At 70.0% G+C, this 115,343-nt stretch carries 89 protein-coding genes (1 of these 89 running past the window's edge); 55 read left to right on the top strand and 34 right to left on the bottom strand.

Going from position 1 to position 115,343, the window contains the following annotated elements; genetic code table 11:
- The 8 genes from ACTOQ2_RS32095 to ACTOQ2_RS32060 form a co-directional block, all read right to left on the bottom strand.
- A protein-coding gene (locus ACTOQ2_RS32095) for a helix-turn-helix domain-containing protein (protein WP_440104571.1) crosses the window boundary here: on the bottom strand, positions 1-332 show its beginning. The gene continues 901 nt to the left of window position 1, outside the view; the window shows 332 of its 1,233 coding nt (coding positions 1-332); it begins with the start codon at positions 330-332; its stop codon lies beyond the left edge, outside the window.
- 68 nt (positions 333-400) lie between these two features.
- Entirely contained in the window at positions 401-1,816 is a 1,416-nt protein-coding gene (locus tag ACTOQ2_RS32090; RefSeq protein WP_440104570.1) for a replication initiator, read from the bottom strand.
- A gap of 698 nt (positions 1,817-2,514) precedes the next feature.
- Positions 2,515-4,044 carry a recombinase family protein gene (locus ACTOQ2_RS32085; RefSeq protein ID WP_440104569.1) on the bottom strand — a complete coding sequence of 510 codons (1,530 nt, stop codon included), beginning with the start codon at positions 4,042-4,044 and terminating at the stop codon, positions 2,515-2,517.
- A 107-nt stretch (positions 4,045-4,151) separates the two neighbouring features.
- Positions 4,152-4,976, bottom strand: coding sequence for an alpha/beta fold hydrolase (locus ACTOQ2_RS32080; protein ID WP_440104568.1), 825 nt, complete (start codon positions 4,974-4,976; stop codon positions 4,152-4,154).
- Between the two features lie 12 nt (positions 4,977-4,988).
- On the bottom strand, positions 4,989-5,810 hold the full coding sequence (locus ACTOQ2_RS32075; protein ID WP_440104567.1) for an alpha/beta fold hydrolase: 822 nt from the start codon (positions 5,808-5,810) through the stop codon (positions 4,989-4,991).
- Between the two features lie 67 nt (positions 5,811-5,877).
- Entirely contained in the window at positions 5,878-7,176 is a 1,299-nt protein-coding gene (locus ACTOQ2_RS32070; protein ID WP_440104566.1) for an MFS transporter, read from the bottom strand.
- A 370-nt stretch (positions 7,177-7,546) separates the two neighbouring features.
- Positions 7,547-8,272 (bottom strand): alpha/beta fold hydrolase, encoded by a 726-nt coding sequence (locus ACTOQ2_RS32065; protein WP_440104565.1) that lies wholly within the window; start codon positions 8,270-8,272, stop codon positions 7,547-7,549.
- A gap of 114 nt (positions 8,273-8,386) precedes the next feature.
- Positions 8,387-10,618: an ATP-binding protein gene (locus ACTOQ2_RS32060; protein ID WP_440104564.1), complete on the bottom strand. Its 2,232-nt coding sequence runs from the start codon at positions 10,616-10,618 to the stop codon at positions 8,387-8,389.
- Positions 10,619-10,930: 312 nt separating this feature from the next.
- On the opposite strand from ACTOQ2_RS32060, the gene ACTOQ2_RS32055 reads away from it, so the two are divergent.
- Complete coding sequence (locus tag ACTOQ2_RS32055) at positions 10,931-13,651, top strand: ATP-binding protein (RefSeq protein WP_440104579.1); 2,721 nt, start codon at positions 10,931-10,933, stop codon at positions 13,649-13,651.
- 220 nt (positions 13,652-13,871) lie between these two features.
- Here ACTOQ2_RS32055 and ACTOQ2_RS32050 read toward each other — a convergent pair whose 3' ends face one another.
- Positions 13,872-14,876, bottom strand: a complete 1,005-nt coding sequence (locus ACTOQ2_RS32050) for an SIS domain-containing protein (protein WP_440104563.1) — start codon at positions 14,874-14,876, stop codon at positions 13,872-13,874.
- A 37-nt stretch (positions 14,877-14,913) separates the two neighbouring features.
- Positions 14,914-15,897, bottom strand: coding sequence for a hypothetical protein (locus tag ACTOQ2_RS32045; RefSeq protein WP_440104562.1), 984 nt, complete (start codon positions 15,895-15,897; stop codon positions 14,914-14,916).
- 313 nt (positions 15,898-16,210) lie between these two features.
- On the opposite strand from ACTOQ2_RS32045, the gene ACTOQ2_RS32040 reads away from it, so the two are divergent.
- The 4 genes from ACTOQ2_RS32040 to ACTOQ2_RS32025 are packed head-to-tail and all read left to right on the top strand — an operon-like array spanning position 16,211 to position 20,010.
- The gene (locus ACTOQ2_RS32040; RefSeq protein WP_440071220.1) at positions 16,211-17,338 is read left to right on the top strand and encodes a polyamine ABC transporter substrate-binding protein; all 1,128 of its coding nucleotides are present in this window, start codon (positions 16,211-16,213) and stop codon (positions 17,336-17,338) included.
- Positions 17,335-18,219 (top strand): ABC transporter permease, encoded by an 885-nt coding sequence (locus ACTOQ2_RS32035; RefSeq protein WP_440104561.1) that lies wholly within the window; start codon positions 17,335-17,337, stop codon positions 18,217-18,219. The genes ACTOQ2_RS32040 and ACTOQ2_RS32035 overlap by 4 nt, the downstream gene beginning before the upstream one ends.
- Positions 18,212-18,985: an ABC transporter permease gene (locus ACTOQ2_RS32030; protein ID WP_440104560.1), complete on the top strand. Its 774-nt coding sequence runs from the start codon at positions 18,212-18,214 to the stop codon at positions 18,983-18,985. Before ACTOQ2_RS32035 ends, ACTOQ2_RS32030 begins: the two co-directional genes overlap by 8 nt.
- Complete coding sequence (locus ACTOQ2_RS32025; RefSeq protein WP_440104559.1) at positions 18,985-20,010, top strand: ABC transporter ATP-binding protein; 1,026 nt, start codon at positions 18,985-18,987, stop codon at positions 20,008-20,010. The genes ACTOQ2_RS32030 and ACTOQ2_RS32025 overlap by 1 nt, the downstream gene beginning before the upstream one ends.
- A 2-nt stretch (positions 20,011-20,012) precedes the next feature.
- Here ACTOQ2_RS32025 and ACTOQ2_RS32020 read toward each other — a convergent pair whose 3' ends face one another.
- Positions 20,013-20,621 carry a TetR/AcrR family transcriptional regulator gene (locus tag ACTOQ2_RS32020; protein ID WP_440104558.1) on the bottom strand — a complete coding sequence of 203 codons (609 nt, stop codon included), beginning with the start codon at positions 20,619-20,621 and terminating at the stop codon, positions 20,013-20,015.
- Between the two features lie 126 nt (positions 20,622-20,747).
- On the opposite strand from ACTOQ2_RS32020, the gene ACTOQ2_RS32015 reads away from it, so the two are divergent.
- The 10 genes from ACTOQ2_RS32015 to ACTOQ2_RS31970 all read left to right on the top strand — a co-directional run bounded on the left by ACTOQ2_RS32015 (position 20,748) and on the right by ACTOQ2_RS31970 (position 32,775).
- The gene (locus ACTOQ2_RS32015; RefSeq protein WP_440104557.1) at positions 20,748-22,019 is read left to right on the top strand and encodes a glycosyltransferase; all 1,272 of its coding nucleotides are present in this window, start codon (positions 20,748-20,750) and stop codon (positions 22,017-22,019) included.
- Between the two features lie 34 nt (positions 22,020-22,053).
- Positions 22,054-23,460: an aminobutyraldehyde dehydrogenase gene (locus ACTOQ2_RS32010; protein WP_440071214.1), complete on the top strand. Its 1,407-nt coding sequence runs from the start codon at positions 22,054-22,056 to the stop codon at positions 23,458-23,460.
- A 197-nt stretch (positions 23,461-23,657) separates the two neighbouring features.
- The gene (locus tag ACTOQ2_RS32005) at positions 23,658-26,630 is read left to right on the top strand and encodes a sensor histidine kinase (RefSeq protein ID WP_440104556.1); all 2,973 of its coding nucleotides are present in this window, start codon (positions 23,658-23,660) and stop codon (positions 26,628-26,630) included.
- Entirely contained in the window at positions 26,627-27,049 is a 423-nt protein-coding gene (locus ACTOQ2_RS32000; RefSeq protein WP_030906232.1) for a roadblock/LC7 domain-containing protein, read from the top strand. The genes ACTOQ2_RS32005 and ACTOQ2_RS32000 overlap by 4 nt, the downstream gene beginning before the upstream one ends.
- Positions 27,050-27,058: 9 nt before the next feature.
- Complete coding sequence (locus ACTOQ2_RS31995) at positions 27,059-27,457, top strand: DUF742 domain-containing protein (RefSeq protein WP_362680287.1); 399 nt, start codon at positions 27,059-27,061, stop codon at positions 27,455-27,457.
- 7 nt (positions 27,458-27,464) lie between these two features.
- Positions 27,465-28,004, top strand: a complete 540-nt coding sequence (locus ACTOQ2_RS31990; protein ID WP_362840741.1) for a GTP-binding protein — start codon at positions 27,465-27,467, stop codon at positions 28,002-28,004.
- 869 nt (positions 28,005-28,873) lie between these two features.
- Positions 28,874-29,848 carry an ABC transporter substrate-binding protein gene (locus ACTOQ2_RS31985; RefSeq protein ID WP_440104555.1) on the top strand — a complete coding sequence of 325 codons (975 nt, stop codon included), beginning with the start codon at positions 28,874-28,876 and terminating at the stop codon, positions 29,846-29,848.
- Positions 29,845-30,624 (top strand): ABC transporter permease, encoded by a 780-nt coding sequence (locus tag ACTOQ2_RS31980; RefSeq protein WP_440104554.1) that lies wholly within the window; start codon positions 29,845-29,847, stop codon positions 30,622-30,624. Before ACTOQ2_RS31985 ends, ACTOQ2_RS31980 begins: the two co-directional genes overlap by 4 nt.
- The gene (locus ACTOQ2_RS31975; RefSeq protein ID WP_440104553.1) at positions 30,621-31,436 is read left to right on the top strand and encodes an ABC transporter permease; all 816 of its coding nucleotides are present in this window, start codon (positions 30,621-30,623) and stop codon (positions 31,434-31,436) included. Before ACTOQ2_RS31980 ends, ACTOQ2_RS31975 begins: the two co-directional genes overlap by 4 nt.
- A 25-nt stretch (positions 31,437-31,461) precedes the next feature.
- On the top strand, positions 31,462-32,775 hold the full coding sequence (locus tag ACTOQ2_RS31970; RefSeq protein WP_440104552.1) for a flavin-dependent oxidoreductase: 1,314 nt from the start codon (positions 31,462-31,464) through the stop codon (positions 32,773-32,775).
- 218 nt (positions 32,776-32,993) lie between these two features.
- Here ACTOQ2_RS31970 and ACTOQ2_RS31965 read toward each other — a convergent pair whose 3' ends face one another.
- The 5 genes from ACTOQ2_RS31965 to ACTOQ2_RS31945 form a co-directional block, all read right to left on the bottom strand.
- Positions 32,994-33,998, bottom strand: a complete 1,005-nt coding sequence (locus ACTOQ2_RS31965; protein ID WP_440104551.1) for a methyltransferase — start codon at positions 33,996-33,998, stop codon at positions 32,994-32,996.
- A gap of 229 nt (positions 33,999-34,227) precedes the next feature.
- On the bottom strand, positions 34,228-35,010 hold the full coding sequence (locus ACTOQ2_RS31960; protein ID WP_440104550.1) for an ABC transporter ATP-binding protein: 783 nt from the start codon (positions 35,008-35,010) through the stop codon (positions 34,228-34,230).
- A 9-nt stretch (positions 35,011-35,019) separates the two neighbouring features.
- Positions 35,020-35,811: an ABC transporter permease gene (locus tag ACTOQ2_RS31955; protein WP_440104549.1), complete on the bottom strand. Its 792-nt coding sequence runs from the start codon at positions 35,809-35,811 to the stop codon at positions 35,020-35,022.
- Positions 35,811-36,599: an ABC transporter permease gene (locus ACTOQ2_RS31950; RefSeq protein WP_440104548.1), complete on the bottom strand. Its 789-nt coding sequence runs from the start codon at positions 36,597-36,599 to the stop codon at positions 35,811-35,813. The genes ACTOQ2_RS31955 and ACTOQ2_RS31950 overlap by 1 nt, the downstream gene beginning before the upstream one ends.
- Positions 36,596-37,582 (bottom strand): ABC transporter substrate-binding protein, encoded by a 987-nt coding sequence (locus tag ACTOQ2_RS31945; protein ID WP_440104547.1) that lies wholly within the window; start codon positions 37,580-37,582, stop codon positions 36,596-36,598. Before ACTOQ2_RS31945 ends, ACTOQ2_RS31950 begins: the two co-directional genes overlap by 4 nt.
- A gap of 488 nt (positions 37,583-38,070) precedes the next feature.
- Here ACTOQ2_RS31945 and ACTOQ2_RS31940 point away from each other — a divergent pair, with 488 nt between their 5' ends.
- The 5 genes from ACTOQ2_RS31940 to ffh all read left to right on the top strand — a co-directional run bounded on the left by ACTOQ2_RS31940 (position 38,071) and on the right by ffh (position 44,400).
- Complete coding sequence (locus ACTOQ2_RS31940) at positions 38,071-41,241, top strand: nitrate- and nitrite sensing domain-containing protein (protein WP_440104546.1); 3,171 nt, start codon at positions 38,071-38,073, stop codon at positions 41,239-41,241.
- Positions 41,242-41,284: 43 nt separating this feature from the next.
- Positions 41,285-41,698: a roadblock/LC7 domain-containing protein gene (locus tag ACTOQ2_RS31935; RefSeq protein WP_326646986.1), complete on the top strand. Its 414-nt coding sequence runs from the start codon at positions 41,285-41,287 to the stop codon at positions 41,696-41,698.
- Positions 41,699-41,722: 24 nt separating this feature from the next.
- Positions 41,723-42,181, top strand: a complete 459-nt coding sequence (locus ACTOQ2_RS31930) for a DUF742 domain-containing protein (protein WP_440104545.1) — start codon at positions 41,723-41,725, stop codon at positions 42,179-42,181.
- A gap of 13 nt (positions 42,182-42,194) precedes the next feature.
- Entirely contained in the window at positions 42,195-42,755 is a 561-nt protein-coding gene (locus tag ACTOQ2_RS31925) for a GTP-binding protein (RefSeq protein ID WP_031158879.1), read from the top strand.
- A gap of 85 nt (positions 42,756-42,840) precedes the next feature.
- Positions 42,841-44,400 carry a signal recognition particle protein gene (gene ffh, locus ACTOQ2_RS31920; protein WP_440104544.1) on the top strand — a complete coding sequence of 520 codons (1,560 nt, stop codon included), beginning with the start codon at positions 42,841-42,843 and terminating at the stop codon, positions 44,398-44,400.
- Between the two features lie 237 nt (positions 44,401-44,637).
- On the opposite strand, the gene ACTOQ2_RS31915 is transcribed toward ffh, so the two are convergent.
- Positions 44,638-45,231, bottom strand: coding sequence for a hypothetical protein (locus tag ACTOQ2_RS31915; protein ID WP_440104543.1), 594 nt, complete (start codon positions 45,229-45,231; stop codon positions 44,638-44,640).
- A 267-nt stretch (positions 45,232-45,498) separates the two neighbouring features.
- Here ACTOQ2_RS31915 and rpsP point away from each other — a divergent pair, with 267 nt between their 5' ends.
- The 12 genes from rpsP (at position 45,499) to dprA (ending at position 54,896) form a co-directional block, all read left to right on the top strand.
- Positions 45,499-45,999, top strand: a complete 501-nt coding sequence (gene rpsP, locus ACTOQ2_RS31910; RefSeq protein WP_440071200.1) for a 30S ribosomal protein S16 — start codon at positions 45,499-45,501, stop codon at positions 45,997-45,999.
- Between the two features lies 1 nt (position 46,000).
- Entirely contained in the window at positions 46,001-46,243 is a 243-nt protein-coding gene (locus ACTOQ2_RS31905) for an RNA-binding protein (protein WP_362680331.1), read from the top strand.
- A gap of 93 nt (positions 46,244-46,336) precedes the next feature.
- Complete coding sequence (rimM, locus tag ACTOQ2_RS31900) at positions 46,337-46,870, top strand: ribosome maturation factor RimM (protein ID WP_440104542.1); 534 nt, start codon at positions 46,337-46,339, stop codon at positions 46,868-46,870.
- Between the two features lies 1 nt (position 46,871).
- Complete coding sequence (gene trmD / locus ACTOQ2_RS31895) at positions 46,872-47,681, top strand: tRNA (guanosine(37)-N1)-methyltransferase TrmD (protein ID WP_440104541.1); 810 nt, start codon at positions 46,872-46,874, stop codon at positions 47,679-47,681.
- A 191-nt stretch (positions 47,682-47,872) separates the two neighbouring features.
- On the top strand, positions 47,873-48,226 hold the full coding sequence (gene rplS, locus ACTOQ2_RS31890) for a 50S ribosomal protein L19 (RefSeq protein ID WP_362680339.1): 354 nt from the start codon (positions 47,873-47,875) through the stop codon (positions 48,224-48,226).
- A gap of 156 nt (positions 48,227-48,382) precedes the next feature.
- Positions 48,383-49,249: a signal peptidase I gene (gene lepB / locus ACTOQ2_RS31885; protein WP_440104540.1), complete on the top strand. Its 867-nt coding sequence runs from the start codon at positions 48,383-48,385 to the stop codon at positions 49,247-49,249.
- Between the two features lie 9 nt (positions 49,250-49,258).
- On the top strand, positions 49,259-49,855 hold the full coding sequence (gene lepB, locus ACTOQ2_RS31880; RefSeq protein WP_440104539.1) for a signal peptidase I: 597 nt from the start codon (positions 49,259-49,261) through the stop codon (positions 49,853-49,855).
- A 64-nt stretch (positions 49,856-49,919) separates the two neighbouring features.
- On the top strand, positions 49,920-50,606 hold the full coding sequence (locus tag ACTOQ2_RS31875) for a ribonuclease HII (RefSeq protein WP_440071195.1): 687 nt from the start codon (positions 49,920-49,922) through the stop codon (positions 50,604-50,606).
- A 39-nt stretch (positions 50,607-50,645) separates the two neighbouring features.
- Positions 50,646-50,969, top strand: a complete 324-nt coding sequence (locus tag ACTOQ2_RS31870; RefSeq protein ID WP_030511723.1) for a DUF2469 domain-containing protein — start codon at positions 50,646-50,648, stop codon at positions 50,967-50,969.
- Positions 50,970-51,214: 245 nt separating this feature from the next.
- Positions 51,215-51,568 carry a YraN family protein gene (locus tag ACTOQ2_RS31865; RefSeq protein WP_440104538.1) on the top strand — a complete coding sequence of 118 codons (354 nt, stop codon included), beginning with the start codon at positions 51,215-51,217 and terminating at the stop codon, positions 51,566-51,568.
- 122 nt (positions 51,569-51,690) lie between these two features.
- The gene (locus ACTOQ2_RS31860) at positions 51,691-53,352 is read left to right on the top strand and encodes a YifB family Mg chelatase-like AAA ATPase (protein WP_440104537.1); all 1,662 of its coding nucleotides are present in this window, start codon (positions 51,691-51,693) and stop codon (positions 53,350-53,352) included.
- Positions 53,353-53,807: 455 nt separating this feature from the next.
- On the top strand, positions 53,808-54,896 hold the full coding sequence (dprA, locus tag ACTOQ2_RS31855; RefSeq protein WP_440104536.1) for a DNA-processing protein DprA: 1,089 nt from the start codon (positions 53,808-53,810) through the stop codon (positions 54,894-54,896).
- Between the two features lie 212 nt (positions 54,897-55,108).
- Here the strand turns inward: dprA and ACTOQ2_RS31850 are convergent, their stop codons facing one another.
- Positions 55,109-55,828 carry a murein hydrolase activator EnvC family protein gene (locus ACTOQ2_RS31850; protein ID WP_440104535.1) on the bottom strand — a complete coding sequence of 240 codons (720 nt, stop codon included), beginning with the start codon at positions 55,826-55,828 and terminating at the stop codon, positions 55,109-55,111.
- A gap of 323 nt (positions 55,829-56,151) precedes the next feature.
- Here ACTOQ2_RS31850 and ACTOQ2_RS31845 point away from each other — a divergent pair, with 323 nt between their 5' ends.
- Positions 56,152-57,504, top strand: coding sequence for a CoA transferase (locus tag ACTOQ2_RS31845; protein ID WP_440104534.1), 1,353 nt, complete (start codon positions 56,152-56,154; stop codon positions 57,502-57,504).
- A gap of 250 nt (positions 57,505-57,754) precedes the next feature.
- Here the strand turns inward: ACTOQ2_RS31845 and ACTOQ2_RS31840 are convergent, their stop codons facing one another.
- A complete protein-coding gene (locus tag ACTOQ2_RS31840) occupies positions 57,755-59,062 on the bottom strand; it encodes an MFS transporter (protein WP_440104533.1) in 1,308 nt (435 codons plus the stop codon).
- A gap of 118 nt (positions 59,063-59,180) precedes the next feature.
- Here ACTOQ2_RS31840 and ACTOQ2_RS31835 point away from each other — a divergent pair, with 118 nt between their 5' ends.
- The 6 genes from ACTOQ2_RS31835 (at position 59,181) to ACTOQ2_RS31810 (ending at position 64,544) form a co-directional block, all read left to right on the top strand.
- Positions 59,181-59,789: an ArsR/SmtB family transcription factor gene (locus ACTOQ2_RS31835; protein WP_440104532.1), complete on the top strand. Its 609-nt coding sequence runs from the start codon at positions 59,181-59,183 to the stop codon at positions 59,787-59,789.
- A gap of 227 nt (positions 59,790-60,016) precedes the next feature.
- Positions 60,017-60,943, top strand: a complete 927-nt coding sequence (gene rpsB / locus ACTOQ2_RS31830; RefSeq protein ID WP_440104531.1) for a 30S ribosomal protein S2 — start codon at positions 60,017-60,019, stop codon at positions 60,941-60,943.
- A gap of 109 nt (positions 60,944-61,052) precedes the next feature.
- On the top strand, positions 61,053-61,886 hold the full coding sequence (tsf, locus tag ACTOQ2_RS31825; protein WP_440071186.1) for a translation elongation factor Ts: 834 nt from the start codon (positions 61,053-61,055) through the stop codon (positions 61,884-61,886).
- Positions 61,887-62,008: 122 nt separating this feature from the next.
- A complete protein-coding gene (gene pyrH / locus ACTOQ2_RS31820) occupies positions 62,009-62,704 on the top strand; it encodes a UMP kinase (RefSeq protein ID WP_329091288.1) in 696 nt (231 codons plus the stop codon).
- A 353-nt stretch (positions 62,705-63,057) separates the two neighbouring features.
- Positions 63,058-63,615, top strand: a complete 558-nt coding sequence (frr, locus tag ACTOQ2_RS31815) for a ribosome recycling factor (RefSeq protein WP_362680448.1) — start codon at positions 63,058-63,060, stop codon at positions 63,613-63,615.
- Positions 63,616-63,692: 77 nt separating this feature from the next.
- Positions 63,693-64,544, top strand: coding sequence for a phosphatidate cytidylyltransferase (locus ACTOQ2_RS31810; protein WP_440071184.1), 852 nt, complete (start codon positions 63,693-63,695; stop codon positions 64,542-64,544).
- A 130-nt stretch (positions 64,545-64,674) separates the two neighbouring features.
- Here the strand turns inward: ACTOQ2_RS31810 and ACTOQ2_RS31805 are convergent, their stop codons facing one another.
- On the bottom strand, positions 64,675-65,766 hold the full coding sequence (locus tag ACTOQ2_RS31805; RefSeq protein WP_440071183.1) for a suppressor of fused domain protein: 1,092 nt from the start codon (positions 65,764-65,766) through the stop codon (positions 64,675-64,677).
- A gap of 72 nt (positions 65,767-65,838) precedes the next feature.
- On the opposite strand from ACTOQ2_RS31805, the gene rlmN reads away from it, so the two are divergent.
- Positions 65,839-66,963: a 23S rRNA (adenine(2503)-C(2))-methyltransferase RlmN gene (gene rlmN / locus ACTOQ2_RS31800; protein WP_440104530.1), complete on the top strand. Its 1,125-nt coding sequence runs from the start codon at positions 65,839-65,841 to the stop codon at positions 66,961-66,963.
- A 52-nt stretch (positions 66,964-67,015) separates the two neighbouring features.
- On the opposite strand, the gene ACTOQ2_RS31795 is transcribed toward rlmN, so the two are convergent.
- The gene (locus ACTOQ2_RS31795; RefSeq protein WP_440104529.1) at positions 67,016-67,270 is read right to left on the bottom strand and encodes a hypothetical protein; all 255 of its coding nucleotides are present in this window, start codon (positions 67,268-67,270) and stop codon (positions 67,016-67,018) included.
- Positions 67,271-68,064: 794 nt separating this feature from the next.
- Between ACTOQ2_RS31795 and ACTOQ2_RS31790 the strand changes: the two genes are divergently transcribed.
- Entirely contained in the window at positions 68,065-69,453 is a 1,389-nt protein-coding gene (locus ACTOQ2_RS31790; RefSeq protein WP_440104578.1) for an alpha/beta fold hydrolase, read from the top strand.
- A gap of 111 nt (positions 69,454-69,564) precedes the next feature.
- On the opposite strand, the gene ACTOQ2_RS31785 is transcribed toward ACTOQ2_RS31790, so the two are convergent.
- The 4 genes from ACTOQ2_RS31785 to ACTOQ2_RS31770 all read right to left on the bottom strand — a co-directional run bounded on the left by ACTOQ2_RS31785 (position 69,565) and on the right by ACTOQ2_RS31770 (position 76,765).
- Positions 69,565-70,236, bottom strand: coding sequence for a hypothetical protein (locus tag ACTOQ2_RS31785; RefSeq protein WP_440104528.1), 672 nt, complete (start codon positions 70,234-70,236; stop codon positions 69,565-69,567).
- Positions 70,233-70,991, bottom strand: coding sequence for an ATP-binding cassette domain-containing protein (locus tag ACTOQ2_RS31780; RefSeq protein WP_440104527.1), 759 nt, complete (start codon positions 70,989-70,991; stop codon positions 70,233-70,235). The genes ACTOQ2_RS31785 and ACTOQ2_RS31780 overlap by 4 nt, the downstream gene beginning before the upstream one ends.
- 266 nt (positions 70,992-71,257) lie before the next feature.
- On the bottom strand, positions 71,258-74,596 hold the full coding sequence (locus ACTOQ2_RS31775; RefSeq protein WP_440104526.1) for a galactose-binding domain-containing protein: 3,339 nt from the start codon (positions 74,594-74,596) through the stop codon (positions 71,258-71,260).
- A 45-nt stretch (positions 74,597-74,641) separates the two neighbouring features.
- Complete coding sequence (locus ACTOQ2_RS31770) at positions 74,642-76,765, bottom strand: ThuA domain-containing protein (protein WP_440104525.1); 2,124 nt, start codon at positions 76,763-76,765, stop codon at positions 74,642-74,644.
- Positions 76,766-77,384: 619 nt separating this feature from the next.
- On the opposite strand from ACTOQ2_RS31770, the gene ACTOQ2_RS31765 reads away from it, so the two are divergent.
- Together ACTOQ2_RS31765 and ACTOQ2_RS31760 are read left to right on the top strand one after the other, a co-directional pair.
- Positions 77,385-80,141: a glycosyl hydrolase family 95 catalytic domain-containing protein gene (locus tag ACTOQ2_RS31765; protein WP_440104524.1), complete on the top strand. Its 2,757-nt coding sequence runs from the start codon at positions 77,385-77,387 to the stop codon at positions 80,139-80,141.
- 366 nt (positions 80,142-80,507) lie between these two features.
- A complete protein-coding gene (locus ACTOQ2_RS31760) occupies positions 80,508-81,089 on the top strand; it encodes a DivIVA domain-containing protein (protein WP_440104523.1) in 582 nt (193 codons plus the stop codon).
- Positions 81,090-81,244: 155 nt separating this feature from the next.
- Here ACTOQ2_RS31760 and ACTOQ2_RS31755 read toward each other — a convergent pair whose 3' ends face one another.
- On the bottom strand, positions 81,245-81,739 hold the full coding sequence (locus ACTOQ2_RS31755; RefSeq protein ID WP_329091340.1) for an Lrp/AsnC family transcriptional regulator: 495 nt from the start codon (positions 81,737-81,739) through the stop codon (positions 81,245-81,247).
- A gap of 193 nt (positions 81,740-81,932) precedes the next feature.
- Here ACTOQ2_RS31755 and ACTOQ2_RS31750 point away from each other — a divergent pair, with 193 nt between their 5' ends.
- The 9 genes from ACTOQ2_RS31750 (at position 81,933) to ACTOQ2_RS31710 (ending at position 92,557) form a co-directional block, all read left to right on the top strand.
- Positions 81,933-83,390 (top strand): gamma-aminobutyraldehyde dehydrogenase, encoded by a 1,458-nt coding sequence (locus ACTOQ2_RS31750; RefSeq protein WP_440104522.1) that lies wholly within the window; start codon positions 81,933-81,935, stop codon positions 83,388-83,390.
- A gap of 25 nt (positions 83,391-83,415) precedes the next feature.
- Positions 83,416-84,561 carry an ABC transporter ATP-binding protein gene (locus ACTOQ2_RS31745; protein ID WP_440086855.1) on the top strand — a complete coding sequence of 382 codons (1,146 nt, stop codon included), beginning with the start codon at positions 83,416-83,418 and terminating at the stop codon, positions 84,559-84,561.
- A 7-nt stretch (positions 84,562-84,568) separates the two neighbouring features.
- Complete coding sequence (locus ACTOQ2_RS31740; protein ID WP_440104521.1) at positions 84,569-85,813, top strand: polyamine ABC transporter substrate-binding protein; 1,245 nt, start codon at positions 84,569-84,571, stop codon at positions 85,811-85,813.
- Between the two features lie 42 nt (positions 85,814-85,855).
- A complete protein-coding gene (locus tag ACTOQ2_RS31735; RefSeq protein WP_440104520.1) occupies positions 85,856-86,707 on the top strand; it encodes an ABC transporter permease in 852 nt (283 codons plus the stop codon).
- Positions 86,704-87,555, top strand: coding sequence for an ABC transporter permease (locus tag ACTOQ2_RS31730; RefSeq protein WP_440104518.1), 852 nt, complete (start codon positions 86,704-86,706; stop codon positions 87,553-87,555). The genes ACTOQ2_RS31735 and ACTOQ2_RS31730 overlap by 4 nt, the downstream gene beginning before the upstream one ends.
- 243 nt (positions 87,556-87,798) lie before the next feature.
- A complete protein-coding gene (locus ACTOQ2_RS31725) occupies positions 87,799-89,193 on the top strand; it encodes an NAD(P)/FAD-dependent oxidoreductase (protein ID WP_440104577.1) in 1,395 nt (464 codons plus the stop codon).
- Between the two features lie 193 nt (positions 89,194-89,386).
- Positions 89,387-90,274, top strand: a complete 888-nt coding sequence (locus ACTOQ2_RS31720) for an alpha/beta hydrolase (protein ID WP_440104517.1) — start codon at positions 89,387-89,389, stop codon at positions 90,272-90,274.
- Between the two features lie 5 nt (positions 90,275-90,279).
- On the top strand, positions 90,280-91,275 hold the full coding sequence (locus tag ACTOQ2_RS31715; protein WP_440104515.1) for an N-acetylglucosamine kinase: 996 nt from the start codon (positions 90,280-90,282) through the stop codon (positions 91,273-91,275).
- Positions 91,276-91,396: 121 nt separating this feature from the next.
- Positions 91,397-92,557, top strand: a complete 1,161-nt coding sequence (locus tag ACTOQ2_RS31710) for a DUF418 domain-containing protein (RefSeq protein ID WP_440104514.1) — start codon at positions 91,397-91,399, stop codon at positions 92,555-92,557.
- Between the two features lie 60 nt (positions 92,558-92,617).
- Here ACTOQ2_RS31710 and ACTOQ2_RS31705 read toward each other — a convergent pair whose 3' ends face one another.
- Positions 92,618-94,669 carry a WD40 repeat domain-containing serine/threonine protein kinase gene (locus tag ACTOQ2_RS31705; RefSeq protein ID WP_440104512.1) on the bottom strand — a complete coding sequence of 684 codons (2,052 nt, stop codon included), beginning with the start codon at positions 94,667-94,669 and terminating at the stop codon, positions 92,618-92,620.
- A gap of 149 nt (positions 94,670-94,818) precedes the next feature.
- A complete protein-coding gene (locus tag ACTOQ2_RS31700) occupies positions 94,819-96,711 on the bottom strand; it encodes a propionyl-CoA synthetase (RefSeq protein WP_440104510.1) in 1,893 nt (630 codons plus the stop codon).
- A 422-nt stretch (positions 96,712-97,133) separates the two neighbouring features.
- Between ACTOQ2_RS31700 and ACTOQ2_RS31695 the strand changes: the two genes are divergently transcribed.
- From ACTOQ2_RS31695 to ACTOQ2_RS31685, 3 genes are all read left to right on the top strand, one after another.
- A complete protein-coding gene (locus ACTOQ2_RS31695; RefSeq protein ID WP_440104509.1) occupies positions 97,134-97,748 on the top strand; it encodes a DUF6461 domain-containing protein in 615 nt (204 codons plus the stop codon).
- Between the two features lie 236 nt (positions 97,749-97,984).
- Positions 97,985-98,188, top strand: a complete 204-nt coding sequence (locus tag ACTOQ2_RS31690) for a hypothetical protein (RefSeq protein ID WP_440104508.1) — start codon at positions 97,985-97,987, stop codon at positions 98,186-98,188.
- Positions 98,185-101,403: a hypothetical protein gene (locus ACTOQ2_RS31685; RefSeq protein ID WP_440104506.1), complete on the top strand. Its 3,219-nt coding sequence runs from the start codon at positions 98,185-98,187 to the stop codon at positions 101,401-101,403. The genes ACTOQ2_RS31690 and ACTOQ2_RS31685 overlap by 4 nt, the downstream gene beginning before the upstream one ends.
- Positions 101,404-101,532: 129 nt before the next feature.
- Here ACTOQ2_RS31685 and ACTOQ2_RS31680 read toward each other — a convergent pair whose 3' ends face one another.
- From ACTOQ2_RS31680 to ACTOQ2_RS31655, 6 genes are all read right to left on the bottom strand, one after another.
- Positions 101,533-103,251 carry an HAD-IIB family hydrolase gene (locus ACTOQ2_RS31680; RefSeq protein WP_440104505.1) on the bottom strand — a complete coding sequence of 573 codons (1,719 nt, stop codon included), beginning with the start codon at positions 103,249-103,251 and terminating at the stop codon, positions 101,533-101,535.
- 223 nt (positions 103,252-103,474) lie between these two features.
- Positions 103,475-104,020: a hypothetical protein gene (locus ACTOQ2_RS31675; RefSeq protein WP_440104504.1), complete on the bottom strand. Its 546-nt coding sequence runs from the start codon at positions 104,018-104,020 to the stop codon at positions 103,475-103,477.
- A 170-nt stretch (positions 104,021-104,190) separates the two neighbouring features.
- Positions 104,191-109,911, bottom strand: a complete 5,721-nt coding sequence (locus ACTOQ2_RS31670; protein ID WP_440104502.1) for a ThuA domain-containing protein — start codon at positions 109,909-109,911, stop codon at positions 104,191-104,193.
- A gap of 214 nt (positions 109,912-110,125) precedes the next feature.
- Positions 110,126-111,406 (bottom strand): ROK family protein, encoded by a 1,281-nt coding sequence (locus ACTOQ2_RS31665; RefSeq protein WP_440104501.1) that lies wholly within the window; start codon positions 111,404-111,406, stop codon positions 110,126-110,128.
- Between the two features lie 295 nt (positions 111,407-111,701).
- On the bottom strand, positions 111,702-114,521 hold the full coding sequence (locus tag ACTOQ2_RS31660) for a PEP/pyruvate-binding domain-containing protein (protein WP_440104500.1): 2,820 nt from the start codon (positions 114,519-114,521) through the stop codon (positions 111,702-111,704).
- Positions 114,490-114,978, bottom strand: coding sequence for a MarR family winged helix-turn-helix transcriptional regulator (locus ACTOQ2_RS31655; RefSeq protein WP_440104498.1), 489 nt, complete (start codon positions 114,976-114,978; stop codon positions 114,490-114,492). Before ACTOQ2_RS31655 ends, ACTOQ2_RS31660 begins: the two co-directional genes overlap by 32 nt.
- Positions 114,979-115,343: the final 365 nt, after the last annotated feature.

The following is a 115,343-nucleotide window of genomic DNA, read 5'->3' as shown; positions in this document are numbered from 1 at the left end:
AGTTCCTCGTCGGTTTCGGAGGTCCACAGTCGCCCACGAACAGCGTCGCGAACCTCGGTAACGAAGGGGACCGTCATCCGGCCGACGTTGTTGATTGGCACGGGCGAACCACCACCGGTCAGCAAGGAAAGATCATTGATGCCGAGCGCAGTTGCCACGCGGGAGAGCAGTTCGTAGCTTCTCAGCTCTCGCTCGCCACGTTCGATCTTCTTCAACCAGGACGGCCCTCGTCCCACGAGCCCGGCGAGAACCGGCCGGGACATACCTCGTCGTTCGCGAAGAAGCTGGATGCGCTCGCCAGCGGTCAGGTCAGAGGGGATGTTCTCGGACACAGCCACCACCAGACGTAGAAGGCCAGCTCTCCTCTCAGGGTACGCCTCTCGTCTGAAGCGACGACAGGTCAAGCGGATTGCCTGTCTTTTCGTTCACGCGCGACTCTGCGAGCAGTGGCGATGCGTTCCCGAGCCACCTCCGCCCAGAAGGGTTCGCCGTGTCGGTGGCCGCTTCCGGCGTAGCGCCACTCAGACAGGGTCATCGTGGTCCCTTCGGCAGGATCGGGCAGCCCGAGGAGCGTTCGAACTTGCGCGGCGCGGTAGTCGGCACGGGTCCGGCGTAGCTCGCCGAGGGTCGTGGAGTAGTAACGGCTCTTGGTGGAGAAGTGGCCCCTGTACCCAAGCATGTGCGACCAATGCCGTAGCGGGAGCAGCCGGTATTGAGGCAGGCGGTTCAGGGCGAAGCAGGTGTAGATCATGCGCCGGGCATGTTCGGTCACGTCCAGTCCGGCGATGTCGGCGGCGTCTCGGATGCGTCGGTCCACCGTGCCCGCCGACTCGGCGCCCTTGGTCGCGTACTTGGCCACGTACGACGCCACCCGTTGATCACTCACGCCGTCAAGGTCGGTGGAGAGGTAGACCGGTCGCACGTCGAGCTGATCACCCCAGCGCAGCAGGACCGCAGGAGGAGCATCCGGCGATTGCTTGGAGGCAGGCACGATGACCTGTGCGGCGGCTTGCCGGATCGCGACATCCAGCAGCGGGGCAGTGGCCCAGTCCGGCGGAGGCGAGACGGGACCGTCCGGACCGTCGAGGCGGATCACCGCGTGGAAGTGGACCAGGCCGCGCGCTTGGTACTCGGCGACCTTGGCATACGACAGCCGCAACGTCTCACGCAGGTGAGCACGACGCACGCCGAGCAGCCGAGCCAGGACAGCGGGAAGTGCTTGGGTGAAACGGCGCCACAGCTCCCCCGCGTGAGCGTTCCACAAGACCGCGCCCTGGTAGTCATAACAGTCCACACAGAGCGGTTGTCCCACTTGCGGGTCCTCTCGGTCGTGGCGCTTGCCGCAGCCCTCGTATCGGCCATGGGGGCAGGTGGGGGAGTCGCGGCGGGGACGGCAGGGCAGGGTCTTGCCGTCCTTGCCCGTGCGGTGAGCGTGAACCGCGCCGAAGGAGGGAGCGGTGAAGGTGGCGAACACGCGAGGATGGCCGCCCACGTCCTCAGGGACGCCCTTGCCGCCACGTAGGCCGGAGATGATGAGGTGGTAGGTGTCGTCCTTGTACGTTGCCGAGCAGGCCGCACAGCGCGATGCACGCCGATTGCCGCAGGCCGTCAGCAGGAAGCCGGTAGGTTCGTCGGCCGTCCGGTAGACGTCGAGGATTTCACCGGTTGTGCCGTCGAAGGTCAGGCGTTCACCGTGCAGGCGGACCGGTTGGGCACAGCCACCGGTGGCGTAGACCATGCGTTGCCACCGGGCGAAGTCTGGCATGGCCGCCCGTTCGAGCACGGCTCTGGTCTCGGGTGACAGGTGGGGGATCACGCGACAGGCCCCCCGCTCTCGGCGGGAAGATCGGGCGCGTTGTCCGCGTATTCAAGACTGTGGATAGCGGCGATGCGCTGCCATTTTTCGACAGACCACCGGGGCGATTCAGCGATTTTGCGCTTGCACCACTCCTGAGCAAGCGTGGCGTACGGTCCCATTTCCTCGGGTACCAGCAGGGGCCTCCTTTCCTCGATGGAAGCCACCCACCACATCCGGAGACAGCAAAAGCACCAGCGCAGGGCAGGCCGAGGGCAGGTCACGGCTTGTGGGGCGATGGTGCTTTCAGCGAGAGAGGATCTTGGAGTGTTTGTATGCGACGTCTAACAACCGGTGAGCGCTGCCAGGTCTTGCGGCCTACCGTTGGGCCGGGGCCCTCCAACGGAACGGCTTGTCATTGCTTTTGCCCGGTGGCTTTATTGCGCTCGAATGGGTCGCGGCCGGTTCTCGCTTGTTTCGGAGTGGTCGGGGGCTGTTGGGTCTGTTCTAGGTCTATCAGATGTACAACGAATACGGGCAGCTCAGCGTTCCTTTCCGCGACCTTCTAAGCACGTCCCTGAACGTCCGTCGGCGTCCATAGAAGTCCGTAGACGTCCGTCGGCGTTTGCTGTTCTGGCGCAATAAGTAAGGGACCTGTATCCCTCAGGTAAGGGGTACGGGTCCCTTGGCGATCCGAAGACGTCTAGGACGTCTTGCGATCACTCGCGCCAGATGGGCACGAGGAGATCGGGGTTGAACGGTGTTCTGCCCCGTCCCCCGCTGGGGAGGATGATCACTGCGTGCAGTGCTTCGCGGATGTGCGCGCGCTTCAACGAGAGCGCGAGCCCGCCGTCGCTTTCCGGCAGATACCAGCGCCGCCGCATATCGGCAACGTCGATGGCGGCCTTGTTCTGTCGTCGCTCTTTTCCTGCCGTGAACTTTTCTTTCTCAAGCCTCAGGCGCTTAACTTCTTTTTCCAGCTTCGCGAGGATCCGGAAGTAGCGATCGTTTGATACGCCCTTCTCCATCCACCTGTCGGTCAGGGTGTCTATCTGCTCAAGTGTTTCTTTGAGCTCCGATTCACCCGACCATTCTTTCTCTTCCGGCAGAACGAACTGTGCCTCTTCCAGCTTGCCGAGAACGAGTTCCGAGATGAAGTAATCGACCAGGTCTCCCCGCCGTGCCACGCCAGCGCACCCGCCCTGCGCTGGAGGCTTGCAGGCGTATCGGAAAGTCTTCCCGCCGGGCTCGGACTTCACCCGCAAAGGCTTGTTGCAGGCTTTCCCGTTCTCTTTGAGCTTCCCGCACCGCACAATCCCGGTAAGCAAGTGTGTGGGGTCGCGGAAGTCGTGGGGCAAGTTTCCGACTATGTTGCCCTTCTGGTCAACGAGCTTGCCCCGACGTGCGTCGTCGATCGCGCGTACGGCCAGCCACTTCTCCGGGGAGACAATCCTTTCCCACTTGCCGACCACGGGATCACCGTTCTCATCACGCACCAACTCCCCGTCCAGTTCGCGCCAGCCGCAAATGCGGGCATTAGAAAGAACGTAGCCCACACTATTTGTTTTCCACGGATTACCTTTAGGTGTGAATATCCCTGCGCGGTTCCATGCGGCTGCGATCGATGCCCGGGACTGGCCCGCGATCCGCTTATCCATACCATCCGCAATTAGAGCGGCCTCGATGGGGTTGAGAGTCCGTTTGTCATCTTTCCATCCGAACGCCCTGTCAGCTCCGACAGGGATTCCCTCTTCGGCGCGACGCCGATGGGACTGCCGGACGCGGCGCTGGATCTTCCGAACTTCCTTCTTCGCCTGTACTGCGGCAGCGAGCCCAGCCGCTTCAACATCCTCGTTGTATAGATCGAGGATCCTGTCTACATCCGCGTAAACGAATCCCTCGTTATATGTGATCGAATCAACGAAGCGTTCGTAATCCCCAGGCCGCCGGACGAGTCGGTCCTCTAGCCAGACGACAACGCCCCGGACCGGCGTTCCGTCGATCAGTTCGCCCACCCAGAGCGCCTTTAACATTGCTTCGAAATCGTCACGAAAGACGTCGGCCCTGGCTGCTGACTTATCGTTGTCGGTGAACTCGTGGACTACCGTCCACCCATGCTTGGCTGCCGTCCGGCGATTGATCTTGTGTTGGTCCTTGACCCCGTGCTTGTCCCCAGCCTTGTCGGAGGAGATGCGCGCGTACGAGACGACAGGCACGTAGCCGGGTTCCAGGGCGGCGAGCTTTGGCATGGGCACTCCTTTATTGGGTCATGAGGTTACCTTCTTCCAGCTACGCGGAGTGACCCAGAAGCCGTGGATCAAGACGATCGTGTCGGGTTTCATGTCGGTTCCCCCTGCTATCGGGTGGCGGCGTAGGCGGACAGGACCACCGCGGTGGCGGCGGCGGGGTGGGACGTCATCACGACGTGCGAGGAGTCGATCTCGCGGACCTTGCTGCCGGCGCGTCCGGCCATGAAGCGCTGTGCGGCGGGCGGGATGACGTTGTCCCGGGTGGGGATCAGATACCAGGACGGGATGGTTTTCCAGGCCGGCGCGCCGCTGCCGTCGGACAGGCCGGTGACGCTGCCGGGCCGCTGGGTGGCCGCCATCTGCCGGGTCTTGGCGGCGGGCAGGTCGGCGGCGAAGACCTCGCGGAACTTGTCGGCGGTGATGTAGCCGTCGACGCCGTCCATGGTGCCGTCGGGCAGCGGGTAGTGCCTGGGCAGTAGCGCCTCGCCCAGTTTGCTGCCGGGGAACCGGCCGGCGAGCTGCAGGGCGCTCTCTCCCTGGTCGGGCGCGAACGCACCGAGGTAGACCAGGGCCTTGACGTTGTCGTGGCCGCGGGCGGCGTTGGTGATGACGATGCCGCCGTAGGAGTGGCCGGCGAGGATGATCGGGCCGGGGATGGTGTCCAGGACGCTGGAGATGTAGGCGGCGTCACCGGCGACGTCGCGCAGCGGGTTGGCCGGTGCGATCACCGGGAATCCGGCCCGCTGCAGCAGGGTGATCATGTCGTTGAAGCCGGAGGCGTCGGCGAACGCGCCGTGAACGAGTACCACGGTCGGCTTCGCGGTCGCGGTGCCGGTCGCGGTGCCGGTCGCGGTGGCGGGTGCGGTGGGCAGGCCGAGGGCCAGGAGGCAACCGGCGACGAGGATGCCCAGCAGGCGGCGCGGAGAAGTCATGGGGGTGCTCCTTCAGGCGTTCAGAAAGGCGAGCAGGTCGGCGTTGAGTTCGCGCTCGAAGGCACCGGCCAGGCCGTGCGGGGCGCCCTCGTAGATCTTGAGTGTGGAGCCCTTGACCAGCCTGGAGCTCTCCAGCGCCGAGGCGACGACGGGCACGATCTGGTCGTCGTCGCCGTGCGCGATCAGGGTAGGGACGTCGAAGCGCTTGAGGTCCTCGGCGAAGTCGGTCTCGGAGAAGGCTCTGATGCAGTCGAGCGCGCCCTTGAGGCCGACCTGCATGCTCCACAGCCAGAACGCGTCGATGACGCCCTGCGACACCTGGGCGCCGGGCCGGTTGTAGCCGTAGAAGGGCACGGCCAGTTCCTTGTAGAACTGCGAGCGGTCGGCCTCGACGCCACCCCGGATGGTGTCGAACACCTCGATCGGCAACCCGGCGGGGTTGGCCTCGGTCTTGAGCATCAGCGGCGGCACCGCGCCCAGCAACACGGCCTTGCTCACCCGGGAGGTGCCGTGGCGGCCGATGTAGCGGGTCACCTCGCCGCCCCCGGTGGAGTGCCCGACCAGGATCGCGTCGCGCAGGTCTAGCGTGTCCAGGAGGGTGGACAGGTCGTCGGCGTAGGTGTCCATGTCGTTGCCGTTCCAGGGCTGGCCGGAGCGGCCGTGGCCGCGGCGGTCGTGCGCCACGGCGCGGAAGCCGTGGGAGGCGGCCAGGTGGAGCTGGTTGTCCCAGGCGTCGGCGTTCAGCGGCCAGCCGTGGCTGAAGACGACGGGCTGACCGCTGCCCCAGTCCTTGTAGAAGATCTGCGTACCGTCGGCGGTGCTCACGTAGGGCATCTCGCGGCCTTTCTGATCGGTGTTCGGTGGGCTCGACGCTAGATCCGCGGCCCTCGGCGGCCATCCGTCAGATGACTGCACCTGTACGGATCGCCGGTTCGCTCACGGCTTCGGTCAGGCTCCGGTGGCGGGTTTCCGGGGCGAACAGGACCGCGGTGAAGGCGAGCACCGAGCAGGCCACCACCAGCAGGGCGATGGGCCAGGACACGCCACCGGCGCCCGCGACCAGGCCTGCCGCCACGAGCGGGGCGGGGCCGCTGGTCAGCGCGGCCGTCCACTCGCGGGCGATCGTGACGCCGCTGTAGCGATGGCGGGTGTCGAACAGCTCGGTCAGCAGCGAGGCCAGCACGGCGAACATCCCGGCGACGCAGACGCCGTACCCCAGCACGACCGCGAGGATCACCAGCTCGGGGCGGCCGGTGTCGATCAACCAGAACATCGGGAAGGCGAACACGGCGAGCAGAAGCGCCGTACCGAGGAAGACGGGACGGCGGCCGACGCGGTCGGCCAGCAGCCCGAACAGCGGCGTGACCGCGATCGCCACCGCGGCGGAGAGCAGTTTGGCGACCAGGCCCACCGTGGCCGGCAGACCGAGCGTCCTGGTCACGTACGACAACACGAAAACACTGAAGATGTAGGCGATCGCACCGAAGGGGGCGTTGGCCGCGAAGGCGATCAGCAGGATCCGCGGCTGCCTTCTGACGACCTCCAGCGCCGGGAAACGGCTCAGGCCTCGCGCCCGCTCGCGCTCGAAGAGCTCCGACTCCGGCACCCGGAACCTGAGGGACAGCCCCACGCCCACGCCCACGAGGCTGAGCAGGAACGGTAACCGCCACCCCCAGGTCTCGAACGACGGCAGCGCCGTGACCGCGGTGAAGACCAGCGTGGCGGTCAGGATTCCGATCTGGACGCCCGCCCCGGGGAGCGAGGCCCACAGGCCCCGCCGGCGGGGGGCACTGGTCTCGGCCACCAGGACCAGGGCGCCCGCGTACTCGGCTCCCGCGCCGAAACCCTGCGCCAGCCGGAGCAGCACGAGCAGGACGGGCGCCGCCAGGCCCACCTGCTCGTAGGTGGGCAGCAGTCCGATGCCGACCGTGGACAGTCCCATGAGCAGCAGCGTCACGACCAGCATGGGCTTACGCCCGACGCGATCGCCGAAGTGGGCGAACACGACACCGCCGATCGGGCGGGCCAGGAATCCGACCGCGAACGCGGCGAAGGAGCCGAGGGTGCCCGCGAGGGGCATGTCGGCCGGGAAGAACTGTTCGTCGAAGACGATCGCCGCTCCGAGGCCGAAGAGGGCGTGGTCGTAGAATTCGAGCGCGGTGCCGACGACAGCGGCTTTGGTCACCGGTCTACCTGTCATGTCTGCCTCCTTTTGTCAGGGCCGAGCACCCGCGCCGGAAAGCGCCGGGCCCGATCGATCGCCGCCTGGGCGGCATGGGTGCCGCGCGGGGCGTTGAGCGTGAGAGATCCGCGGATGACGTCCTGGTGGCGCACCGCGGTCACGGGCACGCCAGTCGCGGGTTCTGGCGGCGCGGGCCTCGCCCTCGTCCCGCGGCGCATCGGCCTCGACGGCGATGACCAGGTCCGGCGAAAGACCGGCCGGTTCCCCCGTCGAGGCGAGGGAGGGTTTCTTGTTTCCTGTTCGAACGCCCTGTGAGCAGCGCCTTACCGCTTCATGGAACTGTCCGGCCGGATGTGACCGGTGTCCGGCCCCGCGAGGGCGGACGTCGTCAGGCGGCGGCCTCGCGGATGAGGTCGGCGACCGCGGCGGGCTGGGATATGTGGACGGCGTGGCTGCCGACGACCTCGACGACCTTCGCTCCGGCGCGCTCGGCCATCATGCGCTGGGCCGGCGGCGGGATCATCCGGTCCTCGATCGCGACGAGGTACCAGCTGGGCTTGTGCCGCCAGGCCGGCTCGGTGACCGCCCCGCCGAAGGCGTCCACGCCCCACGGGACCTGGGAGTCCGCCATGAACGCGGCCACCTGGTCGGGCAGGTCGGCGGCGAACGAGGCGGCGAACCTGTCGCGCTCGAGAAAGAGGAAGCCCTCCACGGGAGGGAGGACGGGCGGCACCGGCGCGCCGGGCGGCGGGGCGGCGATGAGGGTGTCGACCGATTCGCCCGTGTTGGGGGCGAACGCGGCGATGAGGGTGTCGACCGATTCGCCGGTGTCGGGGGCGAACGCGGCGATGTACGCCAGTGACGCGACGTTGGGGTGGGTACCGGCCTCGCTGATGACGACCCCGCCGTAGGAGTGGCCGACCAGGACGGCCGGGCCGTCGAGACCGTCCAGGATCCGACGGATCATCGCGGCGTCGCCCTCCAGCGACAGCGTCGGGTTCTGCGCGACGCGGACGCGGAGCCCGTCCCCGGCCAGCTCGTCGTAGACGCCCTGCCAGCCGGATCCGTCCACGAAGCCACCGTGCACGAGCACGATGTTCCCGATGGTGGTCATGGTCGCTCCTGAGCTGGATTGACAGGCCCGGTGTCTGTCCCGGTGCACTCCATCCAAGTCGTGCGTACGCGGCCCGGCCACGCAGAACAGGACGCAGAAGTAGGGCGGAAACCGTCAGGGCGCGGCGTCCGCCAGGCCGCGGCAGCGGCTGCTCGCCTCGGCGTCGCCGACGGCCTCGTACACCTCTGCCGCCCGCGCATAGGCATGGCGGCTCTCGCCGGTGCGTTCCTCGTCGGCCAGCAAGGCCGCCAGCGTCTCCAGGGAGCGGGCCTGCGGGACGGGCAACCGAGCCTGCTCCATGAGGCTGATCGCCTCGGTGAGCTTGGTGATCGCTTCGGCCCGTTGACCGAGCAGTCCCAGGCATTCGCCGACGCGGGCGAGCGCGATCGGCCGGGTGAACGCCGCGACGCCCGGCGTCATCCCCGACCGGTCGTCGTTCAGCAGGGCCCACAGGTCGAGGTACTGCTCCAGTGCCTCGGTGTGGCGTCCGGCGTCGCGAAGACAGGTGCCGAGGGCGCCGAGACAGTGGCAGTACCGATCGATGTCGCCGTTGGCCTTGAAGATCTTCGCCGCCTGGGTTTCCGACACGATGGCCTCATCGAGCCGCCCGAGCCGTCGAAGCGCGCCCCCCGCATGGTGGTGGGCCAAGGCGATCTGCGTGGTGGCACCACTGCGCGTGGCCAGGTCCATCGCCTGGGCCGTGTAGCGCAGTGTGGTCTCCGGGTCATCTCGCGGCACCAGGTGGACCCAGGCCAGCAGGTTCAGCTGCTCGGCCTGCCGGCCCGTATCGCCCAGGGAGGCGGCTGCCTCGGCACCGAGGGTGAAGACCTCGTACCAGTGCGGCGCGTGCATCCACCGGTCGGAGAACCAGTGCATCGACTCGGCGCAGTCGAGGACGGCGGCGAACCGGTCGGTGCTCGCCATGTGGCGTAACGCGCCCAGCCAGTTGTCCGCGTTCGCGCGCAGCCAGTGGTCGGCTTCCTCCGGGGAGGACAGGGCGGCGAGGCCGGGGGCGGACCGGTCGGGAGGGCCGTACCCGGGCTCGAACCACCGCCCGGCGGTGGTGGCCGTCCGCACCAGCCACGACGTCATCGTCACGGTGAGCGTGTCGCGCTCGTCGGCGGGTTCCTCCTCCCGAAGCCGGTCGCGGGCGAACAGCCGGACCAGGTCGTGGAAGCGGTAGCGTCCCGACGTGCTGTCCTGCAGCAGGCCGAGGTCCACGAGTTCGTCGAGGGCGTCCCACGCCCCCTCGATCGACGTGCCGCCCACCACGGCGGCGAGAGCGGCGTCGAAGCTGCGACCCGGCACCAGGGCGAGCCGGCGGAAGAGCCGTCGCGTCGCGTGGGCCAGCTGCTCGTAGGACAACCCGAACGCGCCGGCGATCTTGAGGTCGCCGGCGCTGAGCTGGTCCAGGCGGCGCTCCTCGTTCGTCAGCCGGGCGGCGAGGTCGGTGGCGTTCCAGCCGGGCCGGCTGACCAGCCGATTTCCGGCGATCCGGAGCGCGAGGGGCAGACCGCCGCACAGGCGCGCGAGCCGCCGGACGGCTGGTCCATCGTCCGAGGCGCCGCGGTCTTTCAGGATTCCGTTCAGCAGCTCGGTGGCCTCCGGCAGGGGCAAGGGCCCGAGGCCGAGTCTGCGCACTCCTTCCAGACCGGCCAGCAGGCGGCGACTGGTCACCAGGGCCTTGCCCGCGCCCCCGCCGGGCAGCAGCGGCCGGACCTGCTCCTCGGAGGCGGCGTTGTCGAGCACGATCAGCGCGCGCCGCTCACGCAGCAGGGACCGGTACAAGGACGCACGCCCGGCGACGTCGCCCGGCATCCGCTGATCCGCGATGCCGAGTGCGCGAAGCAGCGTGCCCAGGGCCTCGTCGACGGGCAGCGGCTGCGGAGACATACCGAACAGGTCGAGGAAGAACACCCCGCTGGGGAAGTCCGGCCGCAGGGCATGGGCGGCGCGGACGGTCAACGTGGTCTTGCCCAGCCCGGCGGAGCCGGTGACGAGCCGCACGCCCGCGGCGCCCGGCGCGTCCCCGGCGTGCGCCAGCTCGCCGGTCCAGGCCAGCTCCGCGGCCCGGCCGGTGAAGTCGTCGACGGAGCGCGGCAGCTCGCACAGCCCGGTCGGGCGGGCCCAGCGGTCGCGCAGGCGGCCCTCGCGCGCCAGCTCGACGAGTTGTTCGCGGTCGGCGCCGGCCAGGCGAAGGGCGTCGGCCAGCGCGGTGACGGTCCGGTGCTGGGGGCCCTTGCTGCGTCCGCGTTCCATGTCCGACAGCGTCCGGTCACTCACCCCCGACGCCTCGGCGAGTTGCTCCAGCGTCAGGCGGGCCGCGTGCCGATGGCGACGCAGCACCTCCGCGAAGCTGGCCGGGGTGGTGATCGAGTGCTCCTTCTCCGCGCTCTGGTGGAGATCACATAAAGCTTACGTGGAAAACCGGCGCTCCCAAGATCCACGAGGTTACGGAAACCGGCGTTCGTGACGGACGGCGCTGGGACGGCACGAGCCGGCACGAGCCGGCGGGGAGGCCCTCCGCACCCGCCGCGGCGCCCCCAAATCCCCTCCGCACCCCCGCGGCGCCCCCAAGTCAAGGCAGCAGTCATTCGTCACGTGACGTACTTATGCGACAATTTGATCATCGGGTTCCGGGGAAGGTATCGCGTGATCATGCTCTTCGGGCGCGACCGCGAGATGGCCCAGATCGAGGGCCTCGTAGATCTCGTTCACGAGGGCGGTGGCGCCCTGGTCATATCCGGCGTGCCGGGTATCGGCAAGTCCGCCTTGCTGGCGGTCGCCATCGCACGTGCCGAGGCACGCGATGTGATGGTGTCCGGTGTCTCCGGGGTGCAGAGCGAGACGCACCTGCCGTTCGCCGGGCTCCACCAGTTGCTGCGGCCGATGCTCGGCACCGCCGATCGGCTGTCCGCCCGCCAGCGGGAGGCCCTGCTCGGCGCCTTCGGGATGGCCGAGGTCAGTGACCCCGAGCCTTTCATGGTGGCGCTGGCCGTGCTCAACCTGCTGGGGGAGGTGGCGGCCGCCCGGCCGCTGCTGATCGTGGTGGACGACCTTCAGTGGCTGGACCGGCCCACCATCGAGGTGCTGGGGTTCGTGGCCAGGCGCGTGCGCTCGGATCCGATCGTGCTGCTGATGGCCCTTCGCGACGGCTACCCGACCAGCCTGGACGACAGCGACGTGCCCGAGCTGAGGCTGGCCGGCCTGGATGCGGCCGCGGCGGAGGCACTCCTGAACGCCCAGGCCGCCGATCTCAGCGTCGGCATGCGCCGGCGCGTGCTGAGCGAGGCGGACGGCAACCCGCTCGCCCTGGTCGAGCTGCCACTCGCGCTGGACACCGGGACGGTCACGGCCGAGGCGGGGTTGCTGCCGCTCACGGCGCGCCTAGAGCGGGCCTTCGCCGTGCGGCTGGCCGAACTCCCGCCCCACACCAGAGGGCTGCTGCTCGTGGCCGCCGCCAACGACGGCCACGATCTGGCCGACGTCCTCGCGGGTGGCGGAATGATGACGGGCACCGAGATGACCGCCGAGGCGCTTGCCCCGGCCATGGACGCGGGGCTGGTGGAGCTCCACGGGCAGGCCCTGCGCTTCCGGCACCCCCTGGTGCGCTCGACCATCTACCAGAAGGCCGGCCGCGTCGATCGCCTGGCCGCCCATGCCGCGCTGGCCAGGGTGCACGGCCGCGACCCGGACCGCAGGACCTGGCACCGCGCCGCGGCGATCGCCCATCGGGACGAGTCCGTCGCCGCCGAGCTGGCGGAGGTGGCCGCGCGGGCCCGGCAGCGCGGCGCGATCCCGGTGGCGGTGACCGCCCTGCGCCGTGCGGCGGAGGTCAGCGAGGAGCCCACGGCCGGTGCCCGTCGCCTGCTGGCCGCGGCCGAGCTGGCCTTCGAACTCGGCCGCGGCGACCAGGTCGCCGAACTGCTCGCGCTGGCCGAGCCGTCGGTCCTGGGCGAGCTGCCGCGCGCCAGGGTCGTCTGGCTGACCGAGATGCTGGGAGAAGGGCGCGACGAGGGCCCCGCGCGGATCCGGCGGCTTGTCACGACCGCCGAGGAGGTGGAGGCGGCGGGTGACCGCGAGCTCGCACTCGGCTTCGTCCGGGCGGCGGCCATCCGCTGCTGGTGGAGCGACCCCGGCTGGGAGCAGCGCCGGCGCGTCATCGCCCTGGCCGAGCGGCTGGCGGCCGGCGACGAGGATCCGGAACTGCTGGTGACCCTGGCCACGGCGGGGGCGGTGGAACGCGGGGCGGACGTCATCGAGCGCCTGACCAAGATGCGCGACATCCGGCTGGACGGGGCCGCGACCCGGCTCCTGGGCATCGCGGCGAGCACGGTCGGCGCCTTCGACCTGGTCGGCGACTTCATGGACGCCTCGATCGCCGATCTGCGGGCCCAGGGCAGGCTGGGCCTGCTCACGCGGGCGCTCAGCACGCAGGTGTGGCGCCACGTCTTCTGCGGCGACTGGGCCGGGGCGCTTCTGGTCGCGGAAGAGGCCCACCGACTGGCCCGCGAGACCGCGCAGGTGCGACGGCAGGCCTCGTCCCTGGGGATGCTGGGGCTGCTGGCCGGGCTCCGCGGTGAGGAGGAACGTGGCCTGGCGCTGGTCGCCGAGGGCGAGCGTGTGCTCGGCACCGTCGCGATCAGCTCGGCCGTTGCGGTGCTCCAGCACGCCAGGGGCATGATCGCGTTGTGCGCCGGGCGGTACGACGACGCGTTCGGACACCTGTGGCGGCTGTTCGAGCCGGGCGACGCCGCCCATCACCAGATCTGGCGGCAGTGGGTGATCAGCGAGCTGGCCGAGGCCGCGGTGGCGACCGGCCGGCGGGAGACGGCCAGAGGGGCGGTGGCGGAGCTGGAGCAGGTGGCCGCCCGGACCCCGTCTCCGCTCCTGCACCTGGGGCTCCGGCACGCGCGTGCGGTGCTGGCCGACGACGCCGACGCCGAGGCGCTCTATCTTGACGCGCTGAGCGCCGATCTGTCGCGCTGGCCCACCGCGCGGGCGCGCCTGCTGCTCGCCCACGGCATGTGGCTGCGCCGCCGGCGGCGGATCCAGGAAGCGCGCGCGCCGCTGCGGGCCGCCCGCGACGCCTTCGACGTGCTCGGGTTGCTCGCCTGGGGGGAGAGGGCCCGCCAGGAGCTGCGGGCCGCGGGAGAGGCCAGTGACCTGCGCGTCCCGCCGACCGCCGAGTTCCTCACCTCGCAGGAGTTGCACATCGCCCGGCTGGCCGCCGACGGCCTGTCCAACCGGGAGATCGCCCAGCAGCTCTACCTGTCGCACCGCACCGTCAGCACCCACCTGTACCGAGCCTTCCCCAAGCTCGGCATCACCTCACGCGCGCAACTGCGCGACGCCCTGGTAAATACGTCACGCGACTGATGACCCGGGTCCGTCACGCGGAACGTACCGTCGCCACGTGCCGCCATCTCGCCGGAAACTCCGGCATGGGCTCGTTCCGCTGCTCGAAGTGGGCGAGCGGAGCACCGTGCGGTGCGCCGGGAATCGTCGGAACGTCCGAAGCGGAGGGCGATGCGGTCAACTGACCGCTTCGTGGCGGCACCCACGCGCCGGTTTCGCGCGAGAGGGCGGGGAGCCCGCGTCAGTTCCCGGCGAGCCACCAGCGGGCGGCGACGAGCTCGGCCACCAGGGTCTCGGTCAGCAGCGCCACGTCGGGGTCGTCGTCGTGGCGGTAGCGGACGGAGGCCTTGGCGCCGGGAAGCTCGCCGCCGACGGCCAGGACGGTGGAGCCGCGCTGCCCGATCCAGTCCATGGCCTGCTCGTCGTAGCGGGAGCCGGGGAAGAGGATGGCGCGGTAGTCGAGGGTCTTGGTGAGGTAGACGTCCACGTGGGCCCAGTCGCCGGTCTCGCACGCGTCGGCCGCCCTGCGGGGGCCCTCCCTGAACATCAGCGCCGACTGCTCGGCCGAGGACAGGTGCTCCGCGGGAGCGATCGTGTAGACGCCGTGCGGGCCGTCGAGCAGCGCCGCCGCCTCCTCCAGCCACTCGTCGCGGCGGTCGAGCAGGTCGGCGGTGGCCTCGGCCGTGCGGCGGAGCAGCTCGGGCACGTCCCGGCCGAAACCGCCGGGTTCGTCCCCGGCCGGGACGCGCCCGCCCCAGGCGGGGACGGTCAGATGGCCGCCGAGTGCCAGGAGCAGGGCGAGGGTGTGCTGGAAGGTCCGGCAGGAGACGCCGCCGCGCTCCTCGCCCGCCGCCATCGGGACCACCAGGTCGGCGCCCTCGGTGACGGCCGAGTCCGGGTTGTTGGTCAGTGCGAGCACGAAGGACCGGCCCCGGTGGCGGGCCACCGCGTCCAGGGTCTCCCGGCTGCCGCCGGTGGCGGAGATGGCGACCACCAGGGTGTCCGGGGCCGGCGGGTAGGACAGGGCCGCGGAGGCGTACTCGGCCACCGCGTCCACCCCCGCGGCCCGCAGGCGCAGCGCGGCCACCCGGGCGGCGTAGCGGGAGCTGCCCATGCCGAGGAGGAGCACCCGCCGGATCCCCGAGGGGATCCCCGCGAAGGGGTCGCCCGCCTCCAAGGCGTCGGCCAGGGCGGCCAGCGCGGCGGGCTTGGCCTCCAGATCGGCGAGGTACAGCTCGGGGTTCACGGTCTCTCCTCCATCGAGGTCGTCGGGTTCTTCGGGTTCATCGGTATCGGGACCGCAGCACGCCCATCGGGGCGTAGCGCCAGCGGGGCAGGTGCCTGGCCGCGTAGACGAGCTCGCGGCATTCCTGCTCGATCTCGAACGGGCGCAGCAGGGAACGGTCCAGGAGCGCGGCGTGGCCCCGTTCGGCCAGCCGCCCGAGGTAGGCCGACTCCAGGGTGGCGCGAGCCGTGGCGGACCAGCCGGCGATCACCTCGGGGTCGGCGTCGCGGCGCCTGATCGCGACCTGGCCGACGTGTTCGAGGCTCGTGGTGAGCTGGGCGAGGTCGCGGGCCGCGGGCTGGAAGGGGTCGGCGTCCGCGACGGTCGGGTTGCCGTCGAAGTCGATCACCGCGTAGCCGTCCCGCCAGCGGAGGATCTGGCCGACGTGCAGGTCCCCGTGGATGCGGATCAGCGGGGTGGCCCCCGTGGAGACGAGGGGCGCCAGCTCGGCGCGGAGCGCGCCGGCGCGCTCCGCGAGCCAGTCGCCGTCCTCGCCGCCGGTCAGCGCCAGTGCCTCCTGCAGCGCCTCGCCCGCCCGGAGCGACCACGGGCTCTCTCCCGCCCGTACGGCGTCCGCGTGTCCCACGGGGTCGGGGAAGGTCGCGGACGGGGTCGCCATCGCCGCGTGCAGGTCGGCGGCGAGGACGCCCAGGTCGGCGGCGAAGGAGGTGCCGCCGGAGACGGCCTCGTCCACGCACCACTCCCAGCCGTCCGCGGCGCCGGGCAGGTACGCGGTGACGAGGGCGAGCAGCAGCTCGGAGCCGTCGTCGGCGCGCCGGGAGACGGACGCGTACGGCGTGGCGGTCGCGGTGAAGCCGACCGACGTCAGGTGCGCGAACATGTCGGGCGCGGGCTGGGGGAACGGCGCGGGCGGGGTGAGCCATTTCACGACGACCCGCTCGCCGACGACCACCGAGTGGTTGGTCTGGTCGACCTCGAACCCTCGTTCGGCGCCTCGGACGCCCTCGTCACTCGATGACAATTGAGTGTCGATTGAGAAAAGAGTGGTGATCGGTACGGGAAGCGGGTGGAATCGACGCACGGCGAATGGAGCCGGTGCATCGCAGGTCAGAGCCGTGAGGAGCTCACTGGTCCGCCCGTCGCCGGCCTGGGGAACCGTGTCGAGCCGGTCCCAGATTGAAGCAGGATTTAACAAACGGACCAAACTTTCCAGGGGTGATGTCGGGGGAAGTCTTGCTCAAGTTAATGTTGACTGCAACACTCCTGCTTTGGTCTGCCGTGTCCCCAACGGCCGGTCTACCCCAATTACACTGAATTCTGAAGGAGTAGCGGCCGTGTCCCGCACTCGGTACACCCGTCGTCTTCCGGTCGCCGCCCTGGTCACCGGTCTTGCGCTCGCAGTCTCGGCCTGCGGCGGTGAGGCCGCGGAGACCGCCGCCGCGCCCGCCGCCAGCGCCTCGTCGGCGCAGCTCAATCCCAACGCCGACCTTTCCAAGCAGAGCGTCACGATCTCCGTCTGGGCCGGTTACACGCCCGAGGACCTGCCCCAGCGGATCAAGGACAACCTCAAGACCACCCTCAAGGTGACGGAGCACGCCACCAACGAGGACATCATGGCGAAGCTCACCGCCGGCACCGACACCGGTCTCGACGTGGCCTTCGTCTCCGGCCAGTACGCCCAGGCCCTCAACGAGGCCGGGCTGCTGGAGCCGATCCACCCCGAGCTGATCCCCAACCTCGCGAACCTCTACCCCGAGGCCAAGGAGCTGTCCTACGACAAGGGCAACGTCTTCTCGGTCCCCTACACCTGGGGCACCACGGGCATCTGCTACCGGACCGACCTGGTGAAGACCGCGCCGACGAGTTGGAACGATATTCTCGACCCGCCGGCCGAGGCGCTCAAGAAGGTCACCATGATGACCACCGAGCGCTGGCTGGCCCTTCCCGCCATCAAGGCCCTCGGCTACTCGGTCAACACCAAGAGCGACGAGGAGATCGCCAAGGTCAAGGAGAAGCTTCTCGAGGCCAAGCCGAAGCTGCTCGGCTACGACGACACCACCTTCGGCGAGAAGCTGAAGACCGGCGAGGCCGTGATGGTCGAGGCGTGGGACGGCTGGTGCCCGACCACCGAGAAGAACATCAAGTTCGTGATCCCGAAGGAGGGCAGCGACCTGTGGGTGGACACCATGGTCGTGCTGAAGTCCTCCAAGAACAAGGAGGCGGGGCACGCCTTCATCAACTACATCCTGGACCCGAAGGTCCACGGCTGGGCCGCGGAGAACATCCTCTACAAGGTCCCGAACAAGGCCGCGATGGACGCGATGGACGCCAAGCTCAAGGCCGACAACGCCCCGCTGCAGATGACGCCGTCCGACCTGCTCAAGGGTGAGTCGATCATCGACCTGGGCGAGGACTCGGTCAAGTTCACCCAGCTCGCGACCGAGGTCTCGGCGAAGCAGTGACACGTTCCACCACCGTTTCCGGCGCGTCCGCGAGATCGCGGGCGCGCCGGTCGCGTGCCCTGGGAAGACTCGTCTTCCTGGGGCCCGGTCTGACCTACCTGCTCGTCCTCCTGCTGGTACCGCTCGCCCTGCTCCTCAGCTTCACGGTGTTCCGCAGGGGCCGGTTCGGCGGGGTGGTCTACGAGGTCACGGGCAAGAACTTCGCCCGGTTGCTCGACCCGCTCTATCTGGACGTCGTGCTCGGCTCGCTGAAGCTGGCCACGATCGCCACGCTGATCGCCCTGCTCGTCGGCTATCCGACGGCCTACCTGATCGCCCAGCTCCCGCGGAAGTGGAAGACGATCGCCCTGGTGGCGATCGTGCTGCCGTTCTGGACCAACTTCCTGGTCCGCATCTACGCCTGGATCATCCTGCTGAGCGGTCCCGGCCTGGTCAACAGCACCCTGCTGGACCTCGGGCTGATCGACAAGCCGCTCGAGCTGCTCTACAACCAGGGCACCATCGTCACCGGCCTGGTCTACTCCTACCTGCCGCTGATGGTCCTGCCGCTGTACGCGGCGATCGAGAAACTCGACCCGCAGCTGCGCGAGGCCTCGGCCAACCTCGGCGCCTCGCCGGTCCGCACGTTCGCGTCGGTGACGCTGCCGCTCACCATGCCGGGCGTGCTCACCGGCTGCCTGTTCGTCTTCGTGCCGAGCTTCGGCAACTTCATCATCCCCGAACTGCTCGGCGGCGGCCGTTCCATCATGGTCGGCAACCTGATCAGGGACCAGTTCCTCAAGGCGCGCGACTGGCCGTTCGGATCCACCCTCGCGCTGGCGCTGGTCGCCGTGCTGATCGTCCTGCTGCTCCTGCAGGCCTGGAGTGCCCGACGTGCGTAGATCACGCCTGCTGTACGTCCCCTTCGGGGTGGCCTACGTCTTCCTCTACACGCCCATCGCCGTGCTCGTCGTGATGTCGTTCAACGCCGGCGAGTCCCCCTACGTCTACGAGGGCTTCAGCCTGGACTGGTACGGCGTCCTCGCCCAGAACGCCAAGATCCGCGAGGGACTGGTCAACACCCTCGTCGTGGCCGCGGGCTCCACCGTGCTGGCCACGGTGCTCGGCACCCTGCTGGCGGTGGGCCTGGCCCGGCACACCAGGTCGCGGACGCTGGACGCGCTGGGCGTGCTGCCCGCGGTCCTGCCCGACCTGGTGCTGGCCATCGGGCTGCTGGTGTTCTACGCCACGATCAGGTCGACCCTCGGGCTGCACTCGGTGCTGCTGGCCCACACGGTGTTCGGTATGGCGTTCGTGACCGCGGTGGTGCGCACCCGGCTCGCGGGAGCCGACACCTCGCTGGAGGAGGCGTCCAGGGACCTGGGGGCGACGCCGTTCACCACGTTCCTGCGGATCACGCTGCCGCAGCTGGCGCCGGGCATCACTGCGGGCGCGCTGCTGGCGTTCACCCTCTCGATCGACGAGTTCGTCATCGCGTACTTCACGGCCGCGCCCACCACGCCGACCCTGCCCATCGTCATCTACTCAATGGTCCGCTTCGGGGTCACCCCCGAGATCAACGCGCTGGCCACGCTGCTGCTGCTGGTGAGCTTCACCGCGGTGATCGTGACCCAGCGGATGACCCGACTGACGGAGTCGCTGTCCTAATGCTGAAGATCACAGGTGTCAGCCGCCGGTTCGGCGACGTCACGGCGCTGTCGGACGTCTCCCTGGAGATCCGGCAGGGCGAGTTCTTCGCGCTGCTCGGCCCCAGCGGCTGCGGCAAGACGACGCTCCTGCGGATCCTGGCGGGCTTCGAGTCACCCGACGAGGGCTCCGTCACGCTCGACGGCGACGACTTGCTCGGCCGGGCGGCCCACCGCCGCCCGGTCAACCTGATGTTCCAGTCGTACGCCCTGTTCCCGCACATGACCGTGGCGAAGAACGTCGCGTACGGCCTGGAGCGGGAGAGGCTGGGCCGGGCGGAGGTCCGCCGCCGGGTCGGCGAGGTGCTGGAGAAGGTCGGGCTGGACGCCATGGCCGGGCGCAGGCCGCAGCAGCTCTCCGGCGGCCAGCGGCAGCGGGTCGCGCTGGCCCGCGCGATCGTGAAGCGGCCGCGCCTGCTGCTGCTCGACGAGCCGCTGTCGGCGCTGGACAAGAAGGTGCGCGCGGAGATGCAGCTGGAGCTCAAGCGGCTGCAGAACGAGGTCGGCATCACCTTCGTCGTGGTCACCCACGACCAGGAGGAGGCCATGTCGCTCGCCGACAGGATCGCGGTCTTCAACGCGGGCTCGGTCGAGCAGGTCGACGCCCCGGTGGAGCTGTACGAGCGCCCGCGCACCCCGTTCGTCGCCGGCTTCGTGGGGGCCAACAACATCTTCCCCGGCAGGGCCTGCTCGGTCGGCCTGGCCGGCGACGGGCTCGGCGTGCTGCCCGGCGTCTCGAACCTGCCCGACGGCACGCCCGCGCTGCTCGCCGTACGGCCGGAGCGGCTCAGGATCGGGACCGAGGGGGTGCTGCGCGGCGAGGTCGTCGACGTGAGCTTCTTCGGCGGCGTCTCGCACGTGTCGGTCCAGGTGAGCGGGCGCCCCACGCCCGTCCTGGTGGCCACCCCCGGGGCCACGCAGGTGCGTGCCGGTTCCCCCGTCGCGCTCGGCTGGGCGGACGGGGACGGAGTGCTGATCCCTCAATGACCTCAATAAGAAGACTTGAGCGGGTTGTTCGTCGCGGTCCTGGCGTAGTCGAGGATGAGCTCCGCTGCCTCCTGCGTGCCGATCACCGGGTGACGGGCCGTGATGCGGTAGCCGTACGCGTCCTCGAGCGCGACGAGGTTGCGGGCGATGGGCAGCGAGTCGCCGGACAGCCTGAAGGTCTCCAGGGCGGCCCCGGTGTCGAGGATGCTCTGGTAGAGCGAGACCTGGCGGTCGTAGAGCGTGGTCAGCAGGAGCGCGTACATCCTGTTGCGGGCCGCGGCGCCGCCGAGCTCGTTGAGCAGCCGGACGTCCGGGTCGTCCGGGCCGTGCGGCAGCCCCGAGCGGATGGTCACGACGAGCTTCTCCGCGGGGTCGCGCATGCCGCTGATCCGCTTGAGCCGCTGCTCGTAGAAGCGCTCCATCCCGGCGTGGTGGGCGTCGACCAGCAACTCGCTGAGGCGCGGGTAGTGGTAGAGGACCGCTCCGGAGGTCAGACCGGCCTCCTCGGCGACGTGGTTGAGGTGCACCCCCTCGGTGCCGTGCCGGACGATCGCCCGGTGTGCGGCCGCGATGAGATCCAGGCGCCGGTCCGCCCGTCCCTTGCGCGTCATATTCCCCCGCTCGTAGAAAACCACGCTCTGTGCCGGGGTCCATAGTGGCCCTTTCCCAGCGTTTTTACCAGCCAAGAATTGAACCATTCTTCAAAAGCCGCAACCCCCTAGACGCAAGGAGGCGTGATGTCTCTCACGATCCTGTTCATGCCGGAGAGTGCCTACGGGCCGACGAACAACTGCATCGGCATCGGTGACATTCTTCGTAAGCGCGGACATCGAGTCGTTTTCGCAGCTGAGGCCTCTTGGAAGGGGAAATTGGCGGCTCTCGGATTCGAGGAGGACCTGGTCGATCTCGCGCCGCCGTCCGAGGAGGAGCAGGACGCCGGGCAGTTCTGGAAGGACTTCATCAGGGACACCGCGCCCGAATACCGGAAGTCGACCCTGGAGCAGCTGGAGACGGTCACCAAGCCGATCTGGGACGCGCTTATCGACGGCGCCAAGTACTGCGAGCCTCAGCTGAAGGCGATTATCGAGCGCGTCCAGCCGGACGTCATCGTCGAGGACAACGTCATCGCCTTCCCGGCGCTGCTGACGGCGGGCAAGCCGTTCGTGCGGATCGTGTCCTGCAACCCGCTGGAGGTGCGCGGCGAGGGCGTCGCGCCGGTCTTCTCCGGGCTGCCCGCCGACGACCGCTCCGAGTGGGACGCCTTCAACGCCGAGTACGACCGCACCCACCGCGAGATCTGGACCGCCTTCAACGAGTGGGTCGTCGAGCAGGGCGCCCGCCCGCTGCCGGACCTGGACTTCATCCACGAGGGCGACCTCAACCTGTACGTCTTCCCGGAGATCGCCGACTACACCGACGCCCGGCCGCTGGGCGACTCCTGGCACCGCCTGGACTCCTCGGTGCGCGAGACGGAGGGCGGCTTCGAGCTCCCCGCGTCGCTGGCCGGGCAGGAGGGGCCGCTGGTCTACTTCTCGCTGGGCTCGCTCGGCTCGGCGGACGTCGCCCTCATGCAGCGGGTCATCGACGTGCTGGCCACGACCCCGTACCGCTTCATCGTCTCCATGGGGCCGCTGCACGAGGAGATCAAGCTGGCCGGCAACATGTGGGGCGCCGAGTTCGTGCCGCAGACCAAGATCATTCCGTTGGTCGACCTGGTCATCACGCACGGCGGCAACAACACCACCACCGAGGCGCTGCACTTCGGCAAGCCGATGATCCTGCTGCCCCTGTTCTGGGACCAGTACGACAACGCGCAGCGCGTGCACGAGCTCGGCTACGGCGTGCGCCTGGCCACCTACACCTTCTCCGACGAGGAGCTGACCGGCGCGCTGGAGCGGCTCCTGGGCGACACCGCGCTCCGCGAGCGCCTGGCCGCCGCGGGCGAGGAGATCCGCGGCCGGGACGGCCTGCGCAGGGCGGCCGACCTGATCGAGCGGGCCGGCGCCTGACGGCTCCCCGCATCACCACGACGAGGGAAGTTCCATGGGCAAGTTGATCAATCCGGCGACCGGCGACCTGCTGCGGGAGGTGGCCGACACCCCGATCGAGGAGGTGGCCGCCGCCGTGCGGCGGGCCCGCGCGGCGTTCGAGGAGTGGAGCACGGCGACCCCGGCCGAACGGTCCAGGGTGCTGCTGCGATTCGCCGACCTCGTCGAGGGCGACGCCGAGGAGCTCACCCGGCTGGAGGTCATCGAGACCGGCAAGCCCGCCGCGGTCTTCCGCGACGGCGAGCTGCCGTTCGCGGCCGACAACCTCCGCTTCTTCGCCGGTGCGGCCCGCTCGCTGGACGGCACCGGCGCGGGGGTGCTCAGCTCCGGCTACACCTCGGTGCTGGTACGCCGCCCGGTCGGGGTCGTGGGATCGATCGCCCCCTGGAACTTCCCCCTGGTCATGGCGGTGTGGAAGATCGGCCCCGCGCTGGCGGCCGGGAACGCGGTGGTCATCAAGCCCGCCCCGCAGACGCCGGGCACCACGCTCAGGATGGCGGAGCTGTTCGCCCGCGCCGGCGCGCCCGACGGCCTGCTCCAGGTCGTCCTGGGCGACGCCGAGGTGGGGGAGGCCCTCGTCGCCGACCCGGGCGTCGACATGGTGAGCGTCACGGGCTCCACCGCGACCGGCCGCGCCGTCATGCGCGGTGCCACCGGCTCGCTGAAGCGGGTCCACCTGGAGCTCGGCGGCAAGGCCCCGGCGCTGGTCTTCGGCGACGCGGACCTGTCGGAGATGGCGAGGGGCGTCGCGATGGGCGCCACCTACAACACCGGTCAGGACTGCACGGCCGCGACCCGCGTCTACATCTCCCGCGACGTGTACGACGAGGCCGTCGAGGCGCTCCACGCGACGCTGGCCCAGATCACGGTGGGCGACCCCTGGGACCCGGCCACCGACATCGGCCCGCTGATCTCCGCCGGGCACCGCGACCGCGTGCACGGCTTCGTCGAGCGTGCCGTCGCCGCGGGCGCCTCCGTGCTGCACGGCGGTGTCCCGCTCGAGGGGCCCGGGTTCCACTATCCGCCCACCCTGGTTTCCGGCGCCGCGCAGAACAGTGAGATCGTTCAGGGTGAGCTTTTCGGTCCGGTCCTTGTGGCGCTGCCCTTCGACGGTGAGGACGAGGCGGTACGGCTGGCCAACGACACCCCCTACGGGCTGGCCTCCTCGGTCTGGTCCAGGGACGTGGCGAGGGCACTGCGCGTCTCGCACCGGCTCGACGTGGGCGTGACCTGGGTGAACGACCATCTGCCCATCGCGTCCGAGGCGCCGCACGGCGGGGTCAAGGGAAGTGGCTTCGGCAAGGACATGAGTCAGGAGGCGGTTCAGGAATACTCTGTGACCCGCCATCTGATGATCAAGCACCAGGCTCCGGAGGTGAGGGATTCCTTCCGGCCCGCCTGAAAACTTTGATGCCGTATGTCCCTTTTAAGGGGATATGTCGGTACTTACTCCATTCGAAGTGACATAAAGGATGTGCTCAAATTGCTTCCGCCGCTTCCAAATCCGGCGAGGGGTTACGTAGGCCAGTGATGACACAAGACCGCCGGAGCCACCGCGCGTCAGGGGTGGGCAGTCGACTCCTGCCGGCGAACTGGCGCGTGCGTCCCCGTCTGGTCGCGCTGATCCTGCTCCCGACCGCCGCGGCCGTGCTCCTCACCGGCCTCCAGCTCACCACGGCCCTGTCCACGGCCGGCGAGTACCGCCGGATGAGCGAGGTCGCCGCGCTGGTCGATTCGCTCGGCACCCTCTCCCACGAGATGGCCGAGGAGCGCGACCTCACCGCCTGGTCCATCGCCGCCAAGACCCGCACCAACCTGGGCAGGGTCAGGGAACAGCGCGCGGTGGTCGACCGGAGCAGGGACCAGGCGCTGGCCGCCATGGACGCCCTCGACGCGTCGCAGGCCGCCCGCGTCCGCACCGAGGTCGCCCAGATCCGCCGCTGGCTCAACGGACTCCCCGGCCTGCGCAGGCTGATGACCGAGGGAAGCGTGCTCCCCCGAGCGGCCCTCGGCATGTACACGCGGATGATCACCGACTTCATCACCCTCCACGACGACCTGGGCCGCAGCGGCGGCGACGAGCGCCTCATCGGAGACGCGCTCGCGCTGGGCGCGCTGACCCGGGCCAAGGAGCAGGTCGCCAGGCAGCGCGGCACCCTCCTGGTCAGCTTCCTGGACCGCAAGTTCGACTTCGACGACCCCGCCGACCTCCTCGGCGCGTACCGGAGCCAGCAGAGCGAGGAGAACGCCTTCCGGGCCACCGCCTCCGCCTCCGACATCAAGGGTTTCCGTGACGCGGTCACCGGCCCCAAGGTCGACCAGGCCGACTCCGTGCGTGCCCTCGTCATGTCCCTCATGCGCGAGAACAAGCCGCTGGAGCGGATGGCCGGCCGCACCTGGCCCGCGAGCGCCAACACCTGGTACGGCGCCTCCACCTCGATCGTGGAGGGCATGCGGACCCTCGAGCGCCGCCTGGCGTCCGCGGTCGTCGCCCGCAGCCAGGAGATGGAGAGCGCCGAGCAGCGCAGCGCCGTGATCTCCGGCGCCTCGATCCTGGTCCTGCTGGTACTGATCCTGCTCATCACCGCCTGGGTGGCCGGCACGCTCGTCCGGCCGCTGCGCAGGCTGCGCAGCGAGGCGCTCGAGGTGGCCGACACCCGGCTGCCCGAGACCGTCCGGGTGCTGCGGGAGTCCGGCGACCACGCCCCGAACGTCGAGGTGCCCTCCATCGGAGTGGCCTCCCGCGACGAGATCGGGGAAGTGGCCCGGGCCTTCGACGAGGTCCACCGCGAGGCCATCCGGCTCGCCGGTGACGAGGCCCGCCTGCGCAGCAACATCAACGCGATGTTCGTCAACCTCTCCCGCCGCACCCAGTCGCTGGTGGAACGGCAGATCGACCTCATCGACGACCTGGAGCAGGGCGAGCAGGACGAGGGCCGGCTGGGCAGCCTCTTCAAGCTGGACCACCTGGCCACCCGCATGCGCCGCAACTCCGAGAACCTCCTGGTCCTCGCCGGCCAGGAGCAGAGCCGCCGGTGGAGCGAGCCGGTCCCGCTCAGCGACGTCGTCCGCGCCTCGCTGTCGGAGGTCGAGAACTACGAGCGGGTCAACCTCCGGGTCGAGTCGGGTATCTCGATCATCGGCCAGGCGGTCAACGACATCGTCCACCTGGTCGCGGAGCTCGTCGAGAACGCGATCTTCTTCTCGCCGCAGGACACCAAGATCACGGTGACCAGCAACGGCAACGAGATGGGCGCCGTCATTCTGGCGGTCACCGACTCCGGCATCGGGATGAGCGACGAGGAACTGGCCGAGGCCAACCGACGCCTGGCCGAGCCCCCCGCGGTGGACCTGTCGGTCTCCCGCCGGATGGGCCTGTTCGTGGTCGGCCGCCTGGCCATGCGCCACGGCATCAGGGTCCAGCTCAGGCGCCCGGACACCGGCGGCCTCAGCGCCGTCGTGCTCCTGCCGGTGCAGGTGGTGGCCCAGTCCACGATGATGCCCGAGATGGCGATGTCGGCACAGGGCATGCCGTCCGGCTCCTTCGGGGGCCCGGCGAACTCGTTCGGCTCCATGTCCAGCATGTCCAATATGTCGAACATGTCCAACCAGGACTCGTTCGGCGCGGTGAACCCCGACCCGTTCGGCTCCGTCCCGAACCCGGACCCGTTCGGGACCGGGGCCGGGCGCGGTACCCGTCCGCAGGCCGGTCTCGGGACGCCGCCCGCCCAGGCGCCTCCCCAGGTGCCGGCGCCGACGTCCGCGGACCTGTGGTCCGGGCCGGTGGTGCCCGCCTCCGCGGTGGAGGACCTGTGGTCGTCCCCCATGGCGTCGACCGCGCCGCCGTCGCTCCCCTCGGCCTGGCCCGACCCGCCCGCGATCGACCCCTGGACGCCGCAGCGGCTGGAACCGATGGAGAACACCCAGGCCCTTCCCGTGGTCGAGGTGCCGCCGACGGAACCGGAGCCCGAGGAGTTCCTGCCGATCTTCGCGGCGGTGGGCTCCGACTGGTTCCGCAGCAGCGCGTCCGTCGCCCCCGAGCCGGAGCCGGAGGCCGCTCCCGAGCCCGTGGCCGAGGTCAGGCCACGGCCGCTGGAGCAGCGGGTCAGGCGGGGCCCGCAGGGGCTGGAGACCCAGAACATCCCGCAGATCACGCATTCCTCGCCGCCGCCGCAGCAGTCCCAGCCGCTGCCGCAGCGGACGCCGCCGCAGCAGGCGCAGCCGTTGCCGCAGCGGACGCCCCAGCTGGCGCAGCAGCCCAGGCCGGCCGAGCCGGCGGCCGAGAGGCAGCCGTGGAGCACTCCCTCCGACCAGGGCTGGGCGGCCGCCGAGGTCGCCAAGAAGCCCGTGGAGGGCGGCGTGACCGGAGCGGGCCTGCCCAAGCGGGTGCCCAAGGCGAACCTCGTTCCCGGGGCCGCCTCCGCGGCTCCGGCGGCTCCGGCCCCCCCGATGCCGCCGATATCGGCGGAACGGGTGCGCAGCCGTCTATCCAGTTTCCAGCAAGGCGTACGGCAGGGACGTGCTGAGATGAGCGAGCGCGCCAACGCCGTCGAGGGAGAGAACCAGCAGTGAACAACCAACTCAGCCAGGCCGCTCGCGGCTTCAACTGGCTGATCACCGAGTTCGTCAAGGAGATGCCCGGAGTGGCGCACGCGGTGATCGTCTCCGCGGACGGGCTCCCGCTGGCCTACTCCCAGGGTTTCCCCAAGGACAGGGCGGACCAGCTCGCCGCGATCACGGCCGGTCTGATCAGTCTCACCCAGGGGGCCTCGCGGGTCTTCGAGGGCGGTCCCGTGGCACAGACGGTGATCGAGATGCAGCGGGGTCTCCTGCTGACCATGTCGATCAGCGATGGCTCCGCGCTGGCCGTGCTGGCCTCGCCGGACTGCGACATGGGCCTCGTGGCCTACCAGATGACACTGCTCGCAGAGCGTGCCGGCCAGGCGCTTACGCCTGCGCTCCGGGCCGAGCTGCAGTCGGTTCAGCGATAGGGGGGTGATATGGACGCACCAGGTTGGCGTGGCCCGGAGGAATCTCTGGGCACGTCCCAGGCCAAGAGCGGGCGAGATCGTTTGATCCGTCCGTATGCTGTGACCGGGGGCAGGACCGCTCCTCGGATGCAGCTCGCTCTCGAGGCGCTGGTCTCCTCGGCGACGTTCGCGGGCGTGGATCCCACCACGCTCTCCACGGAATATCAGGCGATCATCTCGCTGTCCCGGCAGGTGCGCTCGGTTGCCGAGCTCTCCGCCCTGTTGCGCATGCCTCTCGGCGTGACCCGGGTGTTGATCGCGGACATGGCGGCCGAGGGCTTGGTGCAGATCCACCAGCCGTCGCTGGATGCGGGTAAGCCGGATCTCAATTTGCTTGAAAGGGTGCTCAGTGGGCTTCGCAGGCTCTGACGCCGGAATGACGTCGACGAAGATCGTCGTTGCCGGCGGGTTCGGTGTCGGCAAGACGACCTTCGTCGGTGCGGTCTCCGAGATCATGCCGCTGACCACGGAAGCGGTGATGACGGAGGCGAGTGCGGACGTCGACGACCTCTCGCACATTCCGACAAAGCGGACCACCACGGTCGCCATGGACTTCGGCCGGGTCTCGCTGGACCGTGATCTGATCCTGTACCTGTTCGGTACGCCGGGTCAGCACCGGTTCTGGTTCATGTGGGACGACCTCGTGAAGGGCGCGATCGGCGCGATCGTGCTCGTCGACACCCGGCGGCTGGCCGACAGCTTCCCGGCGATCGACTACTTCGAAGAGGCCGGCCTGCCGTTCGTCGTGGCCCTCAACGGGTTCGGCGGATCGCACGTCCACGGTGAGGAGGAGGTGCGGGAGGCTCTGACGATCGCCCCGCACATCCCCATCGTCCGGACCGACGCCCGGTCCCGCGACGCCGTGAAGTCGACCTTGATCACCTTGGTCGAGCACGTTCTCACCCTCCGGGTCTGACGTCCCGGCGCGGGCCTCGTCCTCATCGGGACGGGGCCCGCGCCTTCGGGGAGACCCGCTTTCGCGAAGACCCTCGCTCTCGCGGAAGGTGGAGGCCGTCCGCTCCGGCCTTCCCGTGCCGGTACCGAAATCGCCGCACGAGGCGGGCGCCGGAGCGGCGACAAGGCCGATGAGGGAATTACGGGCAGAAAATCCGCTCCTTATAGGACTTCCTTAATTGGGATCCTCTCCTGCCCGCCGGCAGGACCTCAAACGTGAGGACGGCGCGGTATGGCGGCGCGTCGGCCTGGCGGGCGGATGACCGCGAACATGTACACGTCACTTATATCGAAATATAGGGCGTGAATATATTATTTGTGCCCGCATCTGCTTCGTGGCCGGTGGTCGGAAAGACCACCGTCAGGTTGCCGGGCGTCTGCCGGACCGGAACTCCGCCCACTTCGACGATTCCGCCGGTCGGCCTGACGAGGCCGCTGACGAGGCCGGTGACGGGGCGCGGCGGGGTGGGCTTCACGCGGTCCGAAGGGCCGGCGCCGCAGAGGCTCCGACGCTCGGTCCGGGTCCGTCGACGGCCCGGTGCGCTTTCCCACCGCCGCCGTGGGCGTGGGTGAGGCCGACGATTTCGAGCAAGGCGATTCCCGGGGCGCGATTCGCCGGAACGGGTGCGGGGGACTCCGGCGGAGCTCATGGCATCCAGTGGTGTTATGTCTGATTCGTGCCATCCTGCCGTTCGTTGTGAAATATGTTCTAAGTCGACAATTTGATGAGGGAATAGCGGAATTCGTATTGTAGATATGGATGGACGCTAGAATCCTGCCGTTCTTCGTTCGGAAGATCGTTTCTTCATGCCGCGCGGCCTTGGGGGATCCATGAGATTACGCTCGTCCGTTGTCGGAATCCTGACGCTGGCACTCGTCGCGGTCACCGGATGCGGCGGCGCCGAGGGGCCCGCCAGGGACGCCGGCGGCTCCGGCCCGGAGAAGGTCCAGATCAACATCGGCACGATCCCGGTCCTCGACACGGCCCCGCTGCAGATCGCGCTGGAGAAGGGGCTGTTCAGGAAGCAGGGTCTCGAGGTCAAGCTGAGCATGCTCGCGGGTGGCGCGGAGGCCGTTCCCAAGCTCAAGGGCGGCAGCCTGGACGTCAGCTTCGGCAACTACGTCTCCTTCTTCAGCGCCCACGCCAAGGGTGTCATCGACCTCAAGATCGTTTCCGATGGCTTCCAGAGCGCTCCCGGGACGCATACGATCATGGTCGCCAAGGACAGCCCGATCCGGACCGTAGCCGATCTCAAGGGCAGGACCATCGCGGTCAACACCAAGCGCAACATCGCGACGATGCTGACCCGGGTGGCCGCCAAGGCGCACAACATCGAGCTCGACGAGGACAAGAGCTTCGTAGAGTTCCCCTTCCCGGAGATGGAGAGCGTGCTGAAGGCCGGCACGGCCGACGCCGTCGTGGTCGTGGAGCCGTTCGGCACCCTGATCGGCCGGTCCATCGGCGCCCGGGTCCTCTGGGACCTCTCCCAGGGCCCGACCGCGGACTTCCCGATCGCCGGCTACGCGGTGACCTCGGAGTTCGCCAAGGCGAACCCCAGCACCGTGGCGGCGTTCCAGCGGGCGATGGCGGAGGCCAAGGCGCTCGCGGCCGACCGGGCGAACGTGATCGCGGCCATCCCGAAATACACCAAGATCACCGAGGACACAGCGGCCGACCTCGCCTTCGGAATCTTCCCCACCACGCTGAACGCAACGAGTCTCCAGCGGGTCACCGACACCATGCGCGAGTCCGGCCTCCTCGACGAGACGCTCAACGTGCAGGACCTCATCGTCGCCGGCACGTGAACAGAAACCGTGTCATCCGGGGGGCGATCGGGGCCTGCGCGGCGATGGTCATCGCCGAGACGGTCATCCGGCTGGGGATCGCCGGCTCGGAGGTCGTCCCACCGGTCTCGGTCGTGCTGCTCCGGTCCGTCACGCTGGCGGGGGACCCCCTCTTCCTCGCCGGTGTGGCGGACACGGTCCTGGCCTGGCTGGTCGGCCTGGCCCTGGCCATCGTCGTGGCGGTCACCGCCGGTGTGGTGCTCGGATCGGTTCCGTGGCTCAGTACGCCGAGCCGGGTCGTGGTGGAGTTTCTCCGCCCGATCCCCTCGGTGGCGTTGATCCCGCTGGCGATCCTGCTGTTCGGGGCGGAGACCGAGATGAAGGTGTCCCTGATCCTCTACGCGGCCTCCTGGCCCATCCTGCTCAACACGCTCTACGCGCTTCGGGACGTGGATCCCGTGGCGAAGGACGCGCTGCGTAGTTTCGGCTTCGGTCCCCTGGCCGTGCTCTGGCGGGTCTCGCTCCCCAGCGCGGCGCCGTTCGTGGCGACCGGGGTGCGTGTCTCCGCGGGCATCGCGCTGGTCGTGGTCGTGAGCGCCGAACTGCTGAGCGGCGGCACGCGCGGCCTCGGTGTCTTCCTCATCACCGCGGGCAGCTCCGGAGGCAACACCGACGTGATACTGGCCGGTGCGGTCTGGGCGGGAGCGCTCGGCCTCGTTGTCAACGCGCTGCTGCTCCGGGCGGAGCGCGGCCTCTTCGGCTGGCACTTCGCGCGTGCCGAGGAGACGACACGATGAGCCGGGCCGGTACGGCGGCGCGCGGTGTCATCACCGGGGCGGTGTCCCGGTTCTGGCTCGCGGCCGCGTTGGTCGCGGTCTGGGAGGTCGCCACCCGGATCATCCAGGAGAGCTACTTCCCGCCGCCGTCGCAGATCGTCGCGACGATGTACGAGCTGTGGTTCTCCGGTCCGGCGAGCCGGCTGTTCCTCACCCAGGACGCGCTGGACGACTTCGGGCACAGCCTGTACAACCTCTTCGGAGGGTGGGCGCTCGCCTGTCTCGCGGGGGTCGCCGTCGGCATCACGCTGGGCCTGTCCCGCACGCTGGCCGACTACGTGGAGCCCATGGTCCACTTCGGACGGGCGGTTCCGCCGCCCACCCTGATCTCCTTCTACATCGTGGCGTTCCAGCTCGGGACGCCCATGCAGGTGGCGACCATCGTCTCCGGAGTCATCTGGCCGGTGTTGCTCAACACCACCGACGGCGTCCGTACGGTGGAGCAGCTCCATCTGGACAGCGCCGAGGTCTTCGGGGTGCGGGGGATCCGGAGGCTGCTGTGGATCATCATCCCCGGCGCGGCTCCCAAGATCGTGGCCGGGCTCCGGATCAGTCTGGGCCTCGCCCTGATCCTGATGGTCCTGTCCGAGCTCATCGGGAGCACCGTGGGCATCGGCTCGCTTCTCATAGGCGCACAGCGCAGCTTCGAACTGCCCCAGATGTGGGCGGGAATCGTGATCCTGGGCGTGCTGGGATACCTGCTCAACGCCGTCTTCGTGGCGGTGGAGAAGCGGGTGCTCAGGTGGCATCTGAACGCGCGGAGTGCGACATGAACCCCGGACGGACATCGAGGACGCCATGCGAGTACTGATCATCGGAGGTGGCATCGGAGGGCTCACCACCGCGCTGAGCCTTCACGCCGCGGGTATCGACTGCGTGATCGCCGAGTCGGCCGTGGAGTTGCGCCCGCTGGGGGTGGGCATCAACCTGCAACCCCACGCCGTCCGGGAGCTGACCGAGCTCGGCGTGGGGGACGAGCTCGCGGAGATCGGCGTCCCGACGGGTTCCATGAACTTCACGGACAGGTTCGGCGGAACGATCCTGTCGCTGCCGCGCGGAAGGTTCGCGGGATACAACTGGCCCCAGTACTCCGTTCACCGCGGTGAGCTGCAGATGCTGCTTCTGTCCGCGGTGCGTGAACGGCTCGGCGCCGGTGCCGTCAGGACCGGGCTGCGGCTGGAGGACTTCGAGCAGTACGAGACCGGGCCCGCCGGACCCGCCGGTGTCACCGGCGTCACCGGCGTCACGGTGTCGCTGCGCGACGTGCGGACCGGTGAGCACCTGAAGGAGACGGCGGACGTCCTCGTGGGCGCGGACGGTATCCACTCGGCCGTGCGTGCCAGGCTGCATCCCGGCGACGGGCCGCTGATGTGGAACGGGATCCGGATGTGGCGGGGAACGGCCGAGGGAGATCCCTTTCTCGACGGCACCACGATGATCGTCGCGGGTTCCAACCTGTCGGCCAAGTTCGTGGTCTACCCCATCTCGCGGGCTCGGGCCCGGGGACGAGTGCTGATCAACTGGGTGGCCGAGGTGATGACCGCCGAACCCGGCCCCGTCCCGGCCGCCGACTGGTCCAGACCCGGCCGTCTGGAGGACGTGCTCCCGCATTTCGACGGCTGGAGACTGCCCTACCTGGACGTGCCCGTGCTCATCTCCGGTTCGGAACGGATCCTGGAGTACCCCATGGTGGACAAGGATCCGCTCCCCCGGTGGGGGGCGGGCCGGGTCACCCTGCTGGGAGACGCCGCGCACCCGATGTACCCGGTGGGCGCCAACGGCGGCTCGCAGGCCGTGCTGGACGCCCGGGTCCTGGCCAGGGAGCTGGCCGGCGCGACCGATCCGGCCGCGGGACTGGCCGCGTACGAGAAGGAGCGCAGGACCGCCACCACGGGGCTCGTGCTCGCCCATCGTGAGCTGCCCATGGAGAAAACCATCGCACTGGTCACCGAGCGGGCGCCCGGCGGGTTCGACGACATCGCGGACGTGCTTACGCCGAAGGAACTGGCGGAGATGGCCGCCGCCCAGCAGAGGATCACCGACGTGGACGTGAGCGCCCTCAACGCCCGTTCCTCATGGAATGTTCGTCCGACGGGTGGCCCGGGCCGGTGACCGCCGAGCCGGCCGGGAGCGAGACCGTTCCCGGGGGACGGGCCGCGCTCCCGGCCCGGAAGCGCGGGCGGGGTTTGCGAGGCGGGCGAAACGGCGACGGCCGGTGACGCGAGGTTCACGTCACCGGCCGCCGGCCGTCACTCCACAGCCCCGTCACCACACAGCCCCGTCACCACACAGCCCCGTCACGCAGGCCCGTTAGTTACTCCACAGCCCCGTCACACAGGCAGGGCCTCCACGATGGAGGCTCCCTGGGGCAGCTCCACCTGCCGGCTGAGCCGGAAGTCGGAGGCCTCCAGCAGTGCGGCGTACTCGGAGGTGCTGCGCTCCATGCCGTCCCCGAACAGGGCGAGCATGCGCATGTCGATGTCCTTGCTGATGTGCGGCCGGTCGTCGTCGGGCACCACGGCCTCCACCAGCAGCACCCGGCCGTCGTCGGAAATGGCCTTACGGACATTGCGCAGAATCTGCACAGAGTCCTCGTCGGACCAGTTGTGGATGACGCTGCTCAACAGATAGGTGTCGCCGCCCTCGGGTACCGAGGCGAAGAAATCGCCGGAGACAAATTTGCACCGGTCTTCAAGAGCGGCCTCGGTGAAGAATCGCCTGGCGTCTTCGACCACCTGTTCCTGGTCGAAAAGAATGCCCGCGACATTTGAATACCTGTTCAAAACGGAGGCCAGGATGTGGCCCTTGCCGCCGGCCACGTCCACCAGCGTGCGCACGCCGGAGAAGTCGTAGCGCTCGGCCACCGCATCCGCGAAGGGCTTGGCCCGGACCACCATGTAGTCGTTGAACAGGGCCCCGGCCCGGGGGTTGGCCTTGAGGTAGCCGTACAGCGGGCCGTGCCGCTCGGCGAACCCCGACCTGCCGGTGAGGGCGGTCTGCGGGACCTTGCCCATGCCGTACCAGAAGCCCTCCTCGGCGATCATCCGTACCGCCGGGCGCAGCGAGCCCGGCACGTCGTCGCGGAGGGTGGCTCCGGCCTCGGTCAGCTCGTACACGCCGGGCCGTACCGTCGCGACGATGCCCATGGAGGCGAGTTCGCGCAGCACCCTGCCGAGCGCGGGCGCGTCGGCGCCGCAGCGCCGCGCGAGCTCGTCGACGTCCAGGGGCCCGTCGCGCAGGTGGTCGGCGCAGCCGAGCTCGGCCATCGTCGCGAGGGCGGCGAAGCGGGAGACGCCGCCGATCGCGTCCCAGACCGGTGCCTGTGGGTTGCTCATGGAGATCCTCTCTGTGCGGCGTGCGGATCCGTGAGGGGACCGGCACGCCCGGGTCGGGCGTCCACGCCGGAGCGCCGGCGCGCCCGGGCGGGGGCGCGCCGGCTCCGGCGGGTGTTCTTCACGGCACCGGGAGCCGGGCTCGCCGGGGGTCCGCCGGCGTTCCCTTCGCGGTCCGGGACCGTGAGCCCGGGGCGGGTGCCCGCGCCGGGGGGAGGGGGGAGGGCCGGGCTCAGTGAGCCGGGGTGGACGGGCTGGGAATGCCGCGCACCAGGCGGCCGACCTCGGCGCGCAGGTGCACGAAGTCGGGGTGCTCGCGGGTGGTGATCTGGTCGCGCGGCCCCGGCAGGTCCACGTGCAGGTCGCCCACGATCCCGGCGGGGGCCTTGGACAGGACCACGACACGGTCACCGACGTAGACGCTTTCGTCGATGTCGTGGGTGATCAGCACGATGGTCATGTTGTGCAGGCCGCGGACCCGCAGGGTCAGGTCCTCCAGGTCCTCGCGGGTCTGGGCGTCGACGGAGCCGAACGGCTCGTCCATCAGCAGCAGCGCCGGACGGTAGGCCAGCGCGCGGGCGATGGACACCCGCTGCTGCATGCCGCCGGACAGCTGCCACGGGTATTTGGACTCGGCGCCCCGTAGCCCGACCTCCTCCAGCGCCTCCAGCGCCGACTCCTTGCGCCGCTGCTTGTCCAGACCCCTACGGCGCAGCGGGAGCGAGACGTTGTCGGCCACCGACATCCAGGGGAACAGGGAGCGGCTGTAGTCCTGGAACACCACGGCCAGGTTGTCGGGTGTCTGCTCGACGCGGGTGCCGTTGAGCGTGACCTGGCCGCCGCTGGGCCGGATCAGCCCCGCGATGGAGCGCAGCAGGGTGGACTTGCCGCACCCGGAGGGGCCGACGACGCACACCAGCTCGCCCTGGGCGACCTTCAGGTTGATGCCGCCCAGCGCGTTGTGCGCGGTCGGCCCGCTGCCGTAGGTATGGGACAGGTTCGTGATTTCGAGCACAGCAGGTCCTCAGGTCGTCTGCTTGGCGGATCGGTGCCAGGACAGGACACGTCGCTCGGCCGCCAGGAACGCCGAGTTGAGCGCGTATCCCAGGACGCCGAGCACCACGATGGTCGCCCACACGCCGGGGAAGTCGTACGACCTCTGGGCGTCCAGGAGCTGGAAGCCGATCCCGTCGACGCTGCCGATCAGCTCGGAGAGCACCATGAGGATCAGGGCCAGCGACAGGCTGACCCGGAGCCCGGCGAAGATCTTCGGCATGGCCGAGGGCAGGATGATCCGGAACAGTCGCTCGCGGCCCGTCAGCCCGAAGACGCTCGCGGTGTCCAGGTGCTGGCGGTCGACGTGCCTGGCCCCCTCGCAGGCGTTGATCAGGACCGGCCAGACGATGCCGAACGCGATGAAGTTGATCTGCATCCGGGGACCGATGGCGAACAGTGCCAGGAACAACGCCAGCAGCATGGGCGGGGGAATGGCGCGGGCGAACTGCACCAGCGGGTCGACGAGGCGGAAGAGCAGCGGGGAGCGGCCCAGGGCGACCCCGAGGGCGATCCCGATGATCCCGGCCAGTACCCACGCGGCCAGCAGGCGGCCGACACTCGCGGGAATGTTCTCCAGCGCCGCGTCGGTGAGCCAGAGCCGCTCCGCGGGGCCGGTCAGCCACAACGTGTGCGCGCTGGCCGCGATCTGCGACGGAGGCGGGAAGCTCAGCATCTCCAGGTAGCGGGTGAGCAGCTCCCACAGTGCCACGACGACCACGACCGGCCACAGCCGGCCGATGACACGCATCGGGCCGCTCATCACACCACCTCCGTGCGGGCGGTGTGCCAGCGGAAGAGCCGCCGTTCCGCGAGCACGAACAGGCCGTTGGTGACCACGCCGATGACGCCGGCCCAGATGGCGGCGGCGATGACGTACTCCGTCGCGTCCACGCCGCCCGCGCTCTCCAGGACGTAGCTGCCGATGCCGTCGGCGCCGCCGCCGATCAGCTCCGTGCTGATCGCCACGATGAGCGCGATCGCCGACGCCAGCCGGACGCCGGTGGCGATGAAGGGCGCGGTGCTCGGCAGGGAGACCCGCCACAGCACGGCCGGTTTCCCGAACCCGAAGCTGCGGAGCGTCTCCTTGGCGAGCGGGTCGACGTCCTTGAGGCCGTACATCGTATTGATCAGGACGGGCCAGGTCGCCGCGTAGACGACCAGGGTGACCTTCATGTCGAACCTGTCGGAGAACACGGCGAGGGCCAGCGGGATCAGCGCGATCGACGGGATCGGGCGCAGGAACTCCACGATCGGCCGCAGCGCGCTCTCCACGCGGGGCAGGGTGCCGAGCAGAAACCCCAGGGGCACCGCGATCGCGACCGTGAGCAGCAGCCCGGTCGCCCACGCGCCGAGGGTCGAGGCGACGTCGGAGAGGAACTCCCCGTCCGTCACGAGAGCGACCGCCCGGCCGAGCACCGTGGAGGCCAGCGGGAACGCGATCGGGTCGATCAGTCCGGTCCGGCCGGCGACCTCCATGACGCAGAACAGCCCCGCGACGCCGAGGGCGCCGCAGAGCAGTCTGCTGTCGAGCGGGTTGCGCCGTGTCACCCGAGGTTTCCGGGGAGGATGGTCTTGGCCTGGATGGGGCTCGTGAGGTAACCCTGCTCGAGCATGAGGTCGGCGACCCGCTGCAGGCGGGTCTCGTCGAGGCTGGTGGGGAAGGACCCGAGCGTGATGACGGCCGCGGTCGCCGCGTCGATCTTGGTGTAGGTCGGCAGGATCTCCTCGACGGCCTTGCGGTCGGTGGCGGCGATCTGCTGGGCCTTGGCGACCGCGCGCTGGAAGGCGGCGACCGTCTTGGGGTTCTCGTTGGCGAACTTCTCGGTGACGACGACTCCCGCGATGGGGAAGTCGGCGGTGGAGTCGACCATCGTGTCGGCGAGCTTCTGGGCGCCGAGGAGCTTCTGCGCCGCGGTCAGGGCCGGTTCCGTCATCCAGGCGGCGTCGACGACCTTGTTCTTCAGCTGGGCCCCCATCTCGGGGAAGGGGAACTCCACGAACTCCACGTCCTTCTCGGTGAGGCCGTGGGTCTTGAGCACCGTGGTCACCGCCAGGGTGCCGATGTTCTGCTTGCTGTTGACCGCGATCTTCTTGCCCTTGAGGTCCGCGGGCGTCTTGATCCCGGAGTCCTTCGGCACCATGAGGTTGAACGAGTTCGGGGCCGCCTGGTAGAGGTCAGAGATGATCTTCATCTTGTTGCCCTTGGAGACCGCGAGGAAGGTCGAGACGTAGTTCGTCTGCGTGGCGTCCAGGGTGCCGCCGAGGAGACCCTGCTGGGCCTGGGCGCCTCCGGGCACCACCTCGATCGTGACGGTGAGCCCTTCCTCCTTGAAGAAGCCCCTCTTGTTGGCGATGTAGAGCGCGGCCGAGTCGGGGATCGGCAGGGCCCCCATCTTGATGCTGGTCTTCTCCAGGCCTCCCGCGTTCGCGGCGGCGGTGTCAGTGGGGGTGTCAGAGCTTCCGCAGGCGCTCAGCGCGAGGGTGGCGGCCACTCCTGCGATGACGGCCCGGCTCGCAAGTTTGAACCTCATGGGTCTCCTTAGCTGCGTTTGACCGCCCCTGCCGGAACTCGCGTAACTCATCGGGCGACATGGAGGGGGTCCCGGGAGGCATGTTGGTCAAGGGGGGTATGCCGACCGCCGATCAGAGTAGCGGAGTAGATCAGTCAAATTACAAATATTGCCCCTTTCGCCCCTAAGCCACAAAACGGTCACAGGACTCCCGGCTGCCCCACGCGTATCAATCGCCGGCGGATGGAGCTAGCGGGCGTCGTGAAAGAAGTCAATAAATCTGTTTCGCAACTTTGTGGAAGTTTGCGGTTACAGGACGGAGAGTCATCGCCCGGTTGCGGATGCTGTGTGCCTGTTAAGTGAAGAATGCGAGTTATGTGCTGTTGGCCGAACTCATCCGGCTGTGCTCCAATAACCCCTACCCCATGGATGCGTCGGCGTCACTCGCACATCATTGCGTGACGCGATCCCCTCCAAGCAGACGATCCGAGGAGAGGCAGCGGAGGCCAGTGAGGACAGCGTCAATCCCCAGCGAACGCGAATCCGGGCTGGCACCTGCCCTGGGATTCGACAACCAGGGGGGGCAGCCGCGGAGCGGCCCGGGTCAGGACCTCGACGGTCGCGACTCCGAGAAGGCCGACAGGAACGGCAGCAGGCTCGCGCTCAAGAACTGGCGAGTGAGATCGCGGCTGATCGCGCTCATCGTCATTCCCACCGTCGCCGCGATCGTGCTGGGCGGCCTGAGGGTCACCACCTCGATCAGCAGCGCCGCCGAGTACGAACGCGTGCGCGCCACCGCGGAACTCACCGCCGGCCTCAGCGACCTGGTCGACGAGCTGCAGCTCGAGCGGGACCTGTCGGCCCGGCACGTGGCGGGAGGCCGACAGGCCAGCAGCAAGGCGAGCCTGCGCAAGCAGTACGAGTCCGTCGACCAGGTCGTCGGGCAGGTGAGCCCCGTCGTCAACAGGGCCATGGACGACAGCGGTCTCCTGGAGGCCCTCGGCGCCCGGGGCGAGACCGAGCTCACCCAGATCCGCCGCCGCATCGACGAGCTCAAGAGCGTGCGCGAACTGGCCGCGGGCGCGGCCACCCAGGTGCCGGCCCAGCCCACGATCGCCATGTACTCCCGTACCATCGCGGACCTGCTGGCCCTGCACGACGAGATCATCCAGGGCGTCTCCGACCAGGACCTCACCAGCGGCGCGGCCGCGTTCGCCGCGCTGGCCAGGGCCAAGGAGCAGGCGTCCAGGGAGCGGGCGAACCTCGCCGCCGCCCTCGTCGTCAGGGGGTTCAGCGCCGAGGGCCTCGACGCCATGCTGGCTGCCCGGGCGCAGTTCGACAGCGAGCTCGCGACCTTCCGCTCCGAGGCGTCGATCCAGCAGCGCCAGCTCTACGACGACACGGTCAGCAGCCAGAAGAAGGACCGCGCGGCGGCGACGCGCGCCCGCGCCATCTTCCTGGCCCTCAACGGCCGGCCGCTGGTGAACGTCGACGTCTCCAAGAGCGAGCTCAACGACCTGCCCTCCTGGTTCGACTCCTCCACCGACGTCATCGAGCGCATGCGCGTGGTGGAGGAACAGGTCGCCAAGACCCTCATCATGCAGAGCGCGGACCTGCAGGCGTCCGAGCAGCGCGGCGCGCTGATCGCCGCCGGGCTGAGCGGACTGCTGCTGCTCCTCGTCCTGATCGTCACCGCCGTCATGGCGAGGTCGCTGGTCAGGCCGCTGCGCAGGCTCCGTACCGAGGCGCTTTCCATCGCCGGCCAGCGTCTCCCCGAGACCGTCCAGACGATGCGCGAGAGCGGCGAGGTCTCGGCCGCCGACATCACCCCGATCGGTGTCGCCTCCGACGACGAGATCGGTGAGGTGGCCCGGGCCTTCGACGAGGTCCACCGTGAGGCCGTGCGGCTTGCGGGCCAGGAGGCCACGCTGCGGAGCAACGTCAACTCGATGTTCGTCAACCTCTCCCGGCGCAGCCAGACCCTGGTCGAACGCCAGCTCTCCCTCATCGAGAGCCTGGAGCAGGGCGAGCAGGACGAGGGCCGGCTCGGCAGCCTTTTCCGGCTCGACCACCTCGCCACCCGCATGCGCCGCAACTCCGAGAACCTCCTGGTCCTCGCGGGCCAGGAGCCCGCCCGCCGGTGGAGCCAGCCGGTCCCGCTCATCGACGTGGTCCGCGCCTCGCTGTCGGAGGTCGAGAACTACGAACGGGTCGACCTGCAGCTGTCCGCAGGCGTGTCCGTGGTCGGCACCTCCGTCAACGACGTCGTCCACCTGGTCGCGGAGCTCGTGGAGAACGCGATCTCCTTCTCCCCCCGCGAGACCAAGGTCATCGTCTCCAGCAACCGCATCGACGGCGGCGGGGTGATGGTCTCGGTGACCGACATCGGCATCGGCATGACCGCCGAGGAGCTCTCCCAGGCCAACTGGCGGCTGGCCAACCCGCCGGTGGTGGACGTCTCCGTCTCCCGCCGGATGGGCCTGTTCGTGGTCGGCCGCCTCGCCCTGCGGCACGGCATCCGCGTCCAGCTCAGGCAGCAGGACAACGGCGGCCTGACCGCGATGGTCCTGCTCCCGGAGAACCTGCTCGCCGTCACCAACCGCCCGGGCGGGACCTCCCCCAGCATGCAGAGCGGCGACTGGGCCGGGTCCATGGCCTCCATGGACCGCCCGCCCGTGCTGGCCAGCCCCACCGCCCCCCCGATGCCGTCCTTCGCCTCGTTCGAGGCCGCCCACCAGAACTCGTTCGCCTCCTTCGACATGGGGCAGCAGTTCAACTCCTTCGAGGCCTCGCAGCCTCCCTTTGGAGGCGGCCAGTTCGGGCAGGCACCCGTCGACACCCCCTGGCCGGGACAGACGCCGGCGCCCGGCACCGACCCCGGCCACGGCTGGCCGAACGCCTCCCAGCCCGACCCCTCGGGGTGGCGACAGGGACAGGGCGGGCCCCGCGGTGACGCGGGGCCGTGGTCCACGGGCCCGAACACGGGCCCGCGCGGCGACGCCCCCGTCTGGCCCGGCGGTCAGCAGAGCAGGGACACCGGCTCCGACGTCTGGTCCACCTCCTCTCGCGGCGACTCCGGAGGCTGGCCGTCCACCGGCAACTCCGGGCCGTTCGGGCGGCGCGTCTTCGACCCGGCGGACAACACCGGCCCGCTGCCGGTGATCCCCGACGCCTCGCCCATGGAAGAGGCGAAGGAGGAGTTCCTGCCGATCTTCGCGGCCGTCGAGTCCGACTGGTTCAAGAAGGTCGAGCCGGCCCCGGCCGTCCAGGAGCGGGCCGAAGAGGCCCCCCAGGTTCAGGCCCAGGCCGTTCAGGAGACCGTCCAGCTCTCGCAACCGGCCACCCCCGCACCGGGCGGCTGGTCGTCGCCCGCCGACGCGGGCTGGCAGGCCGCCAAGGCCGCCAGCGAGCCCTCGCTCGGCGGGGTCACCGGTTCGGGGCTGCCCAAGCGGGTGCCCAAGGCGAACCTGGTACCCGGTACGGCCGCGCCCGACCTGAGCGCGGCCCCCCAAACTCCCGTGCACCGGCCGACGGTCTCCCCCGAGGCGGTGCGCAGCAGGCTGGCGAGCTTCCAGCAGGGAGTACGGCAGGGGCGCGCGGCCGCCAGGGGCGGCGCCGGAGACGGGCGGCCGTATCCCGACTTCGGCCGGGATGTTGAAGGAAACAAGGAGGACCGGTGAGCGAGCTCATCATGGTCGCCAAGGAGGATGACACGTGCGCGAAATGAGCCAGGCCGCCCGGGGGGTCAATTGGCTGATCACCGACTTTGTGAACAACGTCCCAGGTGTGGCGCACACGGTCGTCGTGTCAGCCGACGGTCTGCCGTTGGCGTACTCGGACGGATTTCCCAGGGACAGGGCGGACCAGCTGGCCGCGGTCGCGGCCGGCCTGATCAGCCTGACCCAGGGTGCCTCGCGGGTTTTCGAGGGCGGTGCGGTCACCCAGACCGTGGTGGAGATGCAGCGAGGGCTGCTCCTCATCATGTCCATCAGTGACGGTTCCTGTCTGGCGGTGCTGGCCGCCGCCGACTGTGACATGGGACTGGTGGCCTACCAGATGACGATGCTCGTCGAGCGGGCAGGTCAGGTGCTGACCCCGGCAGTCCGCGCCGAACTGCAGTCTTCCCACTCACGGTGACGGCGATGACGCTAGGAGGCTGTCGTGGCAGGCCGAGGCTGGACCGGTGAGGGCGACCCGCACGGCGGGTATCCCTATCAATCAATGGACGACCCCCACCGGCATCAGGGCGGTCCTTCCCATCTCATGCAGCCGGCGCCGTCGGAGCAGAGCTCCCTCGTCCGTCCGTATGCCGTGACCGGGGGGCGCACCGCCCCCCGGACCCAACTCGCCCTGGAGGCCCTGGTCTCCTCGGCGACCTCCATACATCATGATCTATCCACCCGCACCCCGGAGTATCAGGCGATCAGCGCCCTGTGCCGGCAAGTGCGTTCGGTCGCTGAGATCTCCGCGATGCTCCGCATCCCGCTCGGCGTGACCAGGATCCTGGTGGCCGACATGGCCGCCGAGGCCCTGGTGCAGATCCACCAGCCGCAGCTGGACGCGGGCAAGCCGGATCTCAACCTGCTGGAAAGGGTGCTCAGTGGACTTCGCAGGCTCTAGCCGCGGCGGCGGCCTGACATCGACGAAAATCGTCGTCGCCGGGGGATTCGGTGTTGGCAAGACCACGTTCGTGGGGGCGGTGTCGGAGATTCTGCCGCTGACCACGGAGGCGGTGATGACCGACGCCAGCGCCGGGATCGACGATCTCGGCCTCACACCGAACAAGACCACCACCACGGTCGCGATGGACTTCGGCCGCGTCTCGCTGGACCGGGACCTGATCCTGTACCTGTTCGGTACGCCGGGTCAGCACCGGTTCTGGTTCATGTGGGACGACCTGGTCCGCGGCGCGATCGGCGCGATCGTGCTCGTCGACACCCGGCGGCTGGCCGACAGCTTCCCCGCGATCGACTACTTCGAGGAGGCCAAGCTCCCCTTCGTCGTCGCGGTCAACGGCTGGGACGGCACCTACCTCCACGGTGAGGAGGAGGTGCGCGAGGCGCTGACACTGGCCCCGCACATCCCCATCTCCCGGACCGACGCCCGCTCGCGCGACGCGGTGAAGGCCACGCTCATCACGCTCGTGGAGCACGCGCTCACCATGCGGATGGCCGTCCCCGGCTGGGGTCGCTGACCGCTGGAGGGCGTCAGTCGCACCTCCCAGCGGATAGGCTGGGAGGTCGAGTCGCAGACCTGTAGCGCAGAGGCTGGCCAATCACGTGTTCGAGACGCTTTCCGACCGGCTGACATCGGTCTTCTCCTCCCTTCGATCCAAGGGTCGGCTGTCCGAAGCCGACATCGACGCGACCTGCCGCGAGATCCGCATCGCGCTGCTCGAGGCCGACGTCGCGCTGCCCGTGGTCAAGGCGTTCGTCGCCCAGGTCAAGGAGCGCGCCCGCGGCGTCGAGGTCTCCCAGGCGCTGAACCCGGCGCAGCAGGTCGTGAAGATCGTCAACGACGAGCTCATCGAGATCCTCGGTGGTGAGACCCGGCGGCTTCGCTACGCGAAGAACCCGCCGACCGTCATCATGCTCGCGGGTCTGCAGGGCGCCGGCAAGACGACCCTGGCCGGCAAGCTGGCCTGCTGGCTGCGCGAGCAGAGCCACACGCCGCTACTGGTCGCCGCCGACCTCCAGCGGCCCAACGCCGTCCAGCAGCTCTCGGTCGTGGCCGAGCGCGCGGGCGTCGCGGTCTACGCGCCCGAGCCGGGCAACGGCGTCGGCGACCCGGTCGCCGTGGCCCGCCAGTCGATCGACCACGCCAAGCGGCAGCAGCACGACATCGTCATCATCGACACCGCGGGCCGCCTGGGCATCGACCAGGAGCTGATGAGGCAGGCGGCCGACATCCGCGACGCGGTCTCGCCCGACGAGGTCCTGTTCGTCGTCGACGCCATGATCGGCCAGGACGCCGTCTCCACGGCCCAGGCCTTCATGGAGGGCGTGGGTTTCGACGGCGTCGTGCTGACCAAGCTCGACGGCGACGCCCGCGGTGGCGCCGCCCTGTCGGTCCGCCACATCACCGGCAGGCCGATCATGTTCGCGTCGACCGGTGAGAAGCTCGAGGACTTCGACGCCTTCCACCCCGACCGGATGGCGTCCCGCATCCTCGACATGGGTGACATCCTCACCCTGATCGAGCAGGCGCAGAAGACCTTCGACGAGGACGAGGCCGCCAAGATGGCGAGCAAACTCACCTCGGGCGAGGGCTTCACCCTGGAGGACTTCCTTGAGCAGATGATGATGGTCCAGAAGATGGGCCCCATCAAGAACCTGCTCGGGATGATGCCCGGCATGGGGCAGATGCGCGAGCAGCTCAACCAGGTCGACGACCGTGATCTCGACCGCATCGCCGCCATCATCCGCTCGATGACCCCCGCCGAGCGCCACAACCCGAAGATGATCGACGGTTCCCGCCGGGCCCGTATCGCCAGGGGTTCCGGCGTGACGGTGACCGAGGTGAGCGGGCTGGTCACCCGTTTCTTCGACGCCCAGAAGATGATGAAGCGGATGGCCGGCGGCATGGGCATCCCCGGCATGCCGGGCGGTCGCAAGGGCGGCAAGGCCGCGCAGAAGAAGGCGGCCAAGGGGCGCAGGGTCAGTGGTGACCCGCGCAAGGCGGCGCTCGGCAAAGCCGTCCCCGACAAGACCGAAGAGCCCGCGACCCCCGCGGGAAGCGGCCTCCTCGGCAAGCTGGGCTCCCGGCAGCAGCTGCCGCCGGGCCTGGAGCTGCCGCCGGGCTTCGACCCCTCGAAGTTCAAGCTCCCGGGACAGAAATGAGCGATGACGGCTTCCACTCGCGCGCCAGGTGGATCTGGGTGATCATCGTCGGGGGTTTCATCCTCGTCGCAGTGCTCGAGCTCCTCGGGGTACGCCCCAAGTAGTGCCCCGCGCCGCTCCTCGATCCGATCGACGCGGCGTCCGGCCGTGTACCGCCGCCCGCGTGGATCCGCATCGTGGTCGGCCGGGCGGCCGCCACGAAAGCCGCGGTCCTCGCGGCCGGCCGCCCGGCCGGTACTAGTACGGCGGCAGCGGCGGCGACTGCGGGGAGGCAGGGAACCCCGGGAACCCCGGGAACACGGATCGCGCGGACGCTCCCTGGGGGATCGGGATTCCCGGCGGGCCGGCCGGTCCCGGCGCGGCCGGGGCCCCCAGCGGGATCGGGACCACCGGTGAGACGGGTGTTCCCGGCAGGACCACGGTTCCCTGCGGAAGCGGTGCCTCGGGCACGGCCTCCGGCACGGCGGGATCTCCCCACCGCGCGGGCGCCCCGGGTGGTTCGGGTGCTCCGAGTCGTCCGGGCGCTCCCCACGGGGCCTGGGAGTGCCCGGGGGCACGGTCCCCGCCGGTCGTGAGGCCGGTTACGAGACCGGTTCCGAGGACGCCGAGGATTCCCGAGGCCCCGGTGGTCCCGGTGGTTCCGGTGGTTCCTCCGGGGCGCCCGAGGGCTCCGTCGAGGGTCTCGTCAAGGGTTCCGGCGGGGGACGAGATGGGCGCCGGGGACACGTCGGCCTGGCCCGCCGGGGTCGTCGCCCTGATGGCCAGGACCGCGCCCAGCACGGTGACGGATCCGGTCGCGGTCAGCAGCAGAGATCTGAGGGTGGTTGCCACGGCGGCCATTTAGCGCACCAGGCCGGCCCGCCACGGGGTCCGGACACACGGGGATTACCGAGATTTGCCTTCCGGCCGCCGTACCGGATGGCCGAGGGTTGGCCGGGCACCCCCGCACGTCTGGCACAATGACATGTTGGAACATCGTGACACGTGGTTGCCCTCTCACTCCCGCGTGCCATGCCTGTCCCTCGAACGGTCCTCTCCTCGTGCCCCACTCGATGAGACGCCGCTCACCCACGCTCTAATGCAGGAGAGACCACACCAGTGGCAGTCAAGATCAAGCTCAAGCGGCTCGGTATGATCCGCAACCCGCAGTACCGCATCGTCATCGCCGACAGCCGCACCAAGCGTGACGGCCGGGCGATCGAGGAGATCGGCCTGTACCACCCGAAGGAGAACCCCTCGCGCATCGAGGTCGACTCCGACAGGGCGGCCTACTGGCTGGGTGTCGGCGCGCAGCCGACCGAGCCCGTGCTCAAGCTCCTCAAGCTCACCGGCGACTGGCAGAAGTTCAAGGGCGAGCCGGCTCCGGCTCCGCTCCTGGTCGCCGAGCCCAAGACCGACCGCCACGCCGTCTACGAGGCCGCGGCCAAGGAGGCGCTCTCCCTGGAGGCCGCCACCACGCCGAAGAAGTCGACCCGCAAGGCGGCTCCCAAGGCTGAAGAGGCCAAGGCCGAAGAGGCCCCCAAGGCCGAAGAGGCCGCCGCCGAGACCCCGGCTGAGCCCACCGCGGCCGCCGAGGAGAAGCCGGAAGGCGAGGCCTGAGGTGCTCGAGGAGGCCCTCGAGCACCTGGTGAAGGGCATCGTCGAGCATCCTGACGACGTCCAGGTTCACGCCCGCCGCATCCGCAGCGGGCGTGTGCTTGAGGTCCGGGTCCACCCCGAGGACCTCGGTAAGGTCATCGGCCGCGGCGGCCGTACGGCCAAGGCGCTTCGCACGGTCGTGAACGCCCTCGGCGACGGCAAGTACATTCGGGTCGATCTTCTCGACCTGAACGAGGCCCGCTAGCCGGCGAGACGCGTCCATCGAGCGAACGGGCCACCCGCCCAGTGTGGGTGGCCCGTCTGCTTTCCCTAGACACCACTACGTGAGGAGGCGGGCGTGCAGCTCGTCGTAGGCCGGATCGGCCGCCCGCACGGGCTCCGCGGGGACGTGTCCGTGGAGGTGCGTACCGACGAGCCGGACCGGCGCTTCGCCCCGGGCACGGCCCTGGCCACCGACCCCGCGTCGGCCGGCCCGCTGGTCGTCGAGTCCCGCCGCTGGCACTCCGGGATCCTGCTGGTCAGGTTCGAGGGCGTGACCGGCCGTGACCAGGCCGAGGATCTCCGCGGCACCATGCTCGTCATCGACTCGGACGACATCCCGCCCTCCGACGATCCCGACGAGTTCTACGACCACCAGCTCATCGGCCTCACCGTGGTCAAACCCGACGGAGAGCCGGTGGGAGAGGTGTCCGACGTGCTTCACCACGGCCAGGACCTGCTCGTCGTACGGCGCGGCAAGGCCGGGGCCGCCGGGGGCGGCGAGGTCTACGTGCCGTTCGTCAAGGCACTGGTCCCCGAGGTCGATCTCATCAAGGGCATCCTCGTCGTGGACGGCCCCGCCGGGCTGCTCGACCCGGACGAGATCGTCTGACATGCGCGTCGACGTCATCTCCATCTTCCCCGAGTACTTCGCCCCCCTCGACGTCTCCCTCATCGGCAAGGCCCGCGAGCGCGGCATCCTCGACGTCCACCTCCACCAGCTCCGCGACCACGCCCACGACGTGCACCGCACCGTGGACGACACCCCCTACGGGGGCGGTCCCGGCATGGTCATGAAGGCGGGCCCCTGGGGGGAGGCCATCGACGCGGTCCTCGCCTCCGGCCCGGCCGGACCGCCGAGGATGATCGTGCCGACTCCCAGCGGCGTGCCCTTCACCCAGAGGCTGGCGATGGAGTACGCCGCCGAGCCGTGGCTGCTGTTCACCCCGGCCCGCTACGAGGGCATCGACTCCCGGGTGATGGCCGAGTACGGCGCCCGCATGCGCGTGGACGAGGTCAGCGTCGGCGACTACGTGCTCGCCGGGGGCGAGGCGGCGGTGCTGGTGATGATCGAGGCCGTCGGGCGGCTGCTGCCGGGCGTGCTCGGCAACGTCAACTCGGCCGTGGACGACTCCTTCGCGCCCGGCGCGATGGAGAACCTCCTCGAGGGCCCCGTCTACACCAAGCCGCCCGAGTGGCGGGGGCACGAGGTGCCGGAGATCCTGCTCTCCGGGCACCACGGGAAGATCGCCCGGTGGCGGCGGGACCAGGCGCTGCGCCGTACCGCGAGGAACCGGCCCGAGCTGCTGGCGGCGCTCGACCCGGAGAGCCTGGACAAGCACGACAGGCGAGCCCTGGCGGAGCTGGATCTCCCCCAGGCGGGGCCGGCGGATCCCGAGGGCCCGGCCGTCCTGACCGGTTGATTTCCGGTCGGTCGGGAAAATATGGCAGACTGAAGCGTTGCCGCCGACTGCCCATCCGGTCCCCAGACCGGTCTCATCGCGGCCGGCCAGCTCCGAGACATAGTCCACTTCAGCACGCGTGTCCATCGCGACGCCGCCTCGTCGCGGCCGGATGGACCTCCGTGTGCGCTCGTAAATGAGGTCCCACTGCCATGCACACGCTGATCAGCGAGCTCGAGAAGTCCGCGCTCCGCACCGACGTCCCCGACTTCCGGCCCGGTGACACGCTTGAGGTCCACGTCAGGGTCATCGAGGGCAGCCGGTCCCGTGTCCAGGTCTTCAAGGGTTTCGTCCTGCGTCGCCAGGGCGGTGGCTCCCGTGAGACCTTCACCGTCCGCAAGGTCAGCTACAGCGTCGGCGTCGAGCGGACCTTCCCGGTGCACAGCCCGGTCATCGAGAAGATCACTCTCGTGACCCGTGGCGACGTCCGCCGCGCCAAGCTCTACTACATGCGTGACCTGCGCGGCAAGGCCGCTCGCATCCGCGAGAAGCGCGAAGCCCGCTAGGCGCGTCAGCGTCCGCCGGCCTGGCCCGTGCCCCCGTCACCGGGGAGCGGGCCAGTCGCATGTAAGGAGGTTTGACCTCCTATGGCAATACGCATGGCTATGCGGTACCCCGTCACTCGACCACTTGGTACCGCCCATCATCTAGGCTCGTCAGCGATGACTAGCGAAGACCGGGAGTACGGCGCAGTCTCGCGTCGACCTGTCGAGGACGAGGTGGACGTGGTCGCCGAAGACACTCAGAAGACCGCCGGGGACGGCAAGGACAAGAAGAAGGGCTCCTTCTGGAAGGAGTTGCCTGTCCTGGTCGTCGTGGCGTTGGTGCTCGCCCTCATAATCAAGACCTTCGTGATCCAGGCCTTCTACATCCCGTCGGAGTCGATGGAGAACACCCTCCTCACGAACGACCGGGTGCTGGTCAACAAGCTCGTCTACCGCGTCCGCGACATCGAGCGCGGCGACGTGGTGGTCTTCTCCGGGGTCGACTCCTGGGACCCCGAGATCGACCTTGAGGAGCCGCCCAACCCGGTCGCGGGATTCTTCCGCTGGGTCGGCACCGCCTTCGGCGTGGTCCCCGGCGAGAAGGACTACATCAAGCGGGTCATCGGCGTCGCCGGCGACACCGTGAAGTGCTGTGACGCCAAGGGCCGGGTGACGGTCAACGGGGTCCCCCTCGACGAGGAGTATCTCTACCCCGGCGACGTGCCGTCCCAGAGTTTCTTCGAGGCCAAGGTCGGTGAGGGGCGCCTGTGGGTGATGGGCGACCACCGGCTGGTCTCCCTCGACTCCCGCTCCCACCTGGGTGATCCCGGCGGCGGGACGATCCCGGTGGACAAGGTGATCGGCCGGGCCTTCGTGATCGTGTGGCCGTTCTCCAGGGCCACGACCCTTCCCATTCCCGACACCTTCGGCCAGCCGGCCCTCAAGGCCGCCGCGGCCCTGGGAGGGGCCACTCCGCTCCTCGCGGGCTTCGCGGGCGCCGTGCCGCTGGTGCTGTGGCGTCGTCGCTGGCTCTCAAGGCGGTAGCCCCATCTCATGACCGTTGAACCCGAGGCTGAGAAGAAGAAAGAGAAGAGCGGCAAGGGCGGTGGCCTGCGCGAGTCGCTGTTCCTGCTGGTGTGCGGGGTGGTGGCGGCGCTGCTGTTGCAGGCGTTCGTCTTCCAGTCGTTCTGGATCCCGTCGGAGTCGATGCAGAACACCCTTCTGGTGGGTGACCGGGTGGTCGTCAACAAACTGCACGGCGACTCCGAGCGCGGCGACATCGTGGTTTTCAGAGGCTGGAACAACGAGGACACCATCAAGCGGGTGATCGCGGTCGGCGGCGACACCGTGAAGTGCTGTGACGCGAAGAAGCGGATCACGGTCAACGGGGTGCCGCTCGAGGAGAGCTCCTATCTCTTCTCCGGCGACTTCCCCTCGGGGGAGCCTTTCGAGAAGGTCGTTCCCAAGGGGCGGCTGTGGGTCATGGGCGATCACCGCACGGCCTCCGCCGACTCGCGCGCCCACGAGGAGAGGCTGGGAGAGGGGTCGATTCCGGAGAGCGACGTGATCGGCCGTGCCGTCGCGATCTACTGGCCGTTCTCCAGGGCCGCGGTGCTTTCGAGGCCGGAGAGCTTCCTCAAGGTGAGATAGCAGTACCGAATGCACCGGAGGGGGCGTACTCTCTGGTCATGGTCGCTCTGTCACCCGTGGTGCCATGACGGTTGCGTTTCGCCCCAGACCCAGCGTGGTCCGGCGGGATTCGGGACTGTACGGCTACGAGCGGGCTCTCAGCCGGCGCGGGCTCGGTCCCGTGGCGGGAGTCGACGAGGCGGGCCGGGGCGCCTGCGCCGGGCCGCTGGTGATCGCCGCCGTGGTGCTGGGCGGTCCGATCGACGGCTTGGACGACTCCAAGCTGCTGACGGCCTCCCGGCGCGAGTCGCTGTTCGAGCGGATCACGGTGACCGCGCGGGCGGTGAGCGTGGTGGTGATCCCGCCGGGTGAGATCGACGCCCGGGGCCTGCACAGATCCAACATCGGAGGAATGCGCAGGGCCGTGGCGCGGTTACCCTGTCACCCCGGCTACGTTCTGACCGACGGGTTTCCCGTTCCCGGCCTGCCCGCGCCGTCGCTGGGCGTGTGGAAGGGAGATCAGGTCGCGGCCTGCATCGCCGCGGCCTCGATCGTGGCCAAGGTGACGCGGGACGAGATGATGGTGGCGCTGCACGAACGCCATCCCCGGTACGGATTCGCCGTGCACAAGGGGTATGGCACCGCCGACCATCGCAGGGCTCTCAGAACCTACGGTCCGTGTCCGGATCACCGCTTCTCGTTCTCGACGGTGGCGCGGTCAGGAGCGGGCGAGGTGATGGGTGAGAATGAAGTGGGGGCCGGTGCCGTCTGATCGGGCGGGCCGGGGTGGGCGTTTAACAGGAGGACCGGTATGAGCGCAGAGGATCTCGAAAAGTACGAAACCGAGATGGAGCTGCAGCTTTACCGTGAGTACCGCGACGTTGTCGGCCTTTTCACCTATGTCGTGGAGACCGAGCGGCGCTTCTATCTCACCAACTCCGTCGACCTCGACGTGCGCACCGCCGAGAACGGTGACGTGTTCTTCGACGTGAAGATGCAGGACGCCTGGGTCTGGGACATGTACCGCCCGGCGAGGTTCGTCAAGAACGTCCGCGTGGTGACCTTCAAGGATGTGAACGTCGAGGAGCTCGCCAAGCCCGATCTGGAGATGCCCAAGGAGGGTTTCTCCTCCTGAGCGGCTTTCCCGGGCTCTTTCCCCGGTGGCTTTGCCGGCGGCTTCGAAGGCGTCCTCGAGAGGCCGGAGGGCCGGGGGGCCAAGTGGGATGGGGCTGAGCGCTTCGAGGCCTCGTGATGCGGCTGAGCGGCCGCGAGAGGTTGTCCACAGCCACGCTCCGCGCCCGGCCGGATTTCCACAGAATCGCGCTCGGCTTCTTGGTGGTGCGGTGAGCTGAGCGAAGGTCTGGAACCGGAGGTGGTTCCATGGCCGCGAAAGATGAGCTCGGCAAGCACGGTGAGCAGATCGCCGTCGATTATCTGCTGGCACAAGACCTGCAGATCCTGGATCGCAACTGGCGGTGCCCGGACGGGGAGATCGACATCGTCGCCCGGGAGAGGCGCACGCTCGTCGCGGTGGAGGTGAAAACCCGCTCGGGGCGCAGTCACGGCACCGCCTTCGAAGCGGTCACCGACGCGAAGATCGCTCGTCTGCGCAGGCTCGCGGCCAGCTGGCTCGCCGAGCGTCAGGACCGGTTCGACGCGATCCGCGTCGACGTCGTCGCCCTGGAGCGGTTCGCCGGGGATTTCGCCATCCGCCACGAGCGGGGGGTGTGCTGATGTCTACCGGTGTGTTGATGTTCCCCGGCGCATCGATGTTCCCCGGCGTGCCGGATTCTCCCGCGTCGCCGACGTCTCCCGGCCTGTCGTGGATCGTTCGCTCTCCGCGGGGGGTGGGGTGAGTGGCCGTCGCACGCACGCGCTGCGTCGCCCTGGTCGGGGTGACCGGCCGTCTCGTCGAGGTCGAGGCCGATGTCGGCAATGGCGTGGCGGGCCTCCACCTCATCGGCATGCTCGACACCGCGCTGAGCGAGGCCCGAGACCGGGTCCGTTCCGCCCTGGTCAACAGCCGCTACGCCTGGCCAGACGCCCGGATCACGGTCAGCCTGTTTCCCGCAAGCCTGCCCAAGCGTGGAAGCCTGTTCGACGTCGCGATCGCCATGGCCCTGCTCGCGGCGGCCGGGTTCGTGCCCGCCGCCAGGGTCGCCGAGCCGATCTTCCTGGGCGAGTTGGGCCTGGACGGCTCGGTCAGGCCGGTGCGGGGTGTGCTCCCCGCCGTGCTGGCAGCCGTCGCCGCCGGTGCCCACACCGTCGTCGTTCCCGCCCGTAACGCCGCCGAGGCCGGTCTCGTGCCGGGGGTGAGCGTGATTCCCGCGACCACGCTGGGCGCCCTGGTGCGCTGGTTGCGGAGCGACGAGCCGGCGGGAGGTCTTCCGCCGGGTTACGGAGGGGCCGGTTCCGGAGGGCGCGGGGGAGCCGGGGCGGGAGAGCTTGGTGCCGATACCGGTGATCGCGGCCCGGGGGTCGCGTTCCCGTTCCCGCCGGGATCTCCCGGCGAGGCCGGCCCCGGAGACGCTCACGAGGCCGGGGAGGGCCCGGACGACGCTCCCGACCTGGGAGACGTCGCGGGGCAGCCGCTCGCCCGTCGCGCGCTGGAGATCTGCGCCGCCGGAGGCCACAACCTCTGGATGCTCGGTCCCCCCGGTACCGGCAAGACCATGCTCGCCGAGCGGCTGCCGACCCTGCTTCCCGCTCTGGAGCGGGACCAGGCCCTGGAGGTGACCGCCATCCACTCGGTCGCCGGTGTGCTGCCCAGGGACCGTCCCCTGCTGGTCCGCCCGCCGTTCGTGGCGCCCCACCACACCGCGACCGTCGCGTCCGTCATCGGCGGGGGCAGCGGGATGATCCGTCCGGGGGCGGTCTCACTGGCCCACCGGGGAGTGCTCTTCCTGGACGAGGCGCCCGAGTTCTCGACGACCGTTCTCGACGCGCTCAGGCAGCCGCTCGAGTCGGGGCGGGTGACGGTCTCCAGGGCGTTGGCGTCGGTGACCTTCCCCGCCAGGTTCATGCTGGTGCTGGCGGCCAACAGATGCCCGTGCGCGCGGCCCTCCACCCCGGAGGATCCGTGCGCGTGCGCTCCCGCGGCCCGCCGCCGCTATCTCGCGAGGCTCTCCGGCCCGCTGCTCGACCGGGTGGACGTCAAGGTCGGCCTGTTCCGTTCGACCAGGCGCGAGCTCCTCGCCGACCGCCGGTTCATCGAGTCGAGCGGGGTGGTGGCCGAGCGGGTGCGGCTCGCGCGTGAGCGGGCCGCCAGAAGGTTCGCGAACACGCCGTGGCGGTGCAACGCGGAGGTGCCCGCCCGAGCCCTCCACACCGAATACCGGCCGCCGCCCACGGCGATGTCGCCGCTGCTCGGGCATCTCGACAGCGGCCGGTTGAGCGCCCGGGGCCTCGACCGGATCATCAAGGTGGCCTGGACCCTGGCCGACCTCGCGGGCAAGGAGCGGCCGGAGCTCCACGAGACCAACTCCGCGCTGGGGCTCTGGCTGGGGGAGGAACGATGAGCGACAGGCTCGCACGGCTCACCCTGATGCGTCTGGCCGAGCCGGGCGACACCGTGATGGGCGCTCTCGTCGCCCTGCGCGGCCCCGAGGCAGCCGTCGCCCTGGTCCGGAAGGGTTCCGCGGACGCGGATCTCACCCGATGGTTCGCCGAAACGCCCGGCCACCCGGCCGGAAATCCCGGCCGATCGGTGGGCGGCCCCGGCCCGTCGGCCGGAAGGTCCGGCCCGCACGAGGCGGGCTCGGGCCCGCACGACGGAGGTCCCGGTCCAGCCGGCGAAGGTCCCGGTCGGTGTGGCGGGAGTCAGGAGCCGCCGGGCGGGAGGCCCGGCTCAGCCGGTGAACGGTTTCCTCCGCGTGGCGGGGGCGAGGGCCCGCATGACGGGAGCCCGGAGCCGGGAGACGGAACATCCGGCCCATCCGGGGAACGCACCCTCCGGCATGGCGCCTCGGAGGCGGTGCGGCACGGGAGACCGAGCGCGCCCGGCGGCCGTTCCGGCGGCGGCCGTTCCGGGGCGGACAACGGCTCGGAGGCCGCGCGGGATGGGCGGCTCGCGGCCAGGCTGGACCGGATGGTCGCCTCCTGGGCGGCCCGGTTGAAGACGGCCGACCCCGCGCGTGACCTGGCCGAGGGCGAGCGGATAGGGGCGAGGCTGGTGGTTCCCGGCGATCCGGAATGGCCGACCCAGCTGGACGACCTGGGAGACTCCAGGCCCCATGCTCTCTGGCTCCACGGCGACGCCGACCTGCGGTTCTCCTGTCTCAGATCTGTGGCGGTCGTCGGTTCCCGAGCCGCCACGCCCTACGGCACCCACGTGGCGGCGGAGCTCGGGGCGGGGCTGAGCGAGAGGGGGTGGGGTGTCGTCTCCGGTGGCGCCTACGGCATCGACGGGGCCGCCCACCGGGGCGCCCTCGCCTGCGAGGGACCGACCGTCGCCGTGCTGGCCTGTGGCGCCGATGTCGCCTATCCCAGCGCGCACCAGCAGTTGTTCGCCGCCATCCGGGAGCGGGGGGTGCTGGTCAGCGAGTGCCCCATGGGCGCGCACCCGACCAGGCCGAGGTTCCTCATCAGAAACCGCGTCATCGCGGCTCTGTCCAGGGGCACCGTGGTCGTCGAGGCGGCCGTGCGGAGCGGAGCGCTCAACACCGCCGGGCACGCGATCGCGCTCAACCGCCACCTGGCCGCGATGCCGGGCCCGGTGACCTCGGAGTTCTCGGCGGGATGCCATCGGCTGATCCGCCAGGGCAGGGCCATCTGCGTCACCGGTCCCGAGGAAGTGATCGAACTCGCCGGGACGATGGGCACCGATCTGGCCCCCGAGCCGCGCGGTCCGGTGCTTCCTCGCGACCGGCTCGACCCGGAGACCCGGAAGGTCGTCGAGGCCATGCCCACCCGGATCGGTGTGGGCCCCGCGACGATAGCCGTCGCCGCGGGGGTCGACCTGGAGACCGTGCTCGCCTGCCTCGGCGGCCTGGCGGCCGCGGGCTACGTCGAACGCGTCTCCCGGGGCTGGCGCCTCCGTCCCGACCGCCCTCCCGGCGGGTAGCCCGTTCCCAGTCCGTTCCCAGGCCGCGAGGGGCGGTCGTCGGCCGAGCCCAAGGATCGGCCGAGCCCAAGGAGCCAAGGCGGCTCAAGCCAAGGGTTCGAAACGGCCCAAGCCAAGGAGCCGAAACGGCCCAAGCGAGGGAGCCGAAACAGCGCAGGACAAGGAGTCGAGGCGGCTCAAGCCGAAAACTCGTAACGGGGTTTCGGAGCAGCCTACGAAGGGGGCCGCGAGGCCGGAGCGGGCCACAGGGGAAGGAGGCGGACCTGGCCATGACCGAGGAGGAGCAGAGGGTCGAGGTAGGCACGGTCGCGGAGCAGGCCCCAGTGCAGGCAGGCGGCGGGACAGTGCCCAGGAACGTCCTGAAGGGTGCCGATCACCTCGCCGGTGGCCACCGCCTGCCCGCGCCGCACCGAGGGCTGGACGGGAAGGTAGGTCGTCCGCAGGCCACCGGGGTGGAGCACGGTCACCACGCCCCGGTCCGCGAGCGGCCCGGCGTAGCCGACCGTTCCCGCTCCCGCGGCCCGCACCTCGGCTCCGGGAGATGCGGAAAGGTCGGTGCCCCGGTGACCGGCCAGCCACGGCTGTGCCGGTGGTGCGAAGCCCCTGAGCACCCGCGGACGTCCGGCGAGCGGCCATTCCCAGCGCGGCTCTTCCCAGCGCGGCTGTTCCCCGTGGGGCCGTCCCCCGTGGGGCCGTTTCCCGTGAAAGGAGGGGGCGGGTGCCCCAGCCGGACGCGCCGTTCTCGCCGGGCGGCGCGCACCCGGGCGGGCGGCCGCGAGGATGGTCGTGGGAGTCGTCACGCCGTACGCGCGGCCGGTCATGCCGGTGGGGTGGGCGAGGGCGGTCGCGTGACGGGTGCCCGCTGCCGCCGGTATGGCCAGGATCAGTGAGCACAGCAGGGCTCGCAGCCCCACGGTGTGGACGGACTTCATGCCCGTGAGCATGAAGTCCCGTGATGGACCGGGTGTGGGCCGAATGGGATTCTGTGGACAGGCGGTCGAGGATGTGGCTGAGCATGGGGACGAAGAGGATCGCAGGACATCATGTGAACGATGAGAGTCCTGGCGTGTCGCGTGAGATGAGATGGTCCAGAAGTATCGGCTGAGCGGGGAGAGCCGGGAGACGTCGGGTGAGTGGCGAGAATCCGGAACGTCGTATGAGCGGGGAGAGCCGGGGAACGTCAGGTGAGTGGCGAGAGCCCGGAACGTCGTATGAGCGGGGAGAGCCCGGAACGTCGTGTACGAGTGAGGATCGCGTGGTCGAAGAGCGTATCCGCGAGCTGGCCTCCGAGGTGGGCGTCGAGCTGCCGCCGGTCAGGGTGAGCGGGGACGATCCGGTGCTGCCCTCCGTCTTCCGGGTGGGCACCGCGGCCGCCGTCGCCGTCGGGGCCGCCACCGCGGCGGCCGCGGCGCTCAAAGGAGGTGGGAGCCAGGCCGCGGTGGACGTGCGGGAGGCGGCGATCGCCTTCCTGGACGAGCGTCACTTCAGGATCGACGGAGTCGCCGTGGATCTGTGGGCTCCCCTCTCCGGTGACTACCGCACCGCCGACGGCTGGGTCCGGCTGCACTGCAATTTCGACCACCACCGTGACGCGGTCCTCAGGGCGCTGGGACTGCCCGCCGACACGGGCAGGGACGCCGTCGAACGCGCCTGCGCGGGGCGTACCGCCGTCGAGGTCGAGGAGGCGGTGACGGCCGCGGGAGGATGCGCGGCGGCCATGCGCGACCGCGCAGGATGGCGTGAGCACCCGCAGTCGCGGGCGGTCGCCGCGTCGCCGCTCGTTCACCTGACCCGGATCGGCGATTCCGGTGGTCCGAGGCCCGGTGCCCCGAGAGGCGGGGGAGGGCGGGCGCTCGACGGGGTGCGGGTGCTCGATCTGACGAGGGTGATCGCCGGGCCGGTGGCGACCCGCACGCTGGCCGCCCACGGGGCCCAGGTGCTCAGGGTGGGTGCCCGGCACCTTCCCGAGGTTCCGGGGCCGGTGATCGGCACCGCGTTCGGCAAGCGGTCCTGCCACCTCGATCTGAGGACTCCGGCCGGGAGCGCCGCGCTGCGCGACCTGGTGGCGGAGGCCGATGTGCTCGTGCAGTCCTACCGGCCGGGCGCCCTCGAAGCGCTGGGGTTCGGTCCCCGGAGGCTGGCCGGGATCAGGCCGGGAATCGTGTGCGTCGATGTCTCGGCGTACGGCGGGCGGGGGCCGTGGGCGGGCAGGCGTGGGTTCGACAGCCTGGTGCAGATGGTGTCCGGTATCGCCCACGAGGGCGGCGACGGATCGCGGCCGCACCCGCTGCCCGCCCAGGTTCTCGACCACGCCACCGGCCACCTGGCCGCCTTGGGCGCGATGGCCGCCCTGCTCCGCCGATCCACCGAGGGGGGATCCTGGAGAGTGGAGCTCTCCCTGGCCGGGACCGCGCGGTGGCTGGACGGTCTCGGCCGGGTCGGCGGAGCGGCCACGCCGGAGCCCGACGTCACCGGCATGATCGAGGAGATGGACAGCGCCTTCGGCCGCCTGACCTACCTCAGGCCGCCCGGCACCGTCGACGGCGAGTCACCGTACTGGTCGAGCCCGCCCCCGCAGAGGGGTGAGCACCCGCCCGCCTGGTGGTGAGACCTTTCCACGGCCGCTCCCGAAGGGCCTCTCCCGAATCCTGAACGCCCTCTCCCGACGCCCTTTCCCGACGGTCTCTCGCGAACGCCATCTCCCGAACGTCCTCTTGTGAACGTCCTCTTGCGAAGGACCGCTCCCGAACGCCATCTCGCGAGAGGCCCCCGCGAACAGCCTCGCCACGGACGTACCCGCGGCGCGGGCCCACCCGGGACCGGCGTGTCCGTGCGGGCAGGAGCGGCTCGCCGCGGGGTCATCGGGTTCGGGCTGGATCGTCGGGGGCGGGGACGGGGGCGGGGGAGTGACGCAGGGGGGAGAGCCAGATCCACGCGATCGTGGTGAGGACTCCGGCCGCGGAGATCCAGAACACCGGGCGCAACCCGAGCAGCTCGCCGGCCAGGCCGCCCGCAAGGCCGCCGAGGGTGAGGACACCCTGGATCATGAACGACTGCGTGGCGTTGACCCGGCCGCGCAGCTCGGCGGGGGTCTCGCGCAGGGTGATGGCACCCATGCAGACGGAGAAGGCCACGACGGCCGTGCCGGAGGTCACCGCGCTGGCGGACAGGAACAGGAAGCTGCGCCACACCGGTCCCGAGGCGAGCGCGGCGACCACGAAGTCGACGGGGAAGAGCAGCACGGAGCAGGCCAGTACCCGGTTCTCGCCGAAGCGCCGGGTCAGGCGCGGGACGAGGGCCGCACCGAGCAGGCCACCGACGCCGAAGAAGGCGGTGATCGCGCCGACCAGCCCCGCGGGCAGGCCGACCACGGTGAGCGCGTAGATCACGTACAGCGCCATGTACACGCTGCCGAAGAAATTGATCGTGACCCCGGCGGCGCAGAGCGCGCGGAGCACCGGGTGCCCGGCCACCGTGCCCAGACCCTCGCGGATCTCGGTCCACATGCCGCGCGGAGGAGCGGGCGTGTGGTTCTCCGGCGCCTTGATCGACCTGATCAGGAACGCCGAGGCCAGGAACGACACCGCGTCGACCAGGATCGCGAACGGCGCTGTGACCAGGTGGACGAGCAGCCCGGCCAGACCCGGTCCCGCGACGGTCGCCACGGCGAAGGCCGACTGGAAGCCCGCGAGCGCCTCGGTCCGCCGGCTCTCGTGGATCACCGTGACCAGGTGCGGGAAGTTGACCGCCCGGAAGATCACCGAGCAGGTGCCGACGACGAACGCCACCGCGATCAGCCACGGCACGCTGAGTAGCCCGGTGATCCAGGCCGCCGGGATCGTGGCCATGGCGACGGCCGAGACCGTGTCGCAGGCGACCATGACCGGCCGGTGCCGCCTCAGCCGGTCGGCGAGGGCACCCGCCTGGAGCCCGATCAGCAGGTAGGGCAGCGAGGTCGCGGCGGTGAGCACGCCCATCTGGGTCGGGGAGGCGCCGAGCAGGACGGCGGCGGTCAGCGGCACCGCCAGCCGGGAGACCTCGGTGCCGGTCTCGGTGATGGCGCGGGCGGAGAGCAGGAACCGGTAGTCGCGCTGCTTCCTGAGGGGCACCGGCCTGGTCGCGGAGGGCTCGGGAGTCGCGGGAGGCCCGGAAATCGCGGAGGTCATGGGGATCCGTCTCCTTCCGGCTTCCGGAGACTCTGAAGGGAATGCTTCATAACTGTGAAGATAACCCTTCATAGTTATGAAGGCAATGCTTCACATGTGGAGTGGGTACGGTCTGCACATGACCGAGGCACCGAGGCGGAAGTCCCTCACCGATCCCACGGCGATGCGCGCGCTGGCGCACCCCGCGCGGCTCGCGATCCTGAACCGGCTCCAGGCCGAGGGGCCCTGCACCGCGACCGAGGTCGCCGAGGTCGTCGGGGTCACGCCCAGCGCGGCCAGCTACCACCTGCGCATGCTCGCCAAGTACGGCTTCGTCGAGGACGCGCCCGCGCGCGGTGACGGCAGGGAACGGCTCTGGCGCTCCAGTGCCGGGGGTCTCAGCGTCAGCCCCGACCCGGACGACGGCCCGGACGTGCGCGGCGCCAAGGAGTTCCTGATCAAGGCGTTGCGGGAACAGGCGGCGGACGAGGTGAGCAGGGCGATGGAGAACCTTGAGCGGGAGTCACGGGAGTGGCGCGAGGCCGCGCTGTTCAACCGCGCCGTCCTGCTGGTCGACGCGGAGGAACTGAAGGCGCTGAATGAGCGGATCGACGAGCTGCTCGCCCCCTACAAGACCACCGTCAGGGGTCGGGAGGACGCCCCGCCCGGTGCCCGGGTCTCCGAGGCGCAGGTCAGCCTCTTCCCCCGCGCCCGGCGCCGGCCGCACGGTCTTCCACGCGACGGGTAAGGGCCACCTGACACCCGAAGGTCGGGAAGAGGCGCGGTTGCGGGTACACTTTTGGAGGCCTGTGAGTCATGGGCCGACTTCGCATGCCCCGTCAAGAACCGGGGTCCCTCGGTCCGGGCGAGAGCCCGGCTGGATCCTGTTCGGGGCATCAGGGCGACAGCCGCAGGCTGTCGCGTCCAACCGAGAACAGCGCCCAGAGATGGGCGCCCCGATCTGGAGGACAATCAATGTCCACCCCCGTCGTCACCATGCGACAGCTGCTGGAAAGCGGCGTGCACTTCGGCCACCAGACCCGTCGCTGGAACCCGAAGATGAAGCGCTTCATCTTCACCGAGCGCAACGGCATCTACATCATCGACCTTCAGAAGTCGCTGGCCTTCATCGACAGGGCCTACGACTTCGTCAAGGAGACCGTCGCGCACGGCGGCACGATCATGTTCATCGGCACGAAGAAGCAGGCCCAGGAGGCCATCGCCGAGCAGGCCGCCCGCGTCGGCATGCCGTACGTCAACCAGCGCTGGCTGGGTGGCATGCTCACCAACTTCTCCACCGTGCACAAGAGGCTCCAGCGCCTGAAGGAGCTGGAGGAGCTCGACTTCGACAACGTGGCCGCCTCGGGGCTCACGAAGAAGGAGCTCCTCATGCGCCGCCGCGAGAAGGAGAAGCTCGAGCGCACCCTCGGCGGTATCCGCGACATGTCCCGGATCCCCAGCGCCGTGTGGGTCGTCGACACCAAGAAGGAGCACATCGGGATCAGTGAGGCCCGCAAGCTTCACATCCCGGTGGTGGCCATCCTCGACACCAACTGCGACCCCGACGAGGTCGACTACCCGATCCCGGGTAACGACGACGCCATCCGCGCCGTCGGCCTGCTGACCCGCGTCGTCGCCGACGCCGTCGCCGCCGGTCTCATGGCCCGCGCCGGCGCCAACCGCGGCGACGACAAGCCGGCCGTCGCCGGTGGCGCCGAGCCGCTGGCCGAGTGGGAGCAGGAGCTGCTCGCGGGCAGCGCCGACAGCGCCCCGGCCGCCGAGGCCGAGACCGCCGAGACCGCCGAGGCCCCCGCCGAGGTCGCGGAGACCGAGACCGCCGAGGCGACGGACGCTCCCGCCGCCGAGGACGAGTCCGCCGAGAAGACCGAGAAGCAGGCCTAGGTCACCTTCGTACGGCCCCGGCCGTACGACCCGCAAGACCCTTCCGGGTGGGTGCCGCTCAGTCGGGGGCACCCACCCGATCCACGACGATTCCCACGAGGAAAAGACAATGGCTTCCGTGAACATGGCCGACGTCAAGCGGCTTCGTGAGCTGACCGCCGCCGGCATGATGGACTGCAAGAAGGCTCTCGAGTCCTCTGAGGGCGACTTCGACCGCGCGGTCGAGATCCTTCGCCTCAAGGGCGCCAAGGACGTCGGCAAGCGTGAGGCCCGCACCGCCTCCAACGGCCTGGTCGCCCTGAAGCAGGAGGGCGACTCCGCCGCCGCGCTGCTGGAGCTCAACTGCGAGACCGACTTCGTCGCCAAGGGCGAGCGTTTCCAGGAGCTCGCGGGCCAGGTGGTCGACCACATCCTGGCCACCAAGCCGTCCGACGTGCCCTCGCTGCTCGACTCCGAGCTCGCCGGCAAGAGCGTCAAGACGCACCTCGACGAGGCCAACGCCGCGCTCGGCGAGAAGATCGAGATCCGCAGGTTCGCCGTGCTCGAGGGCGGTTTCATCGGCTCCTACATGCACAAGACCGACCCCCAGCTTCCCCCGGCGGTCGGCGTGCTCGTGCAGCTCGACTCCCCGAACGCCGACGTCGCCAAGGACATCGCGCAGCACGCCGCCGCGATGGCCCCGAAGTACCTCAGCCCCGCCGAGGTCCCGGCCGACGTCGTCGAGAAGGAGCGCGCGCTCTTCGAGGAGATGACCCGCGAGGAGGGCAAGCCCGAGGCCGCCATCGGCAAGATCGTTGATGGCCGGATCAACGGCTGGTACAAGGACTTCACCCTCCTTGAGCAGTCCTTCGTCAAGGACAGCAAGAAGTCGGTCGCGAAGTTCGCGGACGAGAATGGTGTCAAGGTCCAGGCCTTCGTCCGTTTCAAGGTCGGCCAGGCCTAATCCCTGACATCCGCTCTTCAAGCAGAGCACCAAACGAGGAGGCCGCCGCCGTGCAGGAGAACCCAGGATCCGCTACGCCGGCGGTTTCTTCGTACTCGGACCCGCTTCGCTGGAAGCGGGTGATGTTGAAGCTGTCCGGCGAGGCGTTCGCCGGCGGCGAGCCGCTGGGCATCGACCCGGGCGTCGTGGGCCACCTCGCCGACTCGATCGCCGAGGCCGTCCGCGGTGGCGTCCAGGTCTCGGTCGTCGTGGGCGGCGGCAACATGTTCCGGGGTGCCGCCCTGTCCGAGCGCGGCATGGACCGCGCGAGGGCCGACTACATGGGCATGCTCGGCACGGTCATCAACTGCCTCGCCCTCCAGGACTTCCTGGAGAAGCGGGGCATCGACACCCGGGTCCAGACGGCGATCACCATGCAGCAGGTCGCCGAGCCGTTCCTGCCCCGCCGTGCCATCCGCCACCTGGAGAAGGGGCGCGTGGTCATCTTCGGGGCGGGGCTCGGTTCGCCGTTCTTCTCCACCGACACCTGCGCCGCGCAGCGAGCGCTGGAGATCGGCGCCGAGGCGCTGCTCAAGGGCACCCAGGTGGACGGCGTCTACGACGCCGACCCCCGCAAGAACCCCGACGCCGTCCGGTTCGACCATCTCGAATATGGTGAGGTGCTGACCCGCGGCCTCGGGGTCATGGACGCCACCGCCATCAGCCTGTGCATGGACAACAGCCTGCCCATCGTGGTCTTCGACCTCATGGGCGAGGGCAACATCCTGCGGGCGGTGCGCGGTGAGAAGATCGGCACGCTGGTGAGTCCGGCACGGTGACGGAACCGGCATGGTGACGGGCCGGCACGGCGACAGGGCCGGTACGGCAACGGGAGCGAGCCCGACGTGGCGAGTGGAGTGGTACGCGAGGTAGGAGCGTCCCGCGAAGCGCGTGAGGGGCGCGTGACCGAGAAGACAGGGAGCGAGCCCGACGCGGCGAGCGGAGTGGTACGCGAGGTAGGAGCGTCCCGCGAAGCGAGCGAGGAGTGGTGAGCGACCAGAGGACAAGGTACGAACCTGACGTAGCGAGCTGAGCGGTACGCGACCGTGGCGGTCCAGGGTGGGCCTCCGGCGTGATGGCGTCCCGCGAAGTGCGTGAGGATGGGGAGTGACCGAGAAGACAGGGAGCCGCTGTGATCGACGAAACCCTCCTCGAAGCCGAGGAAAAGATGGACAAGGCCGTGTCGGTGGCGAAGGACGACTTCGCGGGCATCCGCACAGGTCGTGTCACCCCGTCGATGTTCAACAAGATCAGCGCTGAGTACTACGGGACACCCACCCCCATTCAGCAACTCGCCTCGTTCCACGTGCCCGAGGCGCGCATGGTCATCATCCAGCCTTTCGACAAGAGCTCGATGGCCGCGATCGAGAAGGCGATCCGCAACTCGGATCTCGGTGTGAACCCCGGTAACGACGGGGCGGTGATCCGGGTGGCCTTCCCCGAGCTGTCGGAGGAGCGCCGCAAGGAGTACATCAAGGTCGCCCGGAACAAGGCGGAGCACTCCAAGGTCTCCATTCGCAACATCCGTCGCAATGCCAAGGAGACCTTGGACAAGCTGATCAAGGATGGCGAGGCCGGTGAGGACGAGGTGCGCCGGGCGGAGAAGGAGCTCGACGACCTCACCCAGAAGCATGTCGCCAAGATTGACGAGCTGCTCAAGCACAAGGAAGCCGAGCTGCTCGAAGTCTGAACCATGATCCTTGTCCCGTGCGGGCCGTTGTCCGTACGGGACAAGGATTTTGTGCAGGTATGAAAGTAGGACCCCCTGTGGAACCCGTGGCGGGCAGTAGCCGTACCGGCCGGAACCTCCCCGTCGCAGTGGCGGTGGGGCTCGCCCTGGCGGCGGTCATCATCGCCTCCCTCTATTTCGTGAAGGTGCTCTTCCTCGCCGTGGTGATCGCGGCGGTGGGCATCGGCGTGACGGAGCTGGTCCGGTCGTTCGAGGCCAGAGGCATCAACGTCCCGCTCGTCCCGGTCCTGGCGGGCATGACCGCCATGCTGGTCGGCGCCTACTGGGGCGGTGAGGTGACCGGCTCGGCCTGGGGCGGGACCGCCTGGCTGGTCGGCGTCTTCGCGATGACCGTGCTGGTGCTGATGATCTGGCGGATGTTCCAGGGCACCGAGAACTACGTCCGCGACATCACCGCGACCATCCTGGTCGTCGTCTACCCCTCCCTGCTCGCCGGGTTCGTGGCGCTGCTGCTCGCCGACCCCGACCAGGGCCCGGACCGGGTGGTCGTCTTCATCGCCACCACCGCCGCGAGCGACATCGGCGGGTATTTCGCCGGGATCTCCCTCGGCAGGCACAAGATGTCCCCGGTGATCAGCCCGAAGAAGACCTGGGAGGGCTTCGCCGGGTCGGCGCTGGCCTGCATGGCGGTGGGCGGCTGGCTGGTGGCGTGGCTGCTGGAGGACGACATCTGGAAGGGCGTCCTCATCGGCGCGGTCGTGGTGGTCTTCGCCACGCTCGGCGACCTGGTCGAGTCGGTGATCAAACGCGATCTCGGCGTCAAGGACATGGGCAGCGTGCTTCCCGGTCACGGGGGCATGATGGACCGCCTCGACTCCATGGTGGCCGCGCTGATCCCGGTCTGGGTGCTGCTCACCCTGCTGGTCTGAGCCCGCTGGTCTGAGCCTGCTGGTCTGAGCCCGCTGGTCTGAACCGTGCCGGCCGGAGTCACAGCGCCTCCAGCGCCTCCCGCCCGCGCGTGACGTCCCGCGCCCCGGTACGGCTCCCGCGCAGTCCCGGTCATCCCGCCCTGGTGAGCCGGGTCGCGGACAGGCGCGGGAGCACCGCCCGGTAGCCCTCGGCCGAGACCAGGCTCAGCTCGTCCGGAGTGATCGGGACGAGCCAGAGCCACTGCACGGAGTCGCCGCCGAAGGAGAAACCCGACAGGTCGGGCAGCCCCGGCAGTCCGGTCAGCATCATGACGCCGCCGTAGGCGGAGCCGAGCGGGAAGGTCTCGGGCCGGTGGTACCACCTGGCGGTGTGGCCGTGGCCCAGCCAGGTGACCGAGTGCCACGGATACTGCCCCAGCCACAGGAACAGCCGGGCCGCGTCGCGGGCGTCGCCGGGGGAGGCGACGGCGAGCTCCACCCGGGCGTACGCGTCCGGCCGGTCGATGTACTGCTCGACGGTGGGCATCCGCTGGCAGCTCATCCCGACCGTGGAAAGGATCGTGTGCTCCCTGCCTCGCTCCGGGGGGCGTTCGGTGATGCCCACCGCGGGCATCCGCTCGCCCCCCGCGTCCCAGAACCTGCCCGCGGTACCGACCTTGCGATCCAGGTGGCCCATCACGAACTGCTGGAACGAGGCCCAGGAGCCGTCTTTCGCGCGCCACTCCCAGTAGGCGCGGGCCTTGGCGATCCGGGAGGCCAGACCTTCGTGGGCCTCCTCCAGCGACCAGGCGAACGGGGATTCGCCCAGCGCGTCGCGGGAGTAGCCGGGCATTCCCCTGCCCATGTCCGCCCATCCAGGAATGACCGCGAGCAGCTCGTCGTTCTCGTACAGGGCGACGCCGTCGCCCTCCTCGAACCACAGCGATCGCAGCGCGCCCAGGGGCCCCCTGCCGTCGGGGTGGCGGGTGTTCGCCCTCGGGGCCATCGGCGGCAGTTCGGAGTTCAGGCGGTCCGGGTCGATCGCGTCCGGGGCCGGGCGGTGGTTGGCCAGCCAGACGGCTCCGTGCACCGTTCCCCCCGGCCCGCACAGGTAAGCTACCGAGGAAGTCTCGTCGCGTTCGACCACCAGGGTGCGGCTCCCGTAGGGGTTGACGTCGGTGAGCACGACCTCGACGCCGTCCCCCCGCTGTTCCGCGGGGCCCGTGGGGCGGTTTGTCGCCATACCTCCGGACTCTAGATCACTGTCGGGCACCGCTTCGAGCATTCGCGTAACCGTTGAGAGAAGGCGTTGGACTTGTCGACCGTCAGCCCGTCCGGGACCCCCGTACCCGGCCAGCTCACCTTCGTGGCGCCGCGCCGGGCCAAGCCCGCCCGCCACCTGGCCGACCTGACCATGGCCGAGCGCCGGGCGGTCGTCGCCGAACTGGGCGAGAAGCCGTTCCGCGCCGATCAGCTCTCCCGGCACTACTTCGAGAAGTTCAACGGCGATCCCGAGCTGATGACGGACCTGCCGACCGCGGCCAGGGAGAAGTTCGCCACCGCGCTGTTCCCCAGCCTGCTGACCTCGGTCAGGGAGATGACCACCGACGCGGGCACCACCCGCAAGACGCTGTGGCGGCTCTTCGACGGCGCGCTGGTCGAGTCGGTCCTCATGCGCTACAGCGACCGTACGACCATGTGCGTGTCGTCACAGGCCGGATGCGGTATGAACTGCCCGTTCTGCGCCACCGGCCAGGCGGGACTGACCCGCAACATGACCACCGCCGAGATCGTCGAGCAGGTCGTCGCCGGGGCCCGCGCGCTCGCGGCCGGTGACGTCCCGGGTGGTCCCGGGCGGGTCAGCAACGTGGTCTTCATGGGCATGGGCGAGCCGCTGGCCAACTACAAGGCCGTGATCGGCGCCGTCCGCCGCATGGTCGAGCCCGCTCCCGACGGCCTGGGCATCTCCGCCCGCGGTGTCACCGTCTCCACGGTGGGTCTGGTCCCGGCGATCGGCAAGCTCGCGGCCGAGGGCCTGCCGGTGACGCTGGCCCTCTCGCTGCACGCGCCCGACGACGAGCTCCGCGACACGCTGGTGCCGATCAACACCCGCTGGAAGGTCGCCGAGGTCCTCGACGCCGCCTGGGACTACGCGGCCAGGACCAAGCGCCGGGTCTCCATCGAGTACGCGCTGATCAAGGACATCAACGACCAGGAGTGGCGCGCCGACCTGCTCGGCAAGCTGATCAAGAACAAGCTGGTGCACGTCAACCTGATCCCGCTCAACCCGACCCCGGGTTCGAAGTGGACCGCGTCCCGTCCGGAGGACGAGCGCGCCTTCGTCCGCCGCCTGGAGTATCACGGCGTGCCGGTGACGGTCCGCGACACCCGCGGCCGCGAGATCGACGGTGCCTGCGGCCAGCTCGCCGCCGCCGAGTAGCCCTTACCGTACGGCTGCGCCCCCCGAGGCGCCGACCGCCGCCCCGGCCTACTCACCCGGGGCGGCGCTCCCCGGCCGTTCCGGGCTCCCACCGCATCGCCGACCGGCCCGGTGCGGCCCGCCCGGATTCCCACGCCGTGGCCTTGGCGTTCCCCGGCACGGTCATGCCCACATCGACCGGCACCCCGCGAAGCAGCGGCCATTCCGCCGCGTTGTCTGCGATCGTGCCGGCGGCGACCTGACGACCGATCCACCAGAAAAGCAGCGGCCATCCTGCCAGCAACCCAGCGGCCATCCTGTCGGTCACCATTGCTCCCGCGACGCATATTCCACGGTCAGGGGCTTGTAGCTCCCTCTCGGCAGGGGCACTTTCAGGCACGTCAAAAGGCAGTAGAGAGAGGTCCAAAACGGACTGCATGCCATGTCGGCGACCGCTGCCTGGGAGGCTGCCACAGGGGTGACCGCTCGAGTTCCCGATCCCTTTGAGTGGCTGTCGCAATGCCGGCTGCCTCTTCCAGGATTTCCGCTGTCGCGCCTGGCGCGAGTCGCAGCATCGGGATCAACGGCACGCGTCGCCAGGGCTGGTTCTCCAGTCGTGTCTCTTCTTCCAGGTTGCGGGCCAGTTCTCCCACGGTCGCTCCACAGCGGACGTTGCACAGGCCGTGCTCAAGCCCGTACGCCGGCAGATTGGTACGCCGTACGGCGTACCAGCCGCCTCCGGTGCCTTCGGTGATGATCCAGGTGCGCCCGTAGCGAGTCATCGGCTCTGTGCTTTCCGGATGAGTTTCGCAGCTTCCTCGCTCAAGGCGCGGACCACGAACTCCATCGGATCGGATACCTATTTAGAGGAAATGCTGCCATTCTCTCCTGTTTCTGCCTTCGGATATGTGGTGATCCGCTACCGTCGCCCGTTACGACAGAAGATCGACTAGAGACTGGAGCATTGTGCGAAGAAGAACCTCTTGGTTCGCCGTCCTCCTGGCGACGGTGACGGTTTTACCGGTCGGGGTGGCCAGTGCGGACACCGAAGTCCTGAGGGCGCAAACCATCGCTTGGGCGCCCTGTGAGGAGGAGCCTGCCGCCGAGTGCGGCACGTTGAGCGTGCCCATCGACTGGTCGAAGCCGGGCGGGGCGAAGGTCGACATCGCCGTCGCGCGGCGGAAGGCCACGGATCCGGCCGCGCGGGTCGGTTCGCTGGTGATCAATCCCGGTGGTCCGGGCGGGTCGGGAGTGGAGGCCGTGTACGGCGCCCCCGGGTCCTACACCGAGGAACTGCAGCGACGGTTCGACATCGTCGGGTTCGACCCTCGGGGCGTAGGGCGCAGCAACCCGGTGATCTGCTCGGCGTCGGTGTACAATCGGATGCCGCACACCGTCATGAGAAGCCAGGCCGACTTCGACGCCTGGAACGCGTTCACCAAGAAGCTGCACGCCGACTGCCGCGCTCGTACCGGTCCGCTGTACGACCACGTCGACTCCGTCGACGTCGCCCGTGACCTGGACGCGCTGCGCGCCGCCCTGGGCGAGGAGAAGCTCACCTACTACGGGATCTCGTACGGCACCCTGATCGGCCAGATGTACGCCGAGCTGTTCCCCGGCCGCGTCCGGGCCCTCGGGCTCGACAGCAACATGGACCACAGCCTCGGCGTCGCGGGATTCCTGGCCACCGAGGCGCTCGCCATCGAGGACGCGTTCGACCAATTCGTCGGCTGGTGCGAGCAGGACACCAGCTGCGTCCTGCATGGGCGTGACATCCGTGCGATCTGGAAGGACCTGCGGGAGAAGGCGCGGCGCGGTGAGCTGAAGTACCCGAGCACGGGCCAGACGATGACCGAGTTGCAGGTCATCTACAACGCCGCACTGGGCACCGAGGGGCCGGCCTGGAACATACTGAGCGAGGTGATCAACTGGTTGGACGGTGGGCCGCAGCCGGAGTGGGTGCCCCCGCTGCCCGGCCGGCAGCCCGTGGAGGGTGACGTCGCGTATCTGCCGACCGCGGTCCTCTGCCAGGACTACAACCTCAAGGTGCGTAACTACTCGGAGTACGCCGCGCTCATGCGTGTCTCCAACCGGCTCGCACCCGACACGGGGTACCACCCGTACCCGATCGACGATCTGCCGATCTGCATGAACTACCCGACCACCAACGCGCCGCACGCACTGCGATACACGGGCGACGCCCCGCTGCTGCTCGGGAATTCCCTGCACGATCCGGCCACCCCGTGGATATGGTCCGCCAACGCGGCCCGTCAGCTCGGGTCCAAGGCGGTGTTGCTCACATACGAGGGCTGGGGACACCGCATCTACGGCAAGGACAAGTGCCAGACGGACATCTTCGACGAGTACCTGATCTCGCTGAAGGTGCCGCCGCGCGGCACGCGCTGCGCCGTGGGCACGCCCGAGGAGAGCATGCTCAAGCAGCAGGCGCCGTCACGGACGTGGCCGACCGGCCCGAACCACTGGGCGGCCGGCCCGGTCGCGGCCTTCTAACTCCGGAGGCGGGTCTCCGCCCGGGCGGCTCATCCGGGTGAGATTTGTACGGCTGTCGAGTGGGTGGGTGTCGTCGAACCACGGCGAGTCCGGTGGTTCGACGACACCCGTTCAGGGGTTCAGACGGCGCAGGCGCGCGTACAGGATGAGGCTCGCGGCGGTCCAGAAGAGGGTGGCGGCGGAGATGGGGAGCACGACGGTGTCGAGCAGGCCGTCGTTGGCGGCGCGCATCCAAAGCATGATCGGCACCGAGAGGCGGCCCACCGGGGTGAGGCTGACCAGCAGCAGGGCGAGATAGCCGCCGAAGAGGGCGAGCATCGAGACGGCGGGGGAGGCCAGGATCGGGCGGCTGGTCAGGGCGCCCAGGGCCGTTCCCGCGCTCACGCCGAGCACGTGCAGCGCGATGCCGAGCGCCAGGTCGGCGGAGGTGGGCATGGCCGCGAAGCCGTGGAGCAGCGGGAACCCGACCGCGATCGCCGCCATGCCGAGGGTGACGGTCAGCGCGGCGAGCAGTCCGGCCCCGATCTCGCGACCGGGTCGTCCGGCGGCCGTCATGGAGATCAGCCGCTGCGTCGGGGGCTCGGTGTCGAGCAGTCCCCGGGCGGCCCAGGCGAAGACGAGGATCAGCAGTCCGGCCGAGTCGGCGTACGCGGACAGCTCCTTGCCCGGCGGGGTCAGCGTGGAGTAGAAGATGAGCAGCATCACGAAGAGCCCGATCATCGGCTGGAGCAGCCGGTGCGACCGGGCGTAGGCGGCGAGCTTGAAGCGTACGAGGTGGATCATGATGACCGCCTGGTGAGGTAGCCGTCGGCGCGGAGCTTCTGTTCCACCTCGTCGGCGTCGTCCGCGTCCACGACCACCTCGATGACCACCTGTGCGGACGGTGCGTCGGGGACGTCCCGGGAGGGGGCGGTGGAGCCGGGCGGGGGGAGCGTCGAGGAGATCGCGACGCCGCCGTCCGCGACGAGCCAGTGTTCGGCGCCGGGGAAGTCCTGGAGTTGTTTTTGGTGGTCGCTGACCACGACGGTCCCGCCGCGCGCGGCGATCTCCTCGATGATCACGGGGAGTTCGGTGCGGGTCTGCTCGTCGAGCCCGGCGAAGGGTTCGTCCAGGATGAGCAGGTCCGGCGGGGCGAGCAGCGACTGGATGAGTCCCACCTTCTGCGCGCTGCCCTTGGACAGGTCGCCGAGCGGCTGCTCCAGCAGGTGGGTCGCGTTCAGCCGTCCCGCGAGTTCTCCGGCGGCTGAGCCGGAGGAGAGGCCCCGGATCCTGGACATGTGGGCCAGGTAGGCGGCGACGGTGAACGGCTGGTCCACGGGGAACACGTCGGGGGCGTAGCCGACGACGCCCGGCCGGTCGGAGACCGATCCCCGGGTCGGGGGGACGAACCCCGCCATCAGGCGCAGCAGCGTCGACTTCCCCGCGCCGTTGCGGCCGGTGACCTCGACGACGGAGCCGGGACGGAGCGTGAGCTCGACGTCCCGCAGGACCCAGGGGCCGCGCCGCGAGTATCGGAAGGACACCGTGGAGAGCCGCATAGGCCGCAACCCTACCGCGATCATCTGCTTTCCGGCCTGCGCCCTCGATCTCCCGGTTCTCCGGCCGGGTTCCCGGCGTCCGCGCTTTCGGCTGTGTCCCCGTGTCCCTGTGTCCCCGCTCACCCGGTGTCCCGCCCGGCCCGGCGGGTCCCGCTCTCCCGCCGCGCCCTCCCGGGACGTGAACGGGGACCCCGCGTGAACGCGAGGTCCCCGTCGTCATCGAGCCTGGGCGGTGTCACGCGCCGTCCGGCTCCGAGTCCACGGGATCAGCTGCCGTAGACGTCGAGGTCCCACAGCGAGTAGCCGTAGGCGGTCAGGCCGCGCTGGGTGCCGTACACGCGCACGTAGCGCCCGCTGCCGCTGACGGTCAGGTCGTCCACCCCGCCGTCGGAGGCGACGGTGGAGTAGACGTCGGTCCAGGTGCTGTTGTCGGTGGAGGTCTGCACCTGGTACGCCTTGCCGTAGGCGGCCTCCCAGTTCAGCCGGACCCGGTTGATCGAGCGGGTGGCTCCCAGGTCGACGGTGATCCACTGCGGGTCGCTGTAGGCGCTGCTCCAGCGGGTGGCGGGGTCGCCGTCCACGGCGTAGGCGCCGACCCGGCCGTTGCCCTCCTCCACGCTGCTGGTCGTGACCGGCTTGCCGACGGACAGCAGCGTGGGGGTCGAGGTGGCGGGGGTGCCGTAGACGCTGAGGTCCCACAGCGAGTAGCCGTAGGCGGGCAGGGCTCGCTGGGTGCCGTGGACGCGCACGTAGCGTCCGGTGCCGGTGAGGGAGAGGTCGTCGACCCCGCCGTCGGAGGTGGTGGTGGAGTAGGCGTTGGTCCAGGTGCTGTTGTCGGTGGAGGTCTGTACCTGGTATGCCTTGCCGTAGGCGGCCTCCCAGTTCAGCCGGACCCGGTTGAGGTCGTAGGTCGCGCCGAGGTCGACGGTGATCCACTGCGGGTCGGCGTAGGTGCTGCCCCAGCGGGTGGCGGGGTTGCCGTCCACCGCGTTGGATCCGGCGTGCGCGCTGCCGCTCTCCACGCTGGAGGTCGTTACCGGCCTGCCCCGTGCCAGGTCGGTGGTGGGGTCGGGGTCGCCGGGCGGGGTGCCGGCCCCGGCACCGGTGAAGGTGTAGCTGTCCAGGTCGAACAGGGCGCCGGTGCCGGTTCCGGTGAAGACGATGTACAGGTCGTGGGTGCCGTCGTCGGGTTTGGTGACGGGGGCGGTCACCTCGGCGTAGTTGTCCCAGCCGCCGGTTCCGGCGACCGCGACGCGGGCGACCTCGGGGCCGGTGGGCGAGTCGAGGCGGAACGACACGGTGCCGCCCGCGTTGGCGGAGGAGACGCGCGCCCTCACCCCGGTGATGCCCTTGAGGCTGATGGCGTGGTGCTTGACCCACTCGCCGTTCTGGATGTCACCGAGCCGCTTGGCGCCCTCCGCCGCCGCCTGGTCGACGACCCTGGGGCCGTTGAGCTGGACGTAGTGCTCGGCCTGCCACTGCTTGGGCCAGAGCGTGATCTCCTTCTCGCCGGTGAGCGGGACGCTGCCGGTCGCGCCGCGGTCGGTGTAGCCGCCGCGGATCACGAAGAACTGCACGGCGTCGAGCCCGGCGTGGATGGGACCGGTGTTCACGGTGAAGCCGCAGCCGGTGCCCTGGCCCTCCTCGTGGGCGTGCTCCTGGTGGCCGAGCGCGGCACGGATGACGACGTCGGCGCAGGGGGGCGTGCCGTCCTGCGCGTCGGTCGCGGTCGCGGTCGAGACCAGGTCGTCGCCCCAGCTGTACATGCCTCCGGCGGGCAGGCCGTTCAGCGTCACCGCGGGCCGGTTGTTGCCCACCACGATGGGGACCACGACGGTCCCGGTGCGGTTGCCCGGGTCCCTGACGGTGAGCCTGGCCCGCTTGTCGCCGTTGGTCGTGTAGGTGTGCATGGGGTTGGCGGCGGTGGAGTCGACGGTGCCGTTGTCGTCGAAGTCCCAGGCGTAGGTGAGCGCGTCACCGTCGGGGTCGGAGGTCCCGGCACTGGAGAAGGTGACCGCGAGCGGGGCGAGCCCGTTGTCCCGGTTCACCGTGGCCTGGGCGATCGGTGACCGCCCGCCCTGCACGTGGTTGATCTTGTAGAGGCCGGCGTCGGAGGCGCCGGAGAAGTAGCCGCTGCCGTACTCCAGCAGGTAGAGCGAGCCGTCGGGGCCGAACTCCATGTCGATGGGGTGCACGAGGTTCATCCCCGCGAGCACCGGCTCGATGACGGTCGGCGTCCCGGTGGTCGGGTTGCCGTTGCCGAACTGGACCTCCTTGATCCAGTTACGGCAGTACTCGGAGATCAGCAGCTTGTTGTCGTAGTAGACGGGCCACTTCACGTCCGAGACGAGGTTCGGGTCGTAGTGGTAGACCTCGGCGTGGTTGGGGGAGCCGCAGCCGCCGGGGTTGTCCAGGGCGGGCCACTCCTTGCTGCCGCCGTGCTGCTCCCAGACCAGCGCGGGCTTGGTGGGGGGCAGCTGCTGGAGGCCGGTGTTGCGCGGCGAGTTGTTCACCGGGCCGGTCGTGCCGCCGCAGGGGAACCAGCCGCGGGGGGCGTTCGCCGCGAAGTCCCAGTCGTTGTAGGCGACGTTGGGACCGCCGCAGTAGGGCCAGCCGTAGTTGCCGGGCCCGGTGGCGCGGTTGAACTCGTCGTAGGCGGCGGGACCGCGGTTGGCGAGGGTCGCGTTCGCGTCGGGGCCGACCTCGCCCCAGTGCAGGGTGTTGCCCGACTTCTTGTCGACCCAGATCCGGTACGGGTTGCGGGTGCCCATGACGTAGATCTCGGGCCTGGTCTGCGCGGTGCCCGGGGCGAAGAGGTTGCCCGCGGGGATGGTGTAGGTGCCGTTGTTCTCCGGGTGGATCCGGTTGATCTTGCCGCGCAGGTCGTTGGTGTTGCCGGAGGTGCGCTGCGCGTCGTACTGCGGGTTGCGGCTCGTGCGCTCGTCGATCGGGGCCATGCCCGCCGAGTCGCCGCCGGAGTTGGTGTTGTCGCCGACGGCGAAGTACAGGTTGTCGTCGCTGTCCCAGGTCATCGAGCCGGCCGAGTGGCAGCACAGCTCACGCTCGGTGGGCCACTCGATGATCATGTCCTCGCTGGCCGGGTCGAGGACGTTGGCGGTGGTGTTGAAGGTGAACCGGGAGATCCGGTTCACCAGCGGCGTCACCTTGGGCGAGTGGAAGAGGTACACCCAGTAGTTGGTGGCGAACTTCGGGTGGAGGGTGATGCCGATGAGCCCGTCCTCGAAGCGCGCGTCCAGCTGGAGCGTGAGCGCCACGGTCGTGGCCTTCGTCGCGGGGTTGTACAGGCGGACCTGGCCGCCGCCGGAGGTGGTGCCCCGGTTGATGTAGAGGACCTTGCCGTCGGGCAGGACGGAGAGCTCGATGGGCTCGCCCATCGACAGCCCGCCGTCCAGCTTGACCTTCTCGAACGCGCTGGTCGGCGGCGGGGCGAGAGCGGCGGTGGTCCCGAGCGAGGAGGCGGAGGCGGTCCCGATCGTGGTGGCGGTCGACGCCGCGGCGGTGGTGCCGGTGGCTCCCGCCGCGGCGGCGGCGAGAGCGAGAACGAGAACGCCCAAGGTCGTACGAAGGCGCGTGAAACCTAACACGAAGGTCTCCTGGGGGGTGAAAAGGCAGACGCGTGCGGAGTGGTGTCAGGTGCCGTAGATGTCGAGGTCCCACAGGGAGTAGCCGTAGGGGGTCAGGCCGCGCTGGGTGCCGTACACGCGCACGTAGCGTCCGGTGCCGCTGACGGTCAGGTCGTCGACGCCCCCGTCACCCGCGGTGGTGGAGTACACGTCGGTCCAGGTGCTGTTGTCGGTGGAGGTCTGCACCTGGTACGCCTTGCCGTAGGCGGCCTCCCAGTTCAGCCGGACCCGGTTGATCGAGCGGGTGGCTCCCAGGTCGACGGTGATCCACTGCGGGTCGGCGTAGGCGCTGCCCCAGCGGGTGGCGGGGTCGCCGTCCACCGCGTTGGATCCGACGTGCGCGCTGCCGGTCTCCACGCTGCTGACCGTGACCGGCCTGCCGGCGGACAGCAGCGTGGGGGTCGAGGAAACGGGGGTGCCGTAGACGCTGAGGTCCCACAGCGAGTAGCCGTAGGGGGCCAGGCCGCGCTGGGTGCCGTACACACGCACGTAGCGTCCGGTGCCGGTGAGGGAGAGGTCGTCCACTCCGCCGTCGGAGGTGGTGGTGGAGTAGGCGTTGGTCCAGGTGCTGTTGTCGGTGGAGGTCTGCACCTGGTACGCCTTGCCGTAGGCGGCCTCCCAGTTCAGCCGGGCCCGGTTGAGGTCGTAGGTCGCGCCGAGGTCGACGGTGATCCACTGGGGGTCGGCGTAGGCGCTGCCCCAGCGGGTGGCGGGGTCGCCGTCCACCGCGTTGGATCCGACGTGCGCGCTGCCGGTCTCCACGCTGCTGACCGTGACCGGCCTGCCCCGCGCCAGGTCGGTGGTCGGAGGGTTCGAGGGACCGTCCTGCTTGATGCGGATGTTGCGGTAGTTGATGTCGAGCCCGTCACCGTCGTTCTGGACGCCGATGTAGCCGTTGGCGATGTTCCGCGTGCTCGTGTAGTCGTTGATCTTGGTGCCGTTGAGGTAGATCTCGACGCGCTGCCCGTGCACCGCGATCTCGTAGGTGTTCCAGGAGCCGGGCGGGTTGAGCGCCGCGGCGCGCGCGGCCGTGTCGGGCGCCTTGAAGCTGTAGACGCTGCCCGTGGTCCGGGTGGGGTCGGCGTCGGAGGCGTCGATCTGGATCTCGTGTCCCAGGTCGACCGGCTGCCACGGGTCGTTGCCCGGGTCGGGGAAGCCGATGAAGACGCCGCCGTTGTCGTCGCCCGGCATCATCCAGTCGAGCTTGAGCGAGTAGTTGGAGAAGGTCGAGACGGGGTACCAGAGCAGGCCCATGCCGCCGACCGAGGACAGCGTCCCGTTGGCGAGGGTGAAGCCGCCGGGGCCGGCCTGCCGCCACTTGCCGAAGCTGGCCTGTGTGCCGTCGAACAGCGGCGTGTAGCCGGTCTCGGGACGGCAGTCGGCGGCCTTCGCCTTCGCGGCGACCTGGATGCCGCCGAGCAGCATCTTCGTGAAGCCGGGGTCGGCGTAGGACTCGTCGGTGTGACCGAGGCCGGTGTACCAGGCCCGGCCGCCCTGGTAGTCCTGGCACCAGGTGATCGGGTGGTCGGCGCCCATGCCGCCGCCGCTGTAGGACGACTCGTCCAGGTTGGCCAGCACCTTGACGGCGGTGCGCGGGTTGGCGCGGTAGTCGTACCACTCGTCGGTGCGGGTCCAGGTGGGCGCCAGGTGCGAGGTGGACGGGTTCGCCCGGTCCTCGACGCGGATCGTCGCCTGCTGGGTGGCGGGGTGGGCGCGGAAGTACGCCCCGACCAGGCCTCCGTACCAGGGCCAGTCGTACTCGGTGTCGGCCGCGGCGTGGACGCCGACGTATCCGCCTCCGCTCGCGATGTAGGACTGGAACGCGGTCTGCTGCGTCGCGTTGAGCACGTCGCCGGTGGTCGACAGCCAGATGACCGCCTGGTACTGGGCGAGGTTGGCGGTGGTGAAGGCGCCCGCGTCCTCCGTGGCGACCGCCGTGAAGCCTTCTGCCGCGCCGAGTTGCTGGATGGCGGAGATCCCGAAGGGGATGGAGGAGTGCCGGAAGCCGGCTGTCTTGGAGAAGATGAGGACCTTGGTCAGGGGGGCCGCCGAGGCGGTACCGGGTAGCAGCGCGATGGCTCCGGTGATCATGACGGCCAGCGCGAGGAGAACCCGCGAGATCCGGCGCATACGTCTACTCCTAGGGGGAGAGGAGCGCGCCGCCGCACCTGGTGACAACCTTTCGGCGGAGATGTCGAGACATTCGCCGCCGTACGACAAAAGATTCGCACGGCCTGGCGAAAGCGTCAATGTATGGGAGCGCTAACAGGCGATTCGCCTTGCGATGATCTTGATACATCGGATGTATTTATTTGTGGCACGCTGTAATTTCCGGACGAGATGGACAAAATACGGCCTGGTCAGCGACTTATCGCGCTCGCGGGGCAGGTTTTCCTGTCCAAAGGGGATATTTCACATCTTGACGTATACAGACGTCCGATGTTAACTACGGCTGACAGATCCGATCTACCAAATGTGAAGCAGGCCCGGCCTGTGACCACAGGTGTCCTGGTGACGGATCTGTCCCCACGGGGAAGTCAGGGAGTCGCCGCCGGTCGCCGATTGCCGGCGGCGGCTCCCTGACTCCCCGGCGTAGCTCCCCTGCATCACGTCACCCGCCCACCGGAACGTCCCGCCGAAGCGACCCGCTCTCCCCGAGCGGCGGCGCCGGCACGCAGGTGGGTGAGTCGCGCGCTCGGTCAAGGCGGGGCGGCGTGGCCGCCGTCCCCGGTGGCGATTAAGGAAGATCATGCCGAGAAAACCAGTACGCCTCTTACTGATGTGGTTCCTCGTGACATGCCTGGCCTCGGTCGGCATGGCCGTGCCGGCGTGGGCGGCACCGGGTGACACGGCCTTCGACCAGGCGACCGGGGCGCTGAGGGTCGACCGCGGGTCGTACCTGTCGAAGCACGACATCGTCTACAACCGCCCCAACACCAACCCGGTCCAGGGCCTGACCGTCGGCAACGGCCGCACCGGGGCGATGGCCTGGAACCAGAACGGGCTGACGATGCAGGTGTCGGGGGTGGACCTGTCGCCGCAGTCGACCTACGCGGCGGGCCTGGCGAACCTCAGCACCACCCCGGCCATGGACACCGGGTACACGACCTTCCAGCAGCGGCTGTCGCTGTACGACGGGACGCTGACCACCAAGTACGACTCCAACCGGACCGTGACCGTGATGGGGTCGCCGAACTCCGAGGTCATGGGCATCCACGTCGAGGACACCCGGGGCGGCGTGTCCAACGTGGCGTTCGACCTCAGCATGTGGGACCCGGCCACCGTCCAGAACATCGCGGACGTGCCCGACCTGAACACCTGGCGGACGATCTCCACCTTCTCCGACTCCGGCGTGGCCGGGTTCAGCCGGGGCCAGACCGACGCGAACGGCTTCGGCTACACCATGGCCGCCACCGTCGAGGGCGCGAACTTCACCACCCAGGTCGTGGACGGCAGGAAGGTGCGGCTGAACATCACGCCCACGTCCAGCTACACGATCTGGTTCACCGCCGCGAGCCGGATCAACGCCCCCAACCGCGACTCGGTGGCCCAGGCCCGCAGCCAGCTCGCCTCGGTGAGGAACACCGGCTACACCACCACGTACAACAACTACCGCAACTGGTGGCACGCGTTCTGGGAGAAGTCGTTCGTCCAGTACTCCACCTCCAACCGCGACGCGGACTACCTGGAGAACGTCTACTACCTCAGCACGTACATGATCGCCGCGGGCGGCTACGGCAACTACCCGCTGCACTTCATCAACGGTGTCTTCCGCGCCACGCAGGACAACTCCAAGTGGAGCAACGCCTACTGGTACTGGAACCAGCGGGACGTCTACAACTCCTTCCTCGCCTCCAACCACGCCGACCTGATGAACACCTTCAACCGGCTCTACAGCCGTAACCACACCGCGCTGAAGGCGTACACGCAGACGAGGTACGGGATCGACGCCCTGTGGGTGCCCGAGACCATGGGCTGGGACGGCAACGCGCGCGGCACGGTCAACAGCGACTACACCAAGAACATCCTGACGACCGGCTACCAGGCCGCGTACAACATGTACCTGCAGTACCGCTACACCAACGACGCGAACTACCTGCGGGACGTGGCGTACCCGTACATGCGGGAGACCGCGAAGCTCTACAAGGGCCTGCTGTCCTTCGACGGGCCGACCGGCAAGTACTACATGGCCAACTCCCACTCCCACGAGACGTACTGGAACGTCCGCAACGCGATCACCGACCTGGCCGCGGTGCGCAGCATCTTCCCGCTGACGATCCAGGTCAGCCAGCAGCTCGGCCTTGACGCCGGCCTGCGCGCCGACTGGCAGAACATCGTGAACAACCTCGTCGCCTACCCGACGGGCAACGGCGCCTACCTGCCCCACGAGCCGCCGATCTCGCAGACGAGGAACAACGAGAACGTCGCCTCGGAGCTGATCTGGCCGTACAACATCACCGGCATCGGCTACCCCGACTACCAGACCGCGCTGAACACCTGGAACCAGCGGCCGTTCCCCTACGGCAACGTCTGGTCCAACGACGCGGTGCAGGCGGCCCGCCTCGGTCTCGGCGACCAGGCGTACCAGGGCATGAAGACGATGCTGCAGAAGTACCAGAATTACCCCAACGGCATGACGACCAACACCAACGGCGTCTTCGAGTATCTCGGCGTGCACCTGTCGGCGCTGAACGAGTCGCTCATGCAGAGCTACAACGACAAGATCAGGGTGTTCCCCGCGGTGCCGGGCGACTCCTCCTTCGTCGGCAGGTTCACCCTCCTGGCCAAGGACGGCTTCCAGGTCAGCTCCGAGCGCGAGGCCGGGGAGATCAAGTACGTCGGGCTCAGGAGCCTGTACGGCAAGCAGGCCACGGTGGTCAACCCCTGGGGCACCCAGCAGATCCGGGTGCGCCGCGCCTCCGACAACGCCATCCTGACCACCGTCTCCACCGGCGAGGTCTCCTTCGCCACCGCCGCCAACGCCGTGTACGTCGTGGAGCGGACCGCCAAGCCGCTGAGCGGCTACGCCTCCACGACGCTGACCGGCTCCGCCAACCAGGGCGTCAAGGCCCTGAGCGGCACCGCCTCCACCCTGGGTCTCCCCGGCGGCACGAGCAACGGGACGATCAGCCTGCGCTCCAAGGCCAACGGTCTCTACGTCACCGCCTCCAACGGCTCGCCGCTGATCGCGAACGGGACGTCCACCGGGACGGCGCAGCAGTTCGAGCGGGTCAACCAGAGCGACGGCACCATCGCGCTGCGCGCGAAGATCAACAACAAGTTCGTGGCCGCGGAGGGCGCCGGAGCCCAGCCGCTGATCGCCGACCGCGACGCGGTGGGCCTCTGGGAGGTCTTCCAGCTCATCACCAACCCGGACGGCTCGGTCAGCCTCAGGGCCCAGGTCAACAACAAGCTGGTGTGCGCCGAGGGCGGCGGCGCCCAGCCGCTGATCGCCGACCGCGACGCGGTCGGCCCCTGGGAGAGCTTCGACCTGATAAATAACTAAATCAGGATTTTTCAGGAAACCGAGTCCGGCGGAGCGTCTCGATCGGCCGGACTCGGTTTCCGCCTTTCCCGCCGTTCACCCGGCCTTCGGGCCCCGTCTCCGCCTTTCTCTCCGATCACCCGAGCTGTCACCCCCGGATATCCTCGTCGTCATTCGTCGTGACGGGACTGTCCGGGTCCCGCCGCGTGCCGAGGCCGTTTTCGCGGATCCCGGTGTCCATTGGAACACCAGGCTACACGCCCGCCCCAGACGTCTCGCTTTTGTCCGGCTATTCCCTCCAGAATGGATACATCGGATAAAGGCCCTATCGGGGAGACGCGAAAGGACGCGGGTTTGAACCGCTTTCCACGGGTCCTCGGGATTCGCATGGGATATGACCCGGACCAGGTGGACCTGCTGGTCCGCCGGATCGAGGGGACCCTCGGCAGGGGCGCCCCGGAAGGTGAGCCGGTCACCGCGGACGAGATCCGCGACGCCCGGTTCCGCACCAGGCTCGGCGGCTACAACGAGGTCGCCGTCGACTTCGCGCTCGAGGCCTTCATCGTGGCGATCGAGACCCGGCCCACCGGCGCGGACGGGCGCCCGGTCGTCCCCGCCCGCCGTGCCGCGCCAGAAGAGCCCGAGCGGGAGGAGAACGAGGACCGCGCCGCCCGGGTCGAGCGGGTCGCCTTCAGGCCGGGACGGCTCGGCATGGGCTACAACGAGGACGAGGTCGACGCCTTCCTCGACCGGATCGTGGCCACCCTGCGCGGTACCACCGACACGCCCCTCACCCCCGGCGACGTGCGCGCGGCGAGGTTCGCCACGGTGATGCTGAGGCCGGGGTACGCGATCGCCGAGGTCGACGAGTTCCTCGACGAGCTCGCGGACGTCCTGGAGCCCCGCCCGGCCGGCGACGACGCCTTTCGTGATCCGTCAGCCGGCGACGAGGCCTCTCGCGGCCTCTAGCGGCACGGGCCCTCCTGGCTCGGCCGGTCCGCGGCGGTACGCCGGAGGCGACCCTCCACCGGCCCGCGGCGGTATGCCGGAGGTCCCTCCGCCGGCCCGCGGCGGTACGGCGAGGTACCGGACGCGGAAGGCGCAGGAGTGTGCGCCGGGACCCGTCAGCGGGTACCCCAGGAGTAGGTCTGCTTGTGAAGCTTGAGGTAGACGAAGGTCTCGGTGGCGCGGACGGTGGGGATGGCCCGGATCTTGCCGAGGATCTCCAGGAGATGCTGGTCGCTCTCGCAGACGACCTCGACCATGATGTCCAGCGACCCGGCGGTCAGCACGACGTAGTCGATCTCCCTGATGGCCGACAGCTCGTCGGCCACCGTCTCCAGGTCGCCCTCGCACTTGATACCGATCATGGCCTGGCGGGGGAAACCCAGGGTGAGCGGGTCGGTCACCGCGACGATCTGCATCACCCCCGCGTCGAGCAGGCGCTGCACCCGCTGGCGCACGGCGGCCTCGGAGAGCCCCACCGCCTTGCCGATCGCGGCGTACGGCTTGCGCCCGTCCGTCTGCAGTTGCTCGATGATCTGCTTGGAGATCTCGTCGAGGACGACGGGGCCGGGCCTGGCGTCGTTTTCGCGGCGAACCTTGGGCGGCGTCGTCATGGGCGCTCCCTGGCGTCATGTTGCGGGGCTGTTGCCGTCATGTTGCGGCTCCGATGCGACATGCTGTCAGTTCCGGCGCTTCTGTCAAGCGATTTCGTAGCAATTTGGTATCTTAACAACGAAATCCCTTGTCGTAAGGCTGTCGCTCTGTAAGAGTCGCGACAACTCAGCCCCGATCCTTAGGAGGCCGACGGTGACCACCCCGGTTGAGACCAGCGAATTCCCTCGCCTGCGGAATTACATCGGCGGCGAACTCGTGGAGGCCAGGAGCGACCGGTTCTCCGACGTCATCGATCCATGCACCGGCGAGATCTACCTTAAGGCCCCCGTCTCGGGTCCCGAGGACGTCGACGCGGCCTATGCCGCCGCCGCCGCAGCGTTCGAGTCGTGGAGCCGGGCCACCCCGGGTGAGCGCGCCAACCTCCTGCTGAAGGTGGCCGACGCGATCGACGCGCGGGCCGAGGAGCTGAACGAGGCCGAGTGCCGCAACACCGGCAAGCCGCGCGCCCGGATGGCCGAGGACGAGACCCCGATCGCCGCCGACCACTTCCGCTTCTTCGCGGGGGCCGCGCGCACGCTGGAGGGCCCGACGTCGGGCGAGTTCCTCGCCGACCACACCTCCGTCATCCGGCACGAGCCGATCGGCGTGGTGGGCCAGGTCACCCCCTGGAACTACCCGATGATGATGGCGGTCTGGAAGATCGCCCCGGCGCTCGCCGCGGGCAACACCGTGGTGCTCAAGCCCTCGGACACCACCCCCGTCTCCACGGTCAAGCTGGCCGAGATCCTCGGTGACGTCCTGCCGAAGGGCGTCTTCAACGTCGTCGTCGGCGACCGGGAGACCGGCGCGCTGGTCGTCGGCCACCCGACCGCGTCGATGGTCGCGATCACCGGTTCGGTCGGCGCGGGCATGGCCGTGGCCAGGAGCGCCGCCGACGACCTCAAGCGGGTGCACCTGGAGCTGGGCGGCAAGGCGCCCGTCGTCGTGTTCGACGACGTCAGGGACCTCAAGTCCGCCGCGGAGTCCATCGCCACCGCGGGCCTGTACAACGCCGGCCAGGACTGCACCGCGGCCTGCCGCGTGCTGGTCCACGAGGACGTCCACGACGAGTTCGTGGCCGCGCTCACCGAGGCGGCGGCGAGCACCGTGACCGGCGACCTCTCCGACGAGGACGCCCTCTACGGCCCGCTCAACAACGCCGACCAGCTGGCCCGCGTCACCGGCTTCATCGACCGGGTCCCCGGCCACGCCAAGGTCCTGACCGGCGGGAACCGGATCGGCGACCGGGGCTACTTCTTCGCCCCCACCGTCGTCGACGGCCTCAAGCAGGACGACGAGATGGTGCAGAACGAGGTGTTCGGGCCGGTGATCACCGTCCAGACCTTCTCCGACGAGGCCGACGCGGTCGCCAAGGCCAACGGCGTCAGGTACGGCCTCTCCGGCTCGGTGTGGACCTCCGACCACGGCCGGGCGATGCGGGTGTCGAACCGTCTCGACTTCGGCGTGGTGTGGGTCAACACCCACATCCCGTTCGTCTCGGAGATGCCGCACGGAGGCTTCAAGCACTCCGGTTACGGCAAGGACCTGTCCGTTTTCGGGTTGCACGACTACATGCGCGTCAAGCACGTCATGCACTACATCGGCGAATAGCCGCGAACAGAGGGATAAGCCTGGCATGACCGAAATCCAGGCGAGTACGGAGACGGCCGACACCGTCTCCCGCTCGCCCCACGTACCCGCAATCGAACTTGACGGGGTCGTCAAGGAGTACGTCTCCCACGGCGAGGTCGTCCAGGCGGTCAAGGGTGTCACCCTGTCGATCGCCGAGGGGGAGTTCTTCTCGCTCCTCGGCCCCTCGGGCTGCGGCAAGACCACCACCATGCGCATGATCGCCGGCTTCGAGGACCCCTCGCGCGGCAACGTGCGGCTGCACGGCCAGGACGTCACCGACGTCCCCCCCAACAAGCGCGACGTCAACATGGTCTTCCAGTCGTACGCCCTCTTCCCGCACATGAACGTCTGGGAGAACGTCGCGTTCGGCCTCCGGCGCAAGAAGGTGGCCGACGCCGAGATCAAGCGCCGGGTCGGGGAGATCCTGGAGATCGTCGATCTCACCGGGCGCGAGAAACGCCGCCCCCGGGAGATGTCCGGAGGCCAGCAGCAGCGGGTCGCCCTGGCCCGGGCCCTGGTCAACAACCCCCGCGCGCTCCTGCTGGACGAGCCGCTCGGCGCCCTCGACCTCAAGCTCCGCCAGGCCATGCAGATCGAGCTCAAGCGCATCCAGCGCGAGGTCGGCATCACCTTCGTGTACGTCACCCACGACCAGAGCGAGGCGCTCACGATGAGTGACCGCATCGCCGTCATGAACGACGGCCAGGTCGAGCAGCTCGGCACTCCCAGAGAGATCTACGAGCGGCCCGCGACCGCTTTCGTGGCCGGGTTCATCGGCACGTCCAACCTGCTCAGCGGCACTGTCGACCGTTTCCAGTCGGGCTTCGCGGTGCTTAAGCTGGGTGATGACGACCACGTCCTCGCCGAGGGCGGATCGTTCCGTGCCGGGGAACCGATCGCGATCACGGTGCGCCCGGAGAAGATCAGGATTACCACGGAGGAGCCCACCGGAGACCTCAGCGTCGTGCGAGGCACCGTCTCAGAGGTGGTCTATCTGGGGCTTTACACCAGTTATACGGTCTGCCTGGCCCATGGTGCAGAGGTGACCGTTTTCCAGCAGAACGCACTCGACAGCACGAGCACGGCGGAGCGCGGCGACGCCGTCTGGCTGTCGTGGCTGCCGCACCACTCGTACGCGATCGGAAGTTGAGCTCGACATGGACCCCCGCACGAACCCCGCCTTTCTGCGAGGCATGACGCAGAGCCGCTCCGTCACGCGCCGTGACGCCCTCCGCCTCGGCGGGCTGTCGGCCGCGGCCCTCGCCCTCGCCGCCTGCGGCGTGGAGGGCAAGAAGGTGGCGACCGTCCCCCCCAGGGACGCCATCGCCGAATACTGGGGCTCCAAGAAGAAGAACGGCACGCTGCGCTTCGCCAACTGGCCGCTCTACATCGACAAGGACGGCAAGCGGTACCCCTCGCTGGAGCTGTTCACCGCCGACACCGGCATCCAGGTCTCCTACCAGGAGGCCATCCAGGACAACAGCACGTTCTTCGGCAAGGTCCAGCCGCTGCTCGCCGCCAACAACGACATCGGCTACGACCTGATGGTCCTGACCAACGGCCTCCAGCTGAGCAAGGCCATCGCGCTGGGCTACCTCGTCCCCCTCGACCACTCCAAGCTGCCGAACTTCGCGGCCAACGCGAGCTCCGCGGTGAAGAACCCCACCTGGGACCCCAACAACGCCCACACGATCCCGTGGACGGTCGGCGTCACCGGCATCGCCTACAACCCCAAGTACGTGGACGAGGTCAAGAGCATCCAGGACCTCTGGAACCCCAAGTACAAGGGCAAGGTCGGCATGATGCTCGACACCCAGGAGGTCGCCAACTTCGGCATGTTCGCCCTGGGCATCGACCCCGACAAGTCGACCGAGGCCGACTGGAAGAAGGCAGGCGAGAAGCTCAAGGAGCAGCGCGACGCGGGGCTGGTGCGCAAGTACTACGAGAACGACTACGTCGACGCCCTCGCCAGGGGCGACATCTGGATCACCATGGCCTGGTCGGGCGACATCTTCCAGCAGGTCGCCGAGGGCAAGGACCTGCGGTTCGTGGTGCCCGAGGAGGGCGGCACGATCTGGACCGACAACATGTGCATCCCGAAGACCGCGCTGAACCCGGTCGACGCGCTCACCCTGATGGACTACGTCTACCAGCCCAAGATCGCCACGATGCTGGTCGAGTACATCAACTTCATCACGCCGGTCTCCTCCGCCAAGGACCTCGTCCTCGCCGACGCGGCCAAGGCCGAGGGCGACGAGAAGAAGGCGCTCGAGCAGATCGCCGAGAGTCCGCTGATCTTCCCCTCGGAGGCGGACATGGCCAAGCTGCGGTCGTACAAGACGCTCACCTCCGCGGAGGAGAAGATCTTCGAGGACATCTTCCAGCCGGTCACGCAGGGCTAGGCGGATGAGAGAGCGACTCGGACAGGAAGGGGTCGTCGGCCGGTGAAGCGCCTCGCCCCCTACCTGCTCATCCTGCCCGGCGGACTCTGGCTCGCGATCTTCCTGGTGGTGCCGATGGTCTTCATGGCCTCGGTCTCCACCCAGGAGGGCAACGTGGTCGACGGATTCGTCCAGACGTTCAACTTCGCGGTGTACGGCGACGCCCTGGCGCAGTACCAGACGCAGTTCCTGCGCTCGGCGGGGTACGGCCTGGCCGCGACCGTGATCTCCATCGCGCTGGCCTACCCGATGGCCTACTGGATCGCCTTCAAGGGCGGCAGCCGCAAGTCCACCTACCTGCTGCTGGTGCTGCTGCCGTTCTTCGTGTCGTTCGTGCTGCGCACGGTGTCGTGGCGGTTCATGCTCGCCGACGACGGCATGCTGCTGGGGCCGTTGAAGTCGGCAGGGCTGCTGCCCGAGGACTTCCACGTGCTGCAGACGACGTTCGCGGTGATCGGCGGGCTGGTCTACAACTACCTGCCGTTCATGATCCTGCCGATCTACGTCGCGCTGGAGCGGGTGGACCCCAAGGTCGTCGAGGCCGCACAGGACCTCTACGCGGCCAGGCGCGAGGCGTTCACCAGGATCGTGCTGCCGCTCTCGCTGCCGGGCGTGTTCGCCGGGGTGCTGATGACGTTCGTCCCGATGACCGCCGACTACGTCAACGCGGGCATCCTCGGCGGCCCGGAGAACACGATGATCGGCAACATCATCCAGACCGAGTATCTGGTCAACAACGACTACCCGACCGCCGCCGCGCTGTCGTTCACGCTGATGGCGGCGATGCTGGTCGGCATCTTCGCCTACGCCAAGGCGCTCGGCACCGAGAACGTCCTGGAGGCGGCGGCCCGATGAGCGGCACCATCGACGTCACGCAGGCCCCGGCGGCGGACGCGCCCGCCGGGCGGAGGTCCCCGCGGGGACGGAGGCGGCTGGGCGACCGGCTGCTCTTCGGCTACGTGTGGCTGATCCTGATCTGGCTGTTCCTGCCGATCGCCGTCATGATCGTGTTCGGCTTCAACGACACCCAGAGCAAGTCGAACGTGACCTGGCAGGGCTTCACCCTCCAGTGGTGGGGACGCCTGGACGAGTATCCCGAACTGCTCAAAGCGGTGCGCAACTCCATCTCCATCGCCCTGCTCTCCACGGTGATCACGACGTTGCTCGGCACGCTCATGGGCCTGGCCCTGGGCCGCTACCGGTTCCGCGGGCAGGGCGCCACCAACCTGGTGATGTTCGCCGCGATCGCCTCGCCCGAACTGGTCATGGGCGCCTCGCTGCTGTCGCTGTTCATCAGCGTCGGCGTGCAGACCGGCTTCGCGACCGTGGTCGTCGCGCACGTGCTGTTCTCGCTGTCCTTCGTGGCGATCACCGTGCGGGCCCGGGTGATCGGGCTCGACCGGTCGATCGAGGAGGCGGCGCGCGACCTCGGCGCGTCCACCTGGATCACGTTCTGGCGGATCACCTTCCCGATGATCCTGCCCGGCGTCGTCTCGGGCGCGCTGCTGGCCTTCGCCCTGTCCATCGACGACTTCGTGATCACCCAGTTCACCAGCGGCGCCGTCCAGACGTTCCCGCTGTGGATCTGGGGCGCCACCCGCATCGGGGTGCCGCCTCAGGTGAACGTCATCGGAACGCTTATATTCGCGGTAGGCGTCGCCATCGCCGTGGTCAACACGGTCACCGCGCGCCGCCGCACCTAGTCTCCGCCGAGCCCCGTGCCCTCACCGGGTGGCACGGGGCTTCGGTGTACCCGGGCTCCCGGATCTCCGGGTCCCGGGTTCCCGGCGGCGAGGGCCGCGGCGGACAATATCCCGGCGGAGAACAGATTCCCGGCAGAGAACAGGGAGGCGAGATCGGATTCAGGCGGGGGGAACCCGCGCGCGATCTCCATGATCACGCGATACACACAAAGACAACCTGACTCACGTAGGGAAGTGAGATTTGTGGATCCGCTGAAGGCTCTTGCTGACGCGGAGCGCAAGCCGTACTGGCTCGACAGTCCGGCGAAACCCGAGCCGCTGGCGCGGCTCTTCGGCGAGACCACCGCCGACCTGGCGGTGGTCGGCGGCGGCTTCTCGGGGCTCTGGACCGCCCTGATGGCCAAGGAACGCGACCCCTCGCTCGACGTCGTCCTCCTCGAGGGGCGCCGGGTCGGCTGGGCGGCGTCCGGCCGCAACGGCGGCTTCGCGATGGCCACGCTGACCCACGGCATCGCCAACGGGCTGGAGCGCTGGCCCGAGGAGATCTCCACGCTCGAACGCCTCGGTCTCGACAACCTCGACGAGATCGGCGAGGCGGTCGCCGGATACGGCATCGACTGCGGCTACGAGCGCACCGGCGAGCTGCACGTGGCCACCGAGCCGTGGCAGCTGGAGGAGATGAACCGCAACGTCGGCGTCGCCCGCGATTTGGGCGCCCGCTTCGACGTCCTCGACACCGAACAGGTGCGGGCGGAGGTGAACTCGCCCACGTACATCGGGGGCCACTGGGAGCGCGACGGCTGCGCCATGCTCGACCCCGCCCGGCTGGCCTGGGGGCTCCGGCAGGCCTGCCTCTCGCTGGGCGTGCGCATCCACGAGCGCACGCCGGTACGCACGATGAGGGACACCCCGACGAGCCTGGACCTGATCACCCCGCACGGCAGCGTCAGGGCGCGCAAGGTGGCGCTCGGCACCGGCGTGTTCCAGCCGCTGCTGCGGCGGCTGAAGCACTTCCTGGTGCCGGTCTACGACTACGCCCTGATGACCGAGCCGCTCTCGGCCGGCCGGCTGGCCTCGGTGGGCTGGCACAACCGGCAGGGGGTCGGGGACGCGGCCAACCAGTTCCACTACTACCGGCTGACCGAGGACAACCGGATCCTCTGGGGCGGTTACGACGCGGTCTACTACAACGGCGGCATGATCAAGCCCGAGTACGAGCAGCGCGACGAGACCTTCGTCAAGCTGGCGGAACACTTCTTCACCACGTTCCCCCAGCTGTCCGGGCTGCGCTTCACCCACAGGTGGGGCGGCGTGATCGACACCTGCAGCCGGTTCAGCGCCTTCTACGGCCAGTCGCACGGCGGGCGCCTCGCCTATGCCGCCGGATACACCGGCATGGGCGTCGGCGCGACCCGGTTCGGGGCGAACGTCATGCTCGACCTGCTCGCCGGAGAGCGGACCGAGCGGACCGAGCTGCGGATGGTCAAGGAGAAGCCCGTCCCGTTCCCGCCCGAGCCGGTCCGCTCGGCCGGGATCCAGATGACCCGCTGGTCGATCGCCCAGGCCGACCTGCATCAGGGGCGCCGCAACCTTTGGCTGCGGACCCTGGACCGGATGGGTCTCGGCTTCGACTCCTGAGGTTCCCGAGGTCCCTGGTTCCCAACGGCCGTCCCCGCTCCCGCTCCCGCTCCCGGCTCAGGCCGGTCGGGCGGGGGCGGGGACGGCATGGGACGATCAGGGACGACGGGGGACGGGCCGGAGAACGGCCGGGTCCGGGGCCGGCGGGGGAACGCCGTTGGCTTCCGCCGCGCGGGCCGTACAGACTTGGAGCATGTCCGAAAAGGTGAAGTTCACCGCCGGAGGGATCACCCTCGTCGGCGACCTGCGGATTCCGGCGGCGCCGGGCCCGCACCCCGCCCTGGTCCTCACGGGCCCGTTCACCGGCACCCGGGACCAGGTCACCGGCCTGTACGCCGCCCGGCTGGCCGAGGCGGGGTACGCGACGCTGGCCTTCGACCACCGCAACTGGGGAGAGTCGGGCGGGGAACCGCGCAACCACGAGGACGCCCAGGGCAAGCTGGAGGACCTGCGGGCCGCGGTCTCGCTGCTGCGCTCGCGTCCCGAGGTGGACGGCGACAGGATCGGCGCGGTCGGGATCTGCCTCGGCGGGGGCTACGCGCTCAAGTTCAGCGCGTTCGACCCCCGGGTGAAGGCGTTCGCGGGCATCGCGGGGGCCTACAACAACCCCTACGGCATGCGCGCCGGGATGTCGCCCGCCGGGTACCAGGAGGCGCTGGCCTCGTTCACAGCGGTGCTGGAGCGCCAGGACAGGGGTGGTGAGGTGGAGTACCTGCCCGCGGTGGCCGAGGAGGGGGAGGCGGCGATGCCGGGCGACGAGCCGTTCGCCTACTACGGCACCTCCAGGGGCGCCTCGGAGCACTGGCGCAACGAGGTCACCCGGGCCTCCGTCCGGGAGCTGATCACCATGGACAACATGACGGGCGCCGACTTCCTGTCGCCCAAGCCCGGCCTGATCGTGCACGGCCTGGTCGACCGCTTCTGCTCGCCCGAGGGGGCCGAGGAGGCGTACCGGCGGATGGACGAGCCCAAGAGGATCGTCTGGCTGGACGCCAGGCTGCACATCGACCTCTACGACGCCGAACCGCACGTCACCCGGGCGGTCGAGGCGGCCGCCGCGTTCTTCGGCGAGCACCTCTGAACGCGATGTACGTCCTCGGGCTGGACGTCGGCGGGACCTCCTCGCGGGCCCTCCTGCTCGACGCCTCGGGGCGGCGGGCCGGGTACGGGAGGGCGCCGGGCGGCAATCCCGCGGCCCACGGCAACGCCGTCGCGGTGGCCAACATCGGCCTGGCGCTGGAGCTCGCCCTGCGCGGGATCGACCCGGGCCTGGTGGCCGGGGCGGTGATCGGGCTGGCGGGCGGCGGGGCGCTGGACCGCCTGGTGTTCGACCCCATGTGGGCCGCCGCCGGCCTGCGCGTCCCGCCCCGCCTCACCGGCGACCTGGGCATCGCCTTCGCCGCCGGTACGGCGGAACCGCGCGGCACCGCGCTCATCGCCGGGACCGGGGCCATCGCCGCCAGGATCGAGGACGGCGAGCCGGTGATGATCGCCGACGGGCTCGGCTGGCTGCTGGGCGACCAGGGCTCCGGGTTCTGGCTGGGCAGGGAGGCGGCCGGCGCCGCCGCCCACGCCCTCAGCCGGGGGGACGCGGGCGGCAGGCTCACCCGCCTCGTCACCGACGCCCTCCTGGAGGACGAGGTCTCGGGGCCGGCCGTCGCCGAGATGGGAGAGGGCGGCGCGGGCACGACGGAGGAGATGCGGGCACTGGCGATCAGGCTGGTGGTCCGCGCGCAGTCGCGGCCCCCGCTGGAGCTGGCCCGGCTCGCCCCGCTCGTCAGCAGGGCGGCGGCGGAGGGGGACCCGGCCGCCCTGGAGATCGTGTCCACCGCGGCCCGGCTGCTCTGCGAGACGGTGGCCGAGGTCCGCCGGGCGGGCGAGACGAGCCCGATCGTGCTGGCCGGGAGCGTGCTGACCAGTGAGGGACCGGTCGCCTCCGCCGTACGGGAGAGGCTGGGTCCCTCGACGGTCCTGGCGGGCGACGGCGCGGCGGCGGCGGCGTGGCTGGCCGGCCGGAAGGCGTTCGGCTGGGACCCGGCGACCGCCGCCCGGCTGCACGCCCGCGTCGTCTCCGGAGGCTGACCGGACTTCGTCTCCACGGTCCGGCGGGCCGTAACCCGGTCCGGGTACACACATCGATGTACGTCCCGGATGGGCCTGCGTGACGATGTCCGCGGGCCCTCCGGACGGGATCGTGGAAGGCGTGACAAGTCGCCGCATAGAAGTGCTCGACCTGCTCAGGGGAATCGCCATCGTCGGCACCCTGGGCACGAACATCTGGATCTTCACCGATCCCGGCGGCCCCGCCGACGTCATCGGGGCGCTGGGCAGGCCGGAAACCGTGGAGACGCTCCTCCGCTTCCTCACCAACGGCAAGTTCCTCGCGCTGCTCACCCTGCTCTTCGGGGTCGGGCTCGAACTCCAGTACCGCTCGGCCGCCCGCCGCGGCGTGCCGTGGCCCGGCTGGTACCTGTGGCGGGCCGGGCTGCTGTTCGTCGAGGGCCTGATCCACTACCTGCTGATCTTCGAGTTCGACGTGCTGATGGGCTACGCGCTGACCTCGATCATCGTGGCGTACCTGATCGGCAGGAGCGACCGCGTGGTCAAGGTGTGGATGATCACCGTCGGGACGGTCTTCACCGCGCTGATCGCGCTGCTCACCGTCGGCACCACCTCGGAGAGCCTGGACACCGGGCCGGAGTCGTCCACGCTCTTCACCGACGGCACCTACCCGCAGCAGGTCGCCGCCCGGATCGAGATGATCGGTCTCTACCGGATCGAGATCGTCCTCATCGTCCCGATGGGCATCGTGCTGTTCCTGCTCGGCTCCCGGCTGATGCGCGCCGGGGTGTTCGAGGACTCGGAGCGGGGCGCCACGCTGCGCCGGAGGCTCATGGTCGCCGGGCTCGCCGTGGCCCTGCCGCTGAACCTGGTCACCGCCTTCGCCGGCCCCGGCTGGTTCCTGGTGGACCGCTACCTGCTGCCCCCGCTGGTGGCACTGGGCCTGCTCGGCCTCGTCGCGACCCTCGCGCGGCGGGCGACCGGCGCCCCCGGCGTGCTGAGGCGAGGGCTGAACAACGTCGGCCGTACCGCCCTGAGCTCCTACATCTTCCAGAACCTGGTCGCGTCGGCGCTCTGCTACGGCTGGGGACTCGGCCTGGCCGCGTCGCTCGACGACCTGCGGCCGTGGTGGGTCCTGGCGGCCTGGGCGGGCATCTGCGCGCTCTTCATGACGCTGTCCACGCTGTGGCTGCGGCGCTTCGAACGAGGTCCCGTCGAGACGCTCTGGCAGTGGGCGTACCTGGCGCCACAGGGACGCTCGAAGAACTCTGATGAAAGAGTAGAAGTTTCCACAAAACGTTAGGGCAGGGTTTGTCGCGAAGGGTCGCCGCTACGGTCGTGGCCCTTCTGCGGAACAGCCCCGCTAGGAGGCCGCCGAGGGTCCGACCCCGGTGGCCTCCCCGGCGGGAGCCCGCCCGCCGCGCCGCCGCAGGATCACCACCGCTCCCGCCGCCACCACGACCAGCACGACCGCCCCGGCGAGCCACGTCCACGGAACGGCCGTGTCCGCACCGGCCGCGAAGGAGGTGTCCCACAGGATCACTGTCTTGTCGTCGCCACCGGTGGCGAGGATCCTCCCGTCGGGAGCGAAGGCGGCCGACCAGACCGGACCCGCGTGGCCGGTGAGCGGGCCGCCGATCGGCCGCCGGGTCGCCGGGTCCCACAGCCGTACGACGGAACCGGTGCCCACGGCCAGGGTTGCGCCGTCCGGGCTGAGCGCGACGGTGTGGATCTCGTCCGGATGGCCGGTGAGGGGGTCGCCGATCGGCCGGCGGGCCGTGACGTCCCAGAGGATCACCGTTTTGTCGCGGCCGCCGGTGGCGAGGGTCCTGCCGTCGGGGCCGAAGACGACCGACCGCACCAGATCGGTGTGGCCGGTGAGGGGGTCGCCGATCTGCTGCCGGGTCGCGACGTCCCAGAGGATCACCGTCGTGTCGTCGCCGCCGGTGGCGAGGGTCCTGCCGTCGGGGCTGAAGGCGACCGACTGCACCCAGTCGGTGTGGCCGGTGAGGGGGTCGCCGATCTGCTGCCGGGTCGCCGTGTCCCACAGGATCACTGTCTTGTCGGCACTACTCGTGGCGAGGGTCTTGCCGTCGGGGCTGAAGGCGACCGACCGTATCCAGTCGGTGTGGCCGGTGAGGGGGTCGCCGGCCGGCTGCCGGGTCCGTGTGTCCCACAGGATCACCGTGTGGTCGCCGGAGTCGGTTCCCTCGCCGTTGTTGCCGCCACTGGCCAGGAGCCCGCCGTCCGGGCTGAACGCCATCGCCTCCACCGCCCTGGTGTGGCCTTTCATCGGGTCGCCGACCGGTCGCCGGGTCGCGACGTCCCACACGATCACCGCGCCGTCGCCGTCGCCGCCTGCCAGCGTTCCGCCGTCGGGGCTGAACGCCACGACGTTCACCCTCTCGGCGTGCCCCCTGAGCTGGGCGACGACGGTTGTTCTCGCGGGGTCCGGCGCGGGCCGGAACAGGTAGGCCGCGGTGGCGGCGGTGACCAGGATCGCCGCGGCCACCGCGATCGCGGGGCGGAGCCCGCGCCGGGGGGTGCGCGCGGGGACCCGCGCGGGCTCGGTGGCGGCCGGAGAGGTGGGGGGCGGGGCGGCGGCGATCCCGGCGAGCGCGGCGGCGGCCTGGGAGCCGGTGAGGCGCAGGGCGGGGTCCTTACGCAGCAGCCCCTCCAGAACGGGCGCCAGAGGACCGGCGTGCACGGGCGGGGCGGGCGGCCGGGTGGCGATCGAGACGTAGATCGATCCGTGCGTCGTGCCGCTGAACGGACGGCGGCCCTCGACCGCGGCGTACAGGGTGGCGCCCAGCGACCACAGGTCCGACGCCGCGGTGGCGGGGTGGCCGTTGATCTGCTCGGGAGAGATGAAGGCGGGGGTGCCCAGGGTGACGCCGGCGCCGGTGAGGGTGACGTCTCCCTCGACGGCGGCGATCCCGAAGTCGGTCAGCACGACCCGCTCGCCTTCGAGCAGGACGTTGGCGGGTTTGATGTCGCGATGGGTGATCCCGGCGGCGTGCGCGACCGTCAGCGCCGCGAGGATCTGCCTGCCGATCGCCGCCACCCGCTGGGGCGGCAGGCGCCCCCGGGTTCTCAGCACCTCGTCCAGCGAGGGCCCGTCGACGATCTCTGTCACGATCCACGGGCGGCCGTCGGCCTCGACGACATGGTCGTGAACGGTGATGATCGCCGAATGTTTCAGCTGCGCCGCGGCGCGGGCCTCACGCTGCATCCGCTTGTAGAGCGTCTCGCGCGCGGAAACGTCCAGGTGATCGGGGAGGATGAGTTCTTTGACCGCCACCTGGCGGTGCAGGCTCTCGTCCCGCGCCCGCCACACCGTGCCCATCCCGCCGCGGCCCAGTACGTTTATCAGCCGGTATCGCCCGGCGACCAGCCTGCCCGCGTCGTTCGCCACGATAGGACCTTAACGACGGCATGGCGTGATAAGCCGTGAAGGGGAACTGATCGTAACCGTGATGATGCCGAGCGTGGACCGTCCGATCGGCGCGGCCGTCACGCGAATTGTTGAGAACACCCGGGGTGACCTCGGGAGATTCCGGCCTTCTAGCCGTCCGCGGCGGTGCGGCGGCCGATGATGGGGCGCAGCACGTCCAGCACCGTCGCGTCCTCGATGGTCGAGGGGGCGGGCTCGTCGGAGCCCTCCGCGATGCCGCGCATGGTCTTGCGCAGGATCTTCCCCGACCGGGTCTTCGGCAGGGCCGGGACCACGTCCACCTGCCGGAAGGCGGCCACGGCGCCCACCTGCTCGCGGACGGCCAGGACCAGCTCGGCCCGCAGGGTCTCCGGGTCGATCTCCGTCCCGCTCTTCAGCACCACGAAACCGCGCGGCACCTGCCCCTTCAGCTCGTCGGCGACCCCGATGACCGCGCACTCGGCCACCGCCGGATGCGCGGCCAGCACCGCCTCCATGGACCCGGTCGACAGCCGGTGCCCGGCCACGTTGATCACGTCGTCGGTGCGGCCCATCACGAACAGGTAGCCGTCCTCGTCGAGGTGGCCGCCGTCGCCGGTCAGGTAGTGGCCGGGGAAGGCCGACAGGTAGGACTTCACGTAGCGCTCGTCGTCCTGCCAGAGGGTGGGAAGGGTGCCCGGCGGGAGCGGGAGCCGGATGCAGATCGCCCCCTCCTCCCCGGGGGCGCACTCGGCGCCGGAGGCCCTCAGCACGCGCACGTCGTACCCGGGGACGGGCACGGTGGGGGAGCCCGGTTTGACCGGCATGGGTTCCAGCCCGCGCAGGTTGGCGGCGACGGGCCAGCCGGTCTCGGTCTGCCACCAGTGGTCGACGACCGGCACGCCCAGCCTGTCCGCCGCCCAGTGGTAGGTGTCGGGATCCAGGCGTTCACCGGCGAGGAACAGCGTCCGCAGCGACGAGATGTCGTACCCGCCGAGCAGGGCCGCCTCCGGGTCGGCCTTCCTGATGGCGCGGAACGCGGTCGGCGCCGTGAACAGCGCGTTCACCCGGTGCTCGGCGATCACTCGCCAGAACGCGCCCGCGTCGGGGGTGCCGACCGGCTTGCCCTCGTACAGCACGGTCGTGGCGCCGCGCAGCAGCGGCCCGTACACGATGTAGGAGTGCCCGACGACCCAGCCGACGTCGGAGGCCGCCCAGAACACCTCGCCCGGCGCGATGTCGTAGACGTTGGCCATGCTCCACAGCAGCGCCACCGCGTGCCCGCCGTTGTCGCGCACGACGCCCTTCGGCAGGCCGGTCGTGCCGCTGGTGTAGAGGATGTAGAGCGGGTCGGTCGCCCGCACCGGCACGCAGTCGGCCGGTTCGGCCTTCGCCATCGCGTCCGCCCAGTCGACGTCCCGCCCCTCCACCGGCTCGGCGGGGGCCTGCTCGCGCTGCAGGATCACGCAGTGCGCGGGCGCGTGCGCGGCCAGCCCCAGCGCGGCGTCGAGCATCGGCTTGTACGGCACCACGCGTGAGGGCTCGATCCCGCAGGAGGCCGACACGACCACCTTGGGGCGCGCGTCGTCGATCCTGGCCGCCAGCTCCTTGGGCGCGAACCCGCCGAACACCACCGAGTGCACCGCCCCCAGCCGCGCGCACGCCAGCATGGCGATCACCGCCTCGGGCACCATCGGCATGTAAACCACCACCCGGTCGCCCTGCTCCACCCCGAGCGAGCGCAGCACCCCGGCGAACCTCGCGACCTCGTCGCGCAGCTCGGCGTAGGTGTGGCGCCTGCCGGTGCCCGTCACCGGGCTGTCGTGGACCAGCGCGAGCCGGTCGCCGTGACCGGCCTCGACGTGCCGGTCCAGCGCGTTGTGACAGGTGTTCAGCTCCCCGTCGGGAAACCACCGGTAGAAGGGCGGCGCCCCCGCGTCCAGCACCTCGCGCGGCGGCCTGCTCCAGGTGACCGCCTCGGCGGCCTCGGCCCAGAAGTCCTCGGGATCGGCGATGCTGCGGGCGAAGGCGTCAGCGTACGACATCAGGCCATCATGCTCTTTCCCGCACGCCCGGGTCGAGGCCCCTCTCCGGCCTTCGCGCACGGAGAACGGCTCCCGGTGGAGCCGCGGACTTTCAACCCGTGGGTTCAGGGTTCGAATCCCCGGCGCCCCACCCGTCCGGACTGCGGTTTTACCCGTTCCCTTAGTCGCCGGACAACGGCGTGAGCCATCGTGGGGCACATGCGGGTCATGTCCGGCCGAGTGTCCCGCCTTGGCGGCACGGGCCGTCTTACAACCTCCACGGGCGGTACCTGCCGGCATTCCACTCGCGCTGTCGCGTGGGCACCGACAACGAGCCCTGGGTGAGGATCGTCGACCAGCAGAATGATCGCGACACCGCTCCGGCGCGGCCCGTTTCCCACGGGCCGCGCCGGAGCGCTCCCCTATCCGGACAGGAATCGACCGTGGCCTTCCCCAACGAGCGTTACGACCTGCTCAACGCGTACGAACTCCACGACGTCTTCGTCGGCGCCTGGTGCAAGGGCCTCAGCGTCGCCGAAGCCGCCGCCCGGCTGCGGGCCGATCCCGATTCCGCGACCGCGTGTTCATGGGCGGAGATCGGCGACGGGCTGGGAGCGCTGGACGCGGAGACCGGCGTGCTGTGGATCGGTGAGCAGGCCCCCGGCTGGACGCAGATCATCCAGTACGAGGGCCCGCACATCGGCATGAACGAACCGCAGCTGAAGCTGTCGGAAGGCGGCGCGCTCCTCTACCTGGGGTGGCCGCTGCTGGAAACGGAAGGCGCGGAGGACCTGGAATACGTGGTGGACGGACGCGCGTGCACGAGCGTGTCCCTGGTCGACCCCAGCGAAAGGTTCGGCCCCGAGCCCGACGCGCTCGACCGGTACATGGACGGGCTGCCCCTCGACCTGGAAACCCCGGTGGACGAGGTGCTCGACGCCGCCTTCCGGCTCGTCGGCCGGGTCACCGGGCGGGAACTCGACGCCGACTGGCTGCGCGGCAGCCACACGCGCTACGTCATCCCGGGTACCGCGTGGGACCAGGAGAAGTGGTGGTAGGCAGCCGTGTCATGCCGTCTGCGCGGCATCGACCGGCAGCCTGGCCATGGGCTCATCCCGTCTCGGCGGGGGCTGTCGCGACCGGTGCGGCGCAGCGTTCGGCAGTGGCGGGACGGCCTTGAGCGTGATGTGGACGACGCGCCCTGACCGGTCCGGCGCGGGGACGTTCACCGGAACTTTCCCCTCTCGACATCTGCCGCGCCGGTTTGTCGGTGGGGTGATCTAACGTCCCGGCCATGACTTCAGTGACGCGGGCGTACACATACGCCGCGCCCCCCTCCCCGGTCGACGGTCGTCTCGCATCGGCGACCTCCGGCGGGCGGGCCCTGTCCGGCCCGGCCATGGCCCCCCGGTTCCTCAGCGGCATGGTGACCCGGGTGGTCCCCGCCGAGGCGGCCCTGCTCGGAGTCGCTCGCGCCGCAGCGGAGGTCTCCCGATGACCCTCTGGACGGAGATCTGTGATCTGGTCACCCGCAACCAGGTCACCCGCCTGGCCGACCGGCTGGTCGCGCTCACCGAGGAGGAGCGCGCCGAGGTGGGCGGGCGGTTGCCCGGTCTCGTCAAGGAGCTGCGCCGTGCCCGCACCGAGCGGGTGCGCGCCGATCATCCCGACGACTTCGAGGAGATGGCCTCCTGGGAGGTCGGCGACCTGCTCGACGAGCTGGCCGGCGCGCTGCTGCTGACCGGTGTCGGCGTCATCACCGGTCCGGCGGCCGCGGTGACGTGGATGACCGGCCGCGACGTCAACCGCCGCTGGGCTGAGGACGTCGACGTCGCCCAGGTATGCCGGGTGGCGGCCGCCCGGCCCCGGGAGTGGCGTCGTGATGTCGCGGTCCGGCTGGCCCGGCGGGTACGCCGTCCCGCCGACCGCATCGCGCCGCTGGCCGTGGCGCTGCTGCGCGAGTCCGGCGCCGTGCCGCCCGACCACGACCCGCTGGTGGCCGCCTGGCTGGCCGCACCGAGCGTGGCCCGTGACCCGCTGACCCCCGTGCTGCTGCCTCGTGTCTTCGACGCCGACGGCGCGGGCCGCGCCCTCCGTGACGAGCGGCTGGAGCCCCGGCCGACCCGCTGGCTGGCCGCCGCCGCCCGCGAACTGCCCAGGGAGCGGGTGCTCGACGGCTGCGTGAGCCGTTTCCTGCGCGGCGGCGAGGCGCAGGACCTGCGGTTCTTCGTACGGTTGCACACGCTCCTCGACCCCACGCCGGCGGAGTCCGCGCCCCGCCTGCGCGACTACCTGCGGTTGTTGCCGTCGGCTCCGGGCACGGTCGCCGAACTGGCCGCCGGGCAGGTGCGCGGGGCGATGCCGCTCGACCACGCCGACCTGGTCGAGGCGGTCGACGCGCTCACCTTCCGGGACGAGGCCAAGCTCGCCGCCACGGGCCTGCGCTGGCTCGACCAGGCGATCCGGGCCACGCCCGAGGCGGGCGCCGATCTCGTGACCGCGCTGACCACGGCGTACGCGCACAAGTCCTTCGACGTGCGTAACCGCGCGGCCGAGCTGACCCTGAAACACGCCGACCTGTTCGCCGACCACGCCGAAGTGATCCTCGACGCGATCCCCCAGCTCCCCGCCGACCTGGGCGCGAAGCTGGCCGAGCGGTTCGGAGGGGAGGTCCCGGTCGAGGAACTGCTGGAGCGGAAGGAGTTCCCGCCGCTGCCCGAGGTGCCCTCACCGGAGCGTTTCCCCGAGCCGTCGATCTTCCCGAACCACCACGAGCGGTGGATCGGACGGGAACGCTGGATGGCGGCGTTCGTCGCCGGGGTCGCGGAGAACCGCACGAACCTGCGCCTCAGGTTGAGGCCGCACGTCGAGCAGCAGACGCAGTACCGGCCGGACAGGGACGAGATCACCGACCCCGACGAATGGCAGGCCGTGCTGGCCGAGGAGCTCGTCGTGCCCGGTACCCTGCCGGAGATCCCCCCTTTCGGCCCGGAGAAGTTCTGGGACGACGCGAGTCACTCGGTCTCGGTCCGCCAGGTCGCCCGCGGCGAGGAGATCGAGCTGGAGCCGCCGAAACGGCGGATCACGGTGATCGGCGGCTGGCGCCCCGGCCGCTACCTCGACGACGACACCCCGCTCCGCGTCGTCTTCATCACCTGGACCAGCGACGACGGCCCGGCCGGGGCCGTGGCCGTCGAGGCCGGCCGGCCGATCCCCTTCGCCAACGGCCGGGTCTACCTGTACGGACAGCCCTCCGATGACGACCAGGCGCCGGAGACAGGCGCCGACGAGTCCGAGGAGTTCGACGAACATGAGGACTTCGACGACGCCGTCCCGGATCACCACGAGCGCCGTCCGGTGGAGCCCGGAGTCCTCTACGACGACTCGGTGGAGGCGATGCCGTGGCACGACCTGGATCGCGCCTACGAGCGCATGGCCGACCTGGGAGTGAACCCCGACCGGATCACGGCCATGCGGAAAGGTCTGCCGGTGCCCCCGCCCGGCCCGGACGAGCCGCTCGTGGCGGTCACCGTCGGCTTCGTCCCGCCCCGGTTGCGCTCCTTCCAGCCCCAGCCGCTTCCTGCCCTGCACGAGTGGCGGCGGCGGCACCGGCTCCCGCACCCGAACCGTCTCTCGCCGCCGTCCGACTTCCTCGCCACCCGCTACGCGGAGCTGTACGGGGCCCTGCGCGCCGACACGCTGCCGCCGGTGCTGCTGGCCACGCCGACGTGGACGACCGGCCATCTCGATCCCGACGTGCTGGTCGCCCGGCTGGAGGCATGCGCCGCCGCGGGCGTGGAACCGCTGCGGGCAGATCTGGCGCAGGCGCTGCTGCGGTTGCCCCGGGGCGGCCACCCGGCCGCCGCCGACCGGGCCGCGAAGATCGATTCCGCGGCGGCGCGCACAGCGGCCGAATGGCTGGCCGGGCAGGGCATGCCCGACCCGGAGTGCGGTCTCCGGTGGACCCACATGGTGGACGCGTCCATGGTCGAGTTCGGCGACGGCGAACCCGAGTACTTCACCGAGGTCCGCCTGACACCCGCGCTACGGGCCACGCCCACCGGCGACGAGCTGATCGACGAGGTGCTGCTGCGGCAGCCGTTCGACTGGGCGGGCGAGGGCCTGGGCAGCGGGATCGGCGGGTGGACGGCCATGCTGCCCTCGCACCGCGAGGTGGTGGCCGTGAACATGCTGCCGTTCGTGCTCCGCGACCGCTGGTATGCGAGCGTGACCCCGGCGGAACTGTCCCGCCTGGCCGCCTGCGACGGCCCCGTGAGCGAGGCGACGGCGGTGATCATCGCCTTCCTGCTGGGGAGCGGCGTGCCCGGGACGATCCCGGTGGTGCTGCGGATGGCGGCCAGGGGCGACCTGCCCGCCGAGGCGATCGGCCGCCAGCTCGCGCTGGTGCTGCGCCGCACCTGGCTGGAGACCCGCCCCGCCATCGCGGCCCTGACCGAGCTGGCCGACGCCGGCGGCCACCACGAGGTGTGGCGCATCCTGCTCGCCCTGCTGCCTGGGATGTTGCCGGGCGAAGGGCGGCGCATCACCGTGACCCACACCGAACTCGTCGCCTTCGCCGCCGACGTGGCACGCTGGACCGGCGCGCGCGGGGAGATCCCGGTCGTCGCCGAGTTCGCGCGCAGCCGCCGGACGATCCGCTTCGTCCACGAGTGCAGGCGCCTTCACGCCCAGCTCACCGCGACCACGTCATGACGAACCGCGCCGGGGTACATCGAAGTTCCCGGCGATCCCGGCGCGGTTCACTCTCACCGGTCCGGCCGGGGACGGCGTGTCGGGCGGGGTCACGTCGTCCTCGCCCGGCACGCCGGTCCGGCCGGGGAGTCAGGTGATCCCGCTCGGTTCGGCGGGGGCGGTGTAGCGGGCCTCGATGAGCTCGCGCACCCGTTTCCTGGCGTCGTCGACGGAGTCGCCGGGATCCTGCTCGACCTCGGCCACCTCGGCCGACAGCTCCTCGTCCTTGACGCTGTCCGCCAGCCAGCGCGAGTAGTCGCCCCGGCGCAGGTGGTAGGTCCACGTCTCCTCGTCGACGCCGTCGGCGATGCGGCAGAACGCGGTCAGGTTGCCGGCCCGCAGGTTCAGCGCGTTCTCGGGGCCGCGGAAGTAGAAGCTCGCGTCCTCCCCGAGTTCGCCGGCCGCGTACTTGCGGCGGTGCCTCTGGCGTTCCTCCTCCGGCGGGGCCAGCCGCACCCTGACCGGCTCGCCGTCGAGCCGCCAGAACAGCAGTTCCCCGGTCGGCAGGTCGGGAACATCCTGGCCGGGAGCGTCGTGGCCGGTGGCGGCGGCGAACGCGCCCAGGACGCCCCCGGGCTCGTCCCCGACCGCGACGACCGTGTCGAGGGTCTGGACGACCGCCTCGCTGACCGCCTCGGGATGCACGGTGACCAGCAGGATCCCGCCTATCTCGCGCAGCATCTCCACCGACTGCAGTTTGAACCCGTCGGGCATCATGTGGTGGGCCTCGTCGACCACCAGCCAGTGCGGGTGCCCGGAGCCGGCCGGCAGTGCCGACAGGCGGGGCAGGAAGTCCTGGAAGAAACCGGGCCGGTCGTCGAGGGGTACGCCCAGCAGGTTGACCACGACGCTCTGCTCGGGGTCCTGCAGCACCTGGAGGATCTCCTCCTGGGTGGGCGCGCGCCGGACGTCGCCGAGCACGGACGCACCCTCGACCCCGTCGGTGTAGTCGCCCTCGGGGTCGATCAGGCAGAACTGGTAGCCCGCCCTGGTGATCCGCTCCAGCAGCGCGGCGGTGACGGTGGACTTGCCGCTGTGCGAGGGCCCCGCGACCAGCATGCGTACGCCGTGCGGCGGGAACCGTACCTCCCCGCCGTCGTCGGTGCCCAGCAGCAGATGGTGGCGCGCCACGTCCACGTCGGCCAGGTCGGTCTCCACGATCCGGTCGATCAACTCGACGACCCCGGCGCCGCGCTCCCGCTCGGTCACCAGGTCACACCGTTCCTTGACGGCGGGGAGCGCGTTGGCCACCGCCACCGCGCACTCGCAGGCGGCCAGGAACGCGTGGTCGTTCTCGGCGTCGCCCACGCCGACCACGCTGTGGGCCGACATCTCCAGCTCGGCCAGGGCCGCGGCCAGGCCGGTGGCCTTGTTGACACCCGAGGGCAGGACCATCACCGCGCCCTTGTTGAAGATGACCTGCATCTCCAGCCCGAGCTCGCGGATGGTGGTGAGAACGGTCTCGGCGTGGGGTTCCACGGTGGAGACGATCGCCGAACCGACGCTGAGCGGCTCCACGCCCAGCTCGCGCAGCCGCTCGACGAAGGCCTCGGGCGGCGCCTCCGCGAGGGTCGAGCTCTCCTGTTCGTCGGGGCGGTGGAGCACGGCCCCGTTCTCGGCGACGACCAGGTCGAACAGGTCCAGTCGCTCGAAGTCCCGGGTGAGCGAGTCGACCTCCCTGCCGGTGACCATCACCAGCCGCCGCCCCGATCGGGCGAGGCGTTCGAGCGCGTCCAGGGTGTCGTCGTCGACGCGGCCCTCGGCGGCCAGCGTTCCGTCGTAGTCACAGGCCAGAACGTGATAGCGCATGCCGGGCCACTTACCCGGCCCCAGGGAGGGAAACGGGGTCCGAGGTGAACTTCTCCTGGCAGGAGGATGTTCCGGTGGCGGAACGAGATCCCTGACACGCCTGGCGTGGGCCGGATCCGGCCGGCTCGCGTGCCGGAGGAGGCGGCCACCGGCGTGCTCGACGATGGCGGCACACGATCGTCATGGGATGGGCCGGGGGCACGGTGATCCTCCGGCCCGCGGGTCAGCCGGACACGTTCCGGCGGCGGACGAGAACGAACATGATCCCGATGGCGGCCACCGCGGCGGCGGCGATGACGCCGATCTGGAGGGGGAGGTCGCCGGACGAGCTCTCCTGGGCGGCGCGTTCGGCCAGTGCCGTGGTGGACGCCGGCGTGGTCGCCTTGGGGAGCACGATGTCCTGCGCCTTCACGGTCGCCGACTTGCGGACCTCGGCGGGCTTGGTGACGGTCACGGCGACCTTCCACTCACCCACCGGGAGCGGCTCGGCCGCGTTGTAGAGGTTCTGGCCCTCAGGCGCCGACTTCAGCGGGATCGGGCCGAAGGTACGGCCGTCGGGCGCCGTCGCGAGCAGGGTCGCCGCGACGATGTCGGTGACCGGGCGGCCGTCCTTCTTCCAGGTGAACAGCACGTTGACGTTGCGGCCGCCGTCTCCGACGACCTCCAGGGCGATGGGTGACTTGGGCGCGGCGGAGGCGGCCGGGGCGCCGAGCAGCAGCCCGAGCCCGGCCAGCAGGACGGCCGCGGCGTATCTCAGGGCCTTGTTCACGGGGCGTGGTTTCCTTCCGGGTTCGGCGACGGCGGGTCCGGTGGGGATCCGCCGCCGCCAGAGCGCGAAACGGGGTGCCCGCGTCGCGGGGCACCCCGACTACGGGTCCATCGGGGGTGCCGGGCTCATGGAGAGAGCCCGGCACCCCCTGGTCGGGGCCGTGACCCCACTTACACGGGCTTGCCGCCGTATGCGACGATCAGGGCGTTGGCGTCACGCAGGAGCGTGGCCTTCACCGTCGGATCGGAGACGACCTTCCGGTCCTTGACCTCCTTGATGAAGTGCTCGAGCTCCTTGATGACCTTCTTCTTGTCCGGTCCGTGCTTCTTGTCCTCGGCCCTCATGACCTTGCAGATCTTGTCCTGAAGTTTCTTGGCGCTCTTGGCGGACAGCTGCCCGGCCGCCTTGAAGCGCTCGATCAGGGCGGAGATGTCCTTGGTCGAGGTGACCGTCTTGAACGCGACCGACTGCTCGTGGATGCCGCCGGACTGGGTCTCGACGGTGACGGTGAGCGTGTGCTCGCCCAGGGCCAGCGTGTGGAGCGGCTGGACGGTCCCGGACGTGAACGGCCGGCCGTCCAGCTTGCCGGTCACGGTCTTGACCCCGGGTCCGGTGACCTCCCAGGCGATGGTCAGGTCCTTGCTGTCGCCGTACTCCGTGCCGTCCGCGACACCGGAGATGAGGATGGTGGGCTCGGCGCCGTCCTCGATCTTGATGGTCGCGGCCTTGGTCTCCTCGACGTTGCCGGCCTTGTCGGTGGCGCGGTAGCGCAGCTCGTGGTCGCCGACACCGGTGACGTCGACCGTCGTGGTGTAGGGCGTCCAGTCGCCGCTGTCGAGGGCGTACTCGATCTTCTCCACGCCGGACGTCGCGTCCGTCGCGGCGAGGGTCACCGGCACGGTGTCCTGGCCGACCGGGAGGAAGTCCGCGGTCGTGACGGGCGCGGTCGCGTCGACCTTGACGGCGAGCGTCCTGGCCTCCTCGACGTTGCCCGCCTTGTCGACGGAACGGTACGCCAGGGTGTGGTCACCGTCACCGGTGATGACCACCGGCTCCAGGTACGTGGTCCAGGCGCCGCCGTCGAGCTGGAACTCGGTCTTGTCGACGCCGCTGCCCTGAGCCTCGTCGGCGCCGGCCAGCGCGACCTGGACCAGGCCGGTGAACCACCCGTTCGCCGGCTGGGCCGGGTCGGGGGTGGCCGTGGTCACCGGGGCGGTCGAGTCGGCCGTTCCGCCGCCGTTGAGGCGGAAGTAGTCGAACTTGACCGTCTTGGACGCCTGCTGCGCGGTGCCGATGGTGAACACACCGATCTTGCCGTCGCCGACGGCGGTGTTGGTCACCGCCTCCGCGAACTCGGTCCACGTGGTGCCGTCGGCGGAGTAGGACCCCTTGAAGGTGGTGCCCTCCTTCTTCAGACGCAGGTGCCAGACGCCCTGGGTGAGCGTGCCGGTCTGCGGCTGCGGGTTCTGGACGGTTCCTCCGACCTCGCTGCGCAGCTCGATCCGACGCGACACCGCGGAACCCGCGGCGTTGCCGGTGAGGTAGTCGAGCTTCACGTAGTCGTCGTCACCGGCGTAGACGATCAGGCCGCCCTGCTGGTACTGCTCGTTCAGCGCCGACCCGTCGACCTTCGTCTCCAGCGTCCAGTCGCCACTCGGCGCCGTCTGCAGGATGAAGTTCTTCGGAGTGCCGTTGGTGCTCCCGTAGATGTCACCCGTCGTGGTGTCGATCTCCAGGTTGCCGCCGGTGACCCGGCTGGTCGAGCTGTCGCCACGGACGATCGCGTCCCAGCGGCAGGTGTCGATCGACGAGCCGTCGAACTCGTCGCTCGGCTCGGGCTTGCTCGCGGTGTCGTCGGGGCTGATGTGGAACCAGTCGAAGGACGCGTCGACCACCGGGCGGGTGCCCGTGCTCGCCAGGGAGAGCAGGCCGATCCTCGGGTTGGTGATCCCGGCGAGCGCCTTGGTCTGCGGCATCGCCGTGAAGGTGGTCCCGTCCGGCGAGTAGTGGGCGGTGAGGTTGGTGCCGTCGCTCATGAACCGCACGTACACCGTGTCGGGGTAGGCGTCCCCGAGGTTGGCCGTGTTGCTCTCCGTCACCTCGTTGGGGGTGCCGTTCTCCTCCCGGATGAACTGGAAGATGCGGGCGGCGTGGTCGTTGGTCCCCCGCGCCTGGAGCACCATCTTGGCGTAGTTGTCGTCGTCGCCGTAGACGATCAGACCCGCCTGCTGGTAGGCGTCGCGGGCGTTCAGCGTGACCTTGGTGGTGGCCGTCCAGCCACCCTCCGGCATCGGCTGGAGCACGATGTTGGTCGTGGTGCCGGTACCGGTGCCGTAGATCTCGGTGAGCGACGTCGGCAGGACGAGCTTGCCGTCCGCGACCTTGAGGTTCTGGTCCTCACGGACGACCGACCAGCGGTCCCGATCGAGCTCGGCGCCCAGGAAGTCGTCGGAACGACCGGTGAGGCACGCGGTGCTCGGCGGGTCCACCTTGATGGAGACCGTCTTGCTCGTCGATGCGCCCTTGGTATCGGTCACGGTCAACGTGGCGGTGTACGTGCCGGGCGCGTTGTAGGTGTGGCTCGCGTCGGCGGTGGCCGGCTCCGGCGAGCCGTTCACGCCGAAGTTCCACTTGTACGTGAGCGGGGTGTTGTTGTCGGGGTCGGTGGCGGTCGAGGTGAAGTCGACCTTCAGCGGGGCGATGCCCGTGACCGGGGTCGCCGACACCGTCACCGTCGGGCGCTGGTTGTCGGTGGCGCCCTGGCCGATGAAGTCGACCCAGTTGAAGTTGAGCAGGTAGGCGTCGTTGGCCGCGCTCGCCGGCTTGCGCACGATGAAGAACAGCGGGCCGGTCGTCGTCGGGACGTCGGTCAGGTCGACCGTGATGTCCTGGAACGTCTGCCAGCCGCCGGTCGGCGCGATGTCGACCGAGCCCACCAGGGTTCCGGTGTCGGCGTTGCCCGCCTTGATCTGCACGGTGCCGCCGGCGCCGCCCGAGGAGACCCGGAACCGCACCTTGGAGATGCCGCTCAGGTTGATCGGGGTGTAGGACCAGTAGTCGCCGTCGTTGGTGAAGCCGATGTTCTGGGCGCCACCCTGAGGGTCGGTGGTCGTCTCGGTCTGGACGCCGGGGGTGTCGGTGCCCGTGCCGTCCGTGACCCGGCCGGTCGCCGAGAAGTGCTCGGCCTGCTTGCGCTTGGGCTGGAGGATGGCCTCGGCCCGCCCGGTCAGAGACTGGGCGCCGCCCGCGCCACCCTTGTCGGCGTAGGTGGCCTCAAGGATGTAGAACAGGTTGTCGTCGATGCCGTGGCCGCTGTCGGACAGCGTCTGGATGGTGCCCTCGCAGCCGTCGTGCTGGTCGAGCGGGTGACCGTGGCTGTCGTGGCCCAGGTACGCCTGGATCTTGACGTCGTCACAGTCGATCGTGCCGTCCTCGGCGTCGGTGACCACGATCTTGTAGTTCACCTGGTCGCCGAACTCGAAGAACGCGCCGTTCGGCGGCAGCTCGAAGGTCACCTTCGGACGGGTGTTGCCCGCCGTGATCGGCAGGTTCGCCGTGCCGGTGAGGCCGTCGGGGTTGCTGACGGTCAGGACCGCGCTGTACTGCCCGGCCTGGGTGTAGGTGTGCGAGGGGTTGGCGTCGGTCGAGTCGGTGGTGCCGTCGCCGTCGAAGTCCCACGCGTAGGTGATCGGCCTGCCGTCCGGGTCGTTCGACCCCTGGCTGGAGAACTGCACGGTCAGCGGGGCCGGACCGTCGGTCTTGTCCGCGGAGACGCGGGCGACCGGCGGGCGGACGCCCTTGACGTACTCGATGCGGTAGATGCCGGAGTCGGCGTTGTCGCCGCCGAAGCCGGAGCCCCACTCGATCAGGTACAGCGCGCCGTCGGGACCGAACTTGATGTCCATGGGGCGCTTGAAGCTCATGGCGCCCAGGATCTGGTTGATCTTGATCTGCGCGTTGCCAGCCTCGTTGAGCTGGAACGAGAACATCTTGTTCGTGTTCCACTCACCGAAGATCGCCTTGCCGTCCCAGTAGGCCGGCCACTTGACGGTCGACTGCAGGTCGGCGTCGTAGCGGTAGACCGGGCCCGCCATCGGCGCGCCGCCGTTGAGCTCGGGGAAGGAGTTCGGGTTGGCGGCGCTGGTGTACGGGATCGACGCCGCGATCGCCGGGGGCAGCGTGGTCAGGCCGGTGTTGTTGGGCGAGTCGTTCACCGGCGCGGCGCAGTTGAACGCCGAGCCCGAGGTGCTGGTGGCGAAGTTGTAGTCGATGTACGGGGTGTTGGCGCCCACGCAGAACGGCCAGCCGTAGTTGCCCGGCTTGTCGACCAGGTTCCACTCGACGGTGCCCCGCGGACCGCGGGTGGCACTCGCGGAGCCGGCGTCGGGTCCGTAGTCGGCCACCATCGGGAAGCCGGTCTTCGGGTCCAGGCCCATGCGGAACGGGTTACGGAAGCCCATGGCGTAGATCTCGGGCTTGGTCTTGTCCGTGCCCGCGGGGAACAGGTTTCCGGCCGGCACGGTGTAGGTGCCGTCGTCCTGCGGGGTGATGCGCAGCAGCTTGCCGCTCAGGTCGTTGGTGTTGCCCGAGGTGCGCTGCGCGTCCCACGCGGACCGGCCGGACCGCTCGTCGATCGGCGTGTAGCCGTCCGAGGCGAACGGGTTGGTGTTGTCACCGGTGGCCAGCCACAGGTCGCCGGTCTTGTGGTCCATGAGCATGCCGCCACCGTGGTGGCAGCACTCGGCCCGCTGTACCGGCACGTCGAGGACGACCTTCTCGCTCGAGAGGTCGAGCGAGTCGCCGTTGACCGTGAACCGGCTCAGCCGGTCGACGTTCTGGCCCGTCGGCGAGTAGAAGAGGTACAGCCAGTTGTTGGTGGCGAAGTCCGTGTCCAGCGCCAGACCGAGCAGGCCGCTCTCGTTGGCGGTGAACACGTTCAGGCGACCGGCCGTCACGGTCGAGCCGGTGGTCTTGATGATCTTGACGTCACCCAGGCGGTCGATGTAGAAGACCCGGCCGTCCTTGGCGATGTCGGTCATCATCGGGTTCGCCGTGTTGTCGTCGAGGGCGACCTTCTCGAAGCTGCCGCTCTGCGAGGCCGAGCAGTCGGCCTTCTCGGCGCCCGCGGCGGTCTTGATCCCGCCGAGGAGCATCTTCAGGAAGTTCGGCTCGGCGAAGCTCTCCTTGGTGTGGCCGAGGCCGGTGTACCAGGAGCGTCCGCCGTCGTAGTCCTGACACCAGGAGATCGGGTGGTCGATGCCCTGCGTGGAGCCGGTGTAGGACTTCTGGTCCATCGACTGCAACACGTGCACGTTGTTGCGCGGGTTGGCCTGGAAGTCGTACCACTCGTCGACGCGGGTCCACGAGGTCGGCAGGTGCGAGGTCGACGGGTGGGCGAGGTCCTCGGTGAGGACCGTCGCCTGCTGGGTCGCCGGGTGCGACTTGAAGTACGCGCCGACGAGCTTGCCGTACCACTCCCAGTTGTAGCCGCTGTCGGAGGCCGCGTGGATGCCGGCGAAGCCGCCGCCGTTCTGGATGTAGCGCTCGAAGGCGGCCTTCTGGTCCGGCGTGGTGACGGGGTCACCGGTCGTGGACATGAAGATGACGGCCTGGTACTGCGCCAGGTTGGCGTCGGTGAACTGGGCGCTGTCCTCGGTCGTGTCGACCGCGAAGTTGTTCTCCTCGCCGAGCTTCTGGACGGCGGCGATCCCCTCGGGAATCGAGTCGTGCCGGAAGCCGCTGGTCTTGGAGAAGACCAGGACCTTGAAGGCGGGGTCGGCGGCGTTCGCCGACGACGCCAGGGCCGTGGAGGCCGGCCCGCCGGCGGCGTTCGCCGGCGGCGTCAGGAATGTGAAGACGGGTATCAGGGGCACGACGATGGCCAGGGCCATCGCCGCCGCCGTCCGGCGTAGGGAGCGGTTTTTGGTTATCGGCAGGCTCTTCGAGAGCCTGGCCCACGTTCGAGAACGTGGTGACATGGTGATCCCTTTCCTGACTTGGGGGGTCGTCAGGCAAAGCGCGCGCCGCCGCACTGGTGCCACTTGTTGCATGAGTTGGTTACTGCGGTGACTGGAGGGTGCCGCCTCCAGGCTTGTGGGGGATCCGTCAGCCGGTCGACAGCCGGGGTAACGGATCCGTGATGAGGGTCGGATGGTCGATGAGCCGGTTGATCACCATGTTCGCGGCGCCCCGTGAGGCGGCGCCGAAGCCGAGGTCGGAGGCGACGAACCGGCAATGGTTGGCGGAGCGGGCCACGACGAGCCGTTCCAACTCCGCCTGGGCGTGGGGCAGCAGCCATTCGGCGAGCGTGGCGAAGTAGCCGCCGACGACGATCACCCGCGGGTTGAACAGGTTAGCCAGGATCGAGCCGCCGAGCCCGAGCCACCGCCCCACCCGCGCGACCGCGTCCGTCATCCGGCGGTCGCCCGCGGCCAATCCTCTGGCGATCTCCGTTGCGTGCTCCTCGGGGTCGGACACCGGCAGGTCGGCCGGTCGGTAGGAATGGTCGGGCATGGCCGTCCGTACCAGCGCCGCCAGCCCCACCTTGGTCTCCCAGCAGCCGTGCCGCCCGCAGCCGCAGCGGGCGCCACCCGGGTCGACCGGCAGGTGCCCGACCTCGCCGGAGAAGCCGTCCGCGCCACGGAGCAGCTTGCCGTCGACGAAGATGCCGCCGCCCACGCCGACCTCACCGGTCAGGTAGACGAGATGGGGGGTGCCGGCGGCGACGCCCGAGGTGTGCTCGGCCACGGCCGCGAGGTTGGCGTCGTTGTCCACCAGCACTGGAACGCTCCATGGGCCGAGTTCGGCCGACAGCCGTGCCGCCAGCGGCAGGTCGCGCCAGCCCAGGTTGGGTGCGAACGTGACGACGCCGCGTGCCACGTCGACCAGGCCGGGGACCGCCACCCCGAGACCGGCGGGGACGGCCTCGGCCCGCTCCATCTCCTCGACGGCCTCCAGGGCCATCCTGCCGAGCACGCGCAGCGCGCGATCCGGCCCGCCGGCCATCGCGTCGAAGCCGGTTCGGCGCTCCACGAGGACCCGGCCGCCGAGGTCGGATCCGTGAACCGAGATGTGGTCGACGTTGATCTCCAAACCCAGCGCGCCGACATGCGCGCCGTGCAGCGCCAGGGGGCGCCGGGGACGGCCGATCGCGCCGACGTGCTCCATGTCGATCTCCTGGACCAGTCGCCGATCGATCAGCTGAGACACCAGGTTGGAGACCGTGGCCCGGTGCAGGCCGGTCACCTCCGCGATGTCGGCCCGGGACTGGGACGCGCGGTCACGCAGGTGGCGCAGAATCAGCGAGAGGTTCGTCTGGCGCATCATGGGCGAGCTGGTCGGTAGGGCGGTGCCGGCGGCGTACATGACGTTGTACTCCTGGGTCACGCGAGGCACCGCCTTTCGTTTGTCTCAGCGATCAACTATTGGGGTTTTTAACATGCATGTGTCCGATGTGCACCTTGTTGAGAGGTAACGAGTTGACATCTTCGAACATGCGCAGGTAGACGGCGTGAGGGTTTTGTTATCAAGTTGTGATGTTTGTAATTTTCACCCTCCGGGCCTGCATGCCCGGGAGCCGCCGGGGTGCGTGCGGGAGGGCGGCGAAGGAGTCGCCGTGAGCCACGAGCGAGCCATGAACGACGTGAGCCACGAGCGAGCCATGAACGAGTCGCGTGACCGGTCAGGTGACGGTGACGGCGCCGGAGGTGCCGTCGACGGTGATCTCCTGGCCGGTGGCGATGTGCTCGGTCGCCCCGCTCACCCCCACCACGGACGGGATCCCGTACTCGCGGGCCACCACGGCGCCGTGGGAGTTGGCACCTCCCATCTCCATCACCAGGCCGCCCGCGGTGAGGAACAACGGCGTCCAGCCGGGGTCGGTGGAGGGGCAGACCAGGATCTCCCCGGGCTCCAGGTGCGCGCCGACCGGGTCGAGGACGACCCTGGCGACACCGGTGACGGTGCCCGCCGAGGCCGGGGTGCCGGTCAGCGCCCCGTCCACCGGCGTCCGTACGGCGACGGCCTCCGGCTCGGTGCCGTCCGACAACAGGACGCGGGGGACGTGCCTGCGGCGCAGCTCGCGGGCGGCCTCCTCGCGCCGCCGCGCCACGAGGTCCGTCAGCGCGGGTCGTGCGGCACCGGCCGTGGCCGGGGCTTCGCGGGAGGGCGGGGCCGAGGCCTCCAGGGAGGGCACGGCGGCGAGGGCCGCCCTGGCCTCGCGGAAGGTGAGGAAGAAGACGTCGTCGGCACGGGACAGCAGTCCGCGCGCCGCCAGCTCGACGCCGACGGCCAGCACCTCGGTCCGCATCGCGGCCAGCGCGGTCACCATGGCGTACTTGGGCATCTCGCGCAGGCCCGCCAGCGCCCGCGTCCTACCGAGCGCGAAGCGGACGAACCGCCCGCGAAGGCCTCCGGCGCGGCCGCTCAAGGTCTTGATCATGAGAACGGCCTCGGCGGCGCCCTTGGCGAACAGGGCGTCCGGAGCCAGGGCCGGATCCTCCAGCCGCAGGTAGTTGGCGAGGACGCCGACGATGTGGGTCGGATCCTCCGACCAGCGCGGTAGGCCGAGGTCGATCTCGGCGACCGCCCTGACGCCGTAGACGGACAGGAAGTCCGCCAGGCCCCTCTGCGCGACGCCGGGAAGCGATCCGGCGCGGAAGCGCTCGGCCAGCTCGGCGGCGGGGGTGCCCAGCAGCAGGGAGGTGGTTTCGCGGTCCTCGCGTATGCGGGTGGCCAGCCGCCACAGCGTCAGGTCCATCTCGGTGGTCACGTTGTGCGGGAGCCCGCGCAGGACCGTCTGCAGCTCGCCGGGCCCGACCCGGTCACCCAGCGCCTTGGCGGCCAGCCCGAGCATCGCGAACCCGGCCGCCGCCGCCGGGGCGACGGTCGGCAGCAGGGGGAAGACCTGGCGGCTCAGCACCCGCTCGACGTGGTCGAGACGCTGGGCCGGCGTGGCGTCCCCGGGCGCGGCCAGCTCCCTCCGGAGGCGCGCGTCCAGCACCTTCACGTCCCGGTGCGCCGACGCGGGGTCGAGCAGGGCCCGTACGGCGCGCTGTGGAACGCGGAAGCGGGACGCGATCCTGAACGCCCGGCGCAGGGGCGGGCGGAGCGAGGGCTGGGTGACGCCGAACCGGGGATCGTCGAGCAGGCCGCGCAGCACCTTCGCCGACCGTGCCTCCATCACGTCGAGCACCTTCGGGAAGGCCACGCGGCCCACCCTGCCGCCCATCAATCCGGTGATGTCGAAGAACAACCGCCCGCCCGCCTCCGCGATGACGGGGGCACCGGCCACCCGGTCGGCCACCGGGATCCCCAGCATCTCGAACACCGACGACGACAGCAGCCTGAAGGCCGACATGCCCATGGGGGTGATCGGCCGGTAGAGGCCCTGGGCCAGGCTGAAGCAGAAGTAGATCCGCGCGCCGTCGGGCTCGGAGCCCCCGCGCCGCGAGTCCAGGGAGCGGGTTTCCCCCGCGCCCGCGTCACCCGGCACGGACGGCGGGTCCGCGGACGGCTCCGAGTGGTGGGGGATCGGATAGAGCGTGGTGATGGGACGCGACTGGGTCAGCCAGAGGACGCCACCGGAGTCGATCGCCCACTCGGTGTCCTGGGGCGCACCGTAGTGCCGCTCGACCCGGTCACCGAGCTCGGCCAGCGCCGCCAACTGCGCGTCGGTGACGCAGGCGTTCTCCGTGGATTCCGGGGATTCCGGGGAGGTCGCGGGGTCCGCGGGTGCCTCGACGTGCTCGACGCCGCCACCCGCCAGCGACCGTACGGCCAGCCGCTTGTCGCCGAGGCGGCGTTCGGTGATCCGGCCGGTGGCGGTGTCGACCACGAAGTGGTCGGGGTTGACCGCGCCGGAGACCACGGCCTCGCCGAGACCGGGACTGGCGTCGATCACCGCCTCGCGCCGCCGCCCGGTGACCGGATTGGCGGTGAACATCACCCCGGCCACCTCTGACTGGACCATCTCCTGGACGACCACCGCCAGGCGCACCGCGTCGTGGCCGATGCCGTTCGCGGCCCGGTAGGCGACGGCCCGGTCGGTCCAGAGCGAGGCCCAGCACCGCCGGACCGCGTCCAGCACGGCGTCGGCGCCGATCACGTTGAGGTAGGTGTCCTGCTGACCGGCGAAGCTGGCGTGCGGCAGGTCCTCGGCGGTCGCGGAGGAGCGGACCGCGACGGGACCGTTCGCGCTGTCGCGTACGGCGCTCGCGATGTCGTCGGGGACCGGCGCGGAGAGCACGAGCTCGCGGGCCTTCGCGGCCAGCGAGTTCAGGGCGGGGACGTCCCCGGCGGCCGTCGTGGCGAGCGTCGTGAGCACCTCCTCCAGCCCGGCTCGCTCGGTGACCCTGCGGTAGGCCTCGGTGGTGACGCACAGGCCGGGGGGAACGGGAAACCCGGCGGTGGTGAGCACGCCGAGATTGGCGGCCTTGCCGCCGACGAGGGGCAGCATCTCCGCCCCGATGTCATCGAATCTCAGGATGAGCGGCTTGTGCATGGGTGCGTCGTCTCCTTGAGGCTTCGCCGAGAAGCGTCATGGCCCGGGTCACGAGCTCGCGTTCTTCGGCGGTCAGATGGGCCGTGACTTCGAGCTGGGCGTCGGCCCGGACGCGCTCGAACGTGCGGAGAAAGTCCGCTCCGGCCGGGGTGAGGGCGATTCGCCGCACCCGCCGGTCGCCGGGATCCTCCCGGCGGTCGGCCAATCCTCGCCGTACGAGCTGGTCGACCAGGCGACTGGTGGCCGAGACGGACCGGCTGACCCGCTCGGCGAGTTCGCGGAGCGTCGGGGCGACCGGTTCGTCGAGGAGGTAGAGCGTGGCGATCTGGATCATGGAGGGCTCGTCGCCCTCGAAGCCGCTCAGCATGTGGAGCAGCAGGCCAGGGATCAGCGCCCGTCGGAAGTCGCCGATGTCGTCGGCCAGCCGGTCGCGCTCCGCGCCGTCCACGGGGTCCATCGGACAACTCCTTGCATCAATGCAACTAATGCGTTGCCGCAAGGCTAAGTCGGAGAGGAAGGGAAGTCAACAAGTGATGAAATTAGCGTACGGGCCTTTCGCCGATCTCGCGTGGTGTCCGGTCCGCGGGCGAGAGTGGCCCGGGTTCGTGGCGGACGCACGGTTCCCTGCGGGGTGCCGTCCGGCTCGGACGCGGCGATGGATCACGGTGGTACGGCAGTGGACGCGGAGGTGAGGGCGGCGCCGGGGTACGGCATTGGGACGCGGCGCCGGGATGCGGGGCCGGGCACAGCACGAAGCCGGCCCCCTGGGGAGCCGGCCGGGTTCGAGCGTGGGAGACCGATCGGGTCGGTGTCGGGTCGGTG

The sequence above is a fragment of the Streptosporangium sp. H16 genome, from assembly GCF_051918855.1.
In the GTDB taxonomy this organism is placed as follows: Bacteria; Actinomycetota; Actinomycetes; order Streptosporangiales; family Streptosporangiaceae; genus Streptosporangium.
Note: the sequence above shows the minus strand (reverse complement) of the source record. Positions and strands in the feature narration are given on the sequence as shown.

Bases quoted from the DNA above. Each gene is read 5' to 3' on its own strand.
- trmD (WP_440104541.1), top strand. From the start codon at position 46,872: ATGCGCGTCGACGTCATCTCCATCTTCCCCGAGTACTTCGCCCCCCTC.
- ACTOQ2_RS31870 (WP_030511723.1), top strand. From the start codon at position 50,646: ATGAGCGCAGAGGATCTCGAAAAGTACGAAACCGAGATGGAGCTGCAG.
- ACTOQ2_RS32020 (WP_440104558.1), bottom strand. From the start codon at position 20,621: ATGACGCGCAAGGGACGGGCGGACCGGCGCCTGGATCTCATCGCGGCC.
- ACTOQ2_RS31690 (WP_440104508.1), top strand. From the start codon at position 97,985: ATGACTTCAGTGACGCGGGCGTACACATACGCCGCGCCCCCCTCCCCG.
- ACTOQ2_RS31780 (WP_440104527.1), bottom strand. From the start codon at position 70,991: ATGCGGCTCTCCACGGTGTCCTTCCGATACTCGCGGCGCGGCCCCTGG.
- ACTOQ2_RS32080 (WP_440104568.1), bottom strand. From the start codon at position 4,976: ATGACTTCTCCGCGCCGCCTGCTGGGCATCCTCGTCGCCGGTTGCCTC.
- ACTOQ2_RS31805 (WP_440071183.1), bottom strand. From the start codon at position 65,766: ATGGCGACAAACCGCCCCACGGGCCCCGCGGAACAGCGGGGGGACGGC.
- lepB (WP_440104539.1), top strand. From the start codon at position 49,259: ATGACCGTTGAACCCGAGGCTGAGAAGAAGAAAGAGAAGAGCGGCAAG.
- ACTOQ2_RS31685 (WP_440104506.1), top strand. From the start codon at position 98,185: ATGACCCTCTGGACGGAGATCTGTGATCTGGTCACCCGCAACCAGGTC.
- tsf (WP_440071186.1), top strand. From the start codon at position 61,053: ATGGCTTCCGTGAACATGGCCGACGTCAAGCGGCTTCGTGAGCTGACC.
- ACTOQ2_RS31975 (WP_440104553.1), top strand. From the start codon at position 30,621: ATGAGCCGGGCCGGTACGGCGGCGCGCGGTGTCATCACCGGGGCGGTG.
- ACTOQ2_RS31755 (WP_329091340.1), bottom strand. From the start codon at position 81,739: ATGACGACGCCGCCCAAGGTTCGCCGCGAAAACGACGCCAGGCCCGGC.
- ACTOQ2_RS31785 (WP_440104528.1), bottom strand. From the start codon at position 70,236: ATGATCCACCTCGTACGCTTCAAGCTCGCCGCCTACGCCCGGTCGCAC.
- ACTOQ2_RS31740 (WP_440104521.1), top strand. From the start codon at position 84,569: ATGGACCCCCGCACGAACCCCGCCTTTCTGCGAGGCATGACGCAGAGC.
- ACTOQ2_RS32075 (WP_440104567.1), bottom strand. From the start codon at position 5,810: ATGCCCTACGTGAGCACCGCCGACGGTACGCAGATCTTCTACAAGGAC.
- ACTOQ2_RS31835 (WP_440104532.1), top strand. From the start codon at position 59,181: ATGACCGAGGCACCGAGGCGGAAGTCCCTCACCGATCCCACGGCGATG.
- ACTOQ2_RS31850 (WP_440104535.1), bottom strand. From the start codon at position 55,828: ATGAAGTCCGTCCACACCGTGGGGCTGCGAGCCCTGCTGTGCTCACTG.
- ACTOQ2_RS31995 (WP_362680287.1), top strand. From the start codon at position 27,059: ATGGACGCACCAGGTTGGCGTGGCCCGGAGGAATCTCTGGGCACGTCC.
- ACTOQ2_RS31660 (WP_440104500.1), bottom strand. From the start codon at position 114,521: ATGCACAAGCCGCTCATCCTGAGATTCGATGACATCGGGGCGGAGATG.
- pyrH (WP_329091288.1), top strand. From the start codon at position 62,009: ATGTTGAAGCTGTCCGGCGAGGCGTTCGCCGGCGGCGAGCCGCTGGGC.
- ACTOQ2_RS31655 (WP_440104498.1), bottom strand. From the start codon at position 114,978: ATGGACCCCGTGGACGGCGCGGAGCGCGACCGGCTGGCCGACGACATC.
- ACTOQ2_RS31875 (WP_440071195.1), top strand. From the start codon at position 49,920: ATGACGGTTGCGTTTCGCCCCAGACCCAGCGTGGTCCGGCGGGATTCG.
- ACTOQ2_RS31935 (WP_326646986.1), top strand. From the start codon at position 41,285: ATGAGCCAGGCCGCCCGGGGGGTCAATTGGCTGATCACCGACTTTGTG.
- ACTOQ2_RS32065 (WP_440104565.1), bottom strand. From the start codon at position 8,272: ATGACCACCATCGGGAACATCGTGCTCGTGCACGGTGGCTTCGTGGAC.
- rpsB (WP_440104531.1), top strand. From the start codon at position 60,017: ATGTCCACCCCCGTCGTCACCATGCGACAGCTGCTGGAAAGCGGCGTG.
- ACTOQ2_RS31715 (WP_440104515.1), top strand. From the start codon at position 90,280: ATGTACGTCCTCGGGCTGGACGTCGGCGGGACCTCCTCGCGGGCCCTC.
- ACTOQ2_RS31955 (WP_440104549.1), bottom strand. From the start codon at position 35,811: ATGAGCGGCCCGATGCGTGTCATCGGCCGGCTGTGGCCGGTCGTGGTC.
- ACTOQ2_RS32070 (WP_440104566.1), bottom strand. From the start codon at position 7,176: ATGACAGGTAGACCGGTGACCAAAGCCGCTGTCGTCGGCACCGCGCTC.
- ACTOQ2_RS31760 (WP_440104523.1), top strand. From the start codon at position 80,508: ATGGGATATGACCCGGACCAGGTGGACCTGCTGGTCCGCCGGATCGAG.
- ACTOQ2_RS31700 (WP_440104510.1), bottom strand. From the start codon at position 96,711: ATGTCGTACGCTGACGCCTTCGCCCGCAGCATCGCCGATCCCGAGGAC.
- ACTOQ2_RS32015 (WP_440104557.1), top strand. From the start codon at position 20,748: ATGTCTCTCACGATCCTGTTCATGCCGGAGAGTGCCTACGGGCCGACG.
- ACTOQ2_RS31965 (WP_440104551.1), bottom strand. From the start codon at position 33,998: ATGAGCAACCCACAGGCACCGGTCTGGGACGCGATCGGCGGCGTCTCC.
- ACTOQ2_RS31680 (WP_440104505.1), bottom strand. From the start codon at position 103,251: ATGCGCTATCACGTTCTGGCCTGTGACTACGACGGAACGCTGGCCGCC.
- ACTOQ2_RS31730 (WP_440104518.1), top strand. From the start codon at position 86,704: ATGAGCGGCACCATCGACGTCACGCAGGCCCCGGCGGCGGACGCGCCC.
- ACTOQ2_RS31670 (WP_440104502.1), bottom strand. From the start codon at position 109,911: ATGGCCCTGGCCATCGTCGTGCCCCTGATACCCGTCTTCACATTCCTG.
- ACTOQ2_RS31720 (WP_440104517.1), top strand. From the start codon at position 89,387: ATGTCCGAAAAGGTGAAGTTCACCGCCGGAGGGATCACCCTCGTCGGC.
- rplS (WP_362680339.1), top strand. From the start codon at position 47,873: ATGCACACGCTGATCAGCGAGCTCGAGAAGTCCGCGCTCCGCACCGAC.
- ACTOQ2_RS32055 (WP_440104579.1), top strand. From the start codon at position 10,931: ATGCTCTTCGGGCGCGACCGCGAGATGGCCCAGATCGAGGGCCTCGTA.
- ACTOQ2_RS31990 (WP_362840741.1), top strand. From the start codon at position 27,465: ATGACGTCGACGAAGATCGTCGTTGCCGGCGGGTTCGGTGTCGGCAAG.
- ACTOQ2_RS32010 (WP_440071214.1), top strand. From the start codon at position 22,054: ATGGGCAAGTTGATCAATCCGGCGACCGGCGACCTGCTGCGGGAGGTG.
- ACTOQ2_RS31765 (WP_440104524.1), top strand. From the start codon at position 77,385: ATGCCGAGAAAACCAGTACGCCTCTTACTGATGTGGTTCCTCGTGACA.
- ACTOQ2_RS31970 (WP_440104552.1), top strand. From the start codon at position 31,462: ATGCGAGTACTGATCATCGGAGGTGGCATCGGAGGGCTCACCACCGCG.
- ACTOQ2_RS31770 (WP_440104525.1), bottom strand. From the start codon at position 76,765: ATGCGCCGGATCTCGCGGGTTCTCCTCGCGCTGGCCGTCATGATCACC.
- ACTOQ2_RS32025 (WP_440104559.1), top strand. From the start codon at position 18,985: ATGCTGAAGATCACAGGTGTCAGCCGCCGGTTCGGCGACGTCACGGCG.
- ACTOQ2_RS31985 (WP_440104555.1), top strand. From the start codon at position 28,874: ATGAGATTACGCTCGTCCGTTGTCGGAATCCTGACGCTGGCACTCGTC.
- ACTOQ2_RS32085 (WP_440104569.1), bottom strand. From the start codon at position 4,044: ATGCCAAAGCTCGCCGCCCTGGAACCCGGCTACGTGCCTGTCGTCTCG.
- ACTOQ2_RS31945 (WP_440104547.1), bottom strand. From the start codon at position 37,582: ATGAGGTTCAAACTTGCGAGCCGGGCCGTCATCGCAGGAGTGGCCGCC.
- lepB (WP_440104540.1), top strand. From the start codon at position 48,383: ATGACTAGCGAAGACCGGGAGTACGGCGCAGTCTCGCGTCGACCTGTC.
- ACTOQ2_RS31745 (WP_440086855.1), top strand. From the start codon at position 83,416: ATGACCGAAATCCAGGCGAGTACGGAGACGGCCGACACCGTCTCCCGC.
- ACTOQ2_RS31865 (WP_440104538.1), top strand. From the start codon at position 51,215: ATGGCCGCGAAAGATGAGCTCGGCAAGCACGGTGAGCAGATCGCCGTC.
- ACTOQ2_RS31840 (WP_440104533.1), bottom strand. From the start codon at position 59,062: ATGACCTCCGCGATTTCCGGGCCTCCCGCGACTCCCGAGCCCTCCGCG.